This is a genomic window from Bernardetia aquimarina (assembly GCF_042180575.1).
Classification (GTDB): domain Bacteria; phylum Bacteroidota; class Bacteroidia; order Cytophagales; family Bernardetiaceae; genus Bernardetia.
The window spans coordinates 461,371-576,713 of sequence record NZ_CP170094.1 but is presented as its reverse complement, the minus strand read 5'-3'; the positions used below and the strand labels follow the sequence as shown (position 1 = coordinate 576,713).

General features: G+C 31.7%; 92 protein-coding genes and 1 riboswitch (2 of these 93 only partly in view). Of the genes, 51 read left to right on the top strand and 41 right to left on the bottom strand.

Going from position 1 to position 115,343, the window contains the following annotated elements; genetic code table 11:
- A protein-coding gene (locus ACE193_RS02335) for an Eco57I restriction-modification methylase domain-containing protein (RefSeq protein ID WP_375561412.1) crosses the window boundary here: on the top strand, positions 1 to 337 show its final stretch. 3,536 nt of this gene lie to the left of the window's left edge; 337 of the gene's 3,873 nt are visible here — the last part of the coding sequence; the start codon falls outside the window, past its left edge; it ends in the stop codon at positions 335 to 337.
- A gap of 112 nt (positions 338 to 449) precedes the next feature.
- Here the strand turns inward: ACE193_RS02335 and lysS are convergent, their stop codons facing one another.
- From lysS to trxA, 7 genes are all read right to left on the bottom strand, one after another.
- Positions 450 to 2,207: a lysine--tRNA ligase gene (gene lysS / locus ACE193_RS02330; protein WP_375561411.1), complete on the bottom strand. Its 1,758-nt coding sequence runs from the start codon at positions 2,205 to 2,207 to the stop codon at positions 450 to 452.
- Between the two features lie 178 nt (positions 2,208 to 2,385).
- A complete protein-coding gene (locus ACE193_RS02325; RefSeq protein WP_375561410.1) occupies positions 2,386 to 3,285 on the bottom strand; it encodes a hypothetical protein in 900 nt (299 codons plus the stop codon).
- Between the two features lie 147 nt (positions 3,286 to 3,432).
- The gene (locus ACE193_RS02320) at positions 3,433 to 4,608 is read right to left on the bottom strand and encodes a thiolase family protein (RefSeq protein WP_375561409.1); all 1,176 of its coding nucleotides are present in this window, start codon (positions 4,606 to 4,608) and stop codon (positions 3,433 to 3,435) included.
- A 204-nt stretch (positions 4,609 to 4,812) separates the two neighbouring features.
- Positions 4,813 to 7,242 carry a 3-hydroxyacyl-CoA dehydrogenase/enoyl-CoA hydratase family protein gene (locus ACE193_RS02315; protein ID WP_375561408.1) on the bottom strand — a complete coding sequence of 810 codons (2,430 nt, stop codon included), beginning with the start codon at positions 7,240 to 7,242 and terminating at the stop codon, positions 4,813 to 4,815.
- Positions 7,243 to 7,562: 320 nt separating this feature from the next.
- Positions 7,563 to 8,144, bottom strand: coding sequence for a MarR family winged helix-turn-helix transcriptional regulator (locus ACE193_RS02310; protein WP_375561407.1), 582 nt, complete (start codon positions 8,142 to 8,144; stop codon positions 7,563 to 7,565).
- 417 nt (positions 8,145 to 8,561) lie between these two features.
- Positions 8,562 to 9,044 (bottom strand): hypothetical protein, encoded by a 483-nt coding sequence (locus ACE193_RS02305; RefSeq protein WP_375561406.1) that lies wholly within the window; start codon positions 9,042 to 9,044, stop codon positions 8,562 to 8,564.
- A gap of 266 nt (positions 9,045 to 9,310) precedes the next feature.
- Positions 9,311 to 9,628, bottom strand: a complete 318-nt coding sequence (trxA, locus tag ACE193_RS02300; protein WP_338792160.1) for a thioredoxin — start codon at positions 9,626 to 9,628, stop codon at positions 9,311 to 9,313.
- A gap of 329 nt (positions 9,629 to 9,957) precedes the next feature.
- Between trxA and ACE193_RS02295 the strand changes: the two genes are divergently transcribed.
- The 6 genes from ACE193_RS02295 to rfaE2 all read left to right on the top strand — a co-directional run bounded on the left by ACE193_RS02295 (position 9,958) and on the right by rfaE2 (position 15,280).
- Entirely contained in the window at positions 9,958 to 10,554 is a 597-nt protein-coding gene (locus tag ACE193_RS02295; protein ID WP_375561405.1) for a nitroreductase, read from the top strand.
- Positions 10,555 to 10,692: 138 nt separating this feature from the next.
- Positions 10,693 to 11,616, top strand: coding sequence for an ABC transporter ATP-binding protein (locus tag ACE193_RS02290; protein WP_375561404.1), 924 nt, complete (start codon positions 10,693 to 10,695; stop codon positions 11,614 to 11,616).
- 517 nt (positions 11,617 to 12,133) lie between these two features.
- Positions 12,134 to 13,489 (top strand): DUF349 domain-containing protein, encoded by a 1,356-nt coding sequence (locus tag ACE193_RS02285; RefSeq protein ID WP_375561403.1) that lies wholly within the window; start codon positions 12,134 to 12,136, stop codon positions 13,487 to 13,489.
- A gap of 46 nt (positions 13,490 to 13,535) precedes the next feature.
- The gene (locus ACE193_RS02280) at positions 13,536 to 14,066 is read left to right on the top strand and encodes an NADH-quinone oxidoreductase subunit B (protein ID WP_375561402.1); all 531 of its coding nucleotides are present in this window, start codon (positions 13,536 to 13,538) and stop codon (positions 14,064 to 14,066) included.
- A 99-nt stretch (positions 14,067 to 14,165) separates the two neighbouring features.
- Positions 14,166 to 14,675 carry a hypothetical protein gene (locus ACE193_RS02275; protein ID WP_375561401.1) on the top strand — a complete coding sequence of 170 codons (510 nt, stop codon included), beginning with the start codon at positions 14,166 to 14,168 and terminating at the stop codon, positions 14,673 to 14,675.
- A gap of 119 nt (positions 14,676 to 14,794) precedes the next feature.
- Entirely contained in the window at positions 14,795 to 15,280 is a 486-nt protein-coding gene (gene rfaE2 / locus ACE193_RS02270; RefSeq protein ID WP_375561400.1) for a D-glycero-beta-D-manno-heptose 1-phosphate adenylyltransferase, read from the top strand.
- Between the two features lie 177 nt (positions 15,281 to 15,457).
- Here rfaE2 and ACE193_RS02265 read toward each other — a convergent pair whose 3' ends face one another.
- On the bottom strand, positions 15,458 to 16,150 hold the full coding sequence (locus ACE193_RS02265) for a zinc metallopeptidase (protein WP_375561399.1): 693 nt from the start codon (positions 16,148 to 16,150) through the stop codon (positions 15,458 to 15,460).
- A gap of 198 nt (positions 16,151 to 16,348) precedes the next feature.
- Here ACE193_RS02265 and kbl point away from each other — a divergent pair, with 198 nt between their 5' ends.
- Positions 16,349 to 17,545, top strand: a complete 1,197-nt coding sequence (kbl, locus tag ACE193_RS02260) for a glycine C-acetyltransferase (RefSeq protein WP_375561398.1) — start codon at positions 16,349 to 16,351, stop codon at positions 17,543 to 17,545.
- 207 nt (positions 17,546 to 17,752) lie between these two features.
- Positions 17,753 to 18,658 carry an IS982 family transposase gene (locus tag ACE193_RS02255; protein ID WP_375561397.1) on the top strand — a complete coding sequence of 302 codons (906 nt, stop codon included), beginning with the start codon at positions 17,753 to 17,755 and terminating at the stop codon, positions 18,656 to 18,658.
- Between the two features lie 26 nt (positions 18,659 to 18,684).
- Here ACE193_RS02255 and ACE193_RS02250 read toward each other — a convergent pair whose 3' ends face one another.
- Complete coding sequence (locus ACE193_RS02250; RefSeq protein ID WP_375561396.1) at positions 18,685 to 19,143, bottom strand: YfiR family protein; 459 nt, start codon at positions 19,141 to 19,143, stop codon at positions 18,685 to 18,687.
- A 399-nt stretch (positions 19,144 to 19,542) separates the two neighbouring features.
- Positions 19,543 to 20,502 (bottom strand): SPOR domain-containing protein, encoded by a 960-nt coding sequence (locus ACE193_RS02245; RefSeq protein ID WP_375561395.1) that lies wholly within the window; start codon positions 20,500 to 20,502, stop codon positions 19,543 to 19,545.
- 243 nt (positions 20,503 to 20,745) lie between these two features.
- Between ACE193_RS02245 and ACE193_RS02240 the strand changes: the two genes are divergently transcribed.
- Together ACE193_RS02240 and ACE193_RS02235 are read left to right on the top strand one after the other, a co-directional pair.
- A complete protein-coding gene (locus ACE193_RS02240; RefSeq protein ID WP_375561394.1) occupies positions 20,746 to 21,894 on the top strand; it encodes a DnaJ domain-containing protein in 1,149 nt (382 codons plus the stop codon).
- Between the two features lie 23 nt (positions 21,895 to 21,917).
- Positions 21,918 to 22,325, top strand: coding sequence for a protease inhibitor I42 family protein (locus ACE193_RS02235; protein ID WP_375561393.1), 408 nt, complete (start codon positions 21,918 to 21,920; stop codon positions 22,323 to 22,325).
- A 174-nt stretch (positions 22,326 to 22,499) separates the two neighbouring features.
- Here ACE193_RS02235 and ACE193_RS02230 read toward each other — a convergent pair whose 3' ends face one another.
- The 3 genes from ACE193_RS02230 to ACE193_RS02220 all read right to left on the bottom strand — a co-directional run bounded on the left by ACE193_RS02230 (position 22,500) and on the right by ACE193_RS02220 (position 28,401).
- Entirely contained in the window at positions 22,500 to 27,056 is a 4,557-nt protein-coding gene (locus tag ACE193_RS02230) for a tail fiber domain-containing protein (protein ID WP_375561392.1), read from the bottom strand.
- A gap of 224 nt (positions 27,057 to 27,280) precedes the next feature.
- Positions 27,281 to 27,583: a hypothetical protein gene (locus tag ACE193_RS02225; protein WP_375561391.1), complete on the bottom strand. Its 303-nt coding sequence runs from the start codon at positions 27,581 to 27,583 to the stop codon at positions 27,281 to 27,283.
- A gap of 119 nt (positions 27,584 to 27,702) precedes the next feature.
- Positions 27,703 to 28,401 carry an RNA polymerase sigma factor gene (locus tag ACE193_RS02220; protein ID WP_375561390.1) on the bottom strand — a complete coding sequence of 233 codons (699 nt, stop codon included), beginning with the start codon at positions 28,399 to 28,401 and terminating at the stop codon, positions 27,703 to 27,705.
- Positions 28,402 to 28,736: 335 nt separating this feature from the next.
- Here ACE193_RS02220 and ACE193_RS02215 point away from each other — a divergent pair, with 335 nt between their 5' ends.
- Positions 28,737 to 29,195, top strand: a complete 459-nt coding sequence (locus tag ACE193_RS02215) for a nucleoside deaminase (protein WP_375561389.1) — start codon at positions 28,737 to 28,739, stop codon at positions 29,193 to 29,195.
- Between the two features lie 290 nt (positions 29,196 to 29,485).
- On the opposite strand, the gene ACE193_RS02210 is transcribed toward ACE193_RS02215, so the two are convergent.
- Positions 29,486 to 30,373: an alpha/beta hydrolase family protein gene (locus tag ACE193_RS02210; protein ID WP_375561388.1), complete on the bottom strand. Its 888-nt coding sequence runs from the start codon at positions 30,371 to 30,373 to the stop codon at positions 29,486 to 29,488.
- A 357-nt stretch (positions 30,374 to 30,730) separates the two neighbouring features.
- Between ACE193_RS02210 and ACE193_RS02205 the strand changes: the two genes are divergently transcribed.
- Complete coding sequence (locus tag ACE193_RS02205) at positions 30,731 to 31,183, top strand: DinB family protein (protein WP_375561387.1); 453 nt, start codon at positions 30,731 to 30,733, stop codon at positions 31,181 to 31,183.
- Positions 31,184 to 31,622: 439 nt separating this feature from the next.
- On the opposite strand, the gene ACE193_RS02200 is transcribed toward ACE193_RS02205, so the two are convergent.
- The 3 genes from ACE193_RS02200 to ACE193_RS02190 all read right to left on the bottom strand — a co-directional run bounded on the left by ACE193_RS02200 (position 31,623) and on the right by ACE193_RS02190 (position 35,106).
- Positions 31,623 to 31,808: a hypothetical protein gene (locus ACE193_RS02200; RefSeq protein ID WP_375561386.1), complete on the bottom strand. Its 186-nt coding sequence runs from the start codon at positions 31,806 to 31,808 to the stop codon at positions 31,623 to 31,625.
- Positions 31,809 to 32,088: 280 nt separating this feature from the next.
- The gene (locus tag ACE193_RS02195) at positions 32,089 to 34,065 is read right to left on the bottom strand and encodes a flotillin domain-containing protein (protein WP_375561385.1); all 1,977 of its coding nucleotides are present in this window, start codon (positions 34,063 to 34,065) and stop codon (positions 32,089 to 32,091) included.
- 357 nt (positions 34,066 to 34,422) lie between these two features.
- Positions 34,423 to 35,106, bottom strand: a complete 684-nt coding sequence (locus ACE193_RS02190) for a hypothetical protein (protein WP_375561384.1) — start codon at positions 35,104 to 35,106, stop codon at positions 34,423 to 34,425.
- Between the two features lie 578 nt (positions 35,107 to 35,684).
- Between ACE193_RS02190 and ACE193_RS02185 the strand changes: the two genes are divergently transcribed.
- The 5 genes from ACE193_RS02185 (at position 35,685) to ACE193_RS02165 (ending at position 41,943) form a co-directional block, all read left to right on the top strand.
- Positions 35,685 to 37,358 carry a S41 family peptidase gene (locus ACE193_RS02185; protein WP_375561383.1) on the top strand — a complete coding sequence of 558 codons (1,674 nt, stop codon included), beginning with the start codon at positions 35,685 to 35,687 and terminating at the stop codon, positions 37,356 to 37,358.
- Between the two features lie 325 nt (positions 37,359 to 37,683).
- A complete protein-coding gene (locus tag ACE193_RS02180) occupies positions 37,684 to 39,108 on the top strand; it encodes an ATP-binding protein (RefSeq protein ID WP_375561382.1) in 1,425 nt (474 codons plus the stop codon).
- A 103-nt stretch (positions 39,109 to 39,211) separates the two neighbouring features.
- A complete protein-coding gene (locus tag ACE193_RS02175) occupies positions 39,212 to 40,921 on the top strand; it encodes a serine hydrolase (RefSeq protein WP_375561381.1) in 1,710 nt (569 codons plus the stop codon).
- Between the two features lie 93 nt (positions 40,922 to 41,014).
- Positions 41,015 to 41,419 (top strand): phosphoribosylpyrophosphate synthetase, encoded by a 405-nt coding sequence (locus ACE193_RS02170; RefSeq protein ID WP_375561380.1) that lies wholly within the window; start codon positions 41,015 to 41,017, stop codon positions 41,417 to 41,419.
- Positions 41,420 to 41,535: 116 nt separating this feature from the next.
- Positions 41,536 to 41,943, top strand: coding sequence for a septal ring lytic transglycosylase RlpA family protein (locus ACE193_RS02165; RefSeq protein ID WP_375561379.1), 408 nt, complete (start codon positions 41,536 to 41,538; stop codon positions 41,941 to 41,943).
- 48 nt (positions 41,944 to 41,991) lie between these two features.
- On the opposite strand, the gene ACE193_RS02160 is transcribed toward ACE193_RS02165, so the two are convergent.
- Complete coding sequence (locus ACE193_RS02160; protein WP_375561378.1) at positions 41,992 to 43,233, bottom strand: hypothetical protein; 1,242 nt, start codon at positions 43,231 to 43,233, stop codon at positions 41,992 to 41,994.
- Between the two features lie 71 nt (positions 43,234 to 43,304).
- Complete coding sequence (locus ACE193_RS02155) at positions 43,305 to 44,285, bottom strand: ABC transporter ATP-binding protein (RefSeq protein ID WP_375561377.1); 981 nt, start codon at positions 44,283 to 44,285, stop codon at positions 43,305 to 43,307.
- Between the two features lie 152 nt (positions 44,286 to 44,437).
- Between ACE193_RS02155 and msrB the strand changes: the two genes are divergently transcribed.
- The 6 genes from msrB to ACE193_RS02125 all read left to right on the top strand — a co-directional run bounded on the left by msrB (position 44,438) and on the right by ACE193_RS02125 (position 51,424).
- Entirely contained in the window at positions 44,438 to 45,034 is a 597-nt protein-coding gene (gene msrB, locus ACE193_RS02150; protein ID WP_375561376.1) for a peptide-methionine (R)-S-oxide reductase MsrB, read from the top strand.
- Between the two features lie 295 nt (positions 45,035 to 45,329).
- A complete protein-coding gene (locus tag ACE193_RS02145) occupies positions 45,330 to 46,205 on the top strand; it encodes a DUF3822 family protein (protein ID WP_375561375.1) in 876 nt (291 codons plus the stop codon).
- A gap of 112 nt (positions 46,206 to 46,317) precedes the next feature.
- On the top strand, positions 46,318 to 46,650 hold the full coding sequence (locus ACE193_RS02140) for a hypothetical protein (RefSeq protein ID WP_375561374.1): 333 nt from the start codon (positions 46,318 to 46,320) through the stop codon (positions 46,648 to 46,650).
- A gap of 299 nt (positions 46,651 to 46,949) precedes the next feature.
- Positions 46,950 to 47,681: an electron transfer flavoprotein subunit beta/FixA family protein gene (locus tag ACE193_RS02135; RefSeq protein WP_375561373.1), complete on the top strand. Its 732-nt coding sequence runs from the start codon at positions 46,950 to 46,952 to the stop codon at positions 47,679 to 47,681.
- A 154-nt stretch (positions 47,682 to 47,835) separates the two neighbouring features.
- On the top strand, positions 47,836 to 48,792 hold the full coding sequence (locus ACE193_RS02130; protein ID WP_375561372.1) for an electron transfer flavoprotein subunit alpha/FixB family protein: 957 nt from the start codon (positions 47,836 to 47,838) through the stop codon (positions 48,790 to 48,792).
- Positions 48,793 to 49,267: 475 nt separating this feature from the next.
- Positions 49,268 to 51,424 carry a DUF349 domain-containing protein gene (locus tag ACE193_RS02125; protein ID WP_375561371.1) on the top strand — a complete coding sequence of 719 codons (2,157 nt, stop codon included), beginning with the start codon at positions 49,268 to 49,270 and terminating at the stop codon, positions 51,422 to 51,424.
- Positions 51,425 to 52,196: 772 nt separating this feature from the next.
- Here the strand turns inward: ACE193_RS02125 and ACE193_RS02120 are convergent.
- Both ACE193_RS02120 and ACE193_RS02115 read right to left on the bottom strand, forming a co-directional pair.
- Positions 52,197 to 52,883 carry a DUF4276 family protein gene (locus ACE193_RS02120; RefSeq protein ID WP_375561370.1) on the bottom strand — a complete coding sequence of 229 codons (687 nt, stop codon included), beginning with the start codon at positions 52,881 to 52,883 and terminating at the stop codon, positions 52,197 to 52,199.
- Between the two features lie 141 nt (positions 52,884 to 53,024).
- Positions 53,025 to 54,107, bottom strand: a complete 1,083-nt coding sequence (locus tag ACE193_RS02115; RefSeq protein WP_375561369.1) for an AAA family ATPase — start codon at positions 54,105 to 54,107, stop codon at positions 53,025 to 53,027.
- Between the two features lie 229 nt (positions 54,108 to 54,336).
- Between ACE193_RS02115 and ACE193_RS02110 the strand changes: the two genes are divergently transcribed.
- Entirely contained in the window at positions 54,337 to 55,383 is a 1,047-nt protein-coding gene (locus tag ACE193_RS02110) for a DNA cytosine methyltransferase (protein ID WP_375561368.1), read from the top strand.
- On the top strand, positions 55,328 to 56,425 hold the full coding sequence (locus ACE193_RS02105) for a restriction endonuclease, SacI family (protein WP_375561367.1): 1,098 nt from the start codon (positions 55,328 to 55,330) through the stop codon (positions 56,423 to 56,425). Before ACE193_RS02110 ends, ACE193_RS02105 begins: the two co-directional genes overlap by 56 nt.
- A 75-nt stretch (positions 56,426 to 56,500) precedes the next feature.
- Here ACE193_RS02105 and gcvP read toward each other — a convergent pair whose 3' ends face one another.
- On the bottom strand, positions 56,501 to 59,425 hold the full coding sequence (gcvP, locus tag ACE193_RS02100; protein WP_375561366.1) for an aminomethyl-transferring glycine dehydrogenase: 2,925 nt from the start codon (positions 59,423 to 59,425) through the stop codon (positions 56,501 to 56,503).
- A gap of 1,144 nt (positions 59,426 to 60,569) precedes the next feature.
- Here gcvP and ACE193_RS02095 point away from each other — a divergent pair.
- Positions 60,570 to 61,892 (top strand): glycosyltransferase family 4 protein, encoded by a 1,323-nt coding sequence (locus ACE193_RS02095; RefSeq protein ID WP_375561365.1) that lies wholly within the window; start codon positions 60,570 to 60,572, stop codon positions 61,890 to 61,892.
- A gap of 79 nt (positions 61,893 to 61,971) precedes the next feature.
- Here ACE193_RS02095 and ACE193_RS02090 read toward each other — a convergent pair whose 3' ends face one another.
- From ACE193_RS02090 to ACE193_RS02070, 5 genes are all read right to left on the bottom strand, one after another.
- Positions 61,972 to 62,760, bottom strand: a complete 789-nt coding sequence (locus tag ACE193_RS02090; RefSeq protein WP_375561364.1) for a hypothetical protein — start codon at positions 62,758 to 62,760, stop codon at positions 61,972 to 61,974.
- A gap of 93 nt (positions 62,761 to 62,853) precedes the next feature.
- On the bottom strand, positions 62,854 to 63,822 hold the full coding sequence (locus ACE193_RS02085) for a hypothetical protein (RefSeq protein WP_375561363.1): 969 nt from the start codon (positions 63,820 to 63,822) through the stop codon (positions 62,854 to 62,856).
- Between the two features lie 6 nt (positions 63,823 to 63,828).
- Complete coding sequence (locus ACE193_RS02080) at positions 63,829 to 64,830, bottom strand: hypothetical protein (RefSeq protein WP_375561362.1); 1,002 nt, start codon at positions 64,828 to 64,830, stop codon at positions 63,829 to 63,831.
- A gap of 18 nt (positions 64,831 to 64,848) precedes the next feature.
- Positions 64,849 to 66,234 carry a DNA repair protein RadA gene (gene radA / locus ACE193_RS02075; RefSeq protein WP_375561361.1) on the bottom strand — a complete coding sequence of 462 codons (1,386 nt, stop codon included), beginning with the start codon at positions 66,232 to 66,234 and terminating at the stop codon, positions 64,849 to 64,851.
- A gap of 528 nt (positions 66,235 to 66,762) precedes the next feature.
- The gene (locus tag ACE193_RS02070) at positions 66,763 to 67,581 is read right to left on the bottom strand and encodes a M48 family metalloprotease (RefSeq protein ID WP_375561360.1); all 819 of its coding nucleotides are present in this window, start codon (positions 67,579 to 67,581) and stop codon (positions 66,763 to 66,765) included.
- Positions 67,582 to 67,750: 169 nt separating this feature from the next.
- Between ACE193_RS02070 and ACE193_RS02065 the strand changes: the two genes are divergently transcribed.
- The 8 genes from ACE193_RS02065 (at position 67,751) to ACE193_RS02030 (ending at position 76,025) form a co-directional block, all read left to right on the top strand.
- Positions 67,751 to 68,683: an alpha/beta fold hydrolase gene (locus tag ACE193_RS02065; protein ID WP_375561359.1), complete on the top strand. Its 933-nt coding sequence runs from the start codon at positions 67,751 to 67,753 to the stop codon at positions 68,681 to 68,683.
- A gap of 111 nt (positions 68,684 to 68,794) precedes the next feature.
- Complete coding sequence (locus ACE193_RS02060; protein ID WP_375561358.1) at positions 68,795 to 69,472, top strand: metal-dependent transcriptional regulator; 678 nt, start codon at positions 68,795 to 68,797, stop codon at positions 69,470 to 69,472.
- A gap of 116 nt (positions 69,473 to 69,588) precedes the next feature.
- Positions 69,589 to 71,181, top strand: a complete 1,593-nt coding sequence (locus ACE193_RS02055; RefSeq protein WP_375561357.1) for an AAA family ATPase — start codon at positions 69,589 to 69,591, stop codon at positions 71,179 to 71,181.
- A 99-nt stretch (positions 71,182 to 71,280) separates the two neighbouring features.
- A complete protein-coding gene (locus tag ACE193_RS02050) occupies positions 71,281 to 72,108 on the top strand; it encodes a retron system putative HNH endonuclease (protein ID WP_375561356.1) in 828 nt (275 codons plus the stop codon).
- Positions 72,109 to 72,159: 51 nt separating this feature from the next.
- Entirely contained in the window at positions 72,160 to 73,422 is a 1,263-nt protein-coding gene (locus ACE193_RS02045) for a class I SAM-dependent rRNA methyltransferase (protein ID WP_375561355.1), read from the top strand.
- A gap of 93 nt (positions 73,423 to 73,515) precedes the next feature.
- Positions 73,516 to 73,839: a hypothetical protein gene (locus tag ACE193_RS02040; protein WP_375561354.1), complete on the top strand. Its 324-nt coding sequence runs from the start codon at positions 73,516 to 73,518 to the stop codon at positions 73,837 to 73,839.
- Between the two features lie 408 nt (positions 73,840 to 74,247).
- Complete coding sequence (gene dprA / locus ACE193_RS02035) at positions 74,248 to 75,357, top strand: DNA-processing protein DprA (protein WP_375561353.1); 1,110 nt, start codon at positions 74,248 to 74,250, stop codon at positions 75,355 to 75,357.
- 53 nt (positions 75,358 to 75,410) lie between these two features.
- On the top strand, positions 75,411 to 76,025 hold the full coding sequence (locus ACE193_RS02030; protein WP_375561352.1) for a 3'-5' exonuclease: 615 nt from the start codon (positions 75,411 to 75,413) through the stop codon (positions 76,023 to 76,025).
- A gap of 77 nt (positions 76,026 to 76,102) precedes the next feature.
- Here ACE193_RS02030 and ACE193_RS02025 read toward each other — a convergent pair whose 3' ends face one another.
- Positions 76,103 to 77,233: a phosphodiester glycosidase family protein gene (locus tag ACE193_RS02025; RefSeq protein ID WP_375561351.1), complete on the bottom strand. Its 1,131-nt coding sequence runs from the start codon at positions 77,231 to 77,233 to the stop codon at positions 76,103 to 76,105.
- Positions 77,234 to 77,355: 122 nt separating this feature from the next.
- Between ACE193_RS02025 and rsmH the strand changes: the two genes are divergently transcribed.
- Complete coding sequence (gene rsmH / locus ACE193_RS02020; RefSeq protein WP_375561350.1) at positions 77,356 to 78,312, top strand: 16S rRNA (cytosine(1402)-N(4))-methyltransferase RsmH; 957 nt, start codon at positions 77,356 to 77,358, stop codon at positions 78,310 to 78,312.
- 548 nt (positions 78,313 to 78,860) lie between these two features.
- On the opposite strand, the gene elbB is transcribed toward rsmH, so the two are convergent.
- Complete coding sequence (elbB, locus tag ACE193_RS02015) at positions 78,861 to 79,559, bottom strand: isoprenoid biosynthesis glyoxalase ElbB (protein WP_375561349.1); 699 nt, start codon at positions 79,557 to 79,559, stop codon at positions 78,861 to 78,863.
- 99 nt (positions 79,560 to 79,658) lie between these two features.
- Positions 79,659 to 82,637, bottom strand: a complete 2,979-nt coding sequence (locus ACE193_RS02010; protein ID WP_375561348.1) for an ATP-binding protein — start codon at positions 82,635 to 82,637, stop codon at positions 79,659 to 79,661.
- A 166-nt stretch (positions 82,638 to 82,803) separates the two neighbouring features.
- Here ACE193_RS02010 and ACE193_RS02005 point away from each other — a divergent pair, with 166 nt between their 5' ends.
- Both ACE193_RS02005 and ACE193_RS02000 read left to right on the top strand, forming a co-directional pair.
- Positions 82,804 to 83,160, top strand: coding sequence for a response regulator transcription factor (locus ACE193_RS02005; protein ID WP_375561347.1), 357 nt, complete (start codon positions 82,804 to 82,806; stop codon positions 83,158 to 83,160).
- Between the two features lie 59 nt (positions 83,161 to 83,219).
- On the top strand, positions 83,220 to 83,483 hold the full coding sequence (locus tag ACE193_RS02000) for a hypothetical protein (protein WP_375561346.1): 264 nt from the start codon (positions 83,220 to 83,222) through the stop codon (positions 83,481 to 83,483).
- Positions 83,484 to 83,543: 60 nt separating this feature from the next.
- Here ACE193_RS02000 and ACE193_RS01995 read toward each other — a convergent pair whose 3' ends face one another.
- From ACE193_RS01995 to ACE193_RS01975, 5 genes are all read right to left on the bottom strand, one after another.
- Entirely contained in the window at positions 83,544 to 83,741 is a 198-nt protein-coding gene (locus ACE193_RS01995; RefSeq protein WP_375561345.1) for a hypothetical protein, read from the bottom strand.
- A gap of 192 nt (positions 83,742 to 83,933) precedes the next feature.
- Positions 83,934 to 85,670, bottom strand: a complete 1,737-nt coding sequence (locus ACE193_RS01990) for a sodium:solute symporter family protein (protein WP_375561344.1) — start codon at positions 85,668 to 85,670, stop codon at positions 83,934 to 83,936.
- A gap of 131 nt (positions 85,671 to 85,801) precedes the next feature.
- Positions 85,802 to 86,077, bottom strand: coding sequence for a DUF4212 domain-containing protein (locus ACE193_RS01985; RefSeq protein WP_375561343.1), 276 nt, complete (start codon positions 86,075 to 86,077; stop codon positions 85,802 to 85,804).
- A gap of 212 nt (positions 86,078 to 86,289) precedes the next feature.
- Positions 86,290 to 87,600: a porin gene (locus ACE193_RS01980; RefSeq protein ID WP_375561342.1), complete on the bottom strand. Its 1,311-nt coding sequence runs from the start codon at positions 87,598 to 87,600 to the stop codon at positions 86,290 to 86,292.
- Positions 87,601 to 87,822: 222 nt separating this feature from the next.
- On the bottom strand, positions 87,823 to 88,245 hold the full coding sequence (locus tag ACE193_RS01975) for an IS1 family transposase (protein WP_375561341.1): 423 nt from the start codon (positions 88,243 to 88,245) through the stop codon (positions 87,823 to 87,825).
- A 291-nt stretch (positions 88,246 to 88,536) separates the two neighbouring features.
- Between ACE193_RS01975 and acs the strand changes: the two genes are divergently transcribed.
- A complete protein-coding gene (gene acs / locus ACE193_RS01970) occupies positions 88,537 to 90,435 on the top strand; it encodes an acetate--CoA ligase (RefSeq protein WP_375563334.1) in 1,899 nt (632 codons plus the stop codon).
- A 295-nt stretch (positions 90,436 to 90,730) separates the two neighbouring features.
- On the opposite strand, the gene ACE193_RS01965 is transcribed toward acs, so the two are convergent.
- Together ACE193_RS01965 and ACE193_RS01960 are read right to left on the bottom strand one after the other, a co-directional pair.
- On the bottom strand, positions 90,731 to 91,423 hold the full coding sequence (locus tag ACE193_RS01965) for a hypothetical protein (RefSeq protein WP_375561340.1): 693 nt from the start codon (positions 91,421 to 91,423) through the stop codon (positions 90,731 to 90,733).
- A 202-nt stretch (positions 91,424 to 91,625) separates the two neighbouring features.
- Positions 91,626 to 92,219, bottom strand: a complete 594-nt coding sequence (locus ACE193_RS01960) for a TlpA family protein disulfide reductase (RefSeq protein WP_375561339.1) — start codon at positions 92,217 to 92,219, stop codon at positions 91,626 to 91,628.
- A gap of 393 nt (positions 92,220 to 92,612) precedes the next feature.
- On the opposite strand from ACE193_RS01960, the gene queA reads away from it, so the two are divergent.
- From queA to ACE193_RS01945, 3 genes are all read left to right on the top strand, one after another.
- Positions 92,613 to 93,692, top strand: coding sequence for a tRNA preQ1(34) S-adenosylmethionine ribosyltransferase-isomerase QueA (gene queA / locus ACE193_RS01955; RefSeq protein ID WP_375563333.1), 1,080 nt, complete (start codon positions 92,613 to 92,615; stop codon positions 93,690 to 93,692).
- A gap of 541 nt (positions 93,693 to 94,233) precedes the next feature.
- A complete protein-coding gene (locus tag ACE193_RS01950; protein WP_375561338.1) occupies positions 94,234 to 94,611 on the top strand; it encodes a TerB family tellurite resistance protein in 378 nt (125 codons plus the stop codon).
- A gap of 23 nt (positions 94,612 to 94,634) precedes the next feature.
- Positions 94,635 to 95,486, top strand: coding sequence for a hypothetical protein (locus ACE193_RS01945; RefSeq protein ID WP_375561337.1), 852 nt, complete (start codon positions 94,635 to 94,637; stop codon positions 95,484 to 95,486).
- A gap of 71 nt (positions 95,487 to 95,557) precedes the next feature.
- Here ACE193_RS01945 and ACE193_RS01940 read toward each other — a convergent pair whose 3' ends face one another.
- A complete protein-coding gene (locus ACE193_RS01940) occupies positions 95,558 to 96,688 on the bottom strand; it encodes an SPFH domain-containing protein (RefSeq protein ID WP_375561336.1) in 1,131 nt (376 codons plus the stop codon).
- 1,083 nt (positions 96,689 to 97,771) lie between these two features.
- Between ACE193_RS01940 and ACE193_RS01935 the strand changes: the two genes are divergently transcribed.
- Complete coding sequence (locus tag ACE193_RS01935; RefSeq protein ID WP_375561335.1) at positions 97,772 to 99,700, top strand: gliding motility-associated C-terminal domain-containing protein; 1,929 nt, start codon at positions 97,772 to 97,774, stop codon at positions 99,698 to 99,700.
- A gap of 33 nt (positions 99,701 to 99,733) precedes the next feature.
- Here the strand turns inward: ACE193_RS01935 and ACE193_RS01930 are convergent, their stop codons facing one another.
- On the bottom strand, positions 99,734 to 101,266 hold the full coding sequence (locus ACE193_RS01930) for a hypothetical protein (RefSeq protein ID WP_375561334.1): 1,533 nt from the start codon (positions 101,264 to 101,266) through the stop codon (positions 99,734 to 99,736).
- 564 nt (positions 101,267 to 101,830) lie between these two features.
- On the opposite strand from ACE193_RS01930, the gene ACE193_RS01925 reads away from it, so the two are divergent.
- Complete coding sequence (locus ACE193_RS01925) at positions 101,831 to 104,377, top strand: GEVED domain-containing protein (RefSeq protein WP_375561333.1); 2,547 nt, start codon at positions 101,831 to 101,833, stop codon at positions 104,375 to 104,377.
- A 211-nt stretch (positions 104,378 to 104,588) separates the two neighbouring features.
- Here the strand turns inward: ACE193_RS01925 and ACE193_RS01920 are convergent, their stop codons facing one another.
- A complete protein-coding gene (locus ACE193_RS01920; RefSeq protein ID WP_375561332.1) occupies positions 104,589 to 105,260 on the bottom strand; it encodes a hydroxymethylglutaryl-CoA synthase in 672 nt (223 codons plus the stop codon).
- Positions 105,261 to 105,291: 31 nt separating this feature from the next.
- Between ACE193_RS01920 and ACE193_RS01915 the strand changes: the two genes are divergently transcribed.
- Positions 105,292 to 106,479 (top strand): ISL3 family transposase, encoded by a 1,188-nt coding sequence (locus tag ACE193_RS01915; protein ID WP_375558606.1) that lies wholly within the window; start codon positions 105,292 to 105,294, stop codon positions 106,477 to 106,479.
- Here ACE193_RS01915 and ACE193_RS01910 read toward each other — a convergent pair.
- Positions 106,440 to 107,246, bottom strand: a complete 807-nt coding sequence (locus tag ACE193_RS01910) for a hydroxymethylglutaryl-CoA synthase family protein (RefSeq protein WP_375561331.1) — start codon at positions 107,244 to 107,246, stop codon at positions 106,440 to 106,442. The genes ACE193_RS01915 and ACE193_RS01910 overlap by 40 nt on opposite strands.
- Positions 107,247 to 107,575: 329 nt before the next feature.
- Positions 107,576 to 107,678, top strand: a riboswitch (SAM riboswitch).
- Between the two features lie 461 nt (positions 107,679 to 108,139).
- On the opposite strand from ACE193_RS01910, the gene ACE193_RS01905 reads away from it, so the two are divergent.
- The 6 genes from ACE193_RS01905 to ACE193_RS01880 all read left to right on the top strand — a co-directional run.
- Positions 108,140 to 109,465, top strand: a complete 1,326-nt coding sequence (locus ACE193_RS01905; RefSeq protein ID WP_375561330.1) for an O-acetylhomoserine aminocarboxypropyltransferase/cysteine synthase family protein — start codon at positions 108,140 to 108,142, stop codon at positions 109,463 to 109,465.
- 159 nt (positions 109,466 to 109,624) lie between these two features.
- Complete coding sequence (locus tag ACE193_RS01900; RefSeq protein WP_375561329.1) at positions 109,625 to 110,086, top strand: OsmC family protein; 462 nt, start codon at positions 109,625 to 109,627, stop codon at positions 110,084 to 110,086.
- Positions 110,087 to 110,335: 249 nt separating this feature from the next.
- Positions 110,336 to 111,175 (top strand): uroporphyrinogen-III C-methyltransferase, encoded by an 840-nt coding sequence (cobA, locus tag ACE193_RS01895; RefSeq protein ID WP_375561328.1) that lies wholly within the window; start codon positions 110,336 to 110,338, stop codon positions 111,173 to 111,175.
- Positions 111,165 to 112,919 carry a sulfite reductase flavoprotein subunit alpha gene (locus ACE193_RS01890; protein WP_375561327.1) on the top strand — a complete coding sequence of 585 codons (1,755 nt, stop codon included), beginning with the start codon at positions 111,165 to 111,167 and terminating at the stop codon, positions 112,917 to 112,919. Before cobA ends, ACE193_RS01890 begins: the two co-directional genes overlap by 11 nt.
- Before the next feature lie 95 nt (positions 112,920 to 113,014).
- Positions 113,015 to 114,658, top strand: a complete 1,644-nt coding sequence (locus tag ACE193_RS01885; protein WP_375561326.1) for an NADPH-dependent assimilatory sulfite reductase hemoprotein subunit — start codon at positions 113,015 to 113,017, stop codon at positions 114,656 to 114,658.
- Positions 114,659 to 114,816: 158 nt separating this feature from the next.
- Positions 114,817 to 115,343, top strand: partial view of a TSUP family transporter gene (locus ACE193_RS01880; RefSeq protein ID WP_375561325.1) — the start only. The gene runs 997 nt beyond the window's last position; only the first 527 of its 1,524 coding nucleotides appear in the window; its start codon is at positions 114,817 to 114,819; the stop codon falls past the right edge of the window.

The following is a 115,343-nucleotide window of genomic DNA, read 5'->3' as shown; positions in this document are numbered from 1 at the left end:
TCCTAAAGATGATAAAACTTTAGTTGCTATTTTAAATTCAAAAGTAGGTTGGTGGTTAATATCTAATTATTGTACAGCTATACAAAATGGTTATCAATTAATTTGGGATTATTTTGGTAAAATACCTATGCCAAATGCTGATAAAAATCAAACAAAAGCAATAGAAATACTAGTAAACCAAATTCTAAAATCAAAAAAGAAAAACCCAAAAACAGATACAACAGATTTAGAAAATAAAATTGATATTTTGGTGTATAAACTCTATGAATTGAGTTATGAGGAAGTTTTGATTATTGATTCTGATTTTGGCTTGAGTGAAGAAGAGTATATAAAATAGAAATTACATTTTACAAAAAAACTCCTATCCAATTTCAAAAATTAGATAGGAGTTTTCGTTTATTTAATGCTCTTGCCGTTGTTGGTGTCCCCACCAACGACACATAATAACTTTATTTCAACCAACCTTCTACTTCTTCTTTGGTTGGATTTTTTACTTCTTTGAGTTTCATTTTCTTACGCATTCCACACATATCATTGAAAAGTTTTGAAGGAATTGCTTCTTTCAAGTCTTCAATAGTAAGGAAACCTAATTTTTGAATGATTGGAATAAGTTCTGTGCGAATTCCTAATGCTTCATAATCGCTTTCAGATGCATATTTTGGTTGTTTTTTAGGACGCATTTGAGGGAAAAACAAAACATCTTGAATAGAATTTTGATTCGTCATAATCATAGAAAGACGGTCAATTCCGATTCCTAAACCTGCCGTTGGTGGCATTCCGTATTCAAGAGCATTTAAGAAATCTTCATCCAAAATCATTGCTTCATCATCGCCTCGTTTTCCAAGTTCCAACTGTTCTTCAAAACGTTTTCTCTGGTCGATAGGGTCATTAAGCTCAGAGAATGCGTTACAAATTTCTTTCCCATTACAAACTGCTTCAAAACGCTCTACCAAACCTTCTTTTGTTCTGTGTTTTTTGGCAAGTGGCGACATCTCAACAGGATAATCTGTAATAAATGTAGGCTGAATCAGTTTTGGCTCACAATGTTCTCCAAAAATCTCATCAATCAATTTTCCTCTTCCCATTGTATCATCAATCGGAACGCCTAATTGTAGAGCAACTTTACGCATCTCTTCCTCACTCATTTCCGAAATATCAACACCTGTAAAATGCTCAATGGCTTCATACATGGTGTAGCGTTTCCAAGGACGAGCAAAGTTAATTATATTATCGCCTACCTGTACTTCTGTTGAATTATGAAGTTTTAGAGCAATTTTTTCTACCATTTCTTCTACCAAATTCATCATCCATTCGTAGTCTTTGTAAGCTACATAAAGTTCGATTTGAGTAAATTCTGGATTATGAAAACGGCTCATTCCTTCATTTCTAAAGTCTTTTGAAAACTCATAAACACCATCATAACCACCAACAATCAATCTTTTTAGATACAATTCATTTGCAATACGCAAATAAAGAGTCATATCTAATGTATTGTGATGCGTTTTGAAAGGGCGAGCTGCTGCACCTCCATAAATTGGCTGCAAAATTGGTGTTTCTACTTCTAAATAATCTTTGTCATTTAAGTATTCACGCATTACATTCATGAGCTGAGAGCGTTTTTTGAAAACATCTCTTACCTCAGGGTTCACAATTAAATCTACATAACGCTGACGATAACGCTGTTCAGAATCTGTAAAAGCATCATACGTTTTTACTGTTCCGTCTTCATTTTCTACTCGCCTTACGACAGGTAGAGGATGCAGAGATTTTGTAAGAATCGTAAATTCGGTAGCACGAAGTGTAATTTCTCCTACATTTGTACGAAAAATATATCCTTTTACGCCAATAATATCTCCAATATCTAATAGTTTTTTGAAAACAGTATTATACATCGTTTTATCTTCATCAGGACAAATATCATCTCTACGAAAATAAACTTGCAAACGTCCTGTGCTATCTTCAATTTCTGCAAAAGCAGCCGAACCTTGAATACGATTTGTCATCAAACGACCTGCAAGAGAAATTTCCTTAAAATCATCAAAGTTCTCCTCTCCTTCTGGTTTTTCCTCTGGAAAAAGAGCCTTAATCTGTTTGGCTGTATGTGTAAAATTATAAAGTGCAGCAGGATAAGGTTCTATTCCTAGTTGTATAAGTTGTTCTCTTTTCTGACGACGCAGAATTTCTTGTTCGCTAAGTAATGGTTGCATAAAATGAGTAAAAGTCGTATTTAGTAACTGGCTCAAGCGTCGACGCTTGAACCAGTTACTATTACTATCAATTATATATATAGTTTAAAAAAGTCTTTTATTAGATATAAGTTTCAAAAATACGGATTTTTTTTGATTTTTTGGAATAGTATTTTTTTTTTAGGGTAAACAAGCTACTTTAGTCTATTATGAGTATAAAATTTGCTTTTCGTTTCTCTATCATTTTTTTTGCTTGGTCTATATATTTTTGTTTATATAGCTTTAATTCTATGGGTTTGGAAAGGTTAGAAGCTAAATATTGAAAAGCATCAAGGAAATTTAATCTGTTATGGAAAACAGATGATAGAGCTACAGATATTACTTGCTTTTGATTTTCTTTTATGTAAAAAATAGAGATAGAATCCTTTGCTAAAAAGTGAGCAGCTTCTTTAAAAATAATTTTATCTATATTTTTGTAAGGAAAAGTATATTCTGTTTTTCCATATTTTTCACTAAAACCAATTGTTTGGTGAGTGATAAAAAAACTTTCTCTTTTGAAAAACTTATGAGCCGTTTTTAGTCTTTTGCCATAATAGTTATCACGTAAATAAGGGATTGAAATGCTCAAAAGCATACTTAACAGACTTATAAGTACAATAATGAGATAACCATTAAAAGCAGAAGCTACCATCAAACCAAAAAAAAACAGTTGTAAAATTAAGATTATTAAACTAAATTTTTCTGAATGAAAAGAAGATAATTTTCTTGATTTATATTTCCATTGTAAAGTTACTTGTAGAGGGATTTTTGGAGCAGGAGTTGATTTTATTAATGAATCAGAATTTTCTAAGAAATTATAAAACAAAATCTCATCTCTTAAAATTAGAGTAGATATAGAAGGAAATTTTTCTAATGTTTCAGATTGCTCACAGTGTTTCTCATCTAAATAAAGCCACGTATCGACTAAGAAAACAGATTTACAACTTGCACAAAAAACAACCTTATCATTTTCTCTAATCAAATCGCCTGTAATTGGGTCTTTTCTTTCTTGTAATAAAAATTCTTGATATTTTTCTGTTTCTATTTTATGAATGTGCATAGGGTATTTTTATTGATTTCCCATAATAGAACGAAAAATAGTAATAAAGAGTTAAAAAAATTCCCTATTCAAAATTAATTGAATAGGGGATTTTGTTTATTTATAAATTGTCAGACACTTCAAAGTGTCAGTACAATTAAATATTTATTAGTTTACACGTTCAAAAATACCAGCAATACCTTGTCCACCACCGATACAAGCAGTAACCATTCCGTATTTTTTGTCTTGTGCTTCCATTTCATTCATCAACTGAATAGTAAGTTTTGCTCCAGTACAACCGAGTGGGTGTCCTAATGCAATTGCTCCACCATTTGGATTGACTTTAGATTCATCTAGCTTCAAATCACGAATTACAGCTAAAGATTGTGCTGCAAATGCTTCATTAAGTTCGATTACATCAATATCTTCTAATTTCAAACCTGCTTGTTTTAATGCTTTTGGCACAGCAGCCACAGGTCCGATTCCCATAATACGTGGATCAACACCAGCAGAAGTATAAGCTAACATTTTCAAACGAGGTTTTAGACCTAATTCTTCAACCATTTTCTCAGACATAACAATTACAAAAGCTGCACCATCTGAAGTTTGAGAAGAGTTACCTGCTGTAACTGTTCCATCACTTGCAAAAGCAGGACGAAGACGACCCAAACCTTCCATAGAAGTATCTGCACGAGGTCCTTCATCTGTATCAACTGTATATTTACGAGTTTTTTTCTGTCCATCTTCGTAGTAGTTTTCTTCTACTTCAACAGGAACGATTTGACTTTTGAATTTTCCTTCAGCAATCGCTTTTAATGCTTTTTTGTGAGAGTTTACAGAAAAAGCATCTTGGTCTTCACGAGTAATTTTGTAATCACGAACAATTTCCTCTGCTGTAAGTCCCATAGAAAGCATATATTCTGGGTGTTCGCTTACAATATTCCAGTTTAGAGCTGGTTTATATCCCATCATTGGAAGAGCTGACATAGACTCAGTTCCACCTGCGATGATACAATCTGCTGTTCCTGCTTGGATACGTGCAGAAGCAAGTCCAATTGCTTCCAAACCAGAACCACAATAACGATTAAGAACCATTCCTGGAACATTCAAAGGCAAAGAAAGAAGAGAAATAAGTCTTCCCATTTGCATTCCTTGTTCTCCTTCTGGGATTGCATTACCAACAATTACATCATCAATGCGTGTTGGGTCAAGATTAGGAATAGATTTTACAAGATGCTTAATTACATCTGCTGCCAAATCGTCTGAACGGTAATTTTTGAAACCACCTTTTTTAGCTTTTCCTACTGCGCTGCGAAAGCCAGTTACTATATATGCTGTATTCATGTCAGTTATCAGTAAACAGTTACCAGTAATCAGTTAAAACCAAATAGCTAACAGTCTTCAACTGTTAAAATAAATTACTAGTAACTTATGTTATTTTATATTTTATTAAAAAAAATGTCAATGATTGAAATATAAAATTAGAGTTATAAAAAAATAGTATTTCATAATTCGTAATTTTTAATTCATAATTCGTAATCGAATTTATTAGTTTCTCAACGGTTTGCCTTTGAAAAGAATACTATTGATTCTATCCAATGTTTTTTGCTCACCACAAAGAGATAAAAATGCTTCTCTTTCTAAGTCTAAAAGATATTGCTCTGAAACTTTAGCAGCACCTGAAAGGTCGCCACCAGAAATTACATACGCTAATTTTTTAGCAATTTTGATGTCGTGAGGAGTTGCATAATGACCGTAAAGCATTCCAACAGCACCAGCCGTAAAGGTTGCTAAAGCAGTTTTTCCTTCTACATCAATATCTTGTTGTTGCGTTGGTTGAGTATAACCTGATGCTACCATTTCCATAGCTTTGCGTTTTGCATCAGCAATCAATCTTGAACGGTTAAGTGTATAACCATCATGACTACGTAAGAATCCCATTTCTAATGCTTCTTGTGCTGAAGTAGCTACTTTTGCAGTTGCAATATTTAAGAATACATCTTGCAAACGGTTTACTTTTGGATCGCCAGTTGTAAATGTATTTGCAGTACGACGAATCATTTCTTTTGTTCCTCCACCAGCAGGAATAAGACCAACACCAACTTCTACAAGCCCCATATACGTTTCTGTATGTGCCTGTACGTGGTCAGCGTGCAAACAAAGTTCGCAACCACCACCTAAAGCTAATCCAGAAGTTGCAGCAACAACAGGAATTGCAGAGAATTTGGCACGCATCATTGTATTTTGGAACTGACGAATTATCATTTCTATTTCATCAAATTCTTGCTCTAAGGCATACATATAAAGCATAGCAAGGTTTGCTCCTGCCGAAAAGTTTGGTGCATCACTACCAATAACAACACTTGAATAACTTTTTTCTGCTAAAGAAATAGCTGTATTGATTCCTTCGATAACTTCTCCACCAATAGCATTCATTTTAGTATGGAATTCTAAACCTAAAACACCATCACCTAAATCAAAAATCGTTGTTCCATCGTTACCCCAAACTTTGTTTGTTCCACGGATAGCATCTAAAACAATAAATTCTTCCGTCCCTGGAATTACTTTATAAGATTTTGATTCTATATCAAAATACAATTTTTTACCATTTTCAGTTTTGAAGAAAGAATCTACATTTTTAACCCAGTCAGCTACTTTATAGCCAGCTTCTTCCATTTTGGCAATCGTTTCTTTTACTCCAAGGGCATCCCAAGTAGCAAAAGGACCCATTTCCCAACCAAAACCAGCAGAAACTGCATTGTCTATTTGATAAGTATGGTCTGCAATTTCAGGAATACGATTAGAAACATAAGCGAATACATCATAAAATGTAGTACGGAAAAATTCGCCATATTTAGAATCATCATTTAAGAAGATAGCAAAACGTTTGCTCAAATCATCTTCGTCTTTTGCTTTTCCATAAACTTTAATGTCTGGCTTTTCAGTAGGCTTATATTCGTAATCATTTAAGTCTAATTCAAGAATAACAGTTTTTCCTTTTTCGTCTTTTGTTTTCTTGAAATAACCTTGTTTGGTTTTGTCTCCGTACCATTTACGTTTATCCAATTCTTTTACAATGTTTGGCAATTCAAACATTTCTTTACGCTCGTCATTTGGTACATTTTGAGCGACACCATTTGCTACTTTGATAGTTGTATCTAATCCAACTACATCAAGAGTACGGAAAGTAGCTGATTTTGCACGTCCGATGATTGGTCCTGTAAGTCTATCTACTTCACCTACTGTAAGACCATATTTTTCTACTGCATGAAGTCCAGACATAATTGCAAAAACACCAACACGGTTAGCAATAAATGCAGGAGTGTCTTTACAAAGAACAGTTTCTTTACCTAAATAAAGGTCGCCATATTGTAAAAGGAAATCTACAATTTCTGGTTTTGTATGCTCACAAGGAATAATTTCCAAAAGACGCATATAACGTGGAGGATTGAAAAAGTGCATTCCACAGAAATTCTCTTTAAAACCTTGGCTTCTTCCTTCGATAAGCATGTGCATTGGAATACCAGAAGTATTCGAAGCAATGATTGCATCTTCTCTACGGTGTTTTTCTACACGCTCAAAAAGTTGTTGTTTAATATCAAGTCTTTCGATAACAGCCTCTAAAATCAAATCACAATCAGCAATCCAATCAAGATTATCAGTAAGATTGCCTGTTTTGATACGGCTTGCAAAGTTATTGCTATAAAAAGGAGCTGGTTTTGATTTTGTAGCTTCTACTAAAAATTTATTAACAATACTATTTCTCCAAAGAAGACTTTTTTCTTGTTTTTCATCTTTTGGAGCGTCTAAAGGAATGATGTCTAATAAGACAACTTCACAGCCAATATTAGCAAAATGGGCAGCAATACGAGAACCCATTACACCAGAACCTAAAATTGCCACTTTGCGAATGTGGCGTTCTGCTGTTTTTTTTGCGCTTTTGCTTTGTTGAGCAGGAGCTTGAGCAACTTGAGTCATAAAATATATAGTTTTGGAGTTTAATATAAAATCTTTTTTTGTATGAGTAAATTATACAATTATTTCTTTATTAAAAAACTATTTTAGATGAAATAATATTCTGTATAACCTATCTAAAACCAAAGATAAGAAAAAAAGGTATGCGTGCATAATTATTTCAAAAATTTAACTAGCTTTTTTTATTGAAATCTAAAATAGATTAACTAGAAATTATCAAAACAAGAGATAGAAAATAATGTTTGTATAAATGGAATTTTCAAATACAATTTTAACAAAAATAAAACCCTAAAATTTTTTAGGGTTTTTACTTGCTTTTAACTTTATTTTTGAAAATTATTTTTTTGTGCTTCTTCTACTTTTGTACGAACATCTTGAATAAAATCATTTTTTTGAGAGAGATTTCTTTCAGCCGTTCTATTTATATGTTCTATTACTTCAAAGAAATTTTCCATTTTATCTGGAGAAATTTTATCAAAAATCTGCATATTAAATGTTTTTACAGATTGTCTAGCAGCTTCTCTTCTTAGCTTTCCTTCATCTGTAAGACAAATCATTACTTTTCTACGGTCTTCACTGTCGCTTTGACGAACAATTAAACCTTCTTCTTCCATCGATTTCAAAATTCTTGTCAATGAACGTGCTTCCATTCCCATTAAAGGAGCTATTTTGGTAGCAGGAGAACCATTTTCTTGGTCAATATTCAACAAAACAAACCCTGTTGAGTGTGTGATTCCGTGTTCTGTACCTATCATATTATACATTTTGGCAATCGATAACCAAGATGCTTTGATAGCAAAATCGACAGAACGTCTTTTTTTTCTATCTATTAAAGAATTATCTGAAAAAGAATTAGTGTTTTTTTTAATTCCATTTTTTTTTATCTGAGTTTTACTAGTAGCCATTTTTATTTATTTTTTAGCTGATTTTTTGATGTGTTTGTGGTATTGGTTGGTTTTTTTAGTCTTTTTTATTCAAAAATACCATTTTTATTTCCCATTCAATTTTGCTATGCAGCTTTTTATTTGGTAAATTTGAGCTATTAGTCTATAAACAAAGATAAGTAAAAAATGTTATGCGTGCATAATTTTTTAAGAATTTTTTAATCTGTTTTTAGATTTACTCTTTAAAATATCTGTGTTTCTCCTTTTTTTGTTATAAATTGATAGTTTTTGTTTACTGATGTTACTCAGTTTAATGTTCTGTGCGTTACAGGATATGGTTTTAGAACAAAATCACAATAAGGTGTTCTATATTTACAGAGAATAAATTACGAATTTATTTTTTTTAGAAAACGAACATACAAAAAAAACCTGTAATTTTTAGACTTTATTTTTATAAAAATCTATCCTTGAATGATTTCTTTTATAATAGATTCCAGAATCTAACTGTATTATTTCATGAGTTGAAAACTTTGAAAAACTCCAAACAGCCTCTTCAAATTTTAGATAAATAGTTCTTTTCTTTGTCATCAAATCTAATACTGAAATACATTTGTTCCCCATTTCAGTGATATAGAGTTTATTATCAGCTCTGTTAATATCTTCTGGAAAGCTCAATGGACTATATTCTTCATAAGGGATGCCTAACTCAAAAATAGTAGCACCAGTATTTATATTTTTACAAAGAACTATCTGTCCTGCTCCTGTTGCTATCCACAGATTTTGCATAGAATCATCTAATTGAATTTGATAAGGAGTAAATCCTCCAAAAAAGTTTTTTTTTACTTCTATCAAAACTCCTTCTCTATCGAATATTTTTAAATCATTTTGCTGATAGAATGCAGTAATTATTTTATTTGGCATGATACAATATCTATAGCCTAGTAACTTGTATAAGTTGAAGTTATAATTACCAAATATAGCTTTACAGTATTCTTCTTTTGTAATCTCATGAATTGATTCTTGAATAGAATCCAAGTAAAAATAACAATTCTCAGAAAATGAAAAATAAATCTTCTTATTTATTTCGATCATGTTTTAAATTGTGATTTTTTTAGGTAAAAAAACTCTACTCTCTCCAAAAAGAAGAAAATAGAGTTTTACAAAACTAAAATGTATTTCAAATAACTTTATACCAATTTATCAATACGGTTTTGAAGTTCTTTTTTAGTAGTTGTTCCGACAATTTTTTCTACAATTTCGCCATCTTTAAAGATAAGAATTGTAGGAATATTACGAACACCATATTTTACAGTAAGTTCTGAATTTGAATCTACATCTACTTTTGCGATTTTTGCTTTTCCAGCATACTCATCAGAAAGCTCGTGAACGATAGGAGTCATCATCTGACAAGGTCCACACCATTCTGCCCAAAAATCAACCAAAACAGGTTGGCTAGAAGAAATAAGTTCTGTAAAAGTTGCTTGCGTTGCTTCAATAGCTGCCATAATAAAAATATTTTTATTTAGTAAAAAATGAATTAAAATTTTATAAAAATGAAAATGATTTGAGTCTTTCCCAACAAATTCGATTTGTATTTTCTAAGTTGTGCAAAAATAATGCTTTCTGCTATCTAAAAATAATTCTTCTGTCATTTAGTCAGTTGTTATAATTAGAATAAAAAGTAAGTTATTTTAGAAAAATCCCATTATTACAACACAAAAATTGCTTTTGTGTTTGAAATAGAAAAAAAGTTAAGGCTTTATAAACTCCAAAATGAGAATCAAAATTTTGATTATTTTTGTCAAACTATAAATAAAAAACGAAAAACTAAACGATGAAAACCACCACAATCACACCAAAACAAATAAACGAACTTATCAAAAATAGGAGAACTATTTTTCCTCATGAGTGTACAGGAGAAAAAATTGATGACAAAATAATTTGGCAACTCTTAGAAAATGCTACGTGGTCGCCTAATCATGGAAAAATAGAACCTTGGCGTTTTTTTGTTTTTGCAGATGATACAAGAGAAAAGCTAGGCGATTTTTTGATAAAATTATACGAAAAGCTAACTCCAAAAGAAGATTATAATAATCAAAAAGTAGTCAAATTACGTGACAGAATGAGCCAATCTTCGCATATTATTGTGGTGGTTGCTCAGACAAATCAAAATCCACGTATTCCAGAAATTGAAGATATAGAAGCTGTTGCATGTGGCATTCAGAATATGCAACTTTCAGCTACTGTTTATGGTTTGGCGAGTTATTGGGGAACAGGTGCGCTTGTGTATGCAGAAGAAACACATGCACAATTAGGCTTATCTGAAAATGAAAAAGTAATCGGTTTTCTTTATTTGGGCGTTCCGAAAGAAGATTTGATAAAAGAAGCAAAACGAAAACCAGTACAAGAAAAAGTCGTTTGGATAAAGTAAATTAGTGATTAGTTTTTAGCGATAAGTGATTAATGAATGAAAATCTTATCCTGCTAAAGTTTAAGCTATTAAATTATCTTATGTACTTTTGTTTTCTAATAAAATAAACCATAAACCTCATTTTTACCCAGTTTCATTTTGAATAATAATAACGATAATATTCTCACTATTTCAGATATTCGAAAAGAATACCACAATCATACTGCTCTTTCAGGTGTTAGTCTTTCTATTCCAAAAGGAAGTATTTATGGACTTTTAGGTCCTAATGGTGCAGGGAAAACATCACTTATTCGTATTATTACTCAAATTACGGGAGCAGATAGTGGAAAAATTCTTTTTGAAGGAGAGCCACTCGCTCCAAAACATATTGCCAAAATTGGTTATTTACCAGAAGAAAGAGGACTTTATCCAAAAATGAAAGTAGGCGAACAGCTTATTTATTTAGGAAGATTAAAAGGAATTCCGAAGGTTGAAATTCAGAAAAAATTAAAATATTGGCTTACTACTTTTCAAATGAAAGAATGGTGGAACAAAGAAGTAGGAGGGCTTTCGAAAGGAATGCAACAAAAAGTACAGTTTGTTGCAACTGTTTTGCACGACCCAAAACTATTGATTTTGGATGAACCTTTTTCTGGTTTTGACCCCATTAATGCCAACCTTTTAAAAGATGAAATTCTTAAACTTCAACAAAAAGGTACAACTGTTATTTTTTCGACGCATAGAATGGAATCTGTGGAAGAACTTTGTGATACGATTACACTAATTAATAAATCACATAAAATATTTGAAGGTAAAAAGGCTGATATAAAAATGAGCCACCGAACACACATTTTTGAAGTCCAGACAGACCATCCTATACTAGAAAGTGGAATTTCATTTGAAATTTTGAAAGAAAGCAAAGAAACAGATTTCAAAACTTATATTACTTCTGTCAAAATAAATGAAGGAACAGAAAAAAATGCACTTTTAAAAGAACTGCTAACTAATTATGAAATAATTTCTATGCAGGAAAAATTACCTTCTATCAATGATATTTTTATTAAAATGGTAGAAGAAAAATAAGCTAATATTTGTACGTTTTTTCTATATTAAAATTTTTAGGAATAGAAATTAAATACGTTGCTATTTTTTGAATTTCCAACTAGCTAAAGGTCAATGAATTAAATTCGTAATTGTTCCTTATTGATTAATTAAAACAATGATTCAATCAAAAAAATGCTTTTTGAACAAAATAATTTTGAAAAATGAGTGTCATTTTAGTCTATGTTTCTATTCTATTTTTATAAAAAAATTGTATCTTAGTTTGGAAGTAGATATTTTTGGATTTTAAAAAAAATAATTTTACTTCTTTTTTAACAAAATAATCTGTTTCGAAGTTAAGATAAGGTTCTGTTTCAAGACTATAAAAGTAATCTTAAACAGATTCATAAAATGTAGCTAAAATAAAATTAGGCTTTTTTATTGCTTTATTTTATCAAATTCTAAAAATTAATTCTAACAACGCCAAAGCCAAGCCTTTTAATCCTAGATTTACTTTAAACTAGGTTTATTTAATCACTCTAAAAAATCACTACAAACAATGTCCACAAACAATTCAGCCAACTCAACTACCAATCACGACAACTCAACAACAACTTACGGTTATATCAAAGATGATACTGTTTATCTAAAAGGCTATAACGACAGATCAGACCGTCAAATCGGTGTGGTAAAAGAAAGCCCAGAAGCAAGTATTGCTTATTTTGAAGACCGTTATCAAAAATTATTAGAAAAAGTAGAAGAAGTAGCACAAGCTATCGAAGAATCTCAAAATAAAGGTTCATATCTAATGAAACTCGTTCATATTAGAGAATCTTTAGAAACCTACAATGCTATCGGTGATTATACAGCCGTAGAAGCACGAATTTTAGAATTAGAGCAAGGAATCGAAGACTATATTTCTGAAAATAGAGTCAAAAACACAGAAATAAAAACAGCTTTATTGGCTGAAGCACAAGAACTGAAAGATAGCGACGACTGGGAAGAAGTGTCTGAATATCTAAAAGACCTCAAAATGCGCTGGATACGTACAGGAAGCGTAGGAGAAGAAGATGAAGAAATGTCAGAAGAATTTGATAGATGTTTGGATGTCTTTTTCGAACGTAGAAAAGCCTTTTTTGATAATGAAAGAATTGTTAATGATGAGCGAATATTGAAATACAAACGCATTAGTAATAAAGTCAGAAAACTCAATTATCAAAAAGAAAAAACGCCTGAAATGCGTCAAGAGGTAATTGATTTGCAAAAAGAATGGAAAGAAGTAGGCGTGATTCCGAAATGGAAATACCTCAAATTATACAGAAATTATAAACGAGAAGTTGATATTTTCTTTGGAAATCCTGAGCAGAGCAATGATAGTTATGGTTCGTATCGTCAAGAGCCTCCAATTCCGACTACTCCAGAGGGAATCTTAGAACTCAAACGAAAACTTACCGAAGAGGTAGAAGAAATTGCCAGTAAGTTTGAAAATGTACATTTGAATAATGTCAAGACCAAACAAGTACAATGGAAAAAAATGGGAATTATCAGAAATAATGACGAAGACCGTTTATTAAATAACCGTTTTCATGCTGCTTGTAGTGAGATTTTTACGCATGTATTTTTAGAAAATGATGCAAAACAAAACTTTGAAGGTTACGAAGAAAAAACAGGTTTCGAACAGTTGAAACTCAAAATCAAACTTATCAAAGATAGCATCAGAGAAGAAGAGCCAAAACTACAACAAATTGCTAAGAATATACCTCAAGATAGCTATGGAAGACCTATGTTTGATAGAAATGAGCCTTCTCATGCACCTGTGCGTTCTGAATATATGAATCTTTTGAATGTAATCAGAACAAAGAAAAGGTTATCTAAAAAGTTTCAAAATCAACTTAATAGTAGTTATAATTTTTAATGTAGTGTAGCCTTTAGGCTTCAAAACGTATTATTTTTTTATAAAAATGAATATCCCAACTACCACCAAACTTACACAATCCGAAAAAACAGGACAAGGAGGTTTGGTGGTTACTTCTTTAGAAAATCTTATTCAATGGGCGAGATTGTCTTCTCTTTGGCCCATGACTTTTGGTTTGGCGTGTTGCGCTATCGAAATGATGGGTACTTATGCGCCTCATTATGATTTAGACCGTTTTGGTGTTTTTCCTCGTGCTTCTCCTCGCCAGTCTGATGTGATGATTGTAGCAGGAACAGTTACTTTCAAAATGGCTGATAGAATAAAACGCCTTTATGAACAAATGGCAGAACCTCGTTATGTCATTTCGATGGGAAGTTGTTCGAATTGTGGAGGTCCATACTGGGAACACGGCTATCACGTTGTGAAAGGTGTCGACAGAATTATTCCAGTTGATATTTATGTGGCAGGTTGTCCACCACGCCCAGAAGCACTTATTGGAGGTATTCTGAAATTACAAGAAAAAATTCGCTCACAAGCTCCTACTCCAACAGGTATTTTGAATTTAAAAAACGCTTAAAAAAATTTTTTTAAGATTAATTTTAACAAAAAGCTATTTTATATAGTATAAGTAATAGGAAATAACCTATTTTTTTACATAACCTTTATAATTTACTTTATGATGAAGCATTTTTTAAAACATTCATTTTTATATTCTATTATTGTTTTTTTAATTTTTTTTACTTCTTGTAACTCTTCTAAAGATGCTGCTATTACCGAAGAAGATACATTGGGTGGCGTAGTTGTTACGCCTGATGAAAATAAAGTTGTTGGAAACATTGACACGCCTATTATTGACACACTAAATGGTTTTTATGAAGGTGAATATGTAGCTGTTAATCAAGGAACAGATAGTTGGTATATGGCTCAAATTGTAGCTTTTGATGGAGGAAAAACTAATTTAAGATACATGGATAATGATACTGGTTCAAAAGATTTTGTAGAATTAATGAAACTAGATACCATAGACATTCAGAAAAATGATAAAGTATGGGCTTTATTTGGTGATGGAATTCGTTTTAGACAAGCTACAATTAAGGAGATAGAAGAAGATTCTATTATAGTAAAATTTGAAGGCTATAACGATGATAAAGTACATTTTTTACAGATATTCAAAGACAAAGAATAATCTACAGTAATTTTATTTAATTAGACAAGGAATCATTTTATCGTTTCTTGTCTATTTTTTTGTAATTTAGTTGTATCATAAAAATTAATGCTAAAGAAACCTTTCTAAATTCTAAAAAAATGAGTTCTTCTAAGAAAATTTATAACGACATTACCAAACTTCAAAAAAAGGTCGAAATATGGAAATTTAATAAGCAAGATGTAGTTTTTACAAATGGCTGTTTTGATATTTTACATGTAGGACACATTGATTATTTAGAAAAGGCTGCTGCTTTAGGTAAAAAACTTATTATTGGAGTAAATACAGATGCGTCCGTCAAAACATTAGACAAAGGAAAAGAACGTCCTGTCAATGATGAGTATGCAAGAATGCGTATTTTGGCTGCTTTAGGTTTTGTAGATGCCGTTATTTTGTTTTCAGAGCCGACCCCTTTAGAACTTATTACTGCCTTGAAACCAAGTATTTTGGTAAAAGGAAGTGATTATTCAGTTGAAACTATCGTAGGTGCTGATGTAGTCCTTCAAGATGGAGGTAAAGTAGAAACAATAGAATTAGTAAAAGGATATTCGACAACCAAAATTATTAATAAAATCTTAGGAAAATAAACTATTTTATGTATTGCTCGTGGGGACATGAGCAATGGTAAGTTAATTAGTTTCTATAAAAAAACTTTGTCAGTAGTTTTTTTGGTAATCCAAAATAACTCTGACAATAGTTTCGCAAACATGTCTTTTTTCAACTATTGACAGCCTTCTGAAAGGACTATCAAAGTTAAAAAAATGCTAATCTCGTCTTCCCATCAACATCGAACCATAATAAAGAAGTGTTGCTAAAGAACTCAATGCAGCTACTACATACGTCATGGCAGCCCAAGAAAGTGCACTTTTTGCCATCGAATATTCTTGTGGATTGACTATATTTTCTTCTTCTATCCATTTCAAAGCTCTTCTACTTGCATCAAATTCTACTGGCAAAGTAATAAAGCTAAATAACGTAGAAACAGCTAGTGCCAAAACTCCAATAGCCAAAACATAAGGAATATTAGCAAAAAACAAAAGACCAACTCCAATCATCAATAAAAAAGGTGTAAAACGGTTCGTAATATTCAAAACAGGAACCATTGCCGAACGAAAACCCAAAAAAGAATATGCTTTTGCATCTTGAATGGCGTGTCCACATTCGTGAGCAGCCACAGCCACAGCAGCAGCATTACGCCCATGATAAACATTTTCACTTAAATTGACTGTTTTGTTACTTGGACTATAATGGTCTGTCAAGTTTCCTTGGACACTCATTATTTTTACCCCTCGTATTCCGTTGTCGTTTAGCATTCTTTCGGCTACTTCTGCACCACTCATATTAGAAGCTAAGGGAGTTTGAGCGTATTTTTTGAATCGATTTCTAAACATATATTGTACGCCCATGCTTATCAAGCCTACAATAATTATTAATATATAACCTGAATTGAATACCATTGAATATAAATTTTTAGTTTAAAAAATAATGTAAAACAGAAACCCCTATCTGTTGGGTTTTACACAGACTGGGAAGTCTGTGATACTTCTAAATTTAAACGAAAATAAAGAAAAGTTGTTTCTCTTTTAAAATTACAATCACTAAATTTGAATAAAAGTAGCTGATAGCTACAAAATTTATAAACCAACCAAAAACACATGTACGATACACTTCAACCCTTTTTAGAAAAAGAATTACAAGAAATAAAAGATGCAGGACTTTACAAAAAAGAACGCATCATCACAACGCCACAATCAGCAGCCATCAAAACGCAAAGCACAGGCGAAGTAATCAATTTTTGTGCAAATAATTACTTAGGACTTTCTTCAAACCCTCGTGTTTTGGAAGCTGCCAAAAAAGCCATTGATACACACGGTTTTGGACTTTCTTCAGTTCGTTTTATTTGTGGAACACAAGATTTACACAAAGAATTAGAACGAAAAACAGCCGAATTTTTGGGAACAGAAGACTGTATTTTGTATGCAGCAGCTTTTGATGCAAACGGTGGAGTTTTTGAGCCACTTTTGGGAGCAGACGATGCCATTATTTCTGATGCTTTGAATCACGCTTCTATTATTGATGGTGTTCGTTTATGTAAAGCAAAGCGTTTTAGATACCAGCACAATGATATGGCAGACCTTGAAAAACAACTTCAAGATGCCGATGCAGCAGGCGCAGTACAAAAAATGATTGTTACAGATGGCGTTTTTTCGATGGATGGAACGATTGCACAACTAGACAAAATCTGTGCTTTGGCAGAAAAATATAAGGCTCTCGTTATGGTAGATGAGTGTCATTCGTCTGGTTTTATTGGAAAAACAGGGAGAGGAACACACGAATACAGAAATGTAATGGGCAAAATTGACATCATTACAGGAACGTATGGAAAAGCTCTTGGAGGTGCTTCTGGTGGATTTACGGCAGCAAAAAAAGAAATTGTAGAAATGTTGCGTCAGCGTTCTCGTCCTTATTTGTTTTCAAATACGGTTGCACCACCGATTGTGGGAGCTTCTATTGAGGTTTTGAATGTCTTGATGGAATCTACACAGCTTAGAGATAAACTAGAAGAAAGTACGAAGTATTTTAGAGAACAGATGACTAAAGCAGGTTTTGACATTGTAAAAGGCGAACATCCGATTGTTCCTGTAATGTTGTATGATGCGCCACTTTCTCAAAAATTTGCCGAACGACTTTTGGAAGAAGGAATTTATGTAATTGGTTTTTATTACCCTGTTGTTCCGAAAGGAAAAGCTCGTATTCGTGTTCAAATTTCGGCTTTACATGAGCGTGAACATTTGGATAAAGCCATTGCAGCTTTTACTAAAGTGGGTAAAGAATTGGGCGTAATTTCTTAGATTATTTATGTTAATGAACGGTTTGCTCAAAGTGAACCGTTCATTTTTAAGTGTAATTTATGTGTATCTTTTTTATTTAACGTGAACTCGGCATTTAACTACTTGATATTTAGTATTTTATACTGTTTTTTAAGAGTTTTTTATCAAAAAAGGCTCAAAAAGGTTATTTTTGAATAGCATTAATCAACTTTAACCCTTTTTCGCCTTATGAATGACAAAAATATAAAATTTGATGAAGACCAACTAATCGGTATTTTTTATTTAGTAGATGAGTTCTGTTTACAAGCTCAATCCTATGTTTCTAGCCATTGGGTAGGTAGCAAAAGTCAATCTTCTTCTCATTCTCCAACTCGTATTCCTGAATTAAGCGCAAGTGAAATGATGACTATTTTGATTTATTATAACTACTCTGGTTACAAGAATTTTCAATACTATTATCAACGTCTTGTTAGTACAGATTTACTACCTTATTTTCCTAAACTTTGCTCCTACAATCGTTTTTTAGAACTCATAGAAAGAGTGAGCCTTCCCATGTATGTGTTAGCTAAATTACTCTGTGCTAAAAGTCAAAAAACAGGAACTTATTTTGTAGATTCTAAGAAAATAGTAGTTTCTGATAATCGTCGTATTCACTCGCATAAAGTGTTTAAAGACCTTGCAAAACGAGGAAAAGGCTCAATGGGCTGGTTTTTTGGTTTTAAACTTCATTTAGTTATCAATCAATTAGGAGAGGTGATGGCATTTGAAATCACAGCAGCTAACAAGGCTGACAATAACCACAATCTATTGAAAAAATTACTCAATAACTTAGAAGGAAGTTGCTTCGGAGACAAAGGCTACTTGACAAAATTATGGCAAGAACTCTATGAAAATGGACTTAAATTAATTACTAAAGTCAAAAAGAACATGAAGAATCAACTTATTACGTTGAAAGAAAAATACACCCTCAGAAAAAGAGCAGTTATTGAATCTGTAAATGACATTCTGACTTCTGTTTTTGACCTAGAACACTCTAGACACAGAAAACCAATAAATGCTTTTACACATATGTCGGCTACCATAGTTGCATATCATTTATATCCAGAAAAACCTAGAATTTTTGTAACCAACTAATACCGAGTTCACGTTTATTTAGTAAATTAGGGACACGCCACAATACGCTTTGCCATTCTGAAAAGTCCTACATCTAAGCCAAGATTTGACTTTTGTGCAGCTTCAATATTGAGTTCGAAACGGTAGGGTTTGTTATCTACGGTCACAAAATTTATGATTCCACATTGTTCGATAAAACCTTTTAGATTATCCCCAATAGTCAAGGTTGGATATCTTCTAAAGTAATCCAAAATATCACTCAATTTATCTTGTTCGGATTTACTAATATAAATAACTTGACATCCCCATAAATCAGAGGCATTTTTCTTTCTTCTGACACGCAAACCACGCCCATTGATGCGATAGTGAGCAAGAAAAGATTCTAGTTCATCACCAAAAGGATCATCACCTAATATTCCGATTTGTATCATTTCTTTCGGACTTTTGAAGGCTTCAGGAGGAAAGGTTGTGTGTTCGATAAAATGAACAATCAATGCAATTTTCATTTGTGTTGCCGAGTATTGTGCTTTAGAAGGCAAGGTAATAAAGCTAAATAAAAAACCTAGTATAAAAATGAATAAGAATTTTGAAACTAAATTTCTTTTATATTTTTTTGGAGAAAGTAATTGTATAAACATCAAGTAAATTTAAAATAATGGTAATCCTTTGTTTGTGTAATCAGTTGAAACGATATTAAAAACTACAAAAAATGAAGATTAATAATAAAATTATGCAATTATTTAATCTCTCTGCAATCTAAACTATAAACGTTTATCTTACAAATAAAATATATAGTTTGTCAAAATCTTTGTGTTTTATAAATAATTAAGCCAAAAAGTAATTCACAAAAAAAGAGAAGAATCGATTTAATTCTTCCCTCTTTTCAATCAAAAATAGAGTTTTAATTATCTTTTATTTGGATTTTCACTTTCTACAGGTGTTTCTATATTTTCTATTAAATATTTATCTTTATTTTCTTCTGTAATTGGGTCAAAATCTTCCAAACTAACCAAAATACCACGTAATCCCATTTTTTCTTTCAAATTTTTGTTATAAACTTCTGCATGTTCGTAGCTATAAAAAGGACCTAAAAGTAACCTATACAACATTTTTCCATCTATTTCTACAAAAGTAACTAGAATATTGTCGTGCCAGTGCAATTCTAATTCAGAAACATTATTGACTAAATTTTGATAGTTTTCAAAAACACCTAACTGAATTCCGATAGTTTTTTCTTCTACACCATACGGACGAATACTAAAATGATATACTTCTTGGATTTCTCCTTCTGTTTGTAATTTCATAGAAAGTTCTGGATTGGCAGCTTTTGCAAAAGCAGAAATACGTTCGTCTGATGAGCCTGTTTTACTTTCATGTAGTTTCAAACGAGCAATCATTTGTTTAGGACTAAGATACGATGTGATTCTGTCGACGAGTTTTCCTTGAGGTGTAAAAACCAAAATTTGAGGAAAGTTTTTTACCTCGTATTGCTTTACTACATAATCAGCATATAATGAAGGTGCTTGTAGTTTTTGAGCTAAATAACGCTTTTTTATGTATGTTTGAACATATTTATTAGCAAAAGTAACTGAATCAAATTTATTGTTTCGTGCATGAACATAAACAAAATAAGGTTTGTTTTGCTTTTTTCCTTCTTCCTGTAATTGGTCAAAAGAACCTACCAAATAAGACATATTGTTGGTTTGAGACGTTGTAGTATTTTGAGCAAAAACAGAATTGCTGTTATTTATTGAACCAATAAAAAATCCTAAGAAAAAAAGAAAAGCTACTTTTTTATAAAATGAATAGAATTTGTATAAACTAAAGTTTGTTATTTTTGCTGTAAGCAATGTGAAGCAAGACATAAAAATAGGAGTTAAGGTGAAAAAATTCTTTATTTTTAAACTTTATGAAAATAAAGATAGGAATAAATTAGTTTAGGAAATAAATTAGAAGATAAAATAAAATAGAAAAAAATCAATTTTTATAGATTGTAAAAATTTATTTCTCTCAAAATCGTTCTACTTGTAAACTATAAAAACTGAAAAGAGTTTGTATATTTTGCTAGAAAACCAGCACAAATAAAATCAAAAATAGATTAAGAACACATGAGTAATTACTACGATTTATTAGGAATCTCTAAAACAGCAACAATACAGGAAATAAAATCGGCTTACAAAAAACAGGCGTTAAAGTTTCACCCAGACCGAAATGCAGGAAATCCAGAAGAAGCTCAATTAGCAGAAGAACGATTCAAACTAATAAATGAAGCCTACCAAGTTCTTTCTGACCCTTTCAAAAAATCAAGTTATGATAATCAATTAGAGTACGATGAGGTAACAAGACAACGCTATTACAAACAATATACATCAAGTGGAAATTATTCTGATTATCAAAGTAATAATTCAAATCAAAATACAGGTTATACCTATCAAAGAAGAGAAACCAAAAAAGAAAAACAGCCTACTTTTGTATTTGGCAAAACAGAAATGTACATTGTTTTGGGTTTTGCTCTGATGTCTGTTTTTGCCTATTTTTTGATGAATATAATGACAAATTATTCGTACACTACTTATATGGAAGAAGCAAAAGTAGCCATAGAATTAGGCAATTTTTCTGCTGCTAAAAAAGCATTAGAAGAAGCTCAAACACAAAAAGAAAAGGATGCAGAAATAAATTATTTGCTTGGAGTAGTAGAAGTTAAGTTTAAAAAAGATTATCCTGATGCGATCGAATTTTTTGATAAAGCAATTTATCAAGCAGATAAAGATGATAATGAGGCACGAGCGAAATATGCTAAAATAAAAGCAGATACGTATCTTTTAATGAATGAATATTATAAAGCTACAGAAGAATATATAAATGTAATTGGGGCATTTGGTTACGACCAAGAAGTAATTATGAATATTGCTGATTTGTATTTAGATAAATTGAAAGACTACAATAAAGCAAGTTTGTATTTTGATAAAATTATAGAAAAAGAACCACAATTAGTAGAACCTTATATTGGAAAAGCTGTTGCCAAACATAAGTCAAAGGATTATGAAGCAATGGGAGAATTATTAGATAAAGCTATCAAAATTAATCCAAAAAACCCATATTTGTGGTATTACAAAGGTTTTTATTTTTGGGAAAAACCAACTTCAGACGAAGAAGTAAAAACAAAAGACAAAAAAAATGCTTGTGAGAGTTGGAAAATTGCGTTTAGTTATGGAAATGAAGATGCTCAAAAGCCTTTAAATGAATATTGTAAATAGCTTTTTATTAAAAGATACTCCAAATGAAATTAAATAAACTTCTCGTTTTATTGATTTTTGTTTTTCAAAGCTGTGCAAATGCTGTTTTTGATACTTCTATCAATATAGATGAATTAAAAAATCAAAACTCTCAAGCCAATTCTCAAGCTAATTATAAAGTAAAGTTAGGAGAAAAAATCACTTTCAAAACCAATGTTCATGGTTCTGTGGGAATGACAGCAGAATATGAAATTTTGGATGATACAATTCTAAAATTAGAGAATAGCAAAATTATTTATGACAACCCCAATTTTAAAGGTTCAGGGGGAGATGGTGGAATGAAAAAATTTGCTTTCAAAGCTCTCTCCAAAGGAAAAACAAAAGTAACCATAAAGAAAATCTATAGAAGGGAACTTCAAAAAGAAATCGTTTTGGAGATTGAGGTAATTTGAATTAATTACGAACTGAAAGGATTATCAAAAGAATCTTAAAGACAACACCTCAAGGACAGTTGATGCCCAATAAAAAAAAACAAGTCAATAGTAAAATATTGACTTGTTTTTTCGAAAACTAAATTTTTTAGTACACTTTTCTCACGCTAAAGCGTAAGCTACATTTCACTACATTTATTCTTCTTCTTTCAAAGAAGCTGTTTGTGTAGTTTCTGTTTTATTTGATAAAGATTCTACCAAAGCAGTAAGTTGTTTTTCTAATGCTTCTACCTTTTGAGCTAAAGCAGAATTAGTATTTTCATTTTCTTGAAGAGTTGCAACAATTTCTTTCAAACCTGCAATCTGTTTTTTGAGTTCTTCAAGTTCTGTTTTTTGAGTGTTTATTTCCTCTTTTTGATTATCTATGATAGTTTGTTGTTCTTTAGTTGCTTCTATCAAGACAGGAACAAGACCTATGTAGTTTACAGATTTGTACCCTTCACTATTTGTATGGACAAGATTAGGGAAAACTTCTTCTATTTCTTGTGCAATAACACCGAATTGTAGTTTCTCTCCTCTCTTCTCTTTATCTTTCCAATAATAATTCGTGCCACGAAGAGAAATAATATTTGAAAGAGAATTGTTTAGTGTATTTATTTGTTCTTTATATCGAATATCACTAGAATAGTTAAAAGATCCTATTCCTTCTATATTTCCATTTACTGTCAATACTCCATTAATTGTAGTATTTCCATTCTTCAAAATTACAAGAGCATTAGAACGATTACTAGCATCTGCACCATTACCTACTACAAAGAGTCTATCGGTAGCTACAAATGCAGTTGGGTTTCCTCCTGTTAAAGGATTTGTTAAATTGCCACTATATACACCGATTACGGTTTCTCCATAGCTTAAGGCATTATTTGTAAATCCTGCTGCAACAGAAAAAGTACCATTCGCATTATTACCTTCTCCACCTAATACAGTAGCAGTATTTCCATTTACATTATTACTAAGCCCTCCTAATATACTTCCATTAAAATTATTTATTCTATTACTACGTCCTCCTACTATTGTTGAATAAGAAGAAGTTGCAGTTTGAGCTATTTTATTATCAAATCCTCCACTAATTACAGCAGCATTAGCATCAGAGCTAAGAGAACCTATTTTATTAAAATGTCCTCCAGAAATAGTTGAATACGCAGCAGCATTTTCAATAATATTTGCACGTGCAGGACTTTCTCCACCTCCAGAAATAGTAGCTCCATTCGCTGCTGGATCAATGCTATTATTTGGATTCCCTAAAATGACATTATCACTTTGTCCTAATGTCATTATTTTATTTCCTCCTATTGTGAATATCATATCAGCTTGTAAAGGACTAACAGATGTAATCATCTTTATTTCTCCTACATTTTGAAAAGTACTACCATTATGTCCTTCAAAAACAATTTCTCCGACAATATCATTGATTGCTAATGTATTAGGTGTACCCTCTGTTCCTCTTGCACTTTGAAACAAGAAAGAACTACCTTTAAAAGTAGGATTATTATCATATGAAGTAAGCATAAGATTAGATGGAGTACCTAAATTCTCTCTTTTAATATGCAAGTCTGCTTGAGGAGGGGTTACAGAAAAATCTCCTATTCCTACTGTTCCTCCTGATGTACTATAATATAAAGCACTAGCATTTGTTTGCCAAGGAGAAGTTATATTTGTTCCACTCCAAATTAAATTACCCGAATCATCAGAGTAAAGCTTATTAGATAGATTAGAATTTAAGTTTGCTGGCAAAGTAGAAGGTTGATTTGGAATATCTAACCAACCATTGAGTTGTAATTGAGAATCATTAGAACCACTTCCTACAACGACATCTCCTCCAAAATTTTGGATTCTTACAAAACCTCTTGTATTAGGTCCAGAAGCAACCCCTCCATTGATACTTATACTTCCAGCAGTAAGTGATGAATTTCCTGCTGTAAGGTTTATATCTCCACCTTGAGAAATTCCTTCTCCTGCCAATATATTTACAGGTCCCCCTTGTCCCCCTGAACCGATAGAAGATTGACTAGTAAGGCTTATTTGTCCACCACTTGAAGCAGTTGTAGTTCCTAAATCTACAGTAAAATTAAATAAGTCAGTTGCTGGTTGATTATCAAGTGAAAATAAATTTGAAGGTTGTAGTGTATTTGAAATGGTAAAATCGGTATCAACAATCTCTACTTCATTACCGTTAATGTTCATCCTTTCATTTCCATTAACAAAAAATCGCATTTCGTTTTCAAAAGTAGCTGCGTCTGCGAGTAATACATCTATTCTACCTGATTCTGCAAAACTTCCACTCCTATGGGCTTCAAAAAGAATTTTTCCTACTTCTTGATTATTATCAGTTAGATCATCTTCTGTATCAGTACCACTTCTAGTAGCCGTTCTTAAACTAAGAGAAGAAGATTCGTTAAGACTACCTGTTCCAATCAGTGTAACAACTCTAATATCAGCTTCATTTCCTAACTTTCGTATATGAAGGTTAGCATCTGGCTCAAAAGTAGTAGAGAAAGCTCCAATTCCTACTTTAGCAGGAATTCCAGGTCTGTAAAAAATAGAATTTGGTGTGCTTGTCCAAAGATTTGCACCTTGTGAAAGGTTCTGATCTCCCCAAAATAAATCTCCTGTATTGTCAGCATATAAAAAGTTGGGAAAGTTCGGTAATATATTTGTTGGAGGAGGATCTAAACTAGGCAAATGTAACCAACCATTTATGCGTAGTTCAGAATCAGATCCACTTCCTATTTCTACATTTCCTCCATCATCTTGTAAATATACCTTTCCTTTACTTCCTATTCCTCCACCTCCATTTAGATAAACATGCCCTCCTCTAAAACCATCTGCATTGCCTCCTTCTAAAAAAAGATTTGCTGCGTCAAAAAAACTAGAACCGTCTATTATATTTTGTGCTTTTATATTTATTTCTCCTCCTGAAAGTACTCCTGAAAGTGAAACATCACTTAGCCCCAAATCTACATTCCAATCAAATACATCTGTATTGCTATTTCGAATAGAGAATAATTCATTTGGGCTATCATCTTGAATAATAAAGGCTGCATCATCGTCAGCAAGAGTAATTATTGCCTCTTCTGTTACTTCCATGTCAAGAGTAGTTGCACTTATTTCTATATTACTAGTAGCATCAAGACTTATATCTCCATTTGATTCTAAGCCAATAAAATCAGTATTTGTCAATTCAAATTCAAAACCATTACCATCAATAGCTGTATCCTCTGTGAGTGTTCCTCCCAATCCTATATTTCCAGAAAGTAATGTGTCCACTCCATTTTCAAATGTATAAATAGGAGTTTGAGTAGCTATATAATCTGTAATTGCAGCACTTGTCATAAGTTGTCCATCAGTAGGGGAAAAAGCAGCTATCTCAGTTTGAGTAATTACTTCATCTATAGAATTTCCGTCTAATTCTATTTCTCCTCCTGTATTGACTAAAATATTATTTGCATCAATATTATCTGCTGTAACGTTACCAGTTACTACTACATCTCCACCTATTGTTGCATCATTTGCTAAAATTAAATCTTGACTCAAAGAAGCTGTAGAGGCTATCTGCACGACACTACTAGTAGATTCTATAACTACATCTCCATCAGCAACTACATTAAAATCAGATGAGGTATTAATATTAACATCAGAACCATCATCTGTAATCGAACCATCTACTAATTGACTTCCATTCCAACGAGGAACAGCATCTGTATTTGAAATATTAATAGTTGGATCATTTTCAGTTATGGCAGTATTTATATCTTGCCAATCTACTGTACTTCCACTAGAAACTAAAATTTGATTTGTTCCTGCTACTTGAATATCTGCTGCTAGTATTGTTCCGTTTGCAATTTTATCATTTGTTACAGCATCATCAGCTATTTTTATAGTACTAATTCCTCCATCACTTACAGATATAGTTTCATTGCTAGAGCCATCATAAAGACCATTAGAAATAGTGATTGAACCATCTGAATTAGATAAATCTTGCAAAGAACCTCCTGTAATAGCATCGACGTATGCTTTATTTGCTGCATCTTGTGGGTCTGTTGGGGTTGCTAAATTAATTATTTTGGTGTTTCCTGCATCATTTCCTGTATTCAGAATTTGTTGGAGGGTAGGAGTAGGAGACGTAACAGCAGTTCTATCAATCCAAACTACCAAACCATTTGCGTCAGTAGCTAATATTTTATTTTGTCCTCCACTTGCTATATCAATAGTCTGAATTGTTCCATTAACAATTTGTATAGAGTTAATAGAATTATCAGCAACCGAACCAGCAGCATGGGCATAAGGAACAGCTCGCAAAACAGTAATAGGTGTGAGTGCATTTCCATTAACACTTACTCGCAAACCTAAAGACGGATTTTGAGAGAAAAAATTAGGTGTAAATGGCGTTTGAGCACCCAAAACAACAGAGTAAAGCCCGTCTTGTACATTTATGGTTTGAGTTTCTGTCCAAGCAATTATATTTGTGGTAGGATTAACTAATTCGAAAATCATTGTTGTAGAACCTGAAAACGGAACTCCATTTTCCACTAACTTTCCTTGATAAGTAATCTGTTGAGGCAATGTTTGAGCTTGGATAGTAGAAATAATTGTTATTACTATCAATAAAGTAAGAGCTATTATTCTAAACTGTTTTTTATGAAATGTTGTACAGAAAGAAAATAAACGGTTAGAAAAGTAAGTCTGATTCATAGTAGTTGAGATAATGTTGATAAAGTGTTGATTATAATCAATAGTACAATAGTATGCTAATTTAATGATTTTTTACTAAAAGTAATTATTTTCCTTTAAAAAAAAACAACGTATAAACGAAAAGACTGTTTTGTTGTCTTGTATATACTATCCTTTTACGAAAAAAACCTTTGCCTACCCACTAAGCAAAGGTTTTAGTTTAAAATTTAAAAAAAATTGAAGTTCTATTTTTTAGAATAATTCAATATTTTATCTAGCACTTGACTTGATGGTTTTTGTCTTGTCTGACAGTCATCCATTTGTTTTTTTAGATTTACAATTTCATAAAAAAACTGATTTAGCTTTTCATTTGATTGAAGTAAAAATTCTATTTTTGAATTTTCTATTGAAGAAGTTTCTTGATACACATAACGAACTACCATATTTTGGAGATACTGAAAATCAGTTTCTTGATTATCCGATGTGGTTTTATTGGTCTTGATAGAATTTGAGGTAGAACTAATTTTTGATAGGATTGAATTTTTCATACACTTTTTAGCTTATATAGATAGAATAACCTGTATTTTTGAGTTGTTCTTTGTAAGTATGAGTAAGCTCGTATTCAATCCTTCCAATCACTTATTATAGATGGTAATTAGCAAATTGATTAATTTTGTTTATTAATTTCTTCGCTTGCATCCATAAGCTTTCTAAGATTGATAAGAGCATAACGCATTCTTCCTAGTGCAGTATTTATACTTACGTGTGTGGCATCTGCAATTTCTTGAAAACTCATATTAAAATACTGACGCATAATCAATACTTCTCGTTGAGCATCAGGCAACTGGCGCACATGTTTTTTTAGGTTTTCACAAATCTCTTGCTCAATATGAGCTTCTTCAGAGGATTTTTGAGTGAACTCTATGGTATTAAAAACTGTACTACCGTCTTCTACAGTAATAGTAGGATAACGTTTTTGCTTTCTAAAGTAATCTATGGCTAAGTTGTGAGCAATACGAGAAAGCCAAGGCAAAAATTTACCTTCTTCATTATATTTGCCCAAACGAATTGTATCTACTACTTTTATGAAGGCTTCTTGCATCAAATCTTCAGCAATATAAGTATCCTTTACAATCGTAATCAAAATAGTAAAAATTCTATTTTTATGACGATTCAATAAAACTGCAAAAGCAGCATCATCGCCTGATTTGTAAAGAGTAATGAGCTGACTATCATTAGCCTCTAATAGGTCTTCTAAAGGAAGAGAATTCTTTTTTCTCTTACCTTTTGTATTTTTGTTTGTAGTAGAATTAGTCTTAAAAATTTTAGACTTTTTTTCTTTGCTTAAATTACTTTTAGTTTGCATCTTCTTAACGTGGCTTAATAGTGGGTATTGCTTTTAAAAGAAGTACGAAGTGTACTGTGTCTGTAATAATTGATTGATATATACAAATATAACAACGTTTTATTAAAAATGAAAGTTACAGATGATTTTTTTTTAGAATAGTTTGAAATTCGCTTATCATTAATAATGCCAGATAATATAAATAGCAACTTTGTGTCGGTAAACGAATCGTTATTTTCGACGAATCAATCAAAATCAACGATTAATTTTAATAAAAAACAGATATGATAATGATGTATTTATGTTAAAATAAAATTTTTTTATACAAAAAATCACATACGTAATTTAAAATAATAATGAGTAGTTTTTTAACTCCATTTTCTCATACTTTCTTTATGCAAGAAGCTTTAAAGGAAGCACAAAAAAGTTTTGAAGCTGGAGAGATTCCAGTAGGTGCTATCGTTGTACACAATCAAAAAATCATTGCTAGAGCACATAATATGACCGAAAAACTGCAAGATATAACTGCTCATGCCGAACTTATTGCTCTTACTTCGGCTACTAATACACTAAATTTTAAGTATCTGACGGGTTGTAAGCTATATGTAACACTTGAGCCGTGTGTAATGTGTGCTGGTGCATTGGCTTGGTCACAGATTTCAGAGATTTATTATGGAGCAAATGACTTACAACGAGGTTTTTCTGTTCTTACACATTCAAATTTGTTTCCAAAAAAAATAAAAATAGAAAATGAAATCTTGGCGCAAGAATGTGAAGAGTTATTAAAAAAATTCTTTAAAAAACTGCGTAGCTAATGATTTATTTTGAGAAACGCTCTTTTAGAAGTAATTCCATTGGTTTGAGATAAAAATCAAAAAATAGAAAATCATGATTTTTTTTATTTTTTTTCAGTTTTCTTTTTTGAGTAGAAAAATCAAAAATTAAAGACTAAAAAAAAGTCAATTTAAAAACTGTATTCTACAATTTTTAAATTGACTAAAAATTTAACAATTTTTTATTTAACAAGATTTAACTTTTTAAGGTTGCTATTTTGACTTGAAAATCTAGAAACGTATTTTGTCTTTTAGGTATTATTCTTCAATAACTACTTAAAACGAGCTACCAAATTGGTCATTTCTAAAAAAGGAGTAGGCAAATCATCATTATTGCTTATCAAGTTTGGATGTTTGGTATTATAAGTATGGTCTGCATCTTCTATCAAAACTAATTTTGCATTCTGATTTTGACTTGTCGTCGAATTACTCCACTCAAAAATATCTTGTGCATCTTGTGGAGTTACAGAAGTGTCTTTTGTTCCATGAATAATAAGCTGTGGTGTATTTGCTTGATTAAGTTTCTGTGTAGCTTCCTTGACAGAGTAATTTGAAGGATTTTTTTTGAAATCTTTATAGAAAGATTCATATAAAGGCATTTTTTGATTGGTTCGTCCATTTTGAATAATCACTACATCTTTTCGTTGCCATTCTCTTTGATTTTCTTCATTAAAATAACGAGTTTCCAAATCACTTACTGCCGAAAGTGTAACTACTTTTTTAATTCTTTTATCTTTTGATGCATAAATAATACCTGTACTTCCTCCTCTACTATGCCCTACTAAACAAATATCTTCTATATTTCTTCTTGGTAAATCTGATTTTGTATTGTAAATGAAATTAATGAGAGTGGCTGTATCAGATAATTCTTTTGTAATTGTATTTTCTCCAAAAGCATCTAAATCACCAAAATCAAGAGGGTTTTCGGAAGTGGTTCCGTTATGAGAAAAATTTAGTTTAAAAACTAAAAATCCTTTATCTGTCCAAATTTGCGCCATTTGATTAAATGCACCCCAATCTTTGAAGCCTTTAAAACCGTGTAAAAAAACAATAACAGGAGTTTTGAAACTTGTTGTCTTATTACTTGGGAGGTGATAGTCTATTAAAATGGGTTTGGTGGGAGATAATGTATTAGGTAATGTAAGTTCAATTTTTTTCATAGTTTGGGAGTTAGGGGATTAGAGTTTGGGAAATCAGAAGTTTTACTATCATACAGTTGCATAACAAATTGTCGCAATTTAGTTATATTTGTTGATATTGTATTTTCCACCTTTAATTTTTAGGGCAAACACACGAAATTTATTCTAGCAATTCTCTAAGATAATTTAAGTCATACAGCCTTTATCCTTCTCTTTTTCAAACTTGTATTCAACTCATCAATGCAATTTTCTCTCTTCTCTTTAAGAAAATACATTTTTTTATCAATCTGCTTTTGTGTACTTTCAGCTATCTCAACTTATCAAGAATAAACCTCAAAATTCTGTTCAGTTATTTATTACTTAATTTTAATCAACAAAATGCAACTTCTAAAAACCACTCGTACAAATTTTTTAAATCTATTGAATGAATTTTCATTAGCACAAATCAATCAAGTTCCACAAGGATTTTCTAATAATCTCATTTGGAATTTTGGACATCTTGTTGTTACACAGCAACTTTTATGTTACAAGCTTTCTGGAAATAAAATGTATATCAGTGAGGAATTAGTTAATAAATATAGAAAAGGAACAAAACCAGAAGTAGATGCAACCAAAGAAGAAGTAGAAGAACTCAAAAAACTAGCTTTTGATTTGATTGATAAATTTGAAAAAGATTATTCAGAAAACAAATCTATGTTTGATTCTTTTACAGCATACCCAACAAGCTATAATTATACATTAAAGAATATTGAAGATACAATACATTTCAATAATACACATGAAGGTGTACATTATGGATATGCCTTGGCTCTTAGGAAAGCTTTAGTTTAATTATGAAGTTGTTTGAGCATAGAATTCAGTTAGTATTTAGATTTTTCCATCTTGGATTCAACCCATAAACGCAATTTTATGGAAAAATAATACCAATATAAATATTGCATTTCCCTTTTGCTGGCGCAAGATTTTATCTTGTGTCTGTCTATTCTGTCAGCATATGCTGACAAAAAAGAGTGTCCAAGCAAAATACTTGAACAAGAAATATGTAAAGGGAAAAATAATTTTTATTTTGGTATAATGCTGTTTTTGTTGGTATGATTAGCATAGTAACACAAAAAAACTCCCAAAACTACAAACGTAATTTTGAGAGTAGAAGAAATGAGAGTTAATTTAATGAAAATCAGAGTTAAGTTTGTGGATTATAAATAATCTAAAAGACACTGTTTCATAAAGTGTGTAAGTTTAAAAATTATTTATAAATTCCGAGTTCACCTTATTTCGCATTTGCATTTTTTTGCATATAAATTTTATATTCTTTTTCTGCTAATTCAATCATTGTATCAAATAAAATAGCCTTTTTATCTAAAGTAGATAATTCTTCTTTTAAAGTTGTGTTTTGTTTTCTAAGATTACGAATTTCTTGTTCTTGCTCTAATAAGCGTTGTTCTGCCGTTTTCATGGAATGGTTTATTTTGTAATAAAAATTTTAACTTATTTGGTATAGGTAACTTGGAAATTATTTTGTAATACCTAACTATTAACGTGAACTTGGAATTATATTTTAAATTATAATTTATTTTTTTATATCTCAGTACTTACTTGTCTGTCTGATTTTATTCAGCTAAAGTCAAACCTTGTTAGAACAAACTGAAAAGTTTATCTAATTTGTTTTAAGTAACTGTAAATGTTGTTTTATAATTCCAAGTTCATGTTAATCAGTTTAATATTTAAACTAAAGGTTATAGGTATTCAACATCAGCAGCCGAATCATCATCTTTTTTAGCTTCTTCTTCTTTAGCTTTTTCAGCTTCATTGAAGTTTTCAATGAAATTAAGCAATTTTTCGCCTCCTGGAATGCTACTTACCATTTCCAAAACATCACCATATTCATTATCTGATTTGATGGTCTTGACAACTTCTTTGAGCATCGGAACTGCCATTCCAACTCCCATAACTGTTCCCATAATGTTTTGCATTGGTGAAGAACCTCCTCCAAATACGTTTCCATTTGCAGCATTACCATTTTGAGCTACTCCTGTCCCTGATTGTATTCCATTGATATTTAAAAATTTGATACTATCAATTTTCTCAGCAGGTGCCATAAGTTTCTCCATAATTGTAGGTAATAAAGGAATAAGTTCTTTGATTGCATCTGCAAGAATAAGATTTTTACCCACTTTATTTTGAGCTTCAATTTTGAGCATAAGTGCATGTGCTTCTGCTTCTCCAATTTGCTTAATTGTCTGTGATTGCAAATCAGCAGCTTTGCTTTCCAACTCAGCAGCCTCTAATTTTGCTTGTGCAACTGTTCTCAAACGATATGCCTCTGCATCTACATCTACATTGAAAGCAATCAATTCTTTCTTAGCTTCTTTGTCTGCTTCAATGACTTCAATTTGAGCTTGTTTATCAGCCGTTTTCAAGTCTAGGTCAGCAGCTTCTTGCTTCGATTGTGCATTCTTAATCAAGTTATAGGCTTTGATATCAGCTTCAACACGTTGGTTTGTAACCTGTGTTTGTGCTTGTTGTTCTGCTCTAATTACTTCGATTTCTTTATCACGATTTGCCACCTCAACAGCTTGAACAGTCTTTGCTTGCTCTTCTGCTCTGATTTTTTCGGCTTCTTGTTTTGCCGTTTCTTCTAGCATTTTGAGTTTTTCACGAAGCTGCTCTGCTACTTCACTTTCTCTACGAATACGAGCCAGTTCAATCTCTTTTTCTTTGGTTTCATCAGCTACACTAATCGTTTGCTCTTTCATTTTTTGAGCGACAGTCGATTCTTGTTCCCTTTGCTGATTTGCCAAACTGATTGCTAATTCTCTAGCAATACTCGCTTGTTGTTCGATAGACTCTTGCTCTTGTTTGGTTTTTTCAGCTAAAGCATTTTCTCTAGATTTCGTTTCAGCGATTTCACGTTTTTGTCTTTCACCTTTAAACTCCAAATCTTGCGTAATCTCTAACTGACGAGTTTCGGCAGCTTGATTTTGTTCTGCAATACGAACTTCCTTTTCACGTAAACGAAGGTTGGCAGCCTCTGCTTGTGATGCAGTACGTTGAGCAATTTCTTTAATACCCTGCGAATCCAGAACGTTTTGGTCATCGTGTTGAGAAAGAGGAAGTTGCTCCAAATATTGAATAGCTACATCGTCTAGCTTATATCCATTAAGAATTACGTCAGAATCCTCATCTTCTCCTAAAGCCTTCATGATTTCCTTTTTGAATTCTGTACGGTTTTGGTACAACGAATCAAAAGTTAGTTTCGAACCTGCTGTTTTCAGAGCATCCGAAAATTTTGCTTCAAAAAGTTCTCTAAGAATACTAATATCAGAAGCTCTCCCACAACCTACGGCACTTGCCACACGACGAATATCTTCGTCCATAGCATTGATTTTGATATAAAAATCAACTTCAACTTCGGCACGGATACCGTCTTTACAAGAAAGACTCTCGTGTTCACGTCTTCTTATTCTGACCGTTTTGACAGTCAAATCAATCGTTTCTATTTTGTGAAGAAGAGGAATAACGATTGCAGAACTAGTAGAAATAGAAGCCTGTTGAAGTCCAAAACCTGTTTTTACAAGGGCAGTACCAGGGCTTGCTTTCTTTAGAAATGCTCTAAGCAAAGCAACTAAAAAGACAAAGAAGAGGATAACACCCCCTGCAATAAATACAAAAGTAGGTACACCATTAACGGCTTGCAAAATAATTGCGTTCATGTTTTTTTTGATTAAGTTAAAACTAGATAAATAAGTTTGATTGCTTTTCATTGAATAGATTCCTTTACAAGAAAAGAATTTTTATTAATTTTTGCTAAATTTTATGTAGTATTGGCAAAAGAAAAGCAGTACGAAAACAAGTTTCGCAAAAACGAAGGCATATAAAGTTCACATGGGAGTGTAAAGTAAAAAGTTAGAATTAAGAATTCAGAAGTAATACAATGCAGAATAAGTAGGGAAACAGCTTGCCTTTTCCTATAAGAAAGTAAAGTCAGAAGTGAAAAATAAAATAAGAAGGAAAAATTAAAAGTATTTTGAATTACTTCTAACTTCATACATCTGACTTCCAAACTTTATTTAGTTTAGCATCACAAAGTATAAATTTTTTTCTTTATCAAAATCTACAATGACTACTTCTTGCCTCTTTACGAAGACAGAGCCTTTTTCAGCTACACGGATAGAAATATCAACGATATCTCCTCCATCTAATTTAAAGATAGCAGTTCCAAATTTGTCTGTAACTTCTGAAGAAGAAACAATAGCTACCTTTCCTACAAGACTATTTGCAGTTCTGACAATTCCGTAATCTCTAAAGAATGGTTTTATGGGTTTCAATAAAAAACCTGCAATAAAAACAGCTACAAAAAAAGAAATTCCAAAATTGACAAAAAACATAGTCCAAATTTGCCAAGAACCATTATTAGTAAGTTCTAATTGATTGATAGCAAACTGATTGAGCCAAATTCCAATAATTGCTTGTATAAAAAACAAGATTGTAAAGATTATTGAAATAGGAACTTGTCCGACACTCAAAAAGGTAAGAAAACTATCACCTAAACTAAAATTACTTCCACCATCGGCATCAAAATCAATGTCTATATCTACATCAATATCAAGGTGTGGATGAGGAAAAAATCCTTCTATTGCACTATGACTAAATAATCCGATTGCAGACATAAGCCAGATTCCGACAGAAATTGCACCCAATACTCCATAAACTAAGTTATAGGGAGCTTCTAAAAGTGTGATTAATTCGTTCATGGCTGTGTAATTTTTTTGTTGTGTTAAGTTATAAGTAGATGCAAATATGCAAAACTTATTTTAAAGTTAGTTTAACCTTTAAGCTAAAGTAGTTTTAGTTTTTAAAGTTTATTACTTAAAATGTTTGTGGTTATATTTACGTAAAAAAATAAAATAAGGTTTTGTTTTGCAATAACTATTCCAATTATAATTTTGCTAATATGCTCATTTATAGCATATTATTCTGCAAAATATTTTTAAGATTTGTTTTGATTTAGGGTTTGGTAGGAGTTTTTATGTATAACTGGGACTTATTTTAGCAAACTAGAAATCAAAAATGATGATATACTTCACCATTTAGATTCTTAAATTTCAATAAACAAAACATTTATTACAACGAAATATGTGTTTTTTCTGTATATTAGATTAATAGAACAGAAAATGGATATTTATTTGTCCTTACTTTTGTGTAATTGATAGCTTCTAAATATAAGTCTCAAAAATTATTCTATTCTTTATAAATATTTTAGGGGAATATTAAAGCATCAATTACAAAACACTAAAAGAAAATTTATCAAAAACTTATATAGATTCTTCCTATGAAACTAAAACTTCCTAAACTAAAAAAGAAATTCAAATACGGTATTGCAGGGCTTTTAATTGTCTTTATGACAGGTTCGGCCTTCTATAATCCAAGTGAAAAGTATTTTGAGATTGCCAAAAACCTAGATATTTTTGCAACCCTTTTCAAAGAGGTAAATACATGGTATGTAGATGATGTAACACCTGCCAAACTCATGAAAACGGGAATTGATGCGATGTTGGCATCACTAGACCCTTACACAAATTATATTTCAGAAGACCAAATTGAAGACTATCGCACCATGACAACAGGTGAATACAGTGGAATTGGTGCATCTGTCGGAACAAGAGATGGTAGAATATTAATTATGATGCCCTTAGCAGGTTTTGCAGCCGATAAAGCAGGAATAAAAATAGGTGATGAAATTCTTGCTATTGATGGAATTTCATTAGCAGACAAAACGTATGATGAAACAAGCCAACTTTTGAAAGGACAAGCAAAAACAGATGTTATTCTTTCAATTAAACGATATGGAAATGAAAATCCGATTGATATTACAGTTACTAGAGAAAAAATTCAGACCTATAATGTGCCTTATTACGGAATGGTAACAGAAAATATCGGAATGATAAAACTAACTGATTTTACTCGTGATGCAAGCAAAGAAGTAAATGATGCTTTATTGGCTTTAAAAGCAAAAGGAGCAGAAAAAATAATTTTTGATGTAAGAGGAAATCCAGGAGGACTTTTGGATGAGGCTGTCAAAATCTCTAATATTTTTGTAGAAAAAGGAAAAGAGATTGTAAGTACAAAAGGAAAAGTAAAAGATTGGAACAAAACCTATAATGGTCTTTCAGAAGCAACAGATACACAGATTCCTTTAGTAGTCTTGACAAGTGGTACAAGTGCTTCGGCTGCCGAAATTGTTTCTGGAGTAATTCAAGATTATGACAGAGGAGTTTTGATTGGAGAAAATACGTATGGAAAAGGTTTGGTACAAGCCACTCGTTCGCTTTCTTACAACTCAAAACTAAAAGTTACGATAGCAAAATATTATATTCCAAGTGGAAGATGTATTCAAGCGATTGATTATGCCAACAGAAATGAAGATGGAAGCGTAGGAAAAATGGCTGATTCGCTTCGTATGCCTTTCAAAACGGCTGCTGGGCGTTTGGTATATGATGGAGGTGGAGTGAAGCCAGATATTTCTATCGAACACGACAAATATGCACCAATTACACAAACTTTATTTTTGAAAAGTCTTTTATTTGATTATGCCAATAAATATCATTTTGAACACAAAACAATCGCAGAGGCAAAGAAATTTAATCTAACAGATGCAGAATATAATGATTTTATCAAATGGCTTTCTACTAAGGAATATGATTATACAACTAAAGTAGAAAAAATGATAAAAGATTTGGAGGAAGTTGCTCAAAAAGAAGATTCTTATGAAGCTTTAAAACCTCAAATCAATGAATTCAAAAAGAGTATTGCTCATAATAAAGAAAATGATTTGCGTAATCATAAAGCTGAAATTATAGAGCTTTTAGAAAAAGAAATTGCTACTCGTTATTATTTAGAACAAGGAGCAATGGAGGCTACCTTTGATGATGATTTGGATATGAAAGCAGCTATTGAAGTATTGAATGATGAGGTTAGATACAAGAAAATTTTGAGTGCAAAATAATTTGAAATTATTCAAAGTTTTCAATGAACATGTAGGGCAAACGCACGAAAATAAAATGTGTGATTTTACACTCTTTTTGACCTATTTTTTTAGTTTTAAAATTCAAGCGAGGACGCTTGAATTAGACAAAAACTGGTTTAAGCGTCCTCGCTTGAACCAATTCTTAAAAAATAAAATTTCGTGCGTTTGCCTTAATGAACATGCCTTGAATCTCATAATTAGAAGTATTTGGTTTTGCTTTTTAATCATTGCAAAAATAAATACTTCTTTTTTGTTTCTTAAATCAAAATAGCAAAAAAACTGAAAATATTTATATCTCAATTTTATGACTAACTTAGAATACCTAAAAGAAAATCCCTATTTTCAAGAAGTTCCTGAAAATCAATTAGAATGGCTTTTGGAGCAAGCAGAATGTCAAGATTTGGCAGAAGGAGAATTTTTGTTTCAGCCTAATATCGAAATAAATTGTATGTATATTGTTTTGTGTGGCAGGATTCGTCTTTACATTGCCCAAAATGGACAGATGCGACAACTTGCTATCTATGAACCTCATGAAATTACAGGACAACTTCCCTATTCTCGTATGAGCAAATCAACAGGTTATGGGATTGCTTTAGAACCTACAAAATTACTTTGTTTTGATAAGTCCAAATTTCCTAAGCTTATTCAAAAAAATTATGAACTCACAGAAGCACTCGTAAGAAGAATGACAACACGAGTAAGAGAGTTTACCAAAAACCAGCAAATGACAGAAAAAATGGTTTCACTTGGAAAACTTTCTGCAGGGCTTGCTCATGAACTTAATAATCCAGCTTCAGCAGTTGTGCGTAGTGCAGAGTCTTTACAAAAACACCTCAAAAATACACCAGAGCAGTTTAAAGATGTAATGACAATTAAGGTAACAGCAGAGGAAGTCGAAAAAATCAATGATTTTATGTTCGAAAAAATCAATGATTACCAAAATAAAGATAAAAATACATCCCAAAAATCTAAAAAAACTATTCTTCAAAAAAGCAATTTAGAAGACGAATTATTAGATTACATGGAAGATAAAGAAGTGAGAGATGCCTTTGATATTGCACCAACTTTTGTAGAATATGATTTTGAAATTAAGGATTTGGAAAGGGTAGAAGAAATTGTTTCAGCAGCACATTTAAGCCCTGTTCTGAATTGGATTTGTAATAATTTAATTACTGAAAAAACAATTCAAGAAATAAAAGATGCTTCAGAACGAATTGGACATTTAGTAAAATCAATCAAGTCTTATACACACATGGACAAAGGTGCAGATGCTACACAAGTTTCGATTGTGGAAGGAATAGAAAATACATTGACTTTACTCAATCATAAAATTAAAGTCAAAAAAATAGAAGTAGAACTGAATTTTGAAGATAATTTACCAAAAGTACAAGGACAAGCAGGTGAAATCAATCAAGTTTGGACAAATATAATTGATAATGCGCTTGATGTAATGCCAGAAAATGGAGGAGGAAAACTACTCATAGAAAGTAAAAATGACCACGATTTTGTTTTGACAAAAATTACAGATAATGGAGGAGGAATTCCAAAAGAGATAATAAATAATATTTTTGACCCATTTTTTACCACAAAAGAAATAGGGAAAGGAACAGGCTTAGGATTGGATATTACACACCGAATCATTCAACAACACAAAGGAAGTATCAAAGTAAATTCTGAAAATGGACAAACTACTTTTGAGGTTTGTATTCCTATAAATGGACAATCTTAATAAAAAAATAAAAAGAAGAATTTTTGAAAATGATAAATTTTATGCAACCACATTCATAATTTAAGTGTCTTTGAAAATAAAAACTAATCCATTACCTTTTTATATGAATTTTATTTATTTTTATTCGGTGCTTTTTTGCTCATTTTTTTCAATTCAAATAGCTCTTTCTCAAAATCTACTTTACTCTTCTGACCCAAAATCTTTAGATAAAGAAATCCGTCAAGTAATGCAAGAAGCTCATATTCCTGCACTTTCTTTGGCTTATTTTGAAGGAAATAAAATCAAAAAAATAGGTGCGTATGGCTATCGGAATCTCTATGAAAAAGATTCTATTGATATAAACACAATTTTTTCGGCTGCTTCGTTGAGTAAAGTTTTGTTTTCTTATATCATTTTGCAGCTTGTAGAAGAAGGTAAACTAAATTTGGATACGCCTATTTCTTCTTATTATGATTATCCAGATTTTAAGCATTTAACAAATACTGAAGATAAAAAAAGAGTAGAATCAGTTACCACAAGAATGCTTTTGACACACCAAACAGGACTTCCAAACTGGCGCAACGGAAATCTTAATTTTGAATATTCAAACAATAATCAATTTCACTATTCAGGAGAAGGATTTATGTGGTTACAAAAAACAGTAGAACATATCACAGGAAAAAATCTTGAAAAATTAGCTCAAGAAAGAGTTTTTATTCCTTTAGAAATGAAAAATACAAGTTATGAATGGCAGCAATACTTTGAAGAAAATTATGCACTACCTCATAATAAATTATCTGTTTTGGAAAATGCCCCTAAATGGACAAAAGCAGGTGCAGCATACAGCTTACAAACAACGGCTGAAGATTATGCAAAATTTTTGATGGCTATTTGTAATCATCAAGGACTTTCTAAGGAAATGGTTGAAAAGTTTTTAACACCACAAATTATAGCTACTTCTTCGAATGATGCTGTAATAGAATGGGGACTCGGAGTAGGATTACAAACTAAAAATAATCAAAAACAGTTTTGGCATTGGGGCGATAACGGAGCTTTTAAGGCTTATTTTGTAGTTTCTCCTCATCAGAAAAACGGTTTGGTCTATTTTGCAAATAGCAGGAATGGACTTTCTATTACACCAAAAATTACTTCTTTCTTTATGGAAAATGAGCAAACAGGGTGGGAGTGGCAAGGCTATCAATATTATAAAGAAACAGCTTTTCATGCCTTTTATGATTTTATAGAAACAGATTTTGATGCAGCAATTAAAAACTATTCTATTAAAAAAAATAAAAATTTTATTCGTGATACTACTAAACTCAATGAACAAATTATGAATAAAATAGGAGAAGAATTTATAAATCAACGTCGTTTTGAAGAAGCAAAAAAATCCTTTTATTCTAATCTAAAATTTTATCTCAACTCAATCAATACTTATCAAAATTTGGGTTTGATTGCTCTAAAAGAGGGGAATAATCAAAAGGCTATAGAGTTTTATGAGAAGAGTTTAGAACAAGAAACCGATAAACAAAATTCTCAAAGAATAGAAAAAATCATAAACCAACTTACTCAACCTCAAAAAGGTGCTATTATTTTCAGACTTTCCTCTTATCAAAATGCAAAAATGATAAGTTTGGTAGGTAATTTTAATGATTGGAATGAAACATCAAATATATTCCAAAAAGAAAAAGGTAAATGGATTTGTAAAATAGATTTAGACAAGGGAAACTATGATTATAAATTTATTATAGATGGCGTTTGGATAATTGACCCTATAAATAAAACTTCAAAACATACAGGAACAAGCCATGTTTCTGTTCTTGAAGTAGAATAAATCAATTTTATCCAAAACAAAACCCCTTAAAAGAGACTTTAATAGATAAGAAACTACTATTTTTTAAACTTTAATTTTTAAAAAACTATTATTATGGATAACAACAAAGAAAATCAAAAACAACAGCAAAAAGAAGATAGAATTGTATTAGAAGAATTACAGCATACTAATACTAATTCAAATCCAAATTCTCCTCTTCATACACTTGATACATTGAGTGAAACAATGAATGCACTCAAAAATGAAGGTTATACAACTGATTTTAATCTAAAAAAAGAATGTTTGGTGTGCGAAAAAGATGGAAAAGAAATTCATATCTATCCAAATGAATTCGAAATTAAAGACACTTTTCGTTTTGAGGGAGAAACAAACCCTTCTGATTCTGCTATTTTATATGCTATCAAATCTGACAAATACAATTTAAAAGGTGTTTTGGTAAATGCGTATGGCGTTTATGCTGAGGATATGGCTGGCGAAATGGCAAAGAAATTTAAGTAAGAGTTGATTTTATATAAAAGAAAAAAAGAAGGGAGGTTTTGACATTGACCTTCTTTTTTTGTTTAATTATTTTACTAAATTGAGAAATCAAAATAATAATAAAAAGTCAAAATAATATGAAATTCAAAGTTAAAGTGGTTTTTCTATTTCTATCATTAATTGTTGTTTCTTCTTCTTGTACTTCTCTGTTTGGTAAGAAAAAAGATACTTCTTCTGCAAAAGCAGGAGAACATTCTGAAACAGGAATTGCATCTTATTACGGAGATAAATATGAAGGAAGACCCACAGCAAGTGGCGAAAAGTTTAGACAAAAACTCTTGACAGCAGCACACCGAACTCTTCCTTTTGGTACAATGGTAACAGTTACTAATCTGAAAAATGATAAGAAAATCAGAGTACGAATAAATGACAGAGGACCTTTTAAAAAAGGAAGAATAATTGATGTTACACGAAAAGGTGCCGAAATGTTAGATTTTGTTCGTGATGGACTTACAGAGGTAAAAATAGAATATGACTTGGAATGAAATGCCCTGTTGTAAGTTATGGGTTATAAATGATGTTTCATACTCTTATTATCTGTCTAGCAATTCTTTAATTTCCTGTAGTTTTTTAAGATAAATAGCATGCTTTTCTGCGTCTTTTTTGCTGTATTTCTCTTTTTCTCTTTCTTTTTTTCTTTTTTCATTATTTTCTGCATAGTTTATTTCTTTCTCTATTGCATATTTGGCTGTTTTTTGTTGTCCTGCAAAACTACAAGCAAAGTTTGGATTTGCTTTTTGGTTTAATAGTGTCTTTAGAAGTTCTGTATTATGTTTTTCTACGACAAGTATTAAAGGGTTTTTTCCAAACGAACCACATTGATTCCAGTTTACATTGTATTTTGCCACCAATTCTATCCATTCTTTTCTTGTATGCTGGTTTGCTTTTTTCTTAGTACGATTGCTATAAACTCGTCCATCAAAATTTTCGTCGATTATTTTTTCTAAAAAAATACCATCCATACAAGAAGCATCAACATTATTTTCTAAAAGCCATTTTGTACGTTCAAAATTAATTTTTTGAAATTGAGTTATTTTAGATAATTGAGTAAATTCTTCACAGGTTATTTTGCTTATATCAATTTTATATTTTTCTGCTAACTGCTTGTAATTCTCTTCTTCAAACAAACTTACTTTATCTATATTTTCAGTCTTTGCTCCGTTTTCAATCAAAAAGTCAAGTGTTTTTTCATCATTAGTCTGTATAATTAAATTTTCGGTTTTTGCTCCCAAACTTAGAACAAACTTTATATTTTCTAACTCATTCTGACTAACATAATTTTCTAAGATAGAACCTACATCTTTTGTCTTTGTGTCCAAATTTGCACCACGATTCACAAGCTGACGAATCATAATTGTATCTTCACTAAAAAGCATTACAATAGGATATTCTTTTAAAATAGTAGTTGTTTTTTTACCTCTTTTTTTAAATTTTGTACGTAAAAGACGGTTACTTACAGCTACTCCCATATTAACAAAAAGTCTTTCTAATGCACCAGAAACAACTTCTTCTTTAAGACTACAAGGAATATTTATATCAACATTTTGAGCAATAAAATTATCAATATTTTTTATTGTTTCGTCTCTACTTGTACTATCAACCAAACATTTACAAAAGGCACGTTGTAGAGAATCTTGTTTTTGTTGTTGTAGAAGTTGAGCTAGTTTTTCAGTATGACTTTCTTCTACATCTTCTGTTTTCTTGGCTGTCTGACAAGAAAAAATAAATAATAAAAGAGATAGAGAAAAAACTAAAAATAGATATTGAATCTTCATAAAATGATAAAATAAGAGTAAGTAAAGTTTTTTTTGAAACATCAAAATACAAAATTCTTTTAAGATTTAATTTACTCTAAACAAAAAGTCTTTTTTATTTCAATCTGTAATTCATCATTTTTTTTGAATTCCTTATAGGTATTTATATGAACTTGAAAGGTTTGATGGTTTTTATTTTTTCCTATTAATTTATAACTATTCCCATAAAAATTTATTTTTTCTATTTTTATTGTTTCTAAGTGAGTTTGATTTTCTATTTTAGGATTTTTATCAAGAATTTCAATCCATTCTGGACGAGTGTATTCTGATTCTGATAGTTGCTGAATTTCTCCAAAAAGTGTCGCCACATATTTTGTAAGAGGATTTTGATATAATTTTTGAGGAGAATCTAACTGTTCAATTTTTCCATTTCGCATAACAGCAAGTTTGTCAGAAAGAGATAGAGCATCTTGCAAATCATGGGTAACTAAAATAGTTGTGGTCTGTGTTTTTTCTAAAATGGTTTTAATTTGTTGGCGAACCTCTCCCTTTAATTGTTCATCAAGGTTTGAAAAAGGTTCATCCAAAAGTAAAAGTTCAGGTTTGGGAGCAAGCGCACGAGCTAATGCAATTCGTTGTTGTTGTCCTCCTGAAAGCTCATGAGGAAATCTTTTTTCATAATTTGGTAATTCTACAAGAGATAACATTTCGCTTACCCTGTCCTTTTTTTGTGATTTGTTATATAATTTACTGCTCAATCCATAAGCGATATTCTCAAAAACAGTCAAATGAGGAAAAAGGGCATAATGTTGAAAAAACAAACCGACATTTCGCTTTTCAGGTTTTACAAAAATAGAGTTTTTGTTATCGAATACTGATTTGTTTTGTAAAATAATAGAGCCTTCTGAAGGTTTTTCTAATCCTGCTATCATTCTCAAAAGTGTAGTTTTGCCACTTCCACTTTCTCCCAAAAGAGCCAATGTTTCGCCTTTTTGGAGAGAAAATGAAACATCATTGACAGCATAGTTTTCCATTAAAGGAAATTGTTTATAAATAGTTGTGAGTTGTAGCATACGCTTTAGTGAGAAAAATGTATCGTACTTTTTTAAGGTGTAAAAAGTGTATAAAAAATTAAACAACAAATTTCGATAAAAAATAGTATTATACGCCATTTTTTTATAATTCCTTAATAAACAAAGTATTAGATTATTTCGTTTATAGAAATATGAAAATAAAAACTTTAATTTTGCCAATATTAGCTGTTGTTTGTTCGATAGGAATTATTGCATTTTTGAGCTTCACAAATGATTCTCAAAATAAATCTGAAAACAATAAGGCTGATAAAAAAGTAGAGGCTACTGAAAGCCTTGAAGATAATTCACATTATAAAAATCTAAACCACTTAAAAAATAAAAAAGATACTTCTATGTCAGATTACAAAGAAAAGAAAACTGAAGCCGAATGGAAAGAAGAATTAACAGAAAATGAATACCGAGTTTTGCGTCAAAAAGGAACAGAACGAGCATTTACTGGTGAATTTTATGACCATCACGAAAAAGGAATTTATACTTGTGGAGCGTGTCATGAAAAACTATTTGATTCAAAAACAAAATTTGAGTCAGGTAGTGGATGGCCAAGTTTTTATACAACGATTGAGGGAAATGTAAAGGAAATAACTGATCGTTCTCATGGCATGGTTCGTACAGAAGTAGTTTGTAATAATTGTGGTTCGCATCTAGGACACGTTTTTAATGATGGACCCAAACCAACAGGGATGCGCTATTGTATCAATTCTATTTCGTTAGATTTTGAAAAAGAATAGTAAGAAATTATAAATTAGCTCCTGAAATGAAATACGAGTGATACAAATAATAAAAAAGGCATTTTGATTGATTTCAGAATGCTTTTTTTATGAGAATAAAACAGAAAAGAAATAGAATAAAACGAATACAAAATTTTGCTTTTTATATAAAATTTAAAACTCAGGACATTTTACTTCTAAAATCTGACTTTTAACTTCTCACTTTGTTTGCAAGAGTGTAGTTTTTTTAGTTTCTTAGCTATTCGATTAGTAACTATAAAAATTAGTCGCATCACATTAACACAAAAAAAATAGCGTGTTCCAAGAAGATTTAATTTTACGAGATGAAAAGTTTGAAGTCGACCAAATTGGCAGATACAAACTATGTTTTGCCCTTACACCCACCCAGTGTCGTTTGGCTGTTTTTGATACGAAATCAGACCGTTGTTTGTGTTATGAACGCTATACGGTTGATTCTCCTTTCGAAAATGATGAGCAAATTTTAGAAGCATTTAGTTATTTAGTAGATACACATAGTTTTGCTTCTGCTGGTTATTGGCAGAAAATTGCACTGATGATGGGCGAGCAAGAATTTACTTTTGTTCCTGATGAATTTTTTAGGACAGAATATGCACTTTCTTATCTGCGTTTTAATACTACACTAGATACGTCTAGAAGCTATGTACAGTTTAGCGAACACCAACTTGCATCTACAAACTGTCTTTTTTCTATGCCCAAAGCAGTTTCTGATTGGATAGAAGAAAAATATCCTCATCAAAAAACAGGAATTACGTATGTACATCAAACGGCTGCTTTTTTGGAAGGTCTTTTATTACAAGAAAATAAATCAAATCAAGTGCATGCGTTGATAGAAGGAAACCAACTTTTTGTAGCTGTTTTGGATGGGCAGAACCTACTTTTCTTGAATCGTTTTGAGTTTAAGAATGCCGAAGAAGTAGCTTATTTTATTTTGGCTGTAAGTGATGACGCAAAAATAGATTCTCAAAAACTGGAAGTTGTTCTTTATGGACAAATTAATAAGGATGGAAAAATTTTTCAGCTTTTAGATAGATATGCTTATGTGAAATTTGGTCAGCGTACTGCCCATTTGAGTTTTGGTTATCACTTTGACCAACTAGAAAGCCACGAAGATTTTGATTTGTTTAGTTTGTATTATGTCAAAACAGTTTAAAAAAAGAAGTCAGATTTATGAAGTAAGAAGTCCAAAATAAATGAATGAAATACGAATTTGTAGAGAAAATAGCTTGTCTTTTTTTCTATATAAGAATTAATTTGATTACAATATGGGGTATAAAAATGTATGTTTAGAATGCAGAAGAACAGAGAATTTGGGAACTAACTACGAAAAAATTGTTGCAAAAAAATGTCCTAAATGCGCTGAAAAAATGCTTTTTGTCAGTCATCTTTTCAAACCTCCTAAAAAATCAAATGATAAATTATGGAAAGTTGCAATTTTTTTGATTCAAAATGGATTTAGTTTTCAACATGTTTATAAAATAAAAGAGAATGAAAACTCATTGAGTGAAGAATTAGTAAGTTATCCTATTACTATCTCAGACGCTAAAGTATTTATTAAGACATACAAGGAACAGGCTATTGATATTTTGACAAGGTAATTTCGTGTATCTGACTATAATTTAATTTTAAGAAAGAGTGCGAAGAAGTATCATACAATGCTACATTATTTTAGACATTTGCCTCAAAAAAGTCATTTTCCTTCAACAATCTATTACAAAATTGCGCTTTTAAAGAACATGCCGTATATTCGCAGTTAGATTCACACACATTCCAAACATTTTTATTAATCATTCCTTTTATCTAGGTAGTTTCAAAGGTTTATCTTTAAGAAAAATCTTTAGTAAATTAAGAAAAAGGAATTATTCATTTTTTAACTCGTTTTTACCAATCTCTTTATATGAATATATTAGTTTGCATTTGTCATGTACCCGACACAACAACAAAAATTAAATTTGATGGTACAGAATTAGACAAAAACGGTGTACAGTTTATTATTGGTCCTTATGATGATTATGCTCTTGCTCGTGCCGTAGAACTCAAAGAGGCAAGTGGAGGAAAACTGACTGTCCTCAATGTAGGAGAAGCAGATACAGAACCTACTATCCGTAAAGCATTAGCTATTGGAGCAGATGATGCTGTTCGTATCAATGCACACCCAAAAGATGCTTATTTTGTCGCTGAACAGATTGCAGCGTATGCAAAAGACAAAAATTTTGATATGATTTTGATGGGACGTGAAGCCAGTGATTATAATGGTGGACAGGTTCATGGAATGGTTGCCGAAATGTTAGATATGCCTTGTATCGTTCCTTGTATGACATTAGAAGTAGAAGGAAATACAGCTAAAATGGGGCGTGAAATCGAAGGTGGAAAAGAATATGTAGAATGTGAAATGCCATTTGTAGCAGGTTGTCAAGAACCAATCGCAGAATGGAAAATTCCTAACATGCGTGGTATTATGATGGCTCGTAAAAAGCCTTTAGAAGTAGTTGAACCAACTTCACAATCAGCACCAACAGAAATCGTAAATTTCGAACTTCCTCCTTCTCGTGGAAATGTAAAAATGATTGATGCTGATAATATGGACGAACTTGTACGTCTTTTGAAAGAAGATGCAAAGGTACTCTAATCAATTTCAAATTAGGAATTACGAATTACGAATTATATACTACTATTTATTAATGACGTTATTTGTATTTTCTCTCTTTCATTGGTTTTGCCGTTGTTGGTGTCCTCACCAACGACATATTACATAAAATTAAAAATATAAAACAAATAAAACTATGTCAGTTTTAGTATATATAGAAGCAGATAACAATGCAGTGAAAAAGTCTTCATTAGAGGCATTGACGTATGCAACCAAAATGAACACAGGAGATGTAACAGCTTTAGTTACAGATAAAGCCGAAAATTTAGCAGACCTTGGGAAATATGGTGTCAAAACTGTTTTGCAAGTAAGTGATGACAAACTTTCTACTCGTCCTGTAAGTGCTATTGCTAGTGCTATTTCAGCAGCAGCTAATAAAGTTGGTGCAAATACAGTTGTTATGTCACGTTCTTCTACTGTTGATGCAGCAGCACCACGAGTAGGCGTAAAAATGAAGGCAACAGTAGCTTCAAACGTAGTTGCATTACCTCAAACAGACAATGGTTTTGTCGTTCGTAGAGGTGTTTTTACAGGAAAAGCTTTTGCAGACACAAAATTAGAAGGCGAAAATAAAGTGCTTACAATAGCTAAAAATGCACTTGCAGTAGATGATTCTGTTGGTGGTTCGGCTACTGTTGAAGCGTTTAGTCCAGAATATGGAGCTAAAGATTTTGCTATCAAGGTAACAGATGTGAAAAAACAAGAAGGTGATATTTTATTGCCAGAAGCTGATTTAGTTGTTTCTGCTGGTCGTGGATTGAAAGGTCCTGAAAACTGGGGAATGATTGAAAACTTAGCAAATGAATTACACGCAGCAACAGCTTGTTCTAAACCAGTTTCAGATATGGACTGGAGACCTCACCACGAACACGTAGGTCAAACAGGAATCAAAGTTGCTCCTTCTTTATATATTGCTATTGGTATTTCGGGTGCAATTCAGCATTTAGCAGGTGTAAACTCTTCTAAAACTATTGTTGTAATTAATAAAGATGGAGAAGCTCCTTTCTTCAAATCGGCTGATTATGGTGTAGTAGGAGATGCTTTTGATGTAGTTCCTAAACTTACTGAAGCTCTCAAAAAAGCTGGAATTTAGTATTAGGTTTTAATGACAACTTCTAAGGAATTGAAATTAAATAACATACTTATTTGAAAATAACAAAATATTGATATTCAGTGTATTACATTCGTAATTATTCCTAAGTTGTCAGCGACAAAAAACGCTTTACATTTAATTTTGTAAAGCGTTTTTTTATTGTCTAGTCTTATGATGTTATTTCAAGATTAGATAATTTTTTGTTTTTTTACTCGGTCTTTATAATTGTGGCTATTGGTTTTGTTATCGATAAAATATCAAAATAGGATTTTTCTTTTTTTATAAGAAAACTTTGTTATTAGATAGATAATTTGTCTATCAATTCAATTTAATTTTTCTAACTTTGCCAATGACTGTATTTTTGTAATACAGCTATAAAATAATTACTTCCTTAGCTTTATATTTAATTGATAAAAAAGGAATCATTAGTTTATAAAATTGCCTTACGTATATTGTTTTTCCACAAGCTCATTTGATGACAGAGTCTCAAGGCTTAAAAGAAATAACAATACTTTTATTTATTGCTGATTTTTATCTTGTAACTATTATGATGAACGAAGAAAACGAGAATTTGACAAACGAAAACGAAACTACTAATCAAGACCAAGTAGTAAACGAACTGGAAAATAACCTAGAAAAACCAGAACTTAAAGACGAATCAGCAGAAGAAGCTGATGAAGAGGTAAGTCAAGAAGATTTGGAAGCTATCAAAAAAGAAAGCGAAGAAACAAATGCTTCGGATGATGAAAAAACAGATGATACAGAAAATGAAAATTCGGAAAAAGAAAAAACCGAAGAACGTCCTCAAGAAGACTATTCTACATTTTCGAAAGAAGAATTAGTTTCTAAAAGTGCCATGCTTGCAGCAGAAGCAACAGCTTCAGAAGGCAGAATAAACTTTCGTTATTTGGATGACCAAGTTTCAAAAATTAGAGAATTCATAGACAGTTTCAATGAAAAAGAACGTGAAGAAGCTCGTCAAAAATATGAAGAAGCAGCAACAACAGCCGAAGAAAAAGAAGGATTTTCATTCCAACAAGACCAATTTACAGGAATGTTTTATGAAAACTTTAAGGCAATAAAAGAAGCAAAACGCAATCATTACGCAAAGTTAGAAAGCGAAAAACAAAGTAATTTAAAGAAAAAACAAGCTATTATTGAAGAACTTCGTTCTCTGACTGATACTTCAAAGCCAAGTGAACTTTCAAGAAAAGGTGAATTTGATAGAGTTAAAGCGATTCAATCAGAATTTAAAAGTATTGGATATGTTCCGATGCAAGAAGCTGATGAAATTTATAGAAATTATAAGGCATTACTTGACCTTTTTTATAATCAAAAATCACAAGAGCGTGAACTTTTAGCTCTTGACCGTGAACGTAATTTGGAAGCCAAAAAGACGATTGTTACTCGTGCTGAAGAACTTTTGAATTATGATAAAATCAATGATGCAGTTACTGAACTCAATCGTTTGCATCAAGAATATAAGCGAATTGGACCTGTTCCTAGAGCAGATAGAGAAGAACTTTGGGAGCGTTTTAAATTAGCTTCTGACAAAATTTATGATGCTCGTAGAGAGTATGCAGAGAATTTTAAGGCACAGTTGGAAGAAAATATGAAACTCAAACAAGACCTTTGCTTGAAAGTAGAAGAGTTTGTAAGTTTTGATACAGACAGAATTAGAGATTGGAATAACAAAACTCAAGAACTTGTTGAGCTTCAAAAACAATGGGATGCGATTGGACCTGCCCCTCGTGAAGTAGCTAAAAGTTTGAACAAACAATTTTGGGATAATTTTAAATTATTTTTCAACAATAAATCTAAATTCTTTGAGAAATTAGATGCAGCTAGAGATGAAAATTTAGTCAAAAAACAAGAGCTTATCAAACAAGCTGAAGAACTCAAAGAAAGTACAGACTGGGATAATGCAGCCAATCAACTAAAAAGATTGCAGAGTGAATGGAGAGAAATTGGACATGTTCCTGAAAAGCAACGTGAAGTAGTTTATCAACAATTCAAACAAGCTGCTGATTATTTCTTTGAGCGTCGTCGTAATCGTTATAAAGAACAAGATGCTGCACAAGAAGAAAATTTGAAACAAAAATTAGAAGTTTGTAATCAAATAGAAGAACTTGCAAAAGCAAAGTCAAATGATACAGTAAAATTACAAGAATTACATTTGAAGTTTCATGAAATTGGTTTTGTACCACGTAAAAATATTCGTACCATTCAAGACCGTTTTGATGAGGTAAATAAAAAGTTTATGAAAAATTCGGAATTAAGCAGCGAAGAAGCTCAAACATTCCACTTCAAAACACAAGCAAAAGCTATTAAGAATAATCCAAAAATGGCTGGAGACTTCAAACAAACTGAAAACAAACTCAAACGTAAAATTACAGATTTAGAAAACGAAATTAATTTGTGGCAAAATAATATTGAGTTTTTTGCAAAATCAAAAACGGCTGACAAACTTCGTGAAGAATTTAACGAAAAAATTTCAAATGCAAAAACTGAAATTGCAGCCATAGAAAATCAAATCAAAATCTTGACAACTCCTCCAAAAGAAGAAAAAGTGGAAGAAAACAAAGAAGTTGAAGCAAACACAGAAACTTCAAATACTGACTCTGAAAACTAGAATTGCTTATTTTCTAATTTTTGTTTCTAAAAAAAGGCATTTTATTCAAAATTATTTTTTGAATAAAATGCCTTTTTGATTTATGATCATTTTGAAATTTGTAGAAAAAATGACTTCTCTGTCATATTTGGCTTGTGGCAGAAGTAGAGGTTATAAAAGTTTTGGCTCTTCCGACAATTTAGCGATAATTTTGTAATTTAACTTTCCTATGGACGCTACAACAATAGAACTATTATTAGGATTTCAGATTTTTCAGTAACACAAATAGAATCTTATAAACAGCGATTGACTATTTATGGAGAAAGCAATTTGGAAGAATTTATGTATCCCAATCTAACTGAAAAAACACCAAAACTTTCGTATAAGGATTGTATAAAATTTTCTTTTGATTATTTTTCTTTTGTGAAAGAACTGAAAATGAGTACTTAGGAACAATTACGACCTGTCAAAGCAACAAAGCATACTACTGGACAAAGTGTTATATTGTTACATCCTTATATTTCTATAAGGTCAAGTTTGTAGAGTGACTGTTTAAAATAGACAGTCTGCTCTTTTGAACTGGACTATTTGTTGAAAAATACTAGTAGTATGCTATTGATTATTCTTTACTAATTCTGTTTTTTGTTGGTCATCACAACGGCAACCCAAAGTTAAAGACCAACAGGCTTAGGCTTCTCACACTCTAATTTTGTAAGTAAAGATGGAATATAAAACAAGTGAAATTTGAGTTGGGTAAGAGGTGTTTTGGTTTCAAAGAATTTTCAAATTTATTTTATCGTTTCTGTAATTCCATAATCAATTTATCCAACCAGTTTTTGAAACGAGGACATTTTTCTAAAATAATTTCAATTCCTGTTAGTTCAGCTATTTGAATTCCGTCGATAACCTTTGCATACTTTTGATTGTTATTTTTATAAATCCTCTCTAACCTTTTGGAAGGAGCATTTTCTAAAGTATGGTTTATATCTTCCACACTTTCAAAATCATTACACATTTCTATAACTTCCTCTTTTATTTTATCAAGATGTAAATCAAAACCTTCTTTTGGATTTGATAAAAATAGCGTTTCTATTTCGTGTCTTGTGATATTTGGAATAAAGAATGGATACTTTTTGATTGAATTGATTATTTCAAATAAATTACCTTCCATGCATTTTATACGCTCTTCTGTTTCTTGTTTTTGGCTACAAACCTCATAATTAGGTAATTTTCTTACGCTATTTATTCCATAATGGTCTATAAAAGTAGTAATTATAGGTTCATTTTTATAATAAAGCAAAGGTTCTATTGTATTTTTCAAATGTTCTATATTATCGTAACCGTGTCCACCTCCACTTTTTTCAATCATAATTCCTTGTATGTGGGTGTATATGTTTTGGCTGTTAAAATAAGGAATTACTAATTGATTAATAAACTCTAACTCCGTTTCTCCTTCTACAACGATATATAAATGCTTCATAGATTTTATTTTGAAAATTTCTAAGGAATAAGAATTAAATAAATGGTTATTTTTAATAAATTGATATTCAGTGATTTATAATCGTAATTAGCTACACTGACTTTCAATTCGTAATTTTTAATTCGTAATTCGTAATTGATTCTAAGGTCTTGCACCAATAACATTTTTATTCCAAACATCGCCTATTGTGTATTCTTTGAGCCAATCTTCCAAACTTTCAGAAGACTGTAAGGTAAAAACAGACTGTTTTTCTTTTCTATCCACTGTAATAATATCATCGGCTGAAAAATTATCTACCAAAGTTACAGATTGTGTAGAAATAATAATCTGACTAGAAACAGAGGCTTTATTGATAAGTCCTGCTAATTTATGAATAGCAAAAGGATGTAAACCCAATTCGGGTTCATCAATAATTATGATTTTTGGAAGTTCGGGTTGTAAAAAAAGTGTAGCTAAAGCAATAAAACGCAATGTTCCGTCAGAAAGATGATAAGCACTAAATGGAAAATCACTTTCTTTTTCTTGCCAACGCAACTCTATTTGTTTTTCATTGAGCCTGTCAGGTTGCAAATCAAATCTATCAAAAAAAGGAGCTACCGAACGAACAATAAACTCTATTTGCTTAAATGACTTTGGATGTTTTTCTTGTAAATAATATAAATAAGCTGCTAAATTTCTACCGTTTTCTGCTAAATACCTATTGTCATTGATTTGTGAAGGAGCTTTGAGTGGCGAGGTGCTACTTGTATCGTGAAAATGATAAATTTTGAAACTTTCTAAATGTTTTCTTTCGAAGTTCAATGAAGAAGGCTCTTTGTCTTTTAATCTACTTTCATCAACATTCTCATCTATATAGCTAAAATTGTGGTTTTTAAATGGTTCTACATTAGCACAAGATACTGTTTTCAAATATCCATTATTAGAGTTTTGTTTGGGGTGAATTATGATTCGTAATGTAGTTTCAATTTTTTTATCTTCAGTTTCAAAAAAAAGAAGCATACTTAAAAAACTACTCTTTTTTCTACCAAAATAAAGCAAGCTATCAATATCATTTCCTATATATTCTTGTAACCTCTGTTCATAGATTTGATTGAGAAGTTTAAATATTTCAATAAAATTACTTTTCCCTACTCCATTAGCACCAATCAAGATATTAATTGGACGCAAACAAATATCTAATTCTTTTATAGATTTGAAGTTTTCTATTTTTATTCTACTTATCATTGTTTTACCTTGCTAATTCTGTTTGTATTATAGCTTCTTAGTTTGCAGAATTAAAATTACATAAAAGCAGTTTAATAAAAAAATGCAATTTTTTAATTTACTTTGAAGAATTGAGTTTGTATTTTTATCAAAAATAACTTGTCAATTTCTAATTTTTAGAAGATTCATGTGAAAATAAATTTGTAATTTTGGATAGATTTAATTTTGAAATAGAATAGAAGTAATAAAAATGAAATATAAATTTATAGATTTATTTGCAGGAATTGGAGGTTTTAGAAAAGGCTTTGAAGATGTTGGTTTTGAATGTGTTTTTACTTCTGAAATAAACGAAAAATGCCAAGAGGTATATGAAACTAATTTTGGAGAAAAACCCTTTGGAGATATTACTCAAATTGAACCAAAAGATATTCCCGATTTTGATATTTTATTAGCAGGTTTTCCGTGTCAGCCTTTTAGTATTTCGGGTAAAAAAATGGGTTTTGAAGATACAAGAGGAACATTATTTTTTGATATTTGTCAGATTATAGATAAAAAAAAACCAAGTGTAGTAGTTTTAGAAAATGTAAAGCATCTTATTCATCACGACAAAAAAAGAACCTTTATAACTATATTACAAACATTGACTAATTTAGGTTATAATGTTACTCACAAAATAGTAAATGCTAAAGATTTTGGTCTTCCACAAAATAGAGAGCGTATTTTTATTATTGCTACAAAAAATCATTATTTTGATTTCTCTAAATTAAAAAAGAAAAAGAAAGTAATTTTGAGAGATTTTTTGGATAAAGAAGAAGACCAAAAAGGAGGTTTTGAATTCCTTGAAAAATCAGAATATACGCTTATTGATATGCCAAGAAAACAAGATAGTGGTTTGCTTTTCGTAGGTTATCGAAATAAAAATATTTGGAAAAAAGGAGTTAGAGAAAATACCGAACATCTTTCAAGAGTACACAGGCAGCCAAATCGCATCTATTCTATTGACGGAACACATCCAACAATTCCCTCACAAGAAACGGCAGGGCGTTTTTTTATTTACATTCCAGAACTAGATGCTGTCAGAAAATTAACTATCAATGAATGTTATAAAATAATGGGTTTTGGTTCTGATTTTATAAAACATTCAAACACAGGCGAACAGTATAAACAAATTGGAAATTCTGTTGCTATTCCTGTTATACGAGCCATTGCAGAAAGTATTAAAGAACAAAAATTATTAATTGATGAACCACAAAGACAAATTGAAGGAGATTTACACTCTCTCTTCTTCGCTTCTTGATATTAAGAATGTAGATACCAAAACACAAGAATACATAAAATCTATTGGCAAAAATATCAACAGCCAAAAAGCTGTTTTTACCGTTTTGGTTACTTTAGTTACTCACAAAATTATTGACCCAAAACAAGATATTAGAAATCATCAAGCAAGCATGAAAGATGGGTTTTCTGGGCGTTCGATAGACACGCAATTTATAACACCAACTTTGAAAGAATTAGGTTTGCCTTCCATGTCTGAAAGTGGTTGGCTTACTCGTTCTTTAGAACAACCTTATCCTTACACTTTGGGGTATAATGGAAAAATTAGTAATAAAGTTGTCAAAGAAGACTTTTTAAAGATTCTTGATGTTGTAGAGAAAAATCCTAAAACAGCAATCAATATTTTACGTTTATTATTGTCTGAAGCTATTCAAGTACAGAAAAATTCTTTTGTCCAAATAATTCCATTAAAAGATTCTGAAAAGTTAAGCATTCAAACAATTCGTTTAGTTTTAAACGAACATTTCTACACAAAATATAAAACTTCTGGAGGTTCTAAACTTCCTGTTTTAGCTCTTTTTGCAGTTTATGAATGTTTGATTTCTGAAATTGGTAGATATAAAGATTGTGTTTTATCTCCGTTAGGAAGCCATACAGCATCAGATAGAACTTCAAAAACGGCTGGCGATATTGAGATATTCAAACAAAAACAACTTTTTGAAGCTATTGAAGTAAAATTGGATAAACCTATTGATGCAAATATGGTCAGAATTGCTATTGAAAAAATTAAGCGTTATAATCCAGATAGATATTATATTCTGTCTTATGAAACAAAAGAAAGTGATAAGGAAATTATTGGGAAATTAATTGAAGAAATAAAGAAAGAACATGGTTGTCAGATTATTGTAAATGGTATTTTACCAACCATAAAATACTATCTTCGTTTGATAAATTCTTTAAATGATTTTATCAAAAATTATAGTTTTCTTATTGAAAATGATACAGAACTTAAAAAAGTACACAAAGAAAAATGGAATGAATTGGTAGAAAAGTATTTGAATTGAAATTCGTCAAAAAAACCTACTAAATTTCCAAAAAAGAAACTTAGTAGGTTTTCATAATTTAAAACAGAAATAAAATTACTTCACTTCTGCCAATTCTCTTTCTTCATATTCTTCAACAGGAATACAGCTACAAACTAGATTTCTATCGCCATAGGCATCATCTATGCGACTAACCGAAACCCAAAACTTACGTTCTTTTACCCATTCTAATGGATAAACTGCTTTCTGACGAGAATAAGGGAAATTCCATTCATTCGCCAAAAGTCTTCCTGCTGTGTGAGGAGCATTTTTCAAGACGTTATCAGTTGCATCTGAATCTCTATCTTCAATTTCTTGAATTTCTTTGCGAATCTGAATCATCGCTTGTGCAAAACGGTCTAGTTCTTCTTTTGTTTCGCTTTCAGTTGGCTCAATCATAAGCGTTCCTGCAACTGGGAAAGAAACCGTCGGAGCGTGGAAACCATAATCCATCAAACGTTTAGCAATATCTACAACTTCAATACCTACTGTTTTTTTGAATTCTCTACAATCCAAAATAAACTCGTGAGCGCAACGACCATTTTTGCCTACATACAAAATTGGATAGTGTTCTTCCAATAAAGATTTGATATAATTGGCATTCAAAATCGCTCTTTCTGTTGCTCTTTTTAGTCCGTCGCCTCCCATCATAGCGATATAGGCATACGAAATAAGCAAAATAGAAGCACTTCCATAAGGAGCTGCCGAAATAGGATGACTTGCGCCATTTTCTCCAATTTTTCCACGAATCTCAACCACTGGATGAGAAGGTAAATAAGGAACTAAATCTTTGACTACACCGATTGGCCCCATTCCTGGACCTCCACCACCGTGAGGAATACAAAAAGTTTTGTGTAAGTTCAAATGACAAACATCTGCACCAATATTAGCAGGAGAAGTCAAGCCCACTTGTGCATTCATATTTGCACCATCCATATAGACACGACCACCATTTTGATGAATTATATCACAAATTTCGATAATTGCCTCTTCAAAAACTCCGTGTGTAGAAGGATATGTTACCATCAAACACGATAAATTTTCTTTGTGTTTTTCTACTTTCTCTTTTAAATCTGCTACATCAATATTTCCATTATCATCACATTTTGTAATGACAACTTTCATTCCTGCCATAACTGCACTCGCTGGATTTGTTCCGTGAGCTGAGGAAGGAATAATAGCGATATTTCTATGTGTATCGCCATTTGCTACATGATAACCACGAATAGCCATAAGTCCAGCATATTCGCCTTGCGCTCCAGAGTTTGGTTGCAAAGAAACATCATCAAAACCTGTAATTTCACAAAGCCAAGTACGCAAATTATCCGTCATTTCTTTATATCCTTCTGCTTGTCCAAAAGGTGCAAACGGATGAATTTGTCCAAATTCTGACCACGTAACAGGAATCATTTCTGTTGTTGCATTGAGTTTCATGGTACAAGAACCCAAAGAAATCATAGAATGAACTAAAGATAAATCTTTGTTTTCCAAACGTTTCATGTAACGCAACATTTCATGTTCGGTATGATACAAAGAAAAAACAGGGTGTGTCATAAAATCAGATTTTCTGACTACGGCATCTTCCCAGTTTAGTTCTAAATTTTGAGCATATTCTTTAATTTCTTCTTTGAAAGAATCTTTGTGAGCAGCTCTTGCAAAAATAGCTGAAAGCGTTTCTAAATCTGCGTATTCTGCACGCTCGCCAAATGAAATACCTATATTTCCATTATCAAAATAACGAAGGTTTATTTCATTTTTTTCTGCAAGTTCCTTTATTTTTTGAGCTTGTTTAGTTGTTGTATTAATTTTAATTGTATCAAAATACTGATTATAAACCACTTCATAACCTAACTTCTCAACTACTTTGTGTGTAATTTTGGCAAAACCATGTATTCTGTGAGCAATGTTTTTGAGTCCATCTGCACCGTGATAAACTCCATACATACTAGCCATTACAGAAAGTAAAACCTGTGCTGTACAAATATTTGAGGTTGCTCTTTCTCTTTTAATGTGTTGCTCACGAGTTTGAAGAGCCATTCTGTACGCAGGATTTCCCTCAGCATCTTTAGAAACACCAATCACACGACCAGGCATAAAACGTTTGTCTTTTTCATTAATTGCAAAAAATGCAGCGTGAGGACCTCCATAACCCATTGGAACACCCAAACGTTGAGCCGAACCAAAGACTACATCTGCACCCATTTCCCCTGGAGGAGTAAGCATGGTAAGAGCCAAAAGGTCAGAAGCAACAGCAACTGAAACTTCGTTTTCTTTTGCAGCAGCGATAAATGAATTTATATTTTTGATATGCCCATCTGTATTTGGATATTGAAGTAAAATTCCAAATAAATTCTCGTCAGTAACATCTAGTTTTGTAATATCTCCAATTTCTAATTCTATTCCCAACGGCTCTGCACGCCCTACTAGAAGAGAAAGTGTTTGTGGGTGACATTTATCAGAAACAAAAAACTTCATTGCCTTTTTCTTTGTTTTTGCTTTTGTAGCTTCCAAAAGGCGCATGGCTTCTGCTGCTGCTGTGGCTTCATCTAAAAGTGAGGCATTCGCAATTTCCATTCCTGTAAGGTCAATAACCATTGTTTGAAAATTGATGAGAGCTTCCAAACGACCTTGTGCAATTTCGGCTTGATAAGGCGTATAAGCTGTGTACCATGCTGGATTTTCTAAGATATTTCTTAGAATTACATTCGGAACAAGCGTTTCATAATATCCCATTCCGATAAAAGAACGAAATACTTTATTTTTTGAGGCAATTTTTTGAAGGCTATGAACAAAATCACTTTCTGTAAGAGCAGAAGGTAAGTTTAATGGTTTTTTAAGACGAATATCAGCAGGAATAGTTTCTGAAATAAGCTGTTCTATGGAAGAAGCATTTACTTTTTTGAGCATGTCAGTAACAGAATCATCAAAGTTTCCATTATGACGGCTCTCAAAAGTGGTTTGGTTGAAGATATTGATTTTCATTCGTATAGGTTTACTAAAGGTAAGCTAGAATTAAAAAGACCCAGTATAAAAATACAGTAAATATTAAAGACTTTTCAATGAATTAAAATAGACAGTAGAGAAATTTTGAACTCATTTTTGACATCGTAAAGTTACAAAATATATCATTCTGAACCTTACTACAAATATCCTTAGACTTATGTTTGAATCAAAATTAGAGTGTAAATAAAATGATTCTGTTTTCTACAAAACAGGCTTTTTAACTCAAACTAACAAAATCATTAAAAAATAATTCATTTTTTTATATTCTAAAAAAGTGTATAACTATTTTGTTTTGGAGCTGTTAGTAGATTTAGAATTACATACTATAAAAAAAGAACTGTTTTTTGTAAATTATTCTTTTGAACATCATAAAACACGTAATGATGGAAATAAAGAAATTTTTTAAATTACAAAAAGATAAAAACTCATTCTAATTACATCAAACTTTTTTTTGGTATTATTTTTAGTAGAAAAACAACATTGCCTTTATTGAAAGGTAATTCTTTAATGAGCAAATAGTTAAGGGTTAAAGAAAGTTTAGATATATATTTTTTATTCTCTATTTTTTTAAAGATTTTTGTGTTAAATATGCCCTTGATAGATATTTTGATTCCCTACTTTATTTTTTTTTGTTTGATTAAGTAACTCATTCAACTTCAATATCTCTTTGAGTAAAAGAATAAAGTAAACAACACTTATTTTCTATCTCAAAAACTATTTTCCTAACTTTTTTATTAAAAAAACATACAAGAGTAGTGTAAAAACAAAAAGTGTTTTAAGGTTTTTTTAAATTTGGTCTTGCGTTTGCTTATACTCTAAGCATAAAATGAATTAGCTTCTAATGATGAGTTTCTTGTAAAAAGAGAGAAAAGACATTAAAATATAAAATGCTTGATTTGCTATTTTGATTTTAATCAACAAAGTATCAACATTTTCAAAAAGTATCTTTCTGTATCTTTATACTAAACTTTAGGCTCAAATTAGATTAGTGTTTATTTGGTAACTTTTTAATTTACGCATACCTCTTTTATATGAATTAAACTCTACTATAGCCTTGTTAAAAGAATTTCTAGACATTAAAATTTGTAAGAGATTCTGTAAGAAATTTATGAGATTTAACTGAATGCGAAATAACCAACATAAGATGAAAATAGGAATTGTAGTCAATTCTTCTTGGAACATTTATAACTTTAGAGCAGGTTTAATCAAAGCCTTTTTACAAAACCATGAAGTAATTGCCATTGCTCCAGACGATGGATATCGTGAGTCGTTGGAAGAAATGGGTTGTAAGTTTGAAGCTGTTCCTATGGAATGTAAAGGAACAAACCCAATCAACGATGCACTGCTTGTCAAAAGATTAGTAACTGCTTACAAAAAACATAACCTTGATGTAGTATTACATTATACTATAAAGCCAAATATTTATGGTACAATGGCTGCCGAGCTTTTAAAAATCCCTTCTATCAATAATGTAACTGGACTAGGAACTGTATTTTTAAGAGAAGGTGTTTCTTCCAAAATAGCACAATATTTATATCGTTTTACATTTCGCTTTCCCAAGATTGTATTTTTTCAAAATAAAGATGATAGAGAACTTTTTGTTAGCAAAAACCTAATTAAAGAATCTATTGCTCGTCTTTTACCTGGTTCTGGTATAGATACAAGCCATTTTGTACCAAAACAATCTTCTGTATCTATTCCAAAACAAAAAAATAAAAAAGAATTTACATTTTTACTGATTGCTAGGGTGCTTTATGATAAAGGAATTGCAGAATATGCTGATGCTATTAAACTTTTGAGAAGTAAAGGTATTAATGCCCGTTTTCAACTGCTAGGAAAAATAGATGAAACAAAAGGCTTAGGTGTTCCTGAAAAGCAAATTAAAGAATGGGAAAAAGAAGGTATTTTGAAATACCTTGGTACTACCAGTGATGTTCGTCCTCTTATCTCAAATGCTGATTGCATTGTTTTACCTTCTTATAGAGAAGGAACTCCACGTACACTTTTAGAAGCAGCTTGTTTGGGTAAACCAATCATCACAACAGATGTTCCAGGGTGTAGAGAAACGGTTATTCATAATTTTAATGGATATTTATGTGAAGTAAAAAATGCGTATGATTTGGCTGATAAGATGCAACGAATGATTTGTTTGGACAAAGGAAAATTAGAAGAAATGGGAGTTAATAGTCGTTGGCTTGCTGAAACAAAATTTGACCAACAGATTATTATAAGAAGATATACAGAAGTGCTTGATAAAGTACAGGTAGAGGGTTCAAGAAGAAGTTTTCCTGCTCATAGTAATTTTGCAAAAATGCGTTCTAAAGTTCAGGCAAGGCAATTACAAGAACAACTCAAACAAAAGAGTCAGCTAGAAGAAAGGAAAGTAGTTCAGCAAACAAAGAATGTAAATTCAAGAGTTGCAAGTGTTGTTATGATAGAATCCTAGCTTTTAAATTAAAAATAGAATATAAAAGCCTATTTCTCTAGTAAGGAAATAGGCTTTTGTGTTTTTAGAATACATCCACTTATTTTTTTTCTAAGAAAGCCAAATACTCAATTAAACGTCGCTTTGCAATAGGCAGAAGAGAGTTTTCTATCGAACAAACAATTTGTGTTTGCATCAAAAAAGTAGCAGGGTTTGGTAAGTTTCTATCATTTTTGATAAGGTCTATTTTTATATTTTCATAAGTTTGAAAGGTACTTTTAGCTAAGGTATTAATATGTTGTAGATTTATTCCTCTCAATATTTCACTATTCTCACTTCTTTCAAATAGCGTAATTTTATACTTATAAACCTGAATAGTATGACTAGAATTATTTTTTAATTTATCATTCATTCCTAAAAACAAATACCCTTCTCTAAAATAAATAGGTGTAATTCCGACAGGAATAATTTCTAGATTCTCATTTATCCAATCATAAATCTGTTTTCCTTCATTTACACTTGCATTAATTTTTGGTAAGGCAAACTCTACTACACTTTCTATTTCTTGCATCATCTCATCATCTTTTAGAATAGATGTATAGGTCAGTTTTAATTTTTCAAAATCAGCTTTGGAGAGTTTTTTTGGAAAACTTTCAGACAGAAGTTGTTTGTTTTCTTTTATTTGAAGTAAATTATTATAATGAAAAAGCAGTTCTGAAAAAGTAGGATATAGTTTTACTTCATCAAATTGCTTTTTGGTGTACTGCAAATATGCCAAAAGCATATATTTTTTATACTCAAAATCTATAAGACCTTGTGTAATCCAATCTGGAGAAAGCTGATTTGCTTTAGTATTCGAATTTTGATTTAAAGAATTTGATAAACTCATTAGATAATTAATTTGGTTCTTTATCTAAAATAGCAAATATTATTCTTGTTTCAAAGGTTATTTCAATAGTTATTTCAAAATTAAGGTTTAATATTACCACCCAGTATGAAACAAATTTGTAGCTCCTTTTAGTCCACATTTATGGATTTTGTGATACATTGCTCCTATTTTCGAACGAATTGTTCTGCCATCTTCTAACATTGCCCAAGAATCAATAACTGCTTCTATTCCGTAGGCTTCAGGAGCGAGCAAATTTGTAGTAGTAAGAAGTGGATAGGCTCTAGCAACATTCAAATGCCTTTTGAAATAAGTGTGAGAAGTACAGGCAATCGAAACAGCATCACGCATTCGGTTATCTTCGTTTATAAAAAGAGCTGCATACGAATCCATAAGTCCGTTGTGTCCATTAAAAGCAATCAAATCAGCTTCGCCAAAGGCTTTTATTTTTGTTGAATCATTGTCCAATCCTAAAATTCCTTTCTTTTTTCCTGCCAAAGAAGCAAAATAATTAGTCAAACATTCGTGCATTTTGTCGCCACGATAAGCATCAGCAACTAGAAAAACAGTCGCACCATTTGGATATTTTTTCTTAAAAATAACACGTTCCAAAACTATCGAATCTACATCTAATTGACTACTCAAAAGTGTCCATTCTTTCAATCGTTTGAAATGTGTTTTGATGCCATAACCTGCTCCCCAATATAAATTTGTTCTTAAATTTTGTCCATCTCCTAGCGATTTATTGACAGGAACAATTCCTTGATTTTCATTATCACAAAGAGGAACAAAAATATGTACAAACAAAGGTTCATTATTCTTTACTTTTTCAGTAAGTACATTTTTGATGCTATCTCTACTTAATTCTACATAAGGAGGGATTTTTCTTGTATCTACTTTTGGAAAATCATCAGCAGATAACTCCGTAGAATCAATTTTTTCTTGAATGACTTTTGTAGAATCATTTGAATCGTTTTTACTCTCACTATTTTGTGCATTGCAGGAAGTGAAGATAAATAGGAATACTATGAGGTAGAGGGAAATGTTTGCTTGGTTGAATTTCATAATTTTTTAAGTAAAATAATTTCTCAAAATTGTCAGTTGTTCCATCACAACAGGAAACCAAGCATTTGCTGTAATTCCTGCTAAAATATTATAAACTACATTTAGAGATGGATTAATTATAGTAGAATTTAGTATTTCTCTTTTTGATTGACTTTCTAATATAGTTAATTGATTTTCAATATCCTCTCTATCATTATCTTCTAAATCTGATAAATTAGATTTTACTTGTTCTATAAAGTCTTGTAAAATTTCTCTAGCTTCTTTTTCACTAGAAATATTTTGAGTAGCATTTTTTCCAGAGGCTATATTCATATCTCTTTGAGTTCCGTTGTTTATAGCTTGTGATGAGTTATTGCCATTATTTACATATACATTCATACTTCCACTTGAATTAAAATTTCCTCCAATAGTAGATTTTAAAATATTATCAATTTTCTCAGTTTTTTGAGATAATGGAATATTAATCTCAGTCTCTAGCTCTTCACTTAATTTTATTAAAAAATCTAACAAATGAGATTTTATGTTATGTAAAATATCTACGTATATATTTTGTGTAATTTGTTTATAAATTCTTATAGGAGTCCATCCTTCTTGAACTAAAGCAGTAAAAAATGAAAAATATTTATTTGGTACAATCTGCATCATTGTTAAATCTTTCGATATAATACCAATAATTTCAGGTACACTTTGATAAATTCTAAGAATTTTGAAATCTTTTTTTACTTTCTCCAAATCGTTAGGTAATTCATCTACAGGCAACTCAAATCCTTTCCATTTGGCATTAAGAGACACCAAGTCTGCAAACAAGGTAGTCGGTCTTGTGCGATAAATAGGAGGATTTTCTTTTCCTCTATATCCGTTAAGTTCTAAATCTACCCACTTTTTTAACTCCTCGTTTTTTAGTTTAAAAGCAATTACCTTCAGTTTTAATAAAACGTCCGTTAAAGAAATAGAAAAATTGGCTAAATCGTCTATTGTACTTTGAATTAAATTTTCAGTAGTCTGCATAATATTTTATTTTAAAATTTAAAAAACCAATTTAATCACATCTTCAAGTGTTTTGGCAATTTTTACTTCTATATCAAATTTCTTCAAATCCAATCCTTTGATATTGTATTTTGAAACGACAATCTGACGAAAACCTAGCTTTGCAGCTTCCGAAATACGTTGTTCTATGCGTTGAACAGCTCTAATCTCTCCTCCCAAACCTACCTCAGCAGCAAAACAAATATCTGAACTTACAGGCGAGTTTTCCAACGAAGAAATAAGCGACGTACAGACAGCCAAATCAATAGAAGGGTCTTCAATCTTAAAACCACCAGCAATATTCAAGAAAACATCTTGCGTACCGAGCCTAAAACCTCCACGTTTTTCCAAAACAGCCAAAAGCATATTCAGACGCTTGGCATCAAAACCTGTACTGCTTCGCTGTGGCGTTCCATAGGCTGCAATACTGACTAACGACTGAACCTCAATCAAAAGAGGACGATTTCCTTCCATTGTCGTGCCGATAGTAATTCCTCCAATAACTTCATCTCGCTGCGACATCAAAATCTCTGATGGATTACTTACCTCACGAAGTCCAGTAGATTGCATTTCATAAATACCAAGTTCGGAAGTAGAGCCAAAACGATTTTTGATAGTACGCAAAATACGATACGACATGTGTCTGTCACCTTCAAATTGTAAAACGGTATCGACCATGTGTTCCAAAACTTTAGGACCTGCAAGCGAACCTTCTTTAGTAATATGTCCAATCAAAAATACAGGCGTTCCTGTTTCTTTGGCAAAACGCAAGAGTTCGGCAGCACATTCACGCACCTGTGAAACGCTACCTGCTGACGACTCAATATGTGCTGTATGAAGTGTTTGGATAGAATCAATAATCAAAACATCAGGTTTCGATTGTTCTATCTGAATAAAAATATTTTGTGTATTGGTTTCATTAAGTACCAAACAGTTTTCAGAATAAGCATCTAATCTTTCAGCACGAAGTTTTATTTGTTGCTCACTTTCCTCTCCCGAAACATATAAAACGGTATGGTCTTTCAAAGCCAAAGCAACTTGTAACATCAACGTAGATTTTCCAATCCCTGGTTCTCCACCAATCAAAACTAAAGAACCTTGAACTAATCCACTTCCCAAAACTCTATTTAGTTCTCCGTCGTGGGTTGAGATTCTAGCAAAATCAGTTTTTTCTATTTCAGATAATTTCTTTGGTTTGTTTGATTTTCGTCTTTCATTATCACTTTGCCACAATTTTTTTACATCTGTTTTGTCTGCTCCTTTATCTATTACTTCTTCTACATAGGTGTTCCATTCTTCACAAGAAGAACATTTCCCCATCCATTTAGCAGACTCATGTCCACATTCTTGACAAAAATAAGCTGTCTTTACTTTTTTCTTAGCCATACAAGTATAGTTTTGATTAGCTGATTTGCTAATAAATTTAGAATGTAATTTTTTAATAGTGTAAATTTAGCTAAAATAATTAGTTTTTGGTAGTCTTTATTTGAGAATTATTATCGATAGTGTTACACAAAGTATGATATTTCGTCATACTCTTTCTGTGGGGTAAATTATTATTGGCGTACCTAGGACATAAAAGAACTTGTAATTTATCATAATCTATAATTCCATATCAAAAAAAGTAGAGTTTCAAAAATGAAACTCTACTTTTTTGTATCTAGCTATTTTATTGAAGCTGTTTAAACTTTATTTTTCTTTCTACTATTTGGCATTTCGTAGGGAAAAGGCATGCCTTTTCCTGTAAATAGTCGTTTGTAATTTGATTTTAAACTACAAAATTACCTACTGAGTAGGAAAAGACGTATCTTTTCCCTACAACAATACAGATGATACAGAAAGTTTAAACAATTTCATTATCAAAAAAGTAAAGCACAAAACAGCAAGTATTTGTTTTTTTATTTACTTCAAAAATTACGGTTTTCCTTTATATGGAGAAGCATTATAATAGGTCATTGCTTCTGGAAGCCATTTTTTTAGATTATTGATACGAGTAGAAGAACTTGGGTGTGTCGATAAAAACTCTGGTGGAGCTTGTCCTCCTGCTTGTGCAGACATGCGTTGCCAAAAAGCGATTGATTCGGCTGGATTATAACCTGCCATTGCCATAAAAATAATTCCTAAACGGTCAGCCTCAGATTCTTGGTCTCTTGAAAATTTCAAAAGTCCAACCTGCGTTCCCATTCCTGCTGCTTGCAAAATTAACTGATTGGCAAGTGTTGGTTTTTGGTTCATGAAGGCAGCTCCTAAAGATAAAACCCCTTGTGCAGCCATTCCTTGGCTCATTCGTTCATTACCATGACTTGCTACAGCATGCGCTACTTCGTGTCCCATTACTACACCAACACCTGTTGGAGTTTGGCAAATTGGCATAATCCCAGTATGAAAAATTACCTTTCCACCAGGCATACAAGAAGCATTTGCAGAAGCCTCTTCTACTAGATTATATTCCCATTTAAAACCTTCAGTAATTTTAGACTGATTATTGTCTTTTAAGTATTTTTCTACGGCATATTCAATTCGTTTGCCTACTTCGGTTACAGTTTGTGCATCTTTTGTGCCTTTTACGACTTTTTGCTCACTAAGCATTTGATTATAAGCCTGAAAACTCATTGCATTGATTTCCGAAGCTGGAAGTAAAATAAGCTGTTTTCGTCCTGTTAGTGGTGCAGTGGCACAGGCAGTTATGAAATAGAATAAGACAATAAATGATAAATAAGATAGTTTTTTCATTAAAAATAAAGTTTAAAAAGTGAATTAAAAATAAATGAAAATTAAGTGTATTTGTAAAAATAAGTTATAAAGTTGATAAAACTTGTTTGTTAGTACAAAAACCTGTTTTTTTGCAGAAAGTTTTGAGAAAATTATTCAAAACAAATACAAAAAGATAAATCAAAAAATAATGCCATTAAATTACGAATCTATTTTTATTGATTTAAAAACAGAACAGAATGACACTTTACACCTAAAAAGAATTTATAAAGAGGAGATAGAAAAAGAGGAATTGAAAAATCTACCTTCTATTTTGCTTATTCATGGAAGTGTCGAAAATGGACGTATTTTTTATTCTGTTGGTGGCAAAGGATTTGGAAGTTATTTAGCTCAAAATGGTTTTGATGTTTTTGTGGCAGATTTGAGAGGAAAAGGGGAAAGCAAACCTACTGTAAACAAAAATTCGACTTTTGGACAAACGGAATATATTTTGGAGGATTTGCCAGCTTTTGCCAATAAAGTCAGAGAAATAAAAGGAGAGTTTCCTAATTTTTGGGCTGCTCATTCTTGGGGGGGCGTGATGATTCCTCCTTTTATGTTACGTTTTCCACAAGTAGCAGAGGTTGCAAAGAAAATGGTGTTTTTTGGCAGTAAAAGAAGAATAAGAACAAAAGGAATAGAAAAAATAGCTAAAATAGATTTTGTGTGGAATTTTTTGGGAAAAGCATTAGGAAGAACACTGGGTTATATGCCTACTACAAAAATTGGTTTTGGTACAGATAATGAAAGTAGAGGGTTTATAAGAGAGTCAAACAAATGGATTTATGAAGATAAATGGATTTGTAGAGACAAGTTTGATTATCAAAGTAACTTCCAAGACTTAAAGCAAAAAAATGGATATTTCCCTTCTACACTTCATATTGCAGCAGCAAAAGATACGATTTTGGGAAATCCGAATGATGTAAAATTATTGAAAGAAGAAATAGATAATCCAAGTGATGAGTTTTGGTTATTATCAAAGTCAAATCAAAATCTACACGATTACGACCATAATAATATGCTGACTCATAAAGATGCAATCAATGACCATTTTCCAACTATTTTGGAATGGTTAAGAAAGTAGCTTGGTAAGAAAAATAGTAGCTTATACCGAATGCTTCAGTTTTCAAAAGATGTTTTTACAAGAAAAATAAGTATTTTTGAATTGAATAATTAAATAGAAAAAACCAAAATAATGAATTCACAAACAGAAGAAAATTACTTAAAGGCTCTTTTCAAACTCGCTTCTCAAGAAAATGAGATAAATTTGTCAGAACTAAGTAAAAAACTTTCTGTCAGTACGCCCACAGCAAACAGCATGATTAAGCGTTTGCACGAAAAAGAATTTGTTATTTATGAAAAATATAAACCTATCAAACTGACTCAAAAAGGCAAGACTACGGCAGCACTTATTGTCAGAAAACACCGACTTACAGAAATGTTTTTGGTAGAAAAAATGGGTTTTGGTTGGGAGAAAGTTCACGCTATTGCCGAGCAAATCGAACACATAAAATCGCCTATTTTCTTTGATAAAATGGATGAACTTTTGGGTTACCCTAATCTTGATCCTCACGGTTCACCGATTCCAAATAAAGAAGGATTAATAGAAAATAGAGTAAACTCAGAATTAAAGTTGAGTGATTGCAAAGAAGGAGACAAACTCAAGATTGTAGCCGTTTCTGAATCTTCTCTAGAGTTTTTACAGTTTTTGAATAGTCGTAAAATTAGTTTGGGGCTAGAAATTGAAGTACTAGACATAGAAAAATACGACGGAACAATGAAAGTTCTTTTATCAGAAGAAAATCATCAAACAAGAGAGGAAACACTCAGTAAAATTGTATGTGAAAAATTGTGTGTTGTTCAGACAAAATAAATTTTGTTATCAAAATAACTATTGAATTCAAAGTAAATAATTCTATTTTTTTTCAATTTATATGTATAGATTTGTAAAGACGTTATTTTTAGTATGAAAATTAAAATTTTAGAAAGATGGAGTTATCAAAATATCCTTTACAAGTTATTAGAGATGTAAAAGCATTAGAGGAAGAATTTGAATCAATTATAAATAAACGTGACTTGGAAAATTTTTTTGACAGCGAAATTTTCACGAATAACTTATTTATAGTAAGGGGGCGAGGAGATTTTGAAAAATATAACTTCTTTGTAACCGAACTTGTAAGTAAAGAATACTACGAAGTAATAAGTAATCCTTCTGACGGCTACTCTTTAGAATCAGGTACGACTTGGGTAGATACAAAGGGAATAGTTAAACGACTTATACAATGGATTGATTTAGTTACTGAAGCTACCAATATAATGTATGACTTTGAATTTTCAAAGTCTGTTAAAGAAGATAAAGTTAAAGAAAATATAAAGTTAGCAACTTGTAAGAATTTGATTCAAAATATTCAATTAAAAAACTTTCAATTCATAAAACAAGTAGAATTAAAAGAATTATCAAACAAAAAAGAAATTTACATTTTAGGAGAAAATGGCGATGGCAAAACGGTTTTATTACAGGCTTTCATGTTAGCTTTTAAAGAACATTTTGTCAAAAATATGGCTCGTAAAAGTTTAGTAGGAGAATTTTTAGATTTTGATAATGATTTTGAAGGAGCAAGTTATCAAGTAAAATTAGAGGATGAAACTATTCTTTCAAAAACAGATATATCATATCATTCAGATGTGTATGCGTACGGAATAAATAGAGGAAATATTTTGAGTGAAACAGAAGATGAATATGGTTTTATGACACTTTTTAGTCCTCGTTATCATCTTCGTAATCCTGTTGATTGGTTGGAAGATTTGAGAGGAAAAGAATTGGAATTAAAAGAACAAAACAAAGAAGGAAATACTGAAAATCAAAACTTACTTACTTTAGAAACAGCCAAACACCTTTTAGAAGACATTATTAATTCTGGAGAGAATCCAAAAGATATTCGTATTGAGGTAAATTTATCTACAAAAGAAAAAGTAAAGTTTGTAGAAAGAGATACAAAAATCAAATTCGAACACTTGTCGGAAGGTTATCGAAGTGTTTTTATTTGGGTGGCTGATTTGGTTTCTCGTTTGGCAGAATCTCAACCGACTGTAAAGCAAATTCAAGATTTTAAAGGAATTGTTTTGGTAGATGAAATTGGTCTTCATTTACATCCAAAATGGGAAAATAAGATTGTGCAAAAACTGCGTTTTTGGTTTCCGAATATTCAATTTTTCTTTACTACACATAGTCCGATTTGTGTTTTGGGAGCGTCGGAAGATGCCGTTTTTTATAGATTGTATAAAGAAGAAGGAATTGCAAAACTTTCAGAGCAAATAGAGTATTCTCAAATCAAAGAAATGACTGCAAATCAAGTAGTTACGTCTATGCTTTTTGATTTGGAAACGCCTTTTATGCGACATACAGAGAGTTCAGAAATTGATACCAGTGAAGATTATTTGTATAACAGAATTCATAAAAAAATTAGTCAGCGTTTAGAAGATAGAAAGAAAGAAGGAGAGGTTTATTTTTCTGATGAAGAAATCAACGCAATGATTGACGAAGCATTAGATTCAGAAATAGAAAACGATGAAATAGAATAATTTATGTACCACAGACTTCCCAGTCTGTGTAATTCTTTATACAGACTAGGAAGTCTGTATTACTTATAATCCTAAAACCTTATAAAAACTATTTCAAAGATGATTTCTGTAAAAAAAGATTTTGAGAATATTCCTTATCCTTTATCAAAAGAAAATTGTGAAAATGGAACACAAGAAAGAACTGCAACAACAAATGAAGACAGAAGAAAGACAGTTATAGAAAATGAGCAGTATGATGATAATTTTAACGACAGATATAAACACAAAGAAATAAGAAAAGAATTAGGTAGAATCTATAAAGAAAAATGTGCTTTTTGTGAACAGAATCAAGAAATTATGGAGGTGGAGCATTATCGTCCAAAAAGTATTTACTATTGGTTGGCTTTTTCTTGGGACAATTTGTTGTTAGCTTGTGCAACTTGTAATAGAAGTAAATCAACACACTTTCCTATTGAAAATACAGCTATCTCAAAACCAAAAGTAGATTATTCAGATATAGATTTGAGCAAAATAAACCATCTTTGTAAAGAATATGACAAGCTAGAAAAACCTCTTCTACTCAATCCAGAACAAGAAAAAGACTTACACTTTAGATTTTCTTTTGATAGAAATGGAGAAATTTGTCCTACAAATTCAAATGATAAACAAGCAAAAAAAACGATTGATGTTATAAAACTAAATAGAGATAGTCTAAAGATAGCTAGAAAGAAAATTATTGATGATTTTGAAAAAAGTGTAATAGGTAAAAAAGTGAAAGACAAAGGAGAATTGAGAAGACATGTAATGCATGAAATGGAAATGTTAAAACAGAAAGCAAACTTTAAAACGTCTGATGAGAACTTTTTAGCATTCAGAAATTATGTTGTAAATGAAGGAATCATGAAACAGATTATTAAAAGTGTGTTTGGTCAGAGTAATCAAAAATAATAGTATCTTTGAGGCTCTAATTTAACTTTTTAAACTGTATCAAATCAAAAAATGACTTCTTACCCAATTCTACTACTCAAAAAAAACAGAGAAAAATCAATCTTAAATCAGCATCCTTGGATATTTTCAGGAGGAGTTCAGAAGATGCCAAAAGCTCAAAATGGCGAAATTGTAGCTGTTCAAGATGCAAGTGGACGTATTTTGGGATATGGTTTTTTTGATACGAGCAGTCAGATTACGTGTCGTATTTTTGAATTTACTCGTTTTCATGATAAAAAAGCAGAATTTGTAGCTGATAAAGAATATTTTCATCAAAAAATTAAAAATGCGTACAACTTGCGTAAAGATTATTTACTTAATTCTTCTACAAATGCGTATAGACTTTTACATGCAGAAGGAGATTTTTTTTCTGGTGTAATTGTAGATATTTATGATAATGTAGCATCAGTTCAGCTTCTAATAAAAGGTACAGAACGAATTGTAGAGCATATTTTTAGTGGAATTCGTGCTATTGGAATCGAATATATTTATCTTCATATAAAAGAAAGTACACGAAATATTGAAGGCTTTGGAGATACTGAAAATGCAATCATAAAACAAGGCTGGCAGTTAGCAGAAGGACAAAAAGAAAATGATATTCCAACAATGCCAGTTCAAATTTTAGAAAATAATCTGAAATTCAAAGTAGATGTTGTAGATGGACAAAAAACAGGTTTTTTTATAGACCAGCGAGAAAACCGAGAACTTGTAAAAAGATATTCGAGAGATAAATCTGTTCTGAATTGTTTTGGTTATACAGGTGGTTTTAGTGTTTATGCGATTGATGGAGGCGCAAAAAATGTAGTTTCGGTAGATATTTCGAAAGATGCAACTGAAGAAGCCAATCAAAATGTAGCTCTTAATTTTAATAGTCTGATGAGGGCAAACAAAAATCATGAAGCCATTGCACAAGATTGTTTTGAATATTTGAAAGGGTTAGATGTAAATAATGAAGAAGAACAATTTGATATAATTATCCTTGATCCTCCTGCTTTTGCTAAAAATAAACGCTCACTTCCAAAGGCTTCACGAGGATATATTAATCTGAATGAATTAGGATTTAAGAAAGTCAAAAGTGGAGGCTTGGTCTTTACTTTTTCGTGTTCGGGAAGTGTGAGTAAAGATTTATTTAGAAAATTAGTTTTTACAGCAGCCTCTGAAGCTGGACGAAAAGTAAGAATAGTTCATCAACTGACACAGCCTTTAGACCATCCCATAAATATTTATCATCCAGAAGGAGAATATTTGAAAGGTTTGGTTTTGCAAGTTGAATAATTTTAGTAAATTGAAATTCATTGATTTAATTAAATAAGATTTAATCAATATTTTTATCACTCAATTTACTAATACTCAAAAATTTAGAAATTTATGGGAACATTCAAAGTAGATGGTCGTATGACTGTAAACACACTTAAAGACAAATTTAAAGAAGCTTTTGGCTATTCATTACGTGTCTATAAAGGCAATAATGCAGGGCGTGGCGCACGTTTTGCTGATGATACAGCTCGTTTGGGCGAAGTAGCTGACGAGCGTGAATCACTTGCAGGTTTGGGCGAATTCGAAATGCCATCAGAAATGAGTATTTCAGAATTTGAAAAACTTTTTCAAGAAAAATTTGATATTGCTGTACAAGTTGCTGATGCAGACAATGACAAATTATTAGATAATGACACTACTTTGAAAGCAAACTAATAACTGCTAAGAAGTACTTTATATTAGAAAATAAAAAGACTCTTTATAGTTTTGTTTATCAAAGTTATAGAGAGTTTTTTGTTTTACTTTGTCTATTATTTTATGAATGTAATACGCTGAATATCAATAATTTGTTTTTTTAATGGGTATGTCATTTAATTTCAATTCCTAAAGCAAAATTGGATTTCAACACCGTTTTTTTGAATATTGTCAGACACTTTAACTTCGTTGAGAACTAAAGCCGTTCATAAGTGTCAATACAACTTAAAAACAAACTAGCTGACATTTATGATTGGATAATTTTTTCAAAAATGAATAAAAACTCAATAAACAGAAGGTTTTTAGCTAAAAATTTTAGTATTTTGCATTTTATATTTTCATTTGTTGTACCTGTTTTAGTTTTAATTTATGTCTGATATTCGTCAGTTTCAAGTGGCTTTATCGCTTTTGCCTCATGTGGGTGCAAAAACTGCCAAACTTTTGATTAGTTATTGTGGCTCTGCCGAAGAAGTGTTTAGTGTTTTGCCTTCCAAATTGCTCAAAATTCCGAATGTAGGACAAAAAATAATTACTTCTATAAAAGAAAATAAAACAGAAGTTTTACAAAAAGCCGAAAAGCAATTAGCTATTGCCGAAAAACAAGATGTCAAAATTTTGATTTATACAGACAAAAATTATCCTCAACGCCTTCTTAGACATGAAGATTCACCGTATATTTTATATTATAAAGGCAATGCAGATTTGAATGCTCAAAAAACAGTCGGAATTGTGGGAACACGAAAAGCAACAGAATACGGTAAAGAAATGACACAAAAAATAGTTAGGGATTTGGTAAAGTATAACCCTTTGATAGTAAGTGGTTTGGCGTATGGAATTGATATTTTTTCGCATAGAGCAAGTCTTGAAAATGGCTTAGATACGATTGGAGTAATGGCAAATGGATTGGATAAAATCTATCCAGCCGTTCATAAAAATACTGCCTTCGAAATGACTGAACAGGGAGGACTTTTGACGGAAGAATGTTTTGGAACAACACCTGATGCTCCTCGTTTTCCACAACGCAACCGAGTAATTGCAGGTCTTTCGGATGTTTTGATTGTGGTAGAAGCTGCTGCAAAAGGGGGCGCACTGATTACGGCTCACATTGCAAATGCTTATAATTGTGAAGTTTTTGCCGTTCCAGGGAATTTGGATTCTGCAAGTTCGGCAGGTTGTAATCGTCTTATTCGCAATCATCACGCTCATATTTATACGGCAGTAGAAGATATTGAATATATTTTGAAATGGGATTTGGATGAACAAAATATTCCACCTATCAAAAAAACAAATATCCAACTCACTATGGACGAACAAATTATTATCAATAAATTGGAAGAAGCTGGGGGAACGGTAGCCATCGATAATCTTTCTATCAAAACCCAAATCCCACTTGGAGAGCTTGCAGGGCAGTTATTGATGATGGAAATGAAAGGAATTATTAAGGCTTTACCAGGAAAGCAATTTAAGGTAATTAATTAATATAAGTTGAATGCAATTCGTAATTTCTTTAAAAAAATAGAACTAAAAATAAAATGGATTTTATAACAATAGATTTCGAAACAGCCAATTCATATAGAAATAGTGCGTGTGAAATAGGACTTACTTTTGTCAAAAATAGCCAAATTGTGGAAACAAAATCGTGGTTGATTCGTCCAAAAATTAATCATTTTGACCCAATGAATATTTCTATTCACGGAATCACGCCTGCCGATGTGTGGGAACAACCTCGTTTTGATGAGCTTTGGAAATCGGAATTGAAAGATTTATTAGAAAATCAGTTTTTGATAGCACACAATGCAAGTTTTGATTTTTCGGTTCTTCGCAAAACATTAGACCATTATGATTTGCCTTATCCCGATTTGTCGTATTCGTGTAGTTATTTGTTTGCCAAAAAGATTTGGACAGAAATGCCTCGCTATGATTTAAAGACCCTTTGTAACCAAAATGAAATTTATTTTCGTCATCATAGAGCAGGTTCAGATGCTGATGCGACGGCACAATTAGCAATAAAAGGTTTTGACAAAATGAATATTAGGTGTCAGAAAACCTTTTCTGAAAAGCTAGAAATCACGGTTGGCAAACTTTTTAAAGGTGGTTATATTCCTTCTACGAATCATAAAAAAACGAAAAGAAAAAGGACATATTAAATAAACTTGAACTCAGTATTAGAAATGTCTTTTTGATTTTGACCAAATGGTTCGTTTGAACCATTTGGTTTATAAATCTATCTCTTTTTTACTCCCAAAACATTTGGAATATCCCAAAAACGATGGTTTTCATCACTCAGATAAAAATTTGTTTCATAACTTCCTTGTTTTGAAATTACACTATCCCCATATTTTATAAAAAATGAAGTTTCGGGTCCTCCTTCCAAATACATTATTTTTTTGATATTCAATTCTGATTTTAGAAGCATATCATTATACATTTGAACATTATAGGGTGAGCGAGTATGAATAAAAAGAGCATTCGAATTCATATCTTCTGCCAAAACAACCATACTCCAATAACGCTTTTGATTTCCCCAACGGTTTTTTTGATTACAATCTACCAAACGCAAATTCTGAATCAACGTATTATAATTTTTGATGGTTTCTTCCCAGTTTCCACACGAATTATCTTTATCTATAATCTGAAATTCAGGTAAATTCTTACTTTTGGCTTCTTCTTTTAAGTTAAAAGCTGCAATAGAATTGTATTTTTCTGTAAAATTTGGATTATTTACAAAATCAAAATCTTTCATATAGCCTGCACTTGTTCCATCCATTTGAAACATAGAAGCATTAAAGGCTGCAATCAGTTGTTCAGCTTTCGCCCATTTGGGAGCAGTTTTAGTTCCTTTTTTATCAAAAGAATTCTCTGATAACTTTTCTAGGGAAGAAATTAAATCTAACTCAAAAAAATCTAAATCAATTCTTAAAACAGAAATTTTACTATCTGCAATATTTGATTTTATAGGTGCATCAAATTCAGCATATTCTAATCCTTCTTCAAAAACCTTCCAAATTATTTTGCTTTCTACTTTTCTAGGTGTAAAAGTGGGAACTACTTCTTTTGGTTCTACATAATTAGAATCAGTTATCCAACCTACTTTTTCTCCATCATAATATGGGTCGTTTTTATCGTTCTTAATTTCTTTTTTTGAAGTAATTTGAGTAGAATCTAAATTGATAATTTTATTTGTAGGATTTGTTATAGGGTTTGGTTTGTTATTCGTTTCTTTTTTTTGATTTTCAACTTGTGAAGAACTAGAAGTACAAGAAGAGCAAACCAAGGTAAAGCAAACTAAAATAGGAATAAATACTAAAGCAAATAATGGTATCTTTGCAGTCAAATGTAAAAAGAAATGTTTCATAATGTAGCTTGCTCTTTAGAGTGAGAAATAGTGTACCGTAAACTTTAGTTTGCGAGTTGTTCATAAAACGAAATAGCTATTTTTATAGTATAAGAATTTTTGATAAAAAAAAGAGTAAATAAATGGAATCTAACTATCACAATCCTGTTATGCTTTCTGAATGTATAGAAGCACTGGATATAAAAGAAAATGGAATTTATGTCGATCTTACTTTTGGAGGTGGTGGACATAGCCGAGCAATTTTAGAAAAACTAGAAAAACTCAAGTCAGACAAAAATACAACAGGAAAACTCTATGCCTTCGACCAAGATGCAGATGCACAAGCAGAAGCCGAAAAACTAGCTAAAGAATTTAATACACTTGAAAACCCTTCTCGTTTTGTTTTCTTGAAAGCTAACTTTAGGTATTTAGAGAAGTATTTAAGAATGTATAAAGTAGAAAAAGTAGATGGGATTTTGGCAGATTTGGGTATTTCTTCACATCAAATAGACGAACCCACACGAGGGTTTTCTACTCGTTTTGATGCTGATTTGGATATGCGAATGGATACTTCAATGCCCCAAACGGCAAAGGATGTTTTGAATGAATATGGAGAATCTGAATTACATAAACTTTTCGGAATTTATGGAGAAATAAAAAATGCTAAGACACTAGCCAAAACGATTGTAGCTTCAAGAATCAATAAAACGATTGAGACAACTACTGAGTTTAAGATGATTTTAGAGCGTATTGCACCAAAACGACAGGAGTTTAAATATTATGCACAAGCCTTTCAAGCCTTGCGTATTGAAGTCAATCAAGAAATGGAATCGTTGGAAGATATGTTATTACAATGCGCTGAAGTCTTGAAAACTGATGGACGTTTGGTCGCTATGTCGTATCATTCTTTGGAAGACAGACCTCTCAAAAAAATTATTCAAATGGGAAAGTTTCATGGTGAAGTAGAAAAGGATTTTTATGGAAATATAATAAAGCCTTTTGAAGCCATTAATAGAAAACCAATTATGGCATCAAAAGAAGAAATAGAACAAAACCCAAGAGCAAGAAGCGCAAAGCTTCGAATTGCTAAAAGACTGTAGATCAGCTACAAATAAAAAGACTGTTTTCAATCCCAAGTTTACGTTAAAATTATCAAGCTGAGAGATACAAATAAGTTTTTTTGAAATAAATCAATAAAGACACTATAAAAATTTGCAATGTGCTAATAAAATGTTAAATTACAAACGTTTGTCAAAAATAGACAAAAAAATAAGCCAACAATAAATTTGTTGGCTTATTTCAATCAATCCTATCCTAAAAACTAAGCATCTTTTTAAGAAATTTTGAAGTAAAAAACTGATTTCTGAAAAGGTGCTTTTGTGATTATAAAATAATCAATTTCAAAAGTCTTTTTTTGTCAATTTAGTTTCAAAGGTTTTCTTAGAATTTCCTCAAAGTTTTTATAATTAAGTCAAAGGCATCAAATCAAATTTGTGTTTCTTTGTCTTAATCGTTACGCTAATATACGTCAAGAATTGATACAAGATTTGTTTCTTCGATATAAACAAAGAAGAGGTCGGCTAAAGGCTAAAATCAATCGATAAAAAATAAAGTTAGAAGTATGAAATCAGAAGTTAAATCAAATTCTCTAACTCTGTTTTTGTAAATCTACCATTTCCACCAATTTGGCAATCGTCTTCTGTATTCCTTCATTAATTTGACTAATACTAGCTTCCATCATATAGCACGGCGAAGAAACAATATTATTTACATCATCAGAGATGACTTCTGTAACAGTACATAAAACAGGGTTTGCACCTACTTTCTTCATTTCTCCATTGATATCACCAATTTGATAGGGGGATTTTTCAGTAGTTGTTCCTACTGTCAAAGTGGCTTCAATTCCACTTCCTTCTAATGCTTTGGCTACCGTAGTAGGTGACATACAAACGGCTGCAATCGGTTTGTGATGCTTTACCATTTGATTGACTAATTTTTTTACATCTGGATTTATTTCTCCATTTGCACCTTCAAATGCCCATTTTGTAAAGTTTTTTGCCACTCCAAATCCTCCTGGCATTACAAGTCCATCCATATCATCTGTATTTACTGTTGATAAATCTTTGATATTTCCTCTTGCAATTCGGGCAGCTTCTACAAGTACATTTCTTTTTTCGTTCATTTCATCGCCTGTCAAATGATTAATGACATGATGCTGCTCAATATTAGGAGCAATGCAAAAATATTCGACTCCAGCTTGTTCTAAAGCTAGTAAAATTAAGACAGATTCTTGAATTTCTGCGCCATCATAGACACCTGCACCTGATAATAAAACACCTATTTTCATAATTGAGAATCTTTTAGTCTGTGAGTAATTTCTTTAAAAAATAATATTTCAAAAATAGAAAAATCAAATTGAATTAGGAAACACAAAATATAATTTTATCTATTTCATAAATCGTATCGAAAAAGTTGTTCCTTTATTTTCAGAACTCTCATTATCTGTATTACTTTCTACCCAAATTTCACCTTTTTGTTTTCGGGTTGTTCCATCTTCATTTTGAGTTTCGTAGCTATGTGCTTCTACAATTCGTTTGGCAATACTCAATCCTAGTCCTGTTCCTTTTGGTTTACGATTATTTTTATCTCTAATTTGATGAAATTTTTCAAAAATAGAAATTTGATTTTCTTTCGAAATTCCTTTTCCATTATCAATAATATTTATTTGCCAAAAATTAGTCTCCAACTTTGTTTCAATTTTGATTTTATATAAAGGAAATTCTGAATTATTGTTTTCTAAATCTGTCCATAAGTCATTTCTATTTAAGTCTATTCTTTCACTAGGAATTTCATTTTCATTAAATTTCATGTGGTTAATGGCATTTGAAACTAAATTAATTAGAGCTTGTTCTATGCGTTTTCTGTCTGCTTTTACTGTTGTATTTATTTTTTCTTTTAGTGGGTTTTGTGGAATAAAAATCATTTCTAAATCAATATTTTTCTGCTCTGCCAAAGGTTGCATAATTTTATATACTTGTTCAATTAGTTTTATCAAATCGAACTCCTTGATTTCTAAAGGTAGTGTATTATTTCTAGCATGATTATCAAAACTTTCTATATCCAAAATTTCATTTATCAAAAGGCTTAAACGTTCGCATTCATTGACCACATTTTCTAAAAAATTCTGTCTTTCGTCTTCTTCCAAATCTGGGTTTTGATAGACAATTTCAGAAAGCGCACGAATTGCTGTAATAGGTGTTCGGAGTTCGTGGGTAACTGTTGAAATAAAATCATTTTTTATTCTATCTTGTTCTTTTAGCTTTTGATTTGAAGTTTCTAATTCCTGTGTCAATCGTTTGAGTTCATTTGATTTTTGGCGCAATTCTCTATTTGTAGAAAGTACATCTTGAGATTCTTTTAAGATGGTAATTACTTCTTCCATAGCAACCGTTTCTTGTTCATGAAGCAGCGAAGAAACCAAAATACGAGCCGAAACCGAACCCACCACACTAGAAAGCATACGCTCAGTAAGTGTCAGAAGACGAGAATCTGCCAAAACTATCTGCTTTTGATAGTGAAACGAATTATTTTTCACTTCTTCATTGTCTATATTTATATCTGTTTTTGAATAATTTTCTAATAAAAAAGTTGTTCGTTTTTCTCCTAAAAAGCTATTCAATAATTCTTTTACTTCTGAAAAATAGGCTTTTCCTTTCCATAAAACAGCACTCTCAAAACGAGTAGAATATTTAAAAATATCTACAAAAATTTCGGCTTCATTGCGTTCACTTGCTGATTGAACACTCATAACTGAAACAACAACGTAAAAAAAGCTATTCAAAAAAAGTGACCAAAAAACACTTTGAGAAATTGAATCTAAATAATCCATTCCAAAAAGAGCATTCGGATTTAATAATTGTAAAAAAACAGAATCAGAAATCCAATAAGCAGAAACATAACCACTTTGAGCAAAAGAAGGCAGAATAAGTGTATAAGCCCAAATCAAAAAACCTATAACAATTCCTACAAAAGCACCATTTTTAGTTCCTCTTTTCCAAAAAAGCCCACCCAAAAAAGCAGGTGCAAGTTGAGCAATGGCAGCAAAAGAAACCATTCCAACTGAAACAAGTGAAGAAAATTCTCCAATAACTCTAAAATAAAAATAAGCCAAAAAGAGAATTGATAAAATTCCTAATCTTCGAAACCACTTTATAGTAGTAATAGCTTTAAAATCAGGGTTTTTCCAATCAAAATCTGAAACCCATTTTGGCAATAATAAATTATTTGAAATCATTGTACTCAGCGCAGCCGTCGAAACAATAATCATACTTGTTGCAGCCGAAAATCCTCCAATATAAGAAAGCAAAGCCATTTGTGGAAAATCAGAAGCCAATGGCAAACTAAGCATAAACATATCAGAATTAAAGACAGAACTTGTTCCTTCAAACCAAATTTTACCACCTAAAGCAATCGGCAACACCAAAAAATTGATAATCAATAGATAGAGTGCAAAAATCCACATTGCAGGAATAATATGTTTTTCATCTTCATTTTCTACTACCGAAACTTGAAACTGACGAGGTAAAAGAAAGATAGCCAAAGCAGATAAAAGCAAATACCAAAACCATTCTCCACTACTTTTTTCATGTTGAATAACTGTCAATTTTTGTAAATCTACATTTAGAGATGTTTTCTCAAAAATATCAATCATTCCATCAAACATGCCATAGACAATAAAAAAACCAACTCCCAAAAAAGTCATTAATTTTATGATAGATTCGAAGGCAATAGCAGCCATCATTCCTCTGTTCTTGTTGTCGCTTTGTAAGTTGCGAGTAGTAAAAAGCATCGTAAAAAAACCAAGAATAAGCGTAGCATAAAATGCCGTATCACTTATCCAAAAGTTGCTAAACGAAGTAGTTTGATTTGAAGCTGTCAGTACTTCAATACTCATCGAAATGGCTTGTATTTGAATAGAAATATAAGGTACAATCCCCAAAACACATAAAATAGTAATCAAACGACCTAATGCAATGCTTTTTCCATAGCGAGCTGAAATAAAATCTGCGAGTGTCGTAATTCCTTTTGCTTTACTAATTTTGATAATTTTACGCAGTACAAACCACCAAAGAGGAACTGTAAGCAAAGGACCAATGTAGGTTGTCAAAAACCCTAAACCAGAAGTAGCAGCCTGTCCAACACTTCCATAAAATGTCCAAGCAGTACAATAAACACCCATAGAAAGGGCATAAATGAGAGGTTTATAAAATTTATGTATCGTCTTTTTAATCTTACTTTTTGGCTTGTTTTTCATTCTTGCTTTGTTCAAAAATGAAAGCATTCGGTATTCTGTCCAGTAGGCTACACCAAACAAAACACCTAGATAACCAATAGAAATAATAAAAAGTAGAAGTTCGGAATACAAATTGAGTTATAAATTATTAATTGTGAACGATGAATGAAATATAAATATAATTCTTATTTTGAACTCTCAATGAGCTTAGTAAGTATCCTTGAGAAATTCAATTTATAAAAAAACTCATTAAACTTACTCTAAAATAATTCTTAAAACACCAAATTTCCCTAAAATTATGAAACGTATTTTGATTGCCGACGACGAACCAAATATTTTACTGTCTTTAGATTTTTTGATGCGAAAAAATGGCTATGAAGTTTTTGTGGCACGAGATGGAAAAGAAGCTGTTGAGATTATTAAAAAACAAAAACCGAATGCCGTTATTTTGGATATTATGATGCCCGAGATGGATGGTTATGAAGTATGCCAGTTTATTAGAAATAATGAAGAGTTGAAATCTACAAAAGTGATATTTCTATCAGCTAAAACCCAACCTTCCGATATTGAAAAAGGACTTAAAATGGCAGATTCGTATATTACAAAACCATTTTCCACGAAGGATATTGTTAATGAAGTGAAGAAACTACTTTGAATTGTGAGTGATAAATTAGCTACGCTGACTTACAGTTGTGAATTATAAACGAATACAGAATGGAATCTACGTTTAAAATAGAAGATAAATTTATAGTTAAAAATGATGTTTATGTACTTGCTAGTATTGTTGGAGAAATTTCAGATTATAATTTAACAGAAAACTCAACATTAGCAGGTATTCCCATAAAACCTTTTCTCACTATACCAAGAGTTACCGATAAAAATGGAAGTCCAAGATTTGATTTATTTGGTTTTTGTCTAAAAGGCAAAAATGATATAGAAAAAATAGAAATTGGAAAAGTAGTACAGCTTATTTTCTAAAAAAAGGAAGAATAAACCTCAAAAAGGTCATTCTTCCTCAATATCCGACTTAACACAGTTTCAGCGTTTCCAATGGTAGATAATTATTATCAAAAGAAGTACTGAAACAAACCACACACCAAATAGATAAAAGAAAGCTGTCGGAACTTTCTCCACCCATTTTATCTTATTGAACATTCCCAATAGTGGATAATTGAAAAGTACAACCATTAGCGTAGCTAAAATCAATAAATTGCGTGTTAGTAAACGATTTCTCATTTCAGTTATCAGTAAACAGTCATCAGTTACCAGTCAAATACTGATTACTTTAACTCTATGAATAAATATTATCAAAAAAAATAATTGTTAGGCTCATTCAGATTTCCAAATAATCTAACAAGTTTTTAAGTCATCAATTACCAATAATCAATTTAATAATGATTATTGGTATTGATGTTTGATAACTGAAAATTAGTGATCGCTTGCTGCACCAGCACCACGAGGCAAACGAATATCTTCTACAATATCCTGTACTTCTTGTGGAGGTGGAGGTGTAAATCTACTTACAGCTAATGATACAATTACATTGAGTATCATTCCAACTGTTCCAATTCCTTCAGGAGAAATTCCGAAAAGCCAATGTTCAGGAATATTTAAGTTAGGGGAAATAAATTTAAAATAAACGATATAAACAATCGTAAAGACAAGTCCTACTACCATACCTGCGATTGCTCCTTCTTTATTCATTCGTTTATAGAAAATTCCCATTACAATAACAGGGAAGAATGAAGCTGCTGCCAGTCCGAAGGCAAAGGCGACTACTTGCGCTACAAATCCTGGAGGATAGATTCCAAAAAGACCTGCAATAACAATAGCTACGGCTGCTGCAATACGTGCAGCTACAAGCTCACCTTTTTCAGAAATATTTGGCATTACTACCTTTTTCAATAAATCATGCGAAACGGAAGAAGAGATTACTAAAAGAAGTCCTGCTGCTGTTGAAAGTGCTGCTGCTAAACCACCTGCTGCTACAAGAGCAATTACCCAGTTTGGAAGATTTGCAATTTCAGGGTTAGCAAGAACCATAATATCTCTATCAATCTCCATTTCATTTCCTTTATATCCTTTTGCAGCTACTTCTGCTAAAAAGGCTTCATCTTTACTTTTGTCATTGTAATATTGAACAATTCCATCGCCATTTTTATCATCATATTTAATAAGACCAGTTTTTTCCCAGTTTGCTACCCAAGCAGGCATTTCAGAATAGGGTTTGTTACTTATCGTATTAATTAGATTTGTACGAGCAAAAGCAGCAATGGCAGGAGCAGTTGTATAAAGAATTGCAATAAAAATCAGCGCATAACCACCCGAAATACGAGCATCTTTTACACGAGGAACAGTAAAGAAACGAACAATTACGTGTGGAAGTCCTGCTGTTCCGACCATTAAAGCAGCCGTAATAAAGAAGACATCTATGGTGCTTTTTGAGCCATCAGTATAAGCTGCAAAACCAAGTTCTTGATTGAGTCCGTCTAGTTTATCTAAAAGATAGGTGTCTGTTCCTGCTAAAGTCCCTCCAAAACCGAGTTGAGGAATTATAGTATCTGTCATTTGAATTGAAATAAAAATGGCAGGAACCATAAAAGCAAAAATCAAAACACAATATTGAGCTACTTGGGTATAAGTAATCCCTTTCATTCCACCCAAAACAGCATAGAAAAATACAATACACATTCCGATAACTACTCCCCACTCAACAGAAACTTCTAAGAAACGAGAGAATACTACTCCTACTCCACGCATTTGACCAGCTACATAAGTAAAAGAAACAAAAAGCGCACAAATTACAGCTACCAAACGAGCCGTATCCGAATAATATCTATCTCCTACAAAATCAGGAACAGTAAATTTTCCAAACTTTCGCAAATAAGGAGCAAGTAATAATGCTAAAAGCACATAACCTCCTGTCCAACCCATTAGGTAAACCGAACCATCGTAGCCACTAAAGGAAATAATTCCTGCCATAGATATAAATGAAGCTGCCGACATCCAGTCTGCTGCCGTAGCAATTCCGTTAGCAAGTGGAGAAACTCCTCCCCCTGCTACATAAAACTCTTTTGTCGAACCTGCTCTTGACCATATTGCAATACCAATATAGAGGGCAAAAGTAATTCCGACGATAATATATGTCCAAACTAGAATACTCATAGTAATTGAAATTTATTTTGTGTGGTGTGTATTTTTTAAATTTATTCTAGCGCAAGATTCCATCTTGTGCTTTCCTTTTTGCAAGCATATGCTTGCAAAAAGTTACGTCCAAGCAAATGCTTGAACGAGATTTATTTCTCATCTACATCAAATTCTTTATCTAGCTTGTTCATCAGCCAAACATAGACAAAAATCAAGACGACAAAAATGTAAATTGAGCCTTGTTGAGCGAACCAAAAACCGAGTTTGAAACCTCCTATTTTGATTCCATTAAGTGCATCGGCAAACATAATTCCTGCGCCATAAGACACTAAAAACCATATAACTAGTAGAACGGTGAGATAGGAAAGGTTTTTTTTCCAATATTTATCCATACTTTCTTTGCTGTGGTCTTTGTCATTTTTCATAATTATTTTTCAGTTATCAGTAAACAGTTATCAATCATCAATCATCAATGAAATATAATTTGATACCATTTACTTGTGGTGTGTAAAAATTAATTGTGTTTTTGATGGAAATACCAAAAACGGTTAGGGTAAGTTACAAATAGAAATTCTTTGTCTAGCATTTTCAATAAACAAAAATCATTATAGAAATTAACTGATAACTGTTAACTGGTTTATAGCCAAATATGTGTTTGAAGGATAATTTCTCCTCGTGTGGTATCTAAATTTCCTGCTGCATAAACAGGACGTTGAGAATATTGTAGTGTTATTTTGGCATGATGTCCATTGATAAAATAATTTGCACCAAAATCAAATTGAGTAGAAGGATCGTTTAAGGCTTCAAAATCTTTATAGGTTACGGCAGCGAAGGGTTGAAACTGACTTCCATTTTGAAATTTTTTGAAAGCATAACCAGCTTGTGTATAAAAAATTGAACCTGTTCCGATGGTAGGTTGTGTATTTCCTCCACCTCCAGAAATATTCATAATTCCTACATTACGAAGATAATTATCTCCAAAATTATAATTATAAAAAGCTGAATAAGCTGTGATTCCACCACTACCCAAAGGCATATCTAAAAAAGCATCAACTGCAAAAAGTGAAATGTCTTTTAGTTCTGCTTCTGTTTGTCCTGCTTTTTTTACGGCTGTTGCTTCTGCGTGATAATGAAAACCTGCACCAATATTAAAAATCTTTTTGCTTCCCATATATGTTCCTACAAAATAAGGTAGCTTATTAGATTCTTTATCAAAAAATTGATAATTAAAATATCCTTGTACGGCAGTGTTATCATTCAAAACATTTCTTGCAATCCCATCATCTGCCAAATCATTTGCTAATCCACCTGCTGCAAAAGGTTTATTAAGTGCGATACGATAGTCAAAACCTCCAATTTTTCCTTTTGCATAAACTCCCATCTGACGAGCAAATTGGTCAGTAAGTTCAATCGTCGCCCAGTTGAAAATAGGAGCATCTACTGCCAAAAAATTGAGTGTACTGGCATTTGTCATTCTTGAAATTCCATTCCAATAATGAAGTCCTGCACCTATGTAAAGTTGGTCAGCTACTTTGTATTCTGTCCAAGCATCATGCATGAAAATTTGTGGTTTTTTTCCTGCTGCTACTCCTCCATTTACAAAAGTCTGATTATTAATACCAAAATGAGTTAGAATTAAAAAACGAGGCGAAACTTGGGCAAACATCAAGACACGAGAGCGACGAAGACCAATATCAAATGTATTGTCTGAAGGGTTTCCTGCTAAATCTACACTATTAGGATTATTTTGAGTAGAACGAACCCAGAACTGATGCCAAGTAAGAAAACGGATATATTTATTACCACTATCATCTAATTTAAGAGTTAGAGGTTTGTAAGAGTAGTCAATTTCTTGTTTTTCTTCTGTTTTTTCTTGAGCGAATAAATTTTGGCTAAAGCAGAGTAAAGCCAAACAAAATGCAATCAATGTTAATTTTAATAGTTTCATTGTATGGTAGGTTTGTGTGTATGTGAAATTTTATTTTGTGTTTTGTTTCCTCAATGATACACACAAGCCGACCTAATAGCCAAATGGTGGGTTGTTTTCTGTTAATTTATTATTGTTTTGTCAAAGGTAAATTATTCGTAGGTCAAAAGGCTTGCCTTTGACAATACTTTATAAGTATGTATTTACTGTTAAAGGCAAGCCTTTAATCTACAAAATATTTTTCTAAATCCTTTCCCATTTTATCGCCATAAACTTATCCCCTAAGGGTGTAATCAAAACACTAGAGTTTTCTAGCGCATCTTTTTCTTTTAAAAAATCTAATAATTCGCTGTGTTTCAATATTTTATAAGTAGGGCGATATTCTCTCATTTTTGGACGAGAAATTTTATATTCTTTCACCCAGTTCATTACAGATACATGACTTACTCCAATAATTCGTTCTATTTCTCTGTATGAAAGTCCTTCTAAATAAAGCTGTAAAGCCTTCACTACATAGTAATTATCAATACGTTTACCATCTTTCTGAACAGTAAAATAATAAGTACATGATTTACATAAAAAACGTTGTTTTTTGCGTATTGTACCACTTTTTATAACTTGATTGCTTTGGCAGCGTGGGCAATCTGGAATTTTGAAAGTATTCATTTTGATAAAAATTAATAAGAATAGTTGTGTGTTAGCTTTTATTATTTGATAATTTACGTAAAAAAAATATAACTATCTAAAATTTACAGAGCATAGCTATACAAAATTTGTATAACGATATTAATTTAGCAGAGTGTGTCTTATTAAAAACAACTAAAACTATACTTTGCTAAAATACTATATTTTTTTAGGGAAACTGTTTTTATTTTTTTAGATTGAGTTATGAAAGAGCAAAAAGGGTAACTAAGTTTGCTTTTAATATATAATTACACACCTCAAAAAATACACACAATCATGAGAATTAGAACCTTAGAAGATTATAGTACAGCTTATCGAAAAAGCGTAGAAAATCCTGAACGTTTTTGGGAAGATGTAGCAGAAACTTTTTCTTGGCACAAACGCTGGGACAAAGTTTTAGATTATAACTTTGAAGATTATTATGTAAAATGGTTTGAAGGCGCAAAATTTAATATTACAGAAAATTGCTTAGACAGACATTTACTCACAAAAGGTGATAAAGTAGCCTTAATATGGGAACCTAACAGCCCAGATGACGACGAAATAGAATTTACTTACAAACAATTACATGAAAAAGTATGTGAATTTGCTAATGTTTTGAAAAATAATGGGATAGAAAAAGGCGACAGAGTTGTTTTATACATGCCAATGGTTCCCGAACTTGCTATTGGAGTTTTGGCTTGTGCTAGAATTGGAGCAGTTCATTCAGTAGTTTTTGCAGGTTTTTCTTCTTCTGCATTGGCTGATAGAATTAATGATGCACAAGCAAAAGTAGTTTTGAGTTCTGATGGGAATTTTAGAGGAAATAGAGTATTTGAAGTAAAAAGTGTAGTAGATGAAGCCCTTTCAACCTGTCCTTCTATCGAAAAACAAATCGTTTTGAAACGTACAGATTCAAATGTTACGATGAAAGAAGGTAGAGATATTTGGTGGCACGAACAAACCGAAAAAGCTGACCCATTTTGTCCTGCTACAATTATTGATGCTGAAGATCCTTTATTTATTCTTTATACTTCGGGTTCGACAGGAAAACCAAAGGGAGTTGTACATCATGCAGGTGGTTATATGGTTTATACAAAATATAGTTTTGAGAATGTTTTTCAGCTTCAAGAAGATGATATTTATTGGTGTACGGCTGATATTGGTTGGATTACAGGACATTCGTATATTGTCTATGCACCTCTTTTGGCAGGTTCGACGACTATGATGTTTGAGGGAACACCTACTTTTCCAGATGCAGGTCGTTTTTGGGAAGTAGTAGATAAGTATAAAGTTTCTATTTTTTATACTGCTCCAACGGCTATTCGTGCGCTACAAGCAAAAGGACTTGAGTTTGTCAATAAATATGATTTGTCTTCTTTGCGTGTTTTGGGAACAGTGGGCGAACCTATCAATGAAGAAGCATGGGATTGGTATCATCATCATATCGGAAAAGGAAATTGTCCAATCGTCGATACATGGTGGCAAACTGAAACGGGTGGAATGATGATATCTAACATGGCAGGAGTTACACCTAACAAACCGACTTGTGCGACACTTCCACTTCCAGGTATTCAGCCTGTTTTATTAGATTCAGAAGGAAATGAACTTGAAGGAAATAATGTAGAAGGAAATTTATGTATTAAATATCCTTGGCCTAGTATCTTACGCACAACTTATGGCGACCATGAACGTTGTAAACAAACCTATTTTTCTACTTATAAAGGTTATTATTTTACTGGTGATGGCTGTAAAAGAGATCATGATGGAATGTACAGAATTTTAGGAAGAGTAGATGATGTAATTAATGTTTCTGGACACCGAATGGGAACAGCAGAAGTAGAAGATGCTATAAATCAACACGAAGACGTAATCGAATCAGCAGTTGTAGGCTATCCTCATGACATAAAAGGACAAGGAATTTATGCTTTTGTGATTTGTGATGAAAATTCATCTAAATCCATAGAAGATTTAAGAACTGAAATTTTGAAAACCGTTTCACAAGAAATTGGAGCGATTGCCAAGCCTGAAAAAATTCAAATCGTTTCTGGACTTCCAAAAACTCGCTCTGGAAAAATTATGCGTAGAATTTTGAGGAAAATTGCAGAAGGAGATGTTTCTAATTTGGGAGATACTTCTACTTTAGTTGATCCTTCAGTGGTGGATGAAATTAAAGAAGGAGCAGGACTTTAAAATACAAGTGATAGGAGAAATTTCTTACAACTTTCCACACAAAAAAAGCAACTTTCAAAGAAGGTTGCTTTTTTTTGTTCCAACAATTAAAAAAGTAATAGAATTACTAATTTAGAACCTAGATGAAAAAAATAACTTTTGGGTTGCTTTGCTGTTTTAATAGTTTGTAGTTATTTCTTAGGAGTAGTTACAAATTGCTAATTTAATTTGTTGGTTATAAGGTGTTTATAGTTCAAAGTAACAACCAAATAACTTTAATAAAGTGCTTTTTCTTAGTAGAACATCCACAAAAAAATTAGTGATTATTTAATAAAATCTCTTCATAACGTTTTCTTTCTTCAGTATTCATCAAAGGAGTTGATATCTGAGTAGAATCTTTTAGACTTTTGGCATCTCTAAGTTGTTTTAAATCTAATTTATTGATATGTACAGGGTCTTTTAAATCAAAAACATGATTTGAATCACTATCTGAAATATATCTAAAATAAATTTGCCCTTTTTCTTTTTCTACTGTCCAATCTATTGTTCGTGTATTTCGTGGTGTAACAGCTCTAAAATAACGCCCTCTATTATCCGAAACATACATCACAACAGCATCTTTCCAATCATAAAAACCATCTTGATTATAATCTTCTTGAACAGTTTTATATAAAATAATAGTAGAAGATTCTTTATACGTTCCTATTTCTTCGAAATAAAAAGCAATTCGTTTGAATTTTTGAGTAGTCAGAAGATGTGTTTCTTTTGTTTTTTCATCAAAGAAAATCAAATTATGAGCATTCTGTGAAATATCTTCAGCCGTTTTTCCATCATCTGTATAACGAGCTTCTGCAATATCTCTTGCATTAACTATTTGCATAGGAACGACCGTAAAATCTGTGTTTTTTACAGAAACAGGTTGTCCATAAATTACTCTTCGTTGCTCATCACTTTCTAAAGTTTCTGAGATAGGTTGGCGAGAATCACAACTACTAAAAGTAAAAATCAAAGAAAGTAATACAAAAAAAGAAAACAGACTGATTGAAAATAATTTAAAAAATTGACTAAGAATAAAATATTTTTTTTTCACAGCGAGAAAAGATAGATATGAAACAAGGGTAAAATAAAAGGCATTTTTTATGGGATAGAATTAGTAATCCTATCCCACAATTTAGTCAAAAATATAGACAAAGAAAACCAATGTAACTAATTTAGTTTTTATCAGAATCTATATTATCATCTTTTTGTTTTGCTAATTCTTCTTTTATAAATTCAATATAATGAGCTTCATCCCCTGGATTATAAGAAGTATGTTGCCAAACAATTTCTCCTTCTGCATTTACGATAAACGTATGAGGAACATTTTGGACATTCAAAGCACGCTTTAAATCACTATTTTCATCACTATAGACTTCAAATGCCCAGTTTTTTCCATTTACAATAGTTGGAATACGATTTTTACTACGAGCATCATCAACAGAAATTGCTACGACTTTTACACCTGTTTCTTCCTGCCAGTCGATATATTCGTCATTGATAGCACTCAGCTCAGAAATACAAGGTTTGCACCATGTAGCCCAAAAACTAATAATTGTATAACCTTCTTTGTTGAGTGTTTCTTGAATATTAACTGTTTGATTTTTGAGTGTTTTGATAGCAACAGAAGGAACTGTCGATTTTGGAGATAACATTTTTTTGTTTGTCGTATTTGTTATTTTGAAAGAAGACAAAGTAACTCCTATTACAAACAAGAGGATAAAAGAAGAAAAAATAGAAAATTTGATATGATTTATTTTGATAGTCATAGTAAATAATTGATTAGGTTTTTTTTGATTAAAAATTAAATTTTATGTGAATTATTATTGTTTCTAAAAACACATTATTTTCAAAAATACGATTTTCTTACTAAGAAATTCAACATAAATTTGATTTATAGGTGCTTTAATTAAAGAATGAAAATCTAAATTCGATTACTAAATTACATAAAAGCTAAAATTATGCTGCTTTTTTATGAAAAATAATTTGAGCATAAAATAACTATTCTGTATTTTTGTAGTTAGTTTCGATAATTGTTGTTTCTTTTAGACAAAATGAGGGCATTAGTGTTCTTTTATCTAAATTATAAACACACAATTTTATTTTTTGAAACTGCTTAGTACAAAATTACTAAATCCATCAACCCAAAACCTACAACTATTATCAAAGCACCTGGTTACAAATCTACAAAACGCTACAAATTATCGTCATTCAAATTTGACTTACCTCAAGAATTGACAGCAAAATACCCTACTGATAATCGTGATGATTCTCGTCTTATGGTCGTACATCGTGATACAGGCGTTATCGAACACAAAATGTTCAAAGATGTATTGGATTACTTTGGGGAGGGGGATAAAATGATTGTCAATGATACAATGGTTTTTCCAGCTCGTTTGTATGGCTATAAAGAAAAAACAAATGCCAAAATCGAAGTATTCTTATTAAGAGAATTAAACTCTACTTCGCATCTTTGGGATGTGCTTGTTGATCCTGCTCGTAAAATCAGAGTGGGTAACAAACTTTTCTTTGGAGAAGGAGAGTTAGTAGCAGAAGTTATCGACAATACTACTTCAAGAGGTCGTACAATTCGTTTTTTATATGATGGCGAGCCTGAAGAATTTTATAAAACATTGGAAGAGTTAGGAGAAACTCCTCTTCCTCGTGAAATTGGTAGAGAAGCTGAAGAATCAGACAAAGACCGTTATCAAACAATTTTTGCAAGTCAAAAAGGTGCAGTAGCTGCTCCTACAGCTGGTCTTCACTTTACACCTCAACTTCAAAAAAGATTACAATTACAAGGAACAAGTTTCCACCCAATCACACTTCATTTAGGTTTGGGAATGTTTCGTCAAGTAGAAGTAGAAGATTTGACAAAACATAAAATGGATTCTGAAAATTTTGAAGTAGGAGAAGAAACTGTACATGCTGTCAATGAAGCGATTGATGCCAAAAAGAAAATTTGTGCTGTTGGTACTACTTCTTTGCGTGCTTTAGAATCATCAGTTTCTGCAAATGACCATCTAAAACCAAATGGAGGCTGGACAGATAAATTTATTTTCCCTCCTTACGAATTCAAAATTTGTAATGCACTTATTTCTAATTTTCATTATCCACAATCTACTCTTTTGATGATGAATTGTGCTTTTGGTGGTTATGATTTAGTTATGGAGGCTTACGAATTGGCAATCAAAGAAAAATACCGTTTCTTTAGTTATGGTGATGCAATGCTTATTATCTAAAGTGATTATTGCAGCAAATAAATATAATTTCTACTTTTATTAAAAAAAACAAGTAGAAATTGAAACAAAAACAACAAAAATCCTTTTATTTATAAAAATGAAAGGATTTTTTATTTTCGTAGGCTATTCGTGAAAGAAGAGAACAACAAAGGAAAATATTTTGGTTATCTGATAATTTTTGTGGAGCGTGTAACATGGGTAGTTAAATTACAGCTCATTAATAGACTTATTTGCCTTTCTGTTCCGTAGGAACTTGATATTGGTAGCAAAGTTAAGAAGCTAGAAACTGTATTCTGTTCCGTTAGGAACTACACATTGGTAGCATTTAGAATAGGTAGTAAAAAATGCTATACAACTCCTACGGAGTAGATGAGTTTTAACGTTTCTATTTTTCTACCAATATAAAACTCCTAATGGAGTAAAAATCAAAAATTTACAAAAATTGTCAGATAACCAATATTTTTATTCTTTCAATAGAAATAATTAGAACTAAATAGTACAACTGCTTTGTGTTCCTCACAAGCAATATCAACAAAAAACAATGAATAAAGAACGTTTATACGATGCTTTTGGCGAACTCATTTATGCACTTGCTATGGCAGACGGACTCATTCAGCCTGAGGAAATACGAGCCTTAGATGCTATTTTGGAAGGGCATCCTTGGGCTTCTCAAATAAAATGGTCATTTAATTACGAATCAAATAAAAATCTTGATTTGAAAGATGTTTATAAAAAAGCTTTAGATACATTTACACAACATGGACAAGATAAAGAGTATGCTTATTTGATAGATGTTTTGAAAAAGGTAGCCAAAGCAAGTGATGGAATTGATGAAGCCGAACAAGAAATGATTGAGCGTTTTCAGAAAGACTTGAAAGAGAACTTTATTACTGAAATGGAAAAAAGACATTTAGTTTAAAAAAAAAAGTATATAAAAAAGTGATGTTAAATTTCTTCAAACCTCCTATTTCTATCAAAAAATGGATAGGCATTGCTTTTTTATTACTTATTTTTTGGCTCATTGTCCTCACTTTTTTTTATGCACCTACACTTGTGCGAAGTATTTTTTGGAAAGATTTTTATTTGGATAAACTAGAATTCAAACCAATTAATATTTATGTAAATCCTCAAATGAATAAAGAAGAGCGTCAGAATATTATTCTCCTTTATCAAAAGTCAAAACTTCGAATTGATTCACTTTTTGGAAACACAGAAGCTAAACCTTCTATTTTAGTCGGAAATACAAATGAAGTAATGCAGCTTTTTGGAAGTTCAAGCACTCAAAAGGCTCAATATCAAACAGGTATGACGCATCTTACTCCTTTTGGTGCTTATATTATTCTTTCTCCTAAAGGAACAAACATTGATGTATTGAGTCATGAACTTTCTCATGCCGAACTTATGGAACGATTAGGTTGGCAGACAAGAAGACAAAAAATACCTATTTGGTTTGATGAGGGTTTGGCGATGCTTGTCGATAAGCGTTTTGAATATTGGACTGTTTTACAAGAAGATTGGAAAAATTTAATTGATTTAGAGAAAAAGGATTCTATTTCTGATTCTAATTTTTATTCTCATTCTCATTCTTCCAGTAATTTGGATTCTATTGCATTTTCATCTTTTTCTTTACAAAATCTTCAAACTACAGAACAATTTTTTACAGAAAATGCACAAGTTCATTATTTTTTAGCTCAGGAAGAGGTTTCTCGTTGGTATAAAAAGAAAGGACAAAAAGGTCTTTTAGAATTAATTGAAAACTTAAAAACAAATAGCTTTGAAGAAAGCTATGAATAATAAAAACACCTACCAAAAAAATAATTTAGTAGGTGTTGATATTTTATATTGAAGTCATTTATTAACCAATATTACATCGGTGGTGGAGGTAGAGGTGGTGGCACACTTCCAAAAAAGTTTTGTAGTTCAGCTACTTTTTCGGCTGCTGCCCATTCTGCCATTCCTGCTTTCCATACATACGAAGTGCGAGTAATTTGTCCACTTTGTATCATTTTTTGTATTTCTCCCAATGGAAAAGGACCTGCTTGTTGTCCATCTAAATGCACATGGAAAGCGACCATTGGAGGAGGTGGAGTGCTATTTTGCTGTTGGTTTTGGTTTTGTTGCTGTTGTTGCATTTGGTTAGACATTTGGTTTGCCATTGCCATTCCCATTCCCATGCTCATTCCATCATTTCCTCCGTTTGGATTATTGGCAGAATCTTCCATTGCCTGTCCCATTTTGAATTGGGTATAATTATTAAGATTTCCCTGCATAGAACGTCCCATAATTTCCATTTCATTTCTTTGGTCAAGTACTTTTTGTACATGATCTGGTAAGGACATATTCTCTACAATAAAATCAGTAATATCGACACCATAACGGTCAAAATCTAATACTAATTTTTTCTTGATTATTGCAGCCAGTTCTTCATAATTAGCAGCTAAGTCTAAGAAAGGGATTTTGCTTTCTCCCAGTCCATCAGTAAACTGTTTCACAACCAAACTTTTGAGTTTTGTTGTAATTTCTTCTGTCGTAAAATGTCCATCTGTTCCTACTACATCGATAAGAAAACGACTCGGTTCAATTACTTTAAAAGCAAAGCTACCAAAAGCACGAATTTCTATACCCATCGAACCAAGTTCGGCATCTCTAACACGAATTGGGTTTTTAGTTCCCCATTTATTATCATAAAAGGGACGCATATTTACAAAATAAACTTCTGCCTTAAAGGGACTATTAAATCCATACTTCCAACTTTTCAAAGTGGTTAGAAGAGGCATGTTTTGAGTGGATAGTTCGTATCTTCCAGGAGGAAAAACATCTGCTAATTGTCCTTCATTAATAAAAACAGCTTGTTGTCCTTCTCTGACAGTAAGTTGCGCTCCATATTTGATTTCATTTCCGTCTCTGTTGAATCTGTAAACGATTGTATCTCTGCTATCATCTATCCATTCGATAACATCGATAAATTGTCCACTAATTTTATCCCAAAGTCCCATAAAAAAGTAATTTAGTTAGTAATGATAAATTTGTTTTGTTAAAATTTACTCATAAGTTACAAAAAAGAAATAAAAAATCCCACTTCTGAAAGATTTTTTCAAAAATGGGAGTTACTGATAGTATTGATAGTACATTTTATTTGAAAATTTTTTTCAAGATTGTACGTATAATGATTCCTATGATAATTTTTTTCCAGTCAATGCGCTTTAAGATAAGCCAAATTAGATTCAACATAATGGTATGGTTTTGTGAGTTTATTTATAGATAAATGAATTTTAGAGAAGTTTTGAATGTTTATGAAATGATATAAAATTTCGTTTTTTTATTATCAACATAATTAAATGTACGATTTATTCTTTAGAAACGAAAAAATCAAGCCAAAAGTTATTATAAAAAATGTTAGCTTAACATAGAAGTTTATCTGCATAATTGTTGTCTTTACTTTTACAAAACTACAGGGGGGCATAACAAACTGTCGCACTACAAAAATAAAACAGGGTTAAAACCCTACTGTTTACCCACATGTTTTTAAACGTAAAACACAGATAGTGTATTTGTAGGTTAAAGGCTTGCCTTTGACTGTATTTGTATTCTTTTCAAACTAAAAAATGACTACCTAACTTGTCAAAGGCAAGCCTTTGCCCTACAAATTTCAACATTTCCATTGTTTTGGAAACTATTTTATGCAAAAACAACCTATTTTAGACTTGTGGGTAAACGATAGGGTTAAAACCCTGTTTATGCGACAATTTGTTATGCAGCCCTACAGGGTGTTCATAAAAATTTTGTCAGTAGTTTTTTGGTAATCCAAAATAACTCTGACAATAGTTTAATGCAGAAGTGCTTATTTTTTAAAACAGTAACATAAGAGCCATTTTGTTCGAATAATAGTATTTCAACTCTCTGTGTTTTTAGTGAACTTTGTATTTAAAAAAACAGAATTTTTATTTCATAAAAAATCACATATTCTCTAACTTTGTGTCTTTGATTTGTATTTTTTCTCTATTCTATTCGTTTTATACTCAAACTTTATTCATAAGTGCTATTATCGTAAAATTATAAATTACATTTTTTATAAAAATATGGATTTAAAAAATAAAAAATATTTGTCTTCTAGTTTTTTAATTATTGTACTAACTCTTTTTTTGTTTCTTTTTCAACAAGAAAATATATTTGCTCAAACCCCTTGTTTTGATGTTTCTAATGTAAAAGGATGTGCGCCTCTAACAGTCAATGTTACGGATTGTTCTGGAGCAGACCCAAATTTAGTTTTTTATCGCTTTGGAGGTGCAAGAGTACAACAAGAAACCATTTTTACATTCCAACAACCAGGTATTTATTCTATTTCTCAACTCATAAATACAGGAGGTGCAGGAGGAGATTCTGTCAGGCAAGAAAATATTATTGAAGTTTTTGCTCCCAAAGTTGTTGATTTTGATGTTATTCGTTGTATAGATACAAAAGTGAGAGTTCAAATAAATGAAGATTATTACGATTCTTATAAAATAGATTTTGGAGATAATCAGTCTGTAACTGTCGGAGATAATGAGTTTGCAGACCATACTTACACCTCTCTAAATAACTTTACGATTACTGTAAGAGGGCTTTTTACAGATGGCGCAGAAAACTGCACACCAAGTAGTGAAATAATAACCCCTTTGGGCGAACTTTTACCACCTACAGTAACTCGTTTTGAGTCTTTTGAAAATGGAAGTGCAACAATAGAATATATATTACGAACTGATTTGCCTCATAATTTAGAAATCATGACAGGAAATAGTTTTGAAATCATCAATGCTATTCCATTAGGTTCTACAAGTTTTACTATTCAGAATATTTCGCCAAATGCAGTGTATCGTATTTCAGTTCAAGATGTATGTTCTAATCAAACAGAAAGCTCATCGCTTTTTTATGCTGCTGATGTCTTCTTGAGAGGAGAAGAAAACTATATTGATATTAACTGGACAAGAGTTACAGCGATTGATGATACAGAATTTGTAAAATACAGGCTTTATAAACTTTCTAAAGATGGAAATGTAATTTATGATTCAACTGATGTCAATTTTACTACTATTTCTGATGAGGATATTGCTTGTAAGGTAACCTATTGTTATCAGTTGGAAACAGAGTTTGTTTCTGGACTTCAAATCATAAGTCCTAAACGTTGTATTTTGGCTGCTTCGAATGCGCTACCTCCTCCTGTTTTTGATGTATATGCAAGTTTTACTCCTACTGGGCAGACTGTTTTTTCGTGGTCTTATCCTGTTGGTTTGTTGGGAGCAGTAGTTACTGGAGCTAAAATAACTAGAAAAAATGATGCTGGGATTGAAAATGTTTATACTGTCAATTCAGCCGATTCAATTTTTGAGGATAGAGCAGTAGATATTGAAGCTGCACCCTATTGTTATTCTATTTCTTATACAAATGCTTGTGATTTGACTTCTGAACCCAGTCCTTTTATTTGTCCAATTATAATAAGAATGGAAGGAAATACAAGTGAAAAAGAAGGAACACTTTATTTTGATTGGACAGCCTTTGAAGGAGAGGTTACAAGTAATTATACTTTCGAACAGACTGATTCAATAGGAAAGCAGCCTTTTAATATACAATCGGTTTCTAGTTCAGGAACATATTCTATAGATATTGGAAGCCAATTAAATCAAACCAGTTATATAAGAATACGAGCCGATTTGGGCGATTCTGTTACTTATTCAAATACTATACGTATTGATTTTAATTCTTTTATTAATTTCCCAAATGTTTTTACACCAAATGGTGATAATCTAAACGATACCTATGGAGTAGAAAGTAAATTTATAAAAAAGTTTGATATGATAATCTTTAATAAGTGGGGAGAAGGTGTTTTTCAAACTAATAATATAGGTCAGCGTTGGGATGGAAGATATAGAAATGGTCTTGCTCCTTCAGGAGAATACACAGTAAAAATTGTTGCTACTGACCAAAGAAATAGAAAGTATGTGTTTACTGAAATGGTAAAATTGATGAGGTAGTTTTATATGCATGTTGGTGTTGCTATCGTTGTATCAAAAAACTTTCTTACAAAAATTGAAAAGCAACTCTTCCATTCTTTCATAACAACCAAATTCTGTGAAATTATAGTTTTCTTGTGGTAGTTCTAATTTATTTTCTTCCAAAAAAGTAGGAGCAAAATCATTCTGAGCTACTTTAATTAAATATAAAACAAATAATCGCAAACGTTCATCTTTTGAGTCTTTTAAATGTCTTTGATAATAATTTCTGAAATTATTTGATTCTGAAACAAAGTCTTCCATTCCTGTATAGAATAAAAACACTAATTTTATCCAAATTCGGATGATATTATATCCTGTTTTGTCTTTTGTAATGGGTTCATCTGGAAGTTGCAAAAGTAGATTTTTTCTATAAAAATTAGGTGTAAATTTCTTGACTAATTTTGGGTCTTTATCTTCTAAAATCAAAAATAAATAGGCTTCACGCAATCGCCAAGAAGATTTGTCCCATTTATCAAGTCTTTCAAATTGTGGCGTTTGCAAAACTTCTAACAAAATAAGTGCTGCCTGTTTGTAGCCGTGTTTGGGTTCATTTATCTTTAAAAGTGTATCAAAGTAAAGTTCTTGAATCTTAAATTTATTAAAGGCTTGATAGGTTGTGAGTTTGGCAGCTTTTTTTATTAATTGTAAGGCTTGCAAAAATTCTCCTGCATAACGATGTGTATAAATTTGTGCAGTCAGTAACTCTAAATTCCGTGTAGGTGTATTCAGATGAGGATACGTTTGAAAATGTTCTTGCCAATCATTTGTATTTTTTTGTAATTCTTTGAGTTGAGGGTGGCTTTGTAAAAGACGAATATTTCTGAAACGAAAACCGTATAATTTAGCTAATGGATGTGTGTTTTTTTCGTCTTCTTCATATTTTTTATAATACTTTTCTGTTAGTTTTTCGGCTGCGTAGGCTTCGGCTTCCCATTCAGAATATTGCCCAATAAAAAATTTAGTTTTAGCTTGCATTACTTCCCAGTAACTTTTCAAGTTATCCAAAAAAATCATCTCTTCTCTTAGCTCCTGTGCCTCTAGGGTGTATTTTTCAGTTTCGTTAGCAAATCCTTTGAGTGCATAAATAGTTCGAAGTTTTCGGACACATTCCCATTCTATTTCTATCAAATGATATTCTTTTGCTTTCTGCCTAACTCTTTCAATAATTTTTTCAGCATTGTGATATACATTTTGAATCAATAATTTATCTGCAATAATTAAATATTGATTTGCTAAAAACTTAGTTTCTTCTTGATTAAAAATATCTTTTCGTTTGCTCTTTCGTATTTTTTTTTCTACTTCCAAATCACTAGAAAGTAAAAGTTCGAAAAGTTTGTTTATTAAATTTCGTTTGAGCATCAAATAACGCTTATCAGAAGGAGAAGTTTCATACAAAAAACTGGCAGCCTCCTCATCAGTCTGAATAATTCCTTTTGAAACAGCATCAAAAAGCCTTCTCATTTTAGAATCTTTTGATAAAACTTGATCTAAAGATTTGAGAGGGTATTTGGAAAGAATGAAGGCAAGTTCGAGGAGTAAATCCATTTTTAATAATTTCTTTATGTGCTTATCAATATAGAAATAATAGTCTAAAGTTTGTAAATGTTAATTCTGAGTTACTCAAAAAACACAAAATTAAATTAGCGTTAATGTTAAAATGGCTTTACTATTCTATGGTTTTTTATTAAAATAGAAAAATAATAAAGTTTGGTTTAATTAACACTTAGTTCATACAAAATTCAAAGCCTATTCCTAAGGTTTAAATTTTAAAAAAGCTATTTGAAGTCTTTTGAGTGTATTTTAATCTATTTTTTACTTTACAAAGTTCGCATTAACTTCTTAGTAATCAAGCCTTTTATTGTGAACAAATTAAGAACAAAACTTTACGTATTTATCTCACAACTCTAATAAAATCTTCTAATTCTTACACAAAAATCACTTTACTATCTTAACTGTTTTTTGATTGTGAGTGTAAAGCAAAGGGAGTAGTTTTGGAAATATTAGAATTACAAATGATTAAAATTTGATGAATCAAATTGATTTCTAATTCTCAATATCCCCTTTTACTATAAAAATTTATTCTCTAAAGTTCCCTTTCCCTTTTCAAAAATGACTACGAATTTACGATTCCAATTTTTTTCTGTTTTATTGATTTTTCTTTGTTTTACTTTTTCAGTAAACGCACAAACTGCTCCCCCTTCTAATCTTTCAGGTTCTGCTCTAAGGACTTGGTACAAACAAAATTATCATGATGGAAAACACAATACCCTAGGCTACTCAACAGCTAGAAGGTATATGTACAATTACATCGATAACAAAAATAACTCAATTACTGGCGTATATTCAGGTTTTGTACAACCTTGGACGTATGGAGGAACAGGCACAAACCCAATGCCTATCAACTGCGAACATACAGTGCCTCAAAGTTTCTTTGGAAAAGCTGACCCAATGGTTTCAGATATTCATCATCTTTTTCCTACTTATGTGGATTGGAATGGGACACGCTCAAATTATCCTTTTGCAGAAATAAATGATTCTCAAACGGAGAAATGGATGGTCAATTCTTCACAACAAACTTCTATTCCTTCTTCAAATATCGATGAGTATAGTGAATATGCTTCTCAAACTTTTGAGCCTCGTGAAGACCATAAAGGAAATACGGCTCGTGCAATTTTTTATTTTTACACAATGTACCCAACGCAAGCAGGTGCAATGAGTCAAGTAGCAGATATTAATGTTTTGTATCAATGGCATTTGCAAGACCCTGTTGATGCAGCCGAAATAGACAGAAATAATAAAATCGAACAGTATCAAGGCGACCGTAATCCGTACATTGACTATCCTAATACAGTAGCAATCGCTTGGAATTTGTCTGGTGGAGGTACTGGAGGTGGAACAGGTGGAGGAACACCAACTTCTTATTGTGCTTCAAAAGGAAATAGCGTTTCTGATGAATGGATAAACAGAGTTACTTTTGGTTCTATCGATAATACATCTGGTGCAAATGCAGGTTATAAAGACTATACAAACTTAACAGCAAACGTAACACAAGGAAGTAGCACAACAATTACAATTTATCCTTCTTGGAGTGGTTCTCAATATGCAGAAGGTTATGCCGTTTGGGTAGATTTGAATAAAGATGGAGATTTTACAGATACTGGTGAACTTGTTTTTTCAAAAACTGCTTCTACTTCAGCAACGGCAACAGGAAGTATTACAATTCCTTCAACAGCTACAACAGGAACAACTCGTATGCGTGTTTCTATGAAATATAATGGTATTCCGACTTCTTGTGAAGCATTTAGTTATGGCGAAGTAGAAGATTATACGCTCAATATTCAAACAGGTTCTACTGGTGGAGGTGGAGGAACAACGCCACCAACTACTGGAGCAGAGCTCTTTATTTCTGAATATGTTGAGGGTTCTTCTAATAATAAAGCATTAGAAATTTATAATCCAACTTCTTCATCGGTTAGTCTTTCTGGTTATTCTCTTCAAAAACAAGCAAATGGAAGTGGTAGCTGGGGTTCTGAACTTTCTCTTAGTGGAAGTTTGGCAGCAGGTCAGACGTATGTAATTGTTTATTCTTCTGCTTCTTCAACATTACAAGCAAAAGGAGATTTAGTTACTTCTTCTAGTGCAATTACATTTAACGGAAATGATGCTGTAGGATTATTCAAAAATAGTTCTTTAGTTGATGTAGTGGGTGTTTTTAATAGCTCGGCTACTTTTGGTGCAGATGTTACTTTGGTTAGAAAAACGACGGTTACAGGAGGAAATACAACTTATACAGTTGCTGAATGGACTTCTTTTTCACAGGATACTTTTTCTTATTTGGGAAACCATAACAATTCTGATGGTAGTGGAGGAAGTACAGGAGGTGGAAATACAGCAGCACCAACAGGTTATTGTGCATCAAAAGGTAATAGTGTTTCTGACGAATGGATTAACAGAGTAGTTTTTGGCTCTATCAATAATACTTCTGGTGCAAATGATGGTTATAAAGATTATACAAATCTTAGCACAACGGTAAGTAAAGGAAGTTCTCAAACGATTACTATTTATCCTGCTTGGGCTGGAAGTATTTATAATGAGGCTTACACTGTTTTTATTGATTGGAATAGAGATGGAGATTTTAATGACAGTAACGAAACAGTTTATACTCGTTCGGCTGGTAATTCGTCTTCTGTAAGTGGAACAATTAGCGTTCCTGCCACAGCTTCAACAGGTACAACTCGTATGCGTGTTTCGATGAAATACAATGCAAACTCTACTTCTTGTGAAACATTTAGTTATGGCGAAGTAGAAGATTATCATATCAACATTACAGGAACTTCAAAAATTGCTGTTGGAAATCGTTCGAATAATAATAACGATAAAAAAGAAGAAATGACAATTCAGAATACAGTAAATGAATTTAAAATCTTCCCAAATCCAACTACACAAAACGCAAAATTACAATTATCAGTCATCGAATCTCAAAATGTAACTGTTCGTATGTTTGATGCACAAGGAAAAGAAGTTTCACTCCAAACTACTTTTGTAAATGGAAATGAAGAAATTACACTTCCCACTCAACGCTTAAAAACAGGACTGTATATTGTAGAAATTACAGGAAAAGACTTCCGTTTCACACATAGAGTTATTAAAAACTAAGTAATAGAAATTAATTTTAGTGGATTGATAAACACCTTGCTTTTTTGAAGTAAGGTGTTTTTGTATCTAAGTTTATCTAGCTCAATATTTTATCAAAATCAATTATTAAGCTGTATAATCAATGTCAAGACAAATAAAATCTCCCACCACTATACTTTATCAAAAAATTGGAATAATAAATAAATTTCGTGTGTTTGCGCTAAAGTCAAAATTACTTCTGATAAGAATAAAAACGAGCTTTCGCTAATGTTTTTGGTTCTGCTTTGATTTCGGACAATACAAAACCTTCTTTTTGATTAGCTAATGGAGTCGTTTGTGTTTTGTCGTGAAGTTTTTCGTAGCTATCTAAGCTAATAGATTTTCTGTTTTTTAAAGTAGAAAAAACGTCAAACTTCTCTACTATTTCTTTTGCAGTTGATTGCAAAATGCCTTCAAAAACTTTTGATTTTGAACCACTTCCATACGCACAAAAACCTATTTTTTGATTTTCTAAACATTCATTTTCTTCATTATTATTTACTAATTTCATTTCCAAACAACTCATCAACGCCATAAAAATAGAAGCTGTGTACATATTTCCAATTTCGGAAGATGCTAATTGACTATCAGTAATTTTGTTTTTTACAAAATCTTTATACAAATCAGTTTTTGAAACAAGTTTAATCACCTGATTTGCTTCTAAACTCAACTCCTCTTCACTCAAATTTAGCTTTTTCAAAAATTCTTTTTTTATCTCTTTATTATTTGTCAAAACTCTTTCTTCCGTAAAAATCTGACTAAATATTCGTTTTCCATGAAAAGCGTAAGGCAAATGAAAAATTAAGCTACTCCATTTTTTGGAAAGAATATCGTTTTCATTGTATAAATTTGGTTCTTCCGACAATTTAGCGATAATTTCTTAATTTAGCCTTTCTATGGATACTAACACAATAGCAATTTTATTAGGTTTTTCAGATTTTTCAGTAACGAAAATAGAATCTTCTCCACTTCGCTTAACTATTTATGGAGAAAGTAATTTAGCCGATTCTATTTGTCCTAATTGCTTGAAAAAGTGCAATAAAGTGACTTCTACTTCAGAACGTATTGTTCGTGACCGAAATATTTTAGACAAAGAGGTTTATTTACACTTAACTTCTCGTCAATTTCATTGTCAAGATTGTACTCGTTACTTTCAAGAAGTTTTTAGTTTTGTTTCTAAGCAAAAAAATCAAACTCATCGTTTGGAAAAATATCTTTATTTATGTTTGAAAGATAGCAGTTTCAAAGAAGTAGCTATCCGAGAAAACATACTTTGGGATGTTTTAGATGGTATTTTTAAAACCTATAGTAAACGTGAGATAAAAAAACACCTAGATTATTTTCCTCGACGTTTAGGTATTGATGAATTTGCTTACAAAAAAGGAAAAAAGGAATATGCTGTTGTTTTAGTAGATTTAGATACAGGTCAAGTTTGGGATATTTTAGAATACCGTAATAAAGAGTATTTAAAAGCCTATTTTTTATCCAAAGGCGAAGTTTTTTGTACTAGTATAGAAGTATTTTCTTGTGATATGTGGGAGGGATTTTCAAATACAGCAAAAGAAGTATTTCCTAACGCTGATGTAGTAATAGATCGCTTTCATTTTTTTCAGCATTGTAATAAAGTGCTAGATAGCATTCGTAAAGAATTACGACGAAAAGATGATAAAAACGTTCATTTCAAGCAAATAAAATGGCTTTTATACAAGGCATGGAAAGACCTTACTTATAAAGAAAGACGAGTTTTACTTAAAGCGTTTAGGTTTAGCTCAACGCTTAGACAGGTGTATTTTATGAAAGTGGAATTACAAAATATATTTAATACTGATTTGAGTAAACAAGAAGCTAAAAAACTACTAGACCAATGGATAGAAGAAGCTCAAAAAATAAATCATAAGGCTCTAAATAGATTTATAAATACGTTTAATTCTTGGAAAAATGATATTATTAATTTCTTCAAAGATAGATATTCTAACGGAATAGTAGAGGGAATTAATAATAAAATTAAGACCCTCAAAAGGAGTGGGTATGGGTTTAGAAACTTTCAAAATTTTAGATTGAGAATGATAGTCAAATTCATATAATCGCTAAAAAGTCGGAAGAGCCATAAATTTTCTTCAACAGCCTGTTTTTTGAATGAAAAATAAGCATCATGCAAACGATTTTGATAACAAGAGTTTGAAAATTGACCATCAAAAACAGGAGTTTCACTAAAATTAGGTTTGAAAAAATCGTGTTCACTTTTCGTAGAAACTCCCCAAATATCATTGATAGCTAATAATCTAGGATTTTGTTTTATAAGCATGGCAACTGCTCCTGCACCTTGTGTGTATTCGCCACCCGATAGTTTTTCATATTTGGCATAATCAGTAGAAACTACAATTCCAATTCTATTTTCGTTTCCTCTAGTCCAATCTAGCGTATTTTGAAGTGCATCAATACCACCAATACAAGCAAATGTCATGTCTAAGGCATCACAATTTTTGAAAAATTCTGCATTTTTTTCTTCTTTCTTATTGCTCTCTTCTTGCAATTTCTCATTAATCATCCCTAAAACGTAAGTAGCGATAGGTTTTGCACCGTCAAGACCAGATTCTGTTCCTATATAAAGTCTTCCAATATCTTTTGGATTGAGATTATAATCTTTTATCAATTTTAAAACGGCATTGGCTGCCATACTTGCTGCATCTTCATTGACATCTGGAAGAGCCATTTTCAAAACGCCTAATCCTTTGCTTAGTTTATCATAATCAAGATTGCGTGAAGGTGCTAATGTTTTCAAATCTAAATAAATAGAGGGAACATAAAAAGACATGGCATCAATGCCAACTTGTACTGTATTTTGATTCATCAAAAAGTGAGTTCATAGATAAAGAATGTAAATAATTTTTCTTAATGTGTTTGTGGTTGTTTATCACTCGGTTTATTTTTTATCGTTTACAAATCTATAATAAATCTACTAAAAATGACAATGATTAGTTTTGAAAAGTCTTTTTGATAGAATAAATTCGATTTTAAAAAGATAATACTGCATTATTTTTGATAAAAAATGAATTTAACGATTATTTAACATAGAATTTATAGATTTATTTGGATAATAAAAAAAGTCGTCGTATCATTGCATCACACTTCAACTACACTTAATCAAATCAGACATATATGATTTACCAAAGTGTATGAGATTTATAAAGAAGTACAGAGAGAACAGGCTCAATGATGTACTGGCAACCTGCTAACGCAAGGTGCTAATTCCTGCCTAAATCAAATTTTTTCTTTTTGAATTTAATTAAGTTTAATTTAAAAAGAATTTAGGACATATAAATTCTAACCATCATGTTTATACAGACTCTACTAAGCTCAACACTTGAGCAACCCAATCAAACAACACCAACCAATATACAGGTAAATTCTATTACCTCTCATTTTGCTATTAATTCTTTTGCACAAGCCACTCCAAAGGTTATGTGTTGTTGTTGCTGTTAATTTATTTCTTAGGTTTTATTATTTCTCTAGTTTTTTTGTATTTTTCCTAAAAAGAAGAATTGTTTTTTTGCACCTTAGCAAAACTAAATTATTCTATTTTAGCTTAAAATTTTACAAAAATAATTGTATCTACAGTTTTTATTAAAATACATTTGCTGTTAAAACAAAATACAGTTAAATTATTTTATACTATTTCAAATCTAATTTCATTTTTCCATAAATTGATAATTTTCAGAATTATCACTCTAAATTCTACAAACTATGTCAAACAAACCATTGCATTTCGACACATTACAACTTCACGCTGGACAAGAAGTTGATCCAACAACAGGCTCTCGTGCCGTTCCTATTTATCAAACTACTTCGTATGTTTTTAATAACGCAGAACACGGAGCTAACTTATTTGCTCTCAAAGAGTTTGGTAATATTTATACTCGTATCATGAACCCAACAACAGATGTTTTTGAGAAGCGAATTGCTGCCCTTGAAGGTGGTGTAGCTGCTCTTGCTGTTGCATCTGGACAAGCTGCACAATTCACGGCACTTAATAATATTTTGGAAGTTGGAGATAATTTTGTTTCTACTTCTTACTTATATGGTGGTAGCTACAATCAATTTAAAGTAGCTTTTAAACGCATCGGAATTGAAGCTCGTTTTGCAGAAGGTAGCGAAGTTTCTGCATTTGAAAAACTTATTGACGAAAACACAAAAGCTATTTATTTAGAAACTATCGGAAATCCAGAGTTTAATATTCCAGATTTTGAAGCGATTGCCACTTTAGCTAGAAAACATGATATTCCATTAGTTGTCGATAATACATTTGGTGCAGCAGGTTATCTTTTCCGTCCTTTAGAACATGGTGCAAACGTAGTAACAGCATCAGCTACAAAATGGATTGGAGGACACGGAACAAGCATCGGAGGAGTTATCGTTGATGGGGGAAATTATAATTGGGGTAACGGAAAATTCAAACAATTCTCTGAGCCATCAGAAGGTTATCACGGTCTTAATTTTTGGGAAACTTTTGGAGAAGGAAACCCACTAGGATTGCCAAATATTGCCTTTGCAATTCGTGCTAGAGTAGAAGGTTTAAGAGATTTTGGTGCAGCAATTAGTCCTTTTAATTCATTTTTATTACTTCAAGGTTTAGAAACACTTTCACTTCGTGTTCAACGCCACGTTGAAAATGCTCTTGCGCTTGCAAAATGGTTAGAAAACCACGAATTAGTAGAAAAAGTAAATTACCCAGGATTGGAAAGTAGCCCATATAACAAATTAGCCAAAAAATATTTGAAAAATGGTTTTGGTGGAGTTTTGTCTTTCCAAATAAAAGGAGGAAAAGAAAATGCTGAAAAATTTGTCAATAGCTTAGAGCTTGTTAGTCATTTGGCAAACGTGGGTGATGCAAAAACACTCATTATTCATCCAGCTTCAACAACGCATCAGCAGCTTTCAGCAGAAGACCAAGTAAAAGCAGGTGTACACCCAACTTTATTGAGAGTTTCGGTAGGTATTGAATATATAGATGACATCAAAGGTGATTTTATAAATGCTTTTGAAAAAGTATTTGCTCCTGTTTTAGCTTAACTTTAATTTCTAGTTCAAGCGTCGACGCTTGAACTAGAAATTAAAAAACAAAAAACCTTGTTTTGGCTAGAAAACAAGGTTTTGATTATCATTTTCCATAAAACGAGGTTGCAGCCTCTTTGTGTTTTACTTATTTCAATCTTTCAAAATTACGAAAAAATGTCTATACTTTCTTTCTCATTTCAAGGAATCAATAAAAGCTCGGCAAAATTTACAGGAAAAAGCCGAGAATTCGAACTTACTATCGATGAGCCTATTGAATTAGGTGGTACAAATGAATACCCAAATCCTGTCGAATATATTTTGGCTGGTTACGCGGGTTGTCTGAATGTGGTGGCACACATTGTAGCCAAAGAACTTAATATTGTTCTTAAAAAACTAGAAATTAATGTTTCTGGAGAGCTAAATCCTGCCAAACTTTTGGGAGAATATACAACAGAACGAGCAGGTTTTCATCGCATTGAAGTTAGTCTGAAACCTCAAACTACGGCTACTGAAACTGAATTATTAGGATGGTTATATGAAATTGAAAGACGCTGCCCAGTAGGAGATAATTTGCAAAATCAAACATCAGTTTCTTTGCAGATTAAAAAAGAGCTTTTTGTAGCTTCTTTGAATTAAAACTACACAGACTAGGAAGTCTGTGGTACAAAAAAACAATCAGCTATAAGAAAAATAGTGTCAATGGTCGGATAATCTATCTGACTTTGACTTCTATTTTATCAACTCAAAAAAACTTTCAATCCATCATTTTAGAAAAATCAAAAACTACAAAAAGATTTTTAAAAATCTTCTTTTGTTGAGGCTCTTTCCTATTGCCTTTATTGAACGTTTTTTCTAAAAATTAATTAAAATTTAATCAGGAAAACTATGATTAAAGGATACGTAACTCTAGCAGGAGCAGGTTCGGGCGACCCTGAACTCATCACACTAAAAGCTCTAAAAGCACTACAAAAGGCAGACATAATCTTAACAGACCGTTTGGTTTCGCCTTTTTTGATTGAAAAAGAAGCACGAAAAGATGCTCAAATTATTTATGTAGGAAAGCAGTGCAGCAAAGGAATTCATACACCACAACAGGAAATTAATTTATTGATGGTAGAATATGCCTTGCAAGGAAAACAGGTTTTGAGATTAAAAGGAGGAGATGCTTCTTTGTTTTCTAATATTTTAGATGAACTCAAAATATTGAAACAAAATGATATTCCTTACCAAATTATTCCAGGGATTTCAGCTGCTTTTGGAGCTGCTGCTTATTCGGCTATTCCTCTGACGGCTCGCAATCATTCAAGAGGTGTTCGGTTTCTGACTTTGTATAATCTCAATCATATTACGCAAAAAGAATGGACGGATTGGGCAGAAACAGAGGACACACTTGTCTTTTATATGAGTGGTTTGAAATTGGAAAAACTCACAAAGCAATTTTTGAAAAACGGAATTGATACATCAAAAGGCATAGCCATTATTCAGCAAGCCACTACGCCAGAGCAAAAAACGACGGTCTTTTCTTTTGAAGAGTTGAAGCACAAAACACTGCCCGAGTTTGAACATGTTCCGACTTTAATTATTGTAGGAAAAGTAGTGAATTTGCATCAAGAATTTAATTGGTTAGAAGAAAAACAAACTCCTTTTCCTACCTCTTCTTTCTCGTCTTCTTTTGTAGAATCTTATTTTGACAATCACAAAAACACTTATAAATATGCTGTCTGAATCTAAATTATCGGTATTACAAGAATTTGTGCAAAATGTTTCTTATGAGGAACTGATTTGGACAAAAGGATATTTGGCAGGTTTTTCAGACCGTCAGAATGTTTCTCAAAATACCATTGAAAATAAACCAAATTCACTTCCTGTCAAAACACTAAAACCATTAATTCTATATGGAACAGAAACAGGAAATGCCAAAAAAGTAGCCACTGGGTTACTTACTTCTTTCAAAAAGTCAAAAATTAAAGTAAAAGTGGCTGACGTATTTGGCTACGACATAAAAAAACTAGCAAAAGAAGAACTCGTTTTGTTTGTCATCAGCACACAAGGTGAAGGCGAATTACCACAAAATGCGAAGGCTTTTTATGACAAATTGAATAGTTCAAAAGAAAATCTTTCTCACTTAAAATATGCTGTTTTTGCGTTGGGAGATTCTTCTTATCCTCTTTTTTGCGAAGCTGGAAATTTGATAGATACACTTTTTGAGAAAAAACAAGCTCAAAAAATTCTGCCTTTGGTAAAATCAGATGTAGATTTTGTGCCAGTTGCTAAAAAATGGGAACAAGACTTACAGTTTGTTTTTCAGAAATGGCAAAATAGTTCAGTTGTAGAAAATGAGGTTTTATCTGTTCCATCAACAGCAGTTTCATCGGTCAAGAAGAATTATAAAGGCAAAATTTTCCATAAAGTGATTTTAAATGATAGAGGTTCGAATAAAGAAACCTATCATATTGAAATTGAATCAAATGAAAAAATTGGGTATCAATCTGGAGATGCTTTGGGAATTATTGCCAAAAATAGCGACACAGATATTGAAAAAATTATAAATTATTTTCAAGAAGATGCAAATCGTTTTTTAACCCTTAAAGGAGAAAACAAAACACTTTACGACTGGCTCAAAATCAGAAATATAAAAGGATTGAGTAAAAATTATATTGCTAAAATTGGTGATTTAGTAAATCAAAATTATTATTTTCCAAAAGAACAAAAAGAAATTGAGAGAGCTGATTTAATTGATATTTTGACACAAATTTCTGCTTTTTCAACTTTTAAAATTGATTCAATCTTAGAAGTTTTATTGCCGATTGCGCCTCGTTTGTATTCTATTTCTTCTTCTTCGGAAGCACATCAAGAAGATGATAAAAAAGGAGAAGTTCATTTGACAGTTGCCTTAGATAAATTCAAGGTAGAAAACGAACTCAAAACAGGTTTAACGTCGCAATTTTTGGCAGATTTTCCATTAGAAACTGAATTTGATTTTTATATTCATTCCAATTCTAATTTCCGTCTTCCAACTGAAAACACACCTATTATTATGATTGGTGCAGGAACAGGAATTGCACCTTTTCGCAGTTTCTTGGCTGAAAGAGATGCAACTGGAAGTGAAGGCAGAAACTGGCTATTCTTTGGAGAACAGCACTTTACGCTAGATTTTTATTATCAAACCGAGATTCAAGAATGGATTGCAACAGGTTTGCTTACAAAATTTGATGCAGCTTTTTCAAGAGACCAAGACGAAAAAATCTATGTTCAACATCGCTTGCAAGAAAAAGCTAAAGAAGTCAATCAATGGCTAGAAAACGAAGCCGTTTTGTATGTCTGTGGACAGAAAAATCCGATGAGTCAAGATGTAGAAAATACATTGATTCAGATTATTTCTGAGCAAAGAAGCATAGATACACAAACAGCAAAACAGATTTTGCAAGACTTGGAAGAACAAGGCAAATATCAAAAAGACGTTTATTAAAATAGTAGCTGACAGTTTCCAACTGTCAGAAATAAAATACCTTACGACAGTTAGAAACTGTCGGCTACATAAAATCACTAAAACAATAATCAAAAATGAGCAATAAATTATCTCCATTAGAAACCATAAAGACCAACAGTGACGGACTTCGTGGAACAATAAAAGAAAGTTTGAAAGATAATTTTACTGGAAATGTTCGTCCAGATGACGAAGGTTTAGTAAAATTTCATGGAATGTATGTCCAAGACGACCGAGACCGTCGTGCCGAACGTGCAGCCAAAAAATTGGACAAACTGTATTCGTTTATGATTCGTCTGCGTATTCCAGGAGGAGCGATTGATGCAAAAAAGTGGCTTGCTATTCATGAAGTATCAGAAAAATATGGAACAGGAGTTTTGAAGATTACAACTCGCCAAACATTGCAATTACATGGTGTTTTGAAAAATCAATTACAGCCAACTCTCCAAGCCTTCAATTTGGCTCAATTAGATTCGATTGCAGCTTGTGGCGATGTAAATCGTAATGTGATGGTCAGCGCACACCCAAAAGTTTCTCCTTTGCATCAAGAAATATATGAATATGGTAATAAAATTTCTACGCTTTTATTACCAAAAACGCAATCCTATTATGAGGTTTGGATAGATGATGAAAAAGTCTATGAGCGTTCTAAAGAAGCTGACCCTTTGTATGAAGATCGTTATTTACCTAGAAAATTCAAAATTGCGATTGCCATTCCTCCTTCAAATGATGTCGATGTTTTTTCGAATGATTTGGGACTTATTGCACACATTGAAGACAATGAATTGAAAGGATTTAATGTGGCAGTTGGTGGAGGCTTGTCGGCTACTTTTGGAAATCCAAATACGTATTCTCGTTTGGGAACAATTTTAGGATTTTTGGATAGCGAAGAAAAAATATTGAAAGCTGCTTATGAAGTGCTGACGATTCAGAGAGATTTTGGTAATCGTTCGGATAGAAAACAAGCTCGTTTGAAATATACGATTGATAAAATGGGAGTGGAAAACTTCAAAAAAGAACTTGAAAAACGTATTGGCTTTGAATTTCTACCAGCAAAAGAATACAAATTTACGGAGCGTTCAGATTTGTATGGTTGGCAGCAAAATCATGAAGGAAATTGGTTTTATACGCTTTTTGTGGAAAATGGAGGAGTAAAGCCGTATCAAAAAGAATTTTTGCATCAAGTGGCTCAATTAGACATTTCAAATTTTATTTTTACTTGTAATCAGAATTTGATTTTGGGAGAAATAAGCAAAGAAAATAAATCTAAAATTGAAAATTTGATTGAAAAGTTTGCAATAGAAAAACAAGATAGTGTTTTGCGTAAAAATTCTATGGCGTGTGTTGCCTTGCCTACTTGTCCTTTGGCTCTTGCAGAGGCACAGCGTTATTTACCAAAATTAGTTTCTAAAATAGAACCTTTATTGGAAAAATATGGACTTCAAGAAGAAGAGGTAAGTATCAGAATGACAGGCTGTCCAAATGGTTGTGGGCGTTCGTATGTTTCCGAATTAGGTTTTATCGGAACTGCTCCAGAACAGTATAATTTTATGCTTGGTGGCGACCGTTATGGGGAAAGATTAAATCAACTTTACAAAGAAAAATTGAGTGAATCTGAAATTCTTACCGAAATAGACAGCCTATTTTCTCAGTATGTAAACGAAAGAAAACCAAACGAAAATTTTGGAGATTTCAGTTACAGAAAATTCTTTTCTACTTAATTTTTTGTCGTTGGTGGAGACACCAACAACGGCGATATTTCTAGCGCAAGGTTCTATCTTGTGCTTACCATTTCGCAAGCATATGCTTGCAAAAAAAGACCGTCCAAGCACATGCTTGAACGAGAGATACGGATAAATTCTTTACCTTTTTATAGCTTATGTCAAATACACTTTTTCCTATTTTCTTGAAAACAGAACGCTTACGGTTTTTGCTCGTTGGTGGTGGAAATGTTGGTATTGAGAAAATAAGAACGCTTCTCAAACAGAATCCAACAGCACATATTAAACTCATAGCTACTGATATTTTTCCAGAAATGCATGAAATATTGGCAGCCTACCCACACATTGAATATGCAGAAAGAGCATTTGAACCAAGTGATTTGGATAATGTTGAGTTGGTAATTTCTGCTACAAATGATGCAGAAATCAATGCACACATAAAAGCCTTAGCTAATGAGCGAAAACTTTTAGGAAATGCAGCTGACCAACCTAATTTATGTGATTTTTATTTGGGTTCGATTATCCAAAAAGGAAATCTAAAAATAGCTATTTCTACCAATGGAAAATCGCCTATTCTTGCTCGTCGAATGAGAGAATATTTTGAGGAAGCTCTACCAGAAACGATTGATGAAACAATTTTGAAACTCCATGAATATAGAAATACACTTACAGGAGATTTTCAAAA

What these genes read in the sequence shown, in the direction of transcription:
- lysS (WP_375561411.1), bottom strand. Translation starts at nt 2,207, where the DNA reads ATGCAACCATTACTTAGCGAACAAGAAATTCTGCGTCGTCAGAAAAGA.
- ACE193_RS02325 (WP_375561410.1), bottom strand. Translation starts at nt 3,285, where the DNA reads ATGCACATTCATAAAATAGAAACAGAAAAATATCAAGAATTTTTATTA.
- ACE193_RS02320 (WP_375561409.1), bottom strand. Translation starts at nt 4,608, where the DNA reads ATGAATACAGCATATATAGTAACTGGCTTTCGCAGCGCAGTAGGAAAA.
- ACE193_RS02315 (WP_375561408.1), bottom strand. Translation starts at nt 7,242, where the DNA reads ATGACTCAAGTTGCTCAAGCTCCTGCTCAACAAAGCAAAAGCGCAAAA.
- ACE193_RS02310 (WP_375561407.1), bottom strand. Translation starts at nt 8,144, where the DNA reads ATGGCTACTAGTAAAACTCAGATAAAAAAAAATGGAATTAAAAAAAAC.
- ACE193_RS02305 (WP_375561406.1), bottom strand. Translation starts at nt 9,044, where the DNA reads ATGCCAAATAAAATAATTACTGCATTCTATCAGCAAAATGATTTAAAA.
- trxA (WP_338792160.1), bottom strand. Translation starts at nt 9,628, where the DNA reads ATGGCAGCTATTGAAGCAACGCAAGCAACTTTTACAGAACTTATTTCT.
- ACE193_RS02295 (WP_375561405.1), top strand. Translation starts at nt 9,958, where the DNA reads ATGAAAACCACCACAATCACACCAAAACAAATAAACGAACTTATCAAA.
- ACE193_RS02285 (WP_375561403.1), top strand. Translation starts at nt 12,134, where the DNA reads ATGTCCACAAACAATTCAGCCAACTCAACTACCAATCACGACAACTCA.
- ACE193_RS02280 (WP_375561402.1), top strand. Translation starts at nt 13,536, where the DNA reads ATGAATATCCCAACTACCACCAAACTTACACAATCCGAAAAAACAGGA.
- ACE193_RS02275 (WP_375561401.1), top strand. Translation starts at nt 14,166, where the DNA reads ATGATGAAGCATTTTTTAAAACATTCATTTTTATATTCTATTATTGTT.
- rfaE2 (WP_375561400.1), top strand. Translation starts at nt 14,795, where the DNA reads ATGAGTTCTTCTAAGAAAATTTATAACGACATTACCAAACTTCAAAAA.
- ACE193_RS02265 (WP_375561399.1), bottom strand. Translation starts at nt 16,150, where the DNA reads ATGGTATTCAATTCAGGTTATATATTAATAATTATTGTAGGCTTGATA.
- kbl (WP_375561398.1), top strand. Translation starts at nt 16,349, where the DNA reads ATGTACGATACACTTCAACCCTTTTTAGAAAAAGAATTACAAGAAATA.
- ACE193_RS02255 (WP_375561397.1), top strand. Translation starts at nt 17,753, where the DNA reads ATGAATGACAAAAATATAAAATTTGATGAAGACCAACTAATCGGTATT.
- ACE193_RS02250 (WP_375561396.1), bottom strand. Translation starts at nt 19,143, where the DNA reads ATGAAAATTGCATTGATTGTTCATTTTATCGAACACACAACCTTTCCT.
- ACE193_RS02245 (WP_375561395.1), bottom strand. Translation starts at nt 20,502, where the DNA reads ATGTCTTGCTTCACATTGCTTACAGCAAAAATAACAAACTTTAGTTTA.
- ACE193_RS02240 (WP_375561394.1), top strand. Translation starts at nt 20,746, where the DNA reads ATGAGTAATTACTACGATTTATTAGGAATCTCTAAAACAGCAACAATA.
- ACE193_RS02235 (WP_375561393.1), top strand. Translation starts at nt 21,918, where the DNA reads ATGAAATTAAATAAACTTCTCGTTTTATTGATTTTTGTTTTTCAAAGC.
- ACE193_RS02230 (WP_375561392.1), bottom strand. Translation starts at nt 27,056, where the DNA reads ATGAATCAGACTTACTTTTCTAACCGTTTATTTTCTTTCTGTACAACA.
- ACE193_RS02225 (WP_375561391.1), bottom strand. Translation starts at nt 27,583, where the DNA reads ATGAAAAATTCAATCCTATCAAAAATTAGTTCTACCTCAAATTCTATC.
- ACE193_RS02220 (WP_375561390.1), bottom strand. Translation starts at nt 28,401, where the DNA reads ATGCAAACTAAAAGTAATTTAAGCAAAGAAAAAAAGTCTAAAATTTTT.
- ACE193_RS02215 (WP_375561389.1), top strand. Translation starts at nt 28,737, where the DNA reads ATGAGTAGTTTTTTAACTCCATTTTCTCATACTTTCTTTATGCAAGAA.
- ACE193_RS02210 (WP_375561388.1), bottom strand. Translation starts at nt 30,373, where the DNA reads ATGAAAAAAATTGAACTTACATTACCTAATACATTATCTCCCACCAAA.
- ACE193_RS02205 (WP_375561387.1), top strand. Translation starts at nt 30,731, where the DNA reads ATGCAACTTCTAAAAACCACTCGTACAAATTTTTTAAATCTATTGAAT.
- ACE193_RS02200 (WP_375561386.1), bottom strand. Translation starts at nt 31,808, where the DNA reads ATGAAAACGGCAGAACAACGCTTATTAGAGCAAGAACAAGAAATTCGT.
- ACE193_RS02195 (WP_375561385.1), bottom strand. Translation starts at nt 34,065, where the DNA reads ATGAACGCAATTATTTTGCAAGCCGTTAATGGTGTACCTACTTTTGTA.
- ACE193_RS02190 (WP_375561384.1), bottom strand. Translation starts at nt 35,106, where the DNA reads ATGAACGAATTAATCACACTTTTAGAAGCTCCCTATAACTTAGTTTAT.
- ACE193_RS02185 (WP_375561383.1), top strand. Translation starts at nt 35,685, where the DNA reads ATGAAACTAAAACTTCCTAAACTAAAAAAGAAATTCAAATACGGTATT.
- ACE193_RS02180 (WP_375561382.1), top strand. Translation starts at nt 37,684, where the DNA reads ATGACTAACTTAGAATACCTAAAAGAAAATCCCTATTTTCAAGAAGTT.
- ACE193_RS02175 (WP_375561381.1), top strand. Translation starts at nt 39,212, where the DNA reads ATGAATTTTATTTATTTTTATTCGGTGCTTTTTTGCTCATTTTTTTCA.
- ACE193_RS02170 (WP_375561380.1), top strand. Translation starts at nt 41,015, where the DNA reads ATGGATAACAACAAAGAAAATCAAAAACAACAGCAAAAAGAAGATAGA.
- ACE193_RS02165 (WP_375561379.1), top strand. Translation starts at nt 41,536, where the DNA reads ATGAAATTCAAAGTTAAAGTGGTTTTTCTATTTCTATCATTAATTGTT.
- ACE193_RS02160 (WP_375561378.1), bottom strand. Translation starts at nt 43,233, where the DNA reads ATGAAGATTCAATATCTATTTTTAGTTTTTTCTCTATCTCTTTTATTA.
- ACE193_RS02155 (WP_375561377.1), bottom strand. Translation starts at nt 44,285, where the DNA reads ATGCTACAACTCACAACTATTTATAAACAATTTCCTTTAATGGAAAAC.
- msrB (WP_375561376.1), top strand. Translation starts at nt 44,438, where the DNA reads ATGAAAATAAAAACTTTAATTTTGCCAATATTAGCTGTTGTTTGTTCG.
- ACE193_RS02140 (WP_375561374.1), top strand. Translation starts at nt 46,318, where the DNA reads ATGGGGTATAAAAATGTATGTTTAGAATGCAGAAGAACAGAGAATTTG.
- ACE193_RS02135 (WP_375561373.1), top strand. Translation starts at nt 46,950, where the DNA reads ATGAATATATTAGTTTGCATTTGTCATGTACCCGACACAACAACAAAA.
- ACE193_RS02130 (WP_375561372.1), top strand. Translation starts at nt 47,836, where the DNA reads ATGTCAGTTTTAGTATATATAGAAGCAGATAACAATGCAGTGAAAAAG.
- ACE193_RS02125 (WP_375561371.1), top strand. Translation starts at nt 49,268, where the DNA reads ATGACAGAGTCTCAAGGCTTAAAAGAAATAACAATACTTTTATTTATT.
- ACE193_RS02120 (WP_375561370.1), bottom strand. Translation starts at nt 52,883, where the DNA reads ATGAAGCATTTATATATCGTTGTAGAAGGAGAAACGGAGTTAGAGTTT.
- ACE193_RS02115 (WP_375561369.1), bottom strand. Translation starts at nt 54,107, where the DNA reads ATGATAAGTAGAATAAAAATAGAAAACTTCAAATCTATAAAAGAATTA.
- ACE193_RS02110 (WP_375561368.1), top strand. Translation starts at nt 54,337, where the DNA reads ATGAAATATAAATTTATAGATTTATTTGCAGGAATTGGAGGTTTTAGA.
- ACE193_RS02105 (WP_375561367.1), top strand. Translation starts at nt 55,328, where the DNA reads ATGAACCACAAAGACAAATTGAAGGAGATTTACACTCTCTCTTCTTCG.
- gcvP (WP_375561366.1), bottom strand. Translation starts at nt 59,425, where the DNA reads ATGAAAATCAATATCTTCAACCAAACCACTTTTGAGAGCCGTCATAAT.
- ACE193_RS02095 (WP_375561365.1), top strand. Translation starts at nt 60,570, where the DNA reads ATGCGAAATAACCAACATAAGATGAAAATAGGAATTGTAGTCAATTCT.
- ACE193_RS02090 (WP_375561364.1), bottom strand. Translation starts at nt 62,760, where the DNA reads ATGAGTTTATCAAATTCTTTAAATCAAAATTCGAATACTAAAGCAAAT.
- ACE193_RS02085 (WP_375561363.1), bottom strand. Translation starts at nt 63,822, where the DNA reads ATGAAATTCAACCAAGCAAACATTTCCCTCTACCTCATAGTATTCCTA.
- ACE193_RS02080 (WP_375561362.1), bottom strand. Translation starts at nt 64,830, where the DNA reads ATGCAGACTACTGAAAATTTAATTCAAAGTACAATAGACGATTTAGCC.
- radA (WP_375561361.1), bottom strand. Translation starts at nt 66,234, where the DNA reads ATGGCTAAGAAAAAAGTAAAGACAGCTTATTTTTGTCAAGAATGTGGA.
- ACE193_RS02070 (WP_375561360.1), bottom strand. Translation starts at nt 67,581, where the DNA reads ATGAAAAAACTATCTTATTTATCATTTATTGTCTTATTCTATTTCATA.
- ACE193_RS02065 (WP_375561359.1), top strand. Translation starts at nt 67,751, where the DNA reads ATGCCATTAAATTACGAATCTATTTTTATTGATTTAAAAACAGAACAG.
- ACE193_RS02060 (WP_375561358.1), top strand. Translation starts at nt 68,795, where the DNA reads ATGAATTCACAAACAGAAGAAAATTACTTAAAGGCTCTTTTCAAACTC.
- ACE193_RS02055 (WP_375561357.1), top strand. Translation starts at nt 69,589, where the DNA reads ATGGAGTTATCAAAATATCCTTTACAAGTTATTAGAGATGTAAAAGCA.
- ACE193_RS02050 (WP_375561356.1), top strand. Translation starts at nt 71,281, where the DNA reads ATGATTTCTGTAAAAAAAGATTTTGAGAATATTCCTTATCCTTTATCA.
- ACE193_RS02045 (WP_375561355.1), top strand. Translation starts at nt 72,160, where the DNA reads ATGACTTCTTACCCAATTCTACTACTCAAAAAAAACAGAGAAAAATCA.
- ACE193_RS02040 (WP_375561354.1), top strand. Translation starts at nt 73,516, where the DNA reads ATGGGAACATTCAAAGTAGATGGTCGTATGACTGTAAACACACTTAAA.
- dprA (WP_375561353.1), top strand. Translation starts at nt 74,248, where the DNA reads ATGTCTGATATTCGTCAGTTTCAAGTGGCTTTATCGCTTTTGCCTCAT.
- ACE193_RS02030 (WP_375561352.1), top strand. Translation starts at nt 75,411, where the DNA reads ATGGATTTTATAACAATAGATTTCGAAACAGCCAATTCATATAGAAAT.
- ACE193_RS02025 (WP_375561351.1), bottom strand. Translation starts at nt 77,233, where the DNA reads ATGAAACATTTCTTTTTACATTTGACTGCAAAGATACCATTATTTGCT.
- rsmH (WP_375561350.1), top strand. Translation starts at nt 77,356, where the DNA reads ATGGAATCTAACTATCACAATCCTGTTATGCTTTCTGAATGTATAGAA.
- elbB (WP_375561349.1), bottom strand. Translation starts at nt 79,559, where the DNA reads ATGAAAATAGGTGTTTTATTATCAGGTGCAGGTGTCTATGATGGCGCA.
- ACE193_RS02005 (WP_375561347.1), top strand. Translation starts at nt 82,804, where the DNA reads ATGAAACGTATTTTGATTGCCGACGACGAACCAAATATTTTACTGTCT.
- ACE193_RS02000 (WP_375561346.1), top strand. Translation starts at nt 83,220, where the DNA reads ATGGAATCTACGTTTAAAATAGAAGATAAATTTATAGTTAAAAATGAT.
- ACE193_RS01995 (WP_375561345.1), bottom strand. Translation starts at nt 83,741, where the DNA reads ATGAGAAATCGTTTACTAACACGCAATTTATTGATTTTAGCTACGCTA.
- ACE193_RS01990 (WP_375561344.1), bottom strand. Translation starts at nt 85,670, where the DNA reads ATGAGTATTCTAGTTTGGACATATATTATCGTCGGAATTACTTTTGCC.
- ACE193_RS01985 (WP_375561343.1), bottom strand. Translation starts at nt 86,077, where the DNA reads ATGAAAAATGACAAAGACCACAGCAAAGAAAGTATGGATAAATATTGG.
- ACE193_RS01980 (WP_375561342.1), bottom strand. Translation starts at nt 87,600, where the DNA reads ATGAAACTATTAAAATTAACATTGATTGCATTTTGTTTGGCTTTACTC.
- ACE193_RS01975 (WP_375561341.1), bottom strand. Translation starts at nt 88,245, where the DNA reads ATGAATACTTTCAAAATTCCAGATTGCCCACGCTGCCAAAGCAATCAA.
- ACE193_RS01960 (WP_375561339.1), bottom strand. Translation starts at nt 92,219, where the DNA reads ATGACTATCAAAATAAATCATATCAAATTTTCTATTTTTTCTTCTTTT.
- ACE193_RS01950 (WP_375561338.1), top strand. Translation starts at nt 94,234, where the DNA reads ATGAATAAAGAACGTTTATACGATGCTTTTGGCGAACTCATTTATGCA.
- ACE193_RS01945 (WP_375561337.1), top strand. Translation starts at nt 94,635, where the DNA reads ATGTTAAATTTCTTCAAACCTCCTATTTCTATCAAAAAATGGATAGGC.
- ACE193_RS01940 (WP_375561336.1), bottom strand. Translation starts at nt 96,688, where the DNA reads ATGGGACTTTGGGATAAAATTAGTGGACAATTTATCGATGTTATCGAA.
- ACE193_RS01935 (WP_375561335.1), top strand. Translation starts at nt 97,772, where the DNA reads ATGGATTTAAAAAATAAAAAATATTTGTCTTCTAGTTTTTTAATTATT.
- ACE193_RS01930 (WP_375561334.1), bottom strand. Translation starts at nt 101,266, where the DNA reads ATGGATTTACTCCTCGAACTTGCCTTCATTCTTTCCAAATACCCTCTC.
- ACE193_RS01925 (WP_375561333.1), top strand. Translation starts at nt 101,831, where the DNA reads ATGACTACGAATTTACGATTCCAATTTTTTTCTGTTTTATTGATTTTT.
- ACE193_RS01915 (WP_375558606.1), top strand. Translation starts at nt 105,292, where the DNA reads ATGGATACTAACACAATAGCAATTTTATTAGGTTTTTCAGATTTTTCA.
- ACE193_RS01910 (WP_375561331.1), bottom strand. Translation starts at nt 107,246, where the DNA reads ATGAATCAAAATACAGTACAAGTTGGCATTGATGCCATGTCTTTTTAT.
- ACE193_RS01905 (WP_375561330.1), top strand. Translation starts at nt 108,140, where the DNA reads ATGTCAAACAAACCATTGCATTTCGACACATTACAACTTCACGCTGGA.
- ACE193_RS01900 (WP_375561329.1), top strand. Translation starts at nt 109,625, where the DNA reads ATGTCTATACTTTCTTTCTCATTTCAAGGAATCAATAAAAGCTCGGCA.
- cobA (WP_375561328.1), top strand. Translation starts at nt 110,336, where the DNA reads ATGATTAAAGGATACGTAACTCTAGCAGGAGCAGGTTCGGGCGACCCT.
- ACE193_RS01890 (WP_375561327.1), top strand. Translation starts at nt 111,165, where the DNA reads ATGCTGTCTGAATCTAAATTATCGGTATTACAAGAATTTGTGCAAAAT.
- ACE193_RS01885 (WP_375561326.1), top strand. Translation starts at nt 113,015, where the DNA reads ATGAGCAATAAATTATCTCCATTAGAAACCATAAAGACCAACAGTGAC.